Here is a 114527-nt window from a genome sequence, read left to right on the forward strand (position 1 = left end):
CCGTGAGGCGGAGCGGTCCCTGGCCCTCGCCCTGTCCGTCGTCCGCCCCGCCGGGCCGCGAGCGCCCAAGGAGGCGGCGGCCCGTGCCGCGTCCGTGGCCAGGGCCACCGCCTGGCTGGGGGGCGTCCGGCTGGAGGTGCACGGCAGCACCGCTCCGCGGGCGGCGTACGAGGCGGCGCTCCGGCCGTACGCGACGGTGGACGATCCGGGCGGGCGGGCCAGGTCGCAGTGGTTCCTGGCGTCCATCCTCTACGGCGTCGGGGACGTGGCCCCGGGCGAGGAGCTGACGGACCGCGCCCTGGCGGCCTTCCGCGCGCTCGGCGACACCTGGGGCACGGCCGCGGCGCTGGGCAGCCGCACGTTCCACGCGAAGCTGCGCGGGGACCTGGACGCGGTGCGGCGGGACGGCGAGCAGAGCCTCGCGCTCTTCCGGGAGCTGGGCGACCAGTGGGGGCAGCTCCAGGCGATGGTGCCGCTCCAGACGGCGGCGGAGGCCGCCGGGGACTACGCGTACGCCGGACGGCTCTACCGGGACGGGCTGCGGATGGCGGAGGAGCTGGGGCTCTGGCGGGACGTCTCCTTCCAGCTCTCCGGCCTCGGCCGGCTCGCCCTGCTGACCGGGGACCTGCCCCGGGCCCGGGAGCTCCATGAGCGGGCGCGGCGGCTCGCCGCCGAGCAGTCGGACGCGTTCGGGGAGCAGTACGCGGAGACGGGGCTCGGGCTGGCGGCCCGCAGAGCCGGCGATCTCGACGCGGCCGAGGCCCATATGCGCCGCGTCGTCGTGCTGCACCGGCGGATGGGGTACGAACCGGCGGAGCCCCCGCTGATCCTCGCGGAGCTCGGGTTCGTCGCCGAACTGCGGGGCGAGGCGGCGCAGGCCCTGCGCCTCCAGCGGGAGGGCCTGGCCGCCGCGCGGGCCACCGGCGACCCGCGGGCGGTGGCGCTGGCGCTGGAGGGGCTGGCCGGGGCCGAGCTGCTGGCCGGGCGGCCCGAGCGGGCCGCACACCTCCTGGGAGCCGCGTCGGCGGCCCGCCGGTCGGTGCGGGTCCCGCTGCCAGAGGGCGAGCGGAGCGACATCGACCGGATCGCGGCGCGGACCGTGGAGGCCCTCGGCGCCGCGGTCTACGAGGCCGCGTTCGCGCGGGGCGAGAACGACGCGCATCTGATGAATCCGAGGCCCGTCCAGTCCCAGAAGCCCCTCAACTGCTCATAGTTGCTCAGCAGTTCTGAGCGATGAAGCAATTTCGGTCACATATGGCTTCACAGCGACCTCCACAGGGGGTTGACTGTGCATCACGCATGGTGACGCGATGACCCTCCCCGGCTCGCCGGGCCAGCTCCGGCGCTCCGGCCCCGGCGGAGGAGAGAGGACAGCGATGACCGGCTCACCTCGGACGGTCACCCCTTGGCCAGAGGAAGGAAACGCCCGGCGGCGGCAGTTCGGCAGGCCCGCGCCCATGCGCGATCATCACGAATGCGCGGTGATCAGCGCCCATCCACACTCATTCGACGAGGGGCAGCAATGAGCCAGATCACGTTACCGGCGTTTCATATGCCGTTCTCCAGCACGGGATGTCATCCCGGCCTGGAGAAAACCAGGGAGGCCGCCTGGGAATGGGCGGAAACGGAAGGACTCATCCTCTCCGTACCGGCCCGCAGGAAGATGATCCGCACCCGGCCCGAACTGTGGATTTCCCTCATCTTCCCGAAGGCGTCCCAGCAGCATCTGGATCTTTTCTGCCAATGGCTCTTCTGGGCTTTCCTGGTGGACGACGAGTTCGACGACGGCCCGGCCGGACGCGACCCCCTGATGTGCGAGTCGGCGATCGCCCGGCTGGTGGACGTGTTCGACGGGGCCGCGCCGCGCGGGCCGATGGAGCACGCTCTCGCCGGGCTGCGCGAGCGGACCTGCGTCGGCCGGTCACCGCAGTGGAACCGGCAGTTCCGGCGGGACACCGCCGCCTGGCTCTGGACGTACTACGCCGAGGCGGTCGAGCGGGCGGCCGGACAGGTGCCGAGCCGGACGGACTTCGTCAAGCACCGGCGGGACTCGGTGGCCATGCAGCCGTTCCTGGACCTGCACGAGATCACCGCCGGAATCGACCTCCCGGATTCCGCCCGCAGCCTGCCCGCGTACATCGCCCTGCGGAACGCGGTGACCGATCATTCGGGGCTGTGCAACGACATCTGCTCGTTCGAGAAGGAAGCCGCGCTCGGATACGAGCACAATGCGGTACGGCTCATCCAGCGCGATCGCGGTTCCACGCTCCAGGAAGCCGTCGACGAGGCGGGAATTCAGCTGTCCCGGATCGCCGAGCGTGTCGTGCGGGCGGAAAAGGAACTGATCGAGGAAATCGACGCGGCCGGAATCGGCGACCCGACCCGGGCCGCCCTGGAACGCTGCGTACAGGACTACCGGGGACTCGTGCGGGGCGACTTCGACTATCACGCGCGCGCCGAGCGCTATACCCGGCCGGATCTGGTGGAGCTGGACGCCCGGGACTCGCTGTCCCAGTACTTCGCCGCCTGACACCGCCCCGCGCGACACCCGCACGGGACCAGAGGGACCAGGGGCCAGGGACCTGGAAGGCGCAAGCGTTCCGGGTCCCGGCCGTCGCCCACGACGCCGTGGCCGCCGGTCCCCGGCCGGACATCGCCCTCATCACATCGCACCCGATCGGAAAAGAAACCGGACCGGTCGGTAGCGATCGCATGGAAGACTGTCCCGCGCAAGCATGTCCCGGGTCGCCCCACCGGCCGGGCCGACGCCGCCGTCGTGCCCCCGGTCAGCGACTGACCGGTCGGAATGCCATGTCTTCCACCAGAGTCCCCCGGGGTAAGCACACGTGAGAACACAGCGAAGAGTATGGGCCACGGCTGCCGTCGCCACCGCGGCCGTGACGGGCGTCCTGGTGTTCCAGGGCGTGACCGGCGCCCCCGCCCCTTCAGGTGACGCGGACGCCAAGTCCGCTCCCGCCGAGGCGGAGGCCGATGTGCGCACCACCCCCCTCACGACGTCGAAGGACGGCGGATCGGCCTCCCTCGCGCGGCGCGGCACCGAGCGGTTCAGCCTGCTCGGCGTCACCTGGACCGACCCCGCCGCCAAGGTGACGGGCCGGGTCGAGGCCCGTACCCGCTCCGCCGCCACCGGCGAGTGGTCCGGCTGGCTGCCGCTGGACACCGAGATCGACGGGCGCACCGAAGCGGGCAGGTCCGGCGTCCGGGGCACCACCGAACCGCACTGGGTCGGCCCCTCGAACGGCGTCGAGGTCCGGGTCGACGCCGGGGACGGCGCAGGGGCCGGGCTCCCCGAGGGGCTGCGGCTGGACACCGTCGACCCCGGCGGGAGCGGCGCCCCGCTCGCCGCCGCACCGGCCGCGCACACCACCCGGACCACCGCGGGCGCCACGCGGCTCGCCGCCGCACCCGCCGCGTTCACCGCCGAGGACGACCCGACCGGGGAGCCCACCCCCGGCGAGGAGACCCCGTCGCCGACCGACGACCCGGGCGACGGGCAGACGGACGAACCGTCCCCCACGCCCACGCCCTCTCCCTCGACCGAGAACCCCACTCCTCCGGCGAGCCCCACGCCGACCCCGACCACCGCGACCCCGAAGCCGCCTGCCTCACCGACGCCCACCGTCACCTCGACCCCGCCGCTGCCGCCCGCCCCGCCGTCCACGGCTCCGCGTCCGCCGATCGTGTCGCGGGCCGACTGGAAGGCGGAGGAGACGCTGAACAACGAAGCGCCGGACTACCTGGACCAGGTCAAGGCCGTCTTCGTCCACCACACCACGCAGACCAACTCCTACTCCTGCGCCGACTCCCCGGCCATGGTGCGCGCGCTGCACACGTACCACGTGAAGTCGCGGGGCTGGAAGGACATCGGCTACAACTTCGTGGTCGACAAGTGCGGCACGATCTTCGAGGGCCGCAAGGGCGGTGCGGACCGGGCCGTGCTGGGCGCGCACACCTACGGCTTCAACCGGGACACCACCGGGATCGCCGTGATGGGCCTGCACACGGACACCAAGGCCGCGAGCGCCGCGACCGACGCGGTCGCCCGGGTCGCCGCGTGGAAGCTCGGCCAGTACAAGGGCAACCCCACGGGCACGGTCCAGCTGACCGCCGGGGCGGACGGCAACAACCTGGCCGGCAAGAAGTTCACCGCCCAACAGCAGTACCCCTTCCAGCAGATCTCCGGGCACCGCGACGGCTTCGCCACCGAGTGCCCCGGCACCGGCCTCTACGGACAGCTCCCCGCGATCCGCTCGCTGGCCGGAGCCCTGGCCACCGACAAGGTCGCCGGCCTCGCCATCGCATCGGTGACCGGAGCGAGCGCCTCCGGCACGACGTACTACACCAAGTCGAAGATCACCGTCAGCTGGAAGGCGACCACCCCCGCCTCCTTCGTCAAGAGTTACGAACTCCTCGTCGGCGGCAAGCCGGTGGCCGTCGTCAAGGGCAACGTCACCTCGGCCCCGGCCACCCTCGCGCTCGGCAGGCACTCCGTGCAGGTGCGGGCCACCCACCAGTCGGGCAAGGTCACCACATCGGCCGCCGCCACCGTCGTCGCCGAGCAGACGCCCCCCGCCTTCACCGCCAAGCCGGCCCTCACGCTGCGCACCGGCACGGTGAACGCGTCCGCCGTCCCGCTTACCTTGAAGTGGAAGGCCGCCGACACCGCCGCCCTGAAGGAGGTCCGGCTCACCGCCCCCGTAGCCAAGACGTACGGACCGGCGACGGGCAGCGCCTCGCACACCGCGAAGCCGGGCGCGGCGACCGCGTGGAAGATGACGGCGTACGACCACGCGGGCAACACGGCCGCCGCCTCGGTCTCCGGCGCCCCGGTGATCCTCCAGGAGACCGCCGCCAAGAAGACCGGCAAGTGGACGTCGAAGTCCTCCTCCAGCTATCTGGGCGGCAAGTCCCTGACCAGCAGCGCCAAGGACGCCGCCCTCACCTGGACGTTCACCGGACGGTCAGCCTCCTGGGTGGTGTCGCGGGCGGCCACTTCGGGGCAGGCATACGTCTATGTCGACGGCAGGAAGGCAGCCACGGTGGACCTGAAGTCGGCCGCCACCAAGTACCGGGACGCGATCTGGACGCAGTCCTGGTCGACCAGCGCCAAGCACACGGTCAAGATCGTGGTGGTCGGTACGAAGGGCCGCCCGACCCTCACCACGGACGGGCTGGTCTACCTGAAGTGAGCCGCTGAGCCACCGCACCGCGAGAGGGGTTGGCACACACCATGTCCGACATCGTGGGGGCAGACGCCCGGGCGGGGTCTCCCCCGTCGGCGAGGACCGTGCAGGGCTCCGTGCGCGGTGCGGTGGAGCGGGGCGTCGCGGTCTTCCGCGGCATCCCGTACGCGGCCGCGCCGGTGGGCGCGCGGAGGTTTCGCGCCCCGGAGCCGCCGGAGCCCTGGGAGGGCGTGCGCGAGGCGGTCGCGTACGGGCCCACGGCCCCCAAACGGCCCTACGCCCCGCCCCTGGACCGGCTGCTGCCGGACCCGGCGGTGCCGGGCGAGGAGTGGCTCAACCTCAACGTGTGGACGCCGTCCACCGAGGCCGCCGGGCTGCCCGTCCTCGTCTGGATCCACGGCGGTTCGCTGGTGCACGGCTCCTCGGCGGTGCCGGTGTACGACGGGGCCGCGTTCGCCCGGGACGGGGTGGTGCTGGTCTCCGTCAACTACCGCCTGGGCGTCGAGGGCTTCGGGGTCTTCCCGGACGCGCCCGCCAACCGGGGGCTGCTGGACCAGCTGGCGGCCCTCGCGTGGGTGCGGGACAACATCGCGGCGTTCGGCGGCGACCCGGGTCGGGTGACGGTGGCCGGGGAGTCGGCGGGGGCGGTCTCCATCGCGGCCCTGCTGGCGACGGAGCGCTCGGCGGGGCTGTTCAGCCGGGCGGTGCTCCAGAGCGGGGCCCCCTCGGCCCTGACCCCGGCCGCCGGACGCGGCACGACCGAGCTGATCGCGCAGCGGCTCGGCGTCCCCGCGACGGCCGCCGCGCTGGCGGCGGTGGACCCGGACGCGCTGCTGACCGCGCAGACCGAGGTGACGAGCGGCGGCAACCCGCTGACCGGCCGCAACTCCTTCCAGATCGTGGTGGACGGGGACCTTCTGACCCAGGATCCGGCGGAGGCGCTCCGGACGGGGGCGGCGGCCGGGATCGACCTGCTGATGGGGACGAACACCGAGGAGTACCGGCTCTGGTTCGTCCCCGGCGGCCTGACGGAGCGCATCGGCCGGCTGAAGCTCCGCCTGGCGCTGCTGAAGTTCGGGGTCCCGAACGCCACCGCCCGCACCTACCGCCGCAATCGGCCCGACGCCACGCCGGGCGAGATCCTGGGCGCGCTCGCCACGGACCTGCTGCTGCGGGTCCCGCTCAACCGGCTGGCCGACGCGCGGGCGGGTGCGCGGGCGTCGACGTACGTGTACGAGTTCGGCTGGCCCTCCCCCGTACAGCGTCTCGGGGCCTGTCACGCGCTGGAGCTGGGGTTCGTCTTCGACACCCTCGCCCACCCCGACACCATGGCCCTGACCGGCCCCGACGCCCCGCAGGAGCTGGCGGACGCGATGCACGGCGCGTGGGCGGCCTTCGCGGCGACGGGCGACCCGGGGTGGCCGTCCTGGGACGCGTCCCGGCCCGTGCGGTTCTTCGGTCCGGGGGCGCCGGCCGTCGTCCTGGCCCCGCGCGACGACGAGCTGCGGGGCTGGGACCCGTACCGCACGCGGCGCTAGCGCATGCTGATCCAGTGCGGGTCGGGGACCACGGTGAGGGTCGCCGAGACCACCACGACCAGCCCCAGCACCACCTGTTCGCGGCGGGCGAGGCGGTGGGCGACGGCCGGGTCGGCGTCCCGGAGCATCCGCCGCCGGGCCGCCACCGCCAGCGCGGTCACGACCGCCATCAGCGCCAGCTTGACCAGCAGGGTGCGCCCGTAGGCGGAGGTGAACACCACGTCCAGCGGCAGCCGGCGCAGGGTGGAGGCGGTGCCGGTGGCGGCGAGGGCGACGTACAGCCAGATCGCCAGGCGCGCGTACCGGCCGAGCAGCGCGCGGGCGGCGACGGGCGAGCCGCGCCAGAGCCGCATGGTGCGCAGGACGTGCAGCAGGCCCCCGGTCCACAGCGACGCGGCGGTCAGGTGGACGACGGTGAGGGCCGCGCCGATCTCGGGGCTGTACGCCTCCGGGTGGGCGCGCAGGGCCTCCGCGCCGATGACGACGGCGAGCGGGGCGAGCGCGAGGGCGGGGCGTCCGCTCGCGGCGCACAGGGCGGCGAGGACCAGGCCGTTGGCGATGAGGAGGAGCAGCCCGCCCTCACGGGTGCCGTACGTCTCGGTGATCCCGAGATCGCTGACGGCGGCGAGGCGGACGATCTGCCCGGCAGCGGCGGCGGCCCCGGCGAGCGAGGCGTACACGGCCCAGCTCCGCACGGCGGTACGGGGGCGGCCGCGGACCGGCCGGGCTAGCTGCGGGAGGAGGAGCTCGCCGAGGTGCAGGGCGAGGGCCGTGAACAGGACGGTGCGGAGCAGGGTGGTGATCCCCGCGCCGGGTATCCGCAGCTCCCCGGTGCCGCGCGCGGCGAGGCCGGGACCGAGCAGGGCGATGAGGAGCGCCAGGGCACCGGCCGCCACGGGCAGCGCCGCGACGGCGATCCGGGCCCGGCGGGGCGCGTCGCGGGGCGGCGACACGTCGGCGGGCACGGTCACGGTCACGGCGGCGGGTGCCGTGGCGCCGTCCGGTGCTGTGACGCCGTCCGGTGCCGTCGCGTCGCCCGGTGCCGCCACGCCGTCCGGTGCCGTCGCGTCGCCCGGTGCCGTCACAGCTGCGGGCACGGTCACGCCTGCAAGTGGCGTCACAGCTGCGGGTGCCGTCCCGGCTGCAGGTGGCGCGACGGCGGGTATGCCGGGGTGGCCGGTCGGCACGGCGGGTATGCCGGAGCCGGTCGGTGCCGCCGGGTCGGCGGGGGGTCCGGAGAACATCACGGCTCGATCCTCGCCGGGGGACGAAAACACAGCAAGCCACGCACGACGCCCGTGGTCCGCCGCCGGGTCAGCTCAGCAGCTCCGTGGCCGTCACCGCGCGCAGGCCGCGCCGGTCGATCTCGGTGAGGAGCAGGGGCAGCGCGGCGACGGTGACCGGGTGGCCGAAGCCCATCCCGACCACGGACCCGGGGCGCAGCTCGCCCGCCACCTTGCGGGTGACGGCCGGTACTCCGTTCGCCGCGTGGTCCAGCGACTCCACGTCGTACGAGAGGACGTGCGGGTATCCGGCCCGCTGGGCGAGGCGCTGGACGAGCAGGGTGGCGTCCGGGCCTGGCGAGGCGCGGAACCAGGCGCCGATGGACCCGGTGAGCCGGCGCAGCCGCCGGGCGCATTCGGTGATCTCCTCGTACGCCGTGCGCTCGTCGAGGGTGGCGAGGTCGCGGTGGTGCTGGGTGTGGTTGCCGAGCTCGTGGCCGCCGTCGAGGATGCGGCGGGCCATGCCGGGGTGGGCGTCGAGCCAGCTGCCCACGGCGAGGACGGTGACCCGCGCCCCGGCCCGTTCGATCCGGGCGAGCGCGGCACGGGCGAGGTCCGGGTCGCCCCGCCCGTCGAAGGTGAGGGCGACGCGGGGCCGGTCGCGGGGGCCGTGGGCGATCTGGACGGGCTGCCCGGGAAAGCGGCGCGGGGCGGTGGGGACGGGGGTGCGCGTGTACGGGGGTGGGGGCGCGGGCGCTCCGGCGGCCACGGGCGCTCCGGCGCTGCCGCCCGGCCCGCAGCCCGCCGCCGCGACGGCCGCGAGCAGCCCGGCCCCGACGCCCAGCGCGTCACGGCGGCGCACCGGCGTCCCGCGTCCGTCCATGCCCGACCACCTCGCGTCCCGCGGAGCCCTCTGGAATCTCCTGGATCCCCTGAATCTCCGGGACACAGTAGAGGCGGAACAGGCGAAATATGATGATTGACCGATTGGTCGGATGATCAAGGAATCATTCGAGAGATGTCATAGTCATGCATGAAATACCAGGCGAGTGATCGACCCCACCTGCGATTCAACCAAGAAATGTCCGACTGAACCAGGAATCACCCGAAAAGCATCTTTGGCGCCGAGGTCGCCCGTCTGCCATAGTCGGACCCGCGACCCCCATTGACCCGGGCCAGGTCGGCATGAGCGGCCGTGACCACACCCCCCAAGTCACGGCCCCCTCAGAAGCCCCCGCAGCGCCGCACGACGGCCGACCGGGGGCTTCTGCGCGTCGGCGAACAGCTTTCCTGTGCCAGCGGTCGGCTTCCGCGCGTCAGCGGTCGGAGATCCGCATCTCGAACCAGGTGGTCTTGCCGCGCGGCAGCAGATCCACCCCCCACCGGTCGGAGAGCTTGTCGACGAGGAAGAGCCCCCGACCGCTCACGTCCATCTCGCGCACCGGCATGAGGCACGGCAGCCCGCGCGACGGGTCGCGCACCTCGATCCGGATCCAGCCCCGGCGGCGCACCATCCGTAACCCGAAGACGCGCGCGCCGGTGTGGCGCACCGCGTTGCCGACGAGCTCCGAGACGAGCAGCACCGCGTACTCGGCGGTCTGCTGCGAGAGCGCCCACTGCTGGAGCACCACACAGGAGGTCAGCCGGCGGGCGGTCGCCGCGGACTCCGGGCGCGACGGCAGCCGGACCTCCCCCTCGGTCGGATCCCCGAACAACTCCAGCGCCTTGAACGCCTGTTCGTCATCCATGCTCGATGTCCAGCGTGCCGCGGTCGCGCTGCTGCGCGGTCGCGGCTGATCCACACCCTCCAGGCCCGCCATGCCCACCATCATGGACGCCCGCATCGCCCACCGGGGGCGTTCCCGGGGAATCCGCCCCCCGGAACACCCCATTCCGCAAAGGGCACTTGACATATGCCCCTGGCAGAACAGAGTCCCGCGCAGCCCCGTTGAGCTGCGGCGATGGACCGCCCGCGCGCGATCGCTCCGAGGCCGGCGGCACCGGGCCTTAAGGTTGCCTTAAGGCCCGGATAAACCGCTCGGAGGGATGAACCCGCGTCAGAAGTGCATCCGAGCGGCGCCCCCGGCGCACCCGGAACGGCTTCGGCGGCGTAAGCGCGAGTGCCGGCGCGCCGGCTTCGGCGGCCTACGGGTGAGTGACGGCGTCTCGGCTCAGAGGAACTTCGCCTTCCCCGGCCCCTCCTCCACGAAGCTGCGCATCCCGCGCTCGCGGTCCTCGGTGGCGAACAGGCCCGCGAACCAGTTCCGCTCGACGGTCAGCCCGGTGTCGATGTCCGTCTCCAGCCCGGCGTCCACCGACTCCTTGGCCGCGCGCAGCGCCAGGGCCGGCCCCTTGGCCAGCTTGGATGCCCAGGCGTGCGCCTGCTCGTAGACCTCGGCGGCGGGGGCCACCCGGTCCACCAGACCGAGCGTCAGGGCCTCCTGCGCCTTGACCATGCGGCCGGTGAAGATGAGGTCCTTGGCCTTGGAAGGGCCGATCAGCCGAGCGAGGCGCTGGGTGCCGCCCGCGCCCGGGATCAGGCCGAGCAGGATCTCCGGCTGGCCGAGCTTGGCGTCGTCGGCGGCGATCCGGAAGTCGGCGCAGAGGGCCAGTTCGCAGCCGCCGCCGAGCGCGTAACCGGTGACGGCGGCGACGACGGGCTTGGGGATGCGGGCGACGGCGGTGAAGGAGTCCTGGAGGGCCTTGGACCGGACGACCATCGCCGTGTGGTCCATCGCCTGCATCTCCTTGATGTCCGCCCCGGCCGCGAACACCTTCTCGCCGCCGTACAGGATCACCGCGCGCACGTCCTCGCGCCGGGCGGCCTCCTCGGCCAGTTCCCGCAGCCGGTCCTGGACCGCCACGTCCAGGGCGTTCATGGGCGGCCGGTCCAGCCGGATGGTGCCGACGTTGTCGCGTACTTCGAGGGTCATAGTCATGCCAAGAGGTTAACCACCGCTAACGCGGGCGGGCCCGGTGCCGTTGGTCACAGCACCGGGCCCGCCGGAGTCGTACGGGAGAAGCGGTCGCACGGAGGAAGCTTCGTACGGAAGAAGCGGTCCTACGCGAGAAGCGGTCCTACGCGAGAAGCGGCGGACGACGTCCTACTTCTTCCACTCCTCCCAGTCCATGTTCCAGCCGTTGAGGCCGTTGTCCGGCTGGATCTGCTTGTCCTGGGAGTTCTTCACGATGACCACGTCACCGATCAGCGACCTGTTGTAGAACCAGGCCGCCGGGGTCTGGTTGTCGTAGCCGCCGCGCACATCGCGCAGACCGACGCAGCCGTGGCTGGTGTTGGTCGTGCCGAAGATGGAGGAAGCGCCCCAGTAGTTGCCGTGCAGGAAGGTGCCCGAGGTGGACAGCCGCATGGCGTGCGGCACGTCCTTGATGTCGTACTCGCCGCCGAAGCCCACGGTGTCGCCGTTCATCCGGGTCACCTTGAGCTTCTCGCTGATGACCATCTGACCGTTGTACGTGGTGGTCGCCGGCGCGCCCGCCGAGATCGGGATGTCCTTGATCTGCTTGCCGTCGCGGACGACCTTCATCCGCTTCGTGCTCGCGTCGACGGTGGAGACCTGGCTGCGGCCGATGGTGAACTTCACCGACTTGGCCTGCTTGCCGTAGACCCCCGGCCGCCCCTCGACGCCGTCGAGGTTGAGCTCCACGGTCACCTTGGTGCCTGCCTTCCAGTACTTCTCCGGGCGGAAGTCGAGGCGGTCGTTGCCGAACCAGTGGCCCTCGATCTCGACGGCCGGCTCGGCCGTCACCTTGATCGCCCGCTCCACCGCGTCCGGCTCGGTGATGCCCCGGGTGAAGTGGATGGAGACCGGCATGCCGACGCCGACGGTGGAGCCGTCCTCCGGTGTGTACTGCCCGATGAAGGTGTTCTTCGGCACGAGCGTGGTGAAGGTGGTGTCCTTCGCGGACTCGCGCCCCTTCGCGTCCTTGGCCACCGCGTGCACCGTGTACTTGGTGGCGGCGGCGAGGTGCCGCTCCGGCGTCCAGCTCGCGCCGTCCGCCGCGATCTCGCCGGCGACCTCGTTGCCCTTGGGGTCGGCGACCTTCACCGTGCTCAGCTTGCCCTGCGCCGCGCTGATCTTCAGCGCGCCGCTGGTCGCCACGGACTCCGCGCCGTCCTCGGGCGCGATGCTCACGACCGCCTGCGATGCGGCGGTGTCCTCCGCCTTGGCCCCGTTGTCCTTGCGGCCCTTGCTCTCCGCTTCCGCGTTTCCGCCGCACGCCGTCACCAGCATCAGCAGTGCTCCCAGAACCAGAGCCAGGAGCCCCCGCCCCCCGCGCCGCTTCCTGCCCGCCCCGGCCGATGCCCCCGATATCGGCTGCCCGTTCACTGTGGTTCTCCCCTCGCTGGGCCCGGCATCGCCGTGGCCCGCACCCCCGCACGCTGCACATGCGCGCTCGCCGCAAGATAATCACACCGTTGGCTGAGCGGACTCCCCCCGGAATGTCACTGTTCCGTCCCAAGTCATCCGGAGAGTCGCGCAGGTGGCAGGCCGGTCTCAGTGCGGGGCCACGGACCGAGGAGGGGCCGGTCCCTAACGCAGGGCGGAACCCGCCTTCCACTTCTTCCAGCCCATGTTCCAGCCGCCGAGCCCGTTGTCCGGTGCGACCTTCTTGTCCTTGGAGTTGACCACCTCGACCACGTCCCCGATCAGGGTCCGGTCGAAGAACCAGCCGCCCGGGGTGGTGGCGCTGCCGCCCTTCGCGTCGCGCAGCCCGATGCAGCCGTGGCTGACGTTCTCCTCGCCGAAGACGGACTCGTCGGCCCAGTAGTTGCCGTGCAGGAAGGTGCCGGATGTGGTGAGCCGGATGGCGTGCGGGACGTCCTTGATGTCGTACTCGCCCTTGCCCTTCTCGTCCGTGAAGCCGACCGTCGCGCCGTTCATCCGGGTCACCTCGTGCAGCTCGGTGACGACCATCCTCCCGTTGTACGTGGTCGTCTTCGGGGCCCCCGCGGTGATCGGGACCGTGCTGACCAGCTCCCCGTCCCGGCGTACCTCCATGGTCTTGGCCTCCGCGTCCACCAGGGAGACCTGGGAGCGGCCGACCGTGAAGACGACGGTCTTGTCCTGGCTGCCGTAGACCTCGGGCGCGCCCTCCACGTCCCGCAGTCCGACGTCCACGGTGACATCGGTGCCGGGCTTCCAGTACGTCCGGGGGCGGAAGTCGAGCCGGTCCTTGCCGAACCAGTGGCCGACGATCTCCACCTCGGGGTCGGCGGTCACCCGGATAGCCTTCTGGACCGCCGCCCGGTCGGTGATCGGGCGGTTGAAGGAGAAGGAGACGATCATGCCCGTCCCCACGGTGGACCGGTTCTCCGGTTTGAAGTAGCCGATGAAGCGGTGCTCGGGAACGAGCGTGGTGAAGGTGGCGTGCCGGGCCGAGCGGTGTCCGGCCCGGTCCACGGCCACCGCGTCGACGCTGTACTTCGCCGCCAGGGCGAGCCGGGCCGCGCCGGGTTCGGGGTTCCAGGAGAGCCCGTCCTCGGCGATGCGCCCCGCCACCGTCTGCTGTTGCGCGTCCTCGATCCGCATCACCTTCACGCTCTCCAGCCGGCCGTCCGGGATCTTCACCCGGATCCGGGTCTGCGCGTCGACCTCCTTGGCCCCGTCCTCCGGGAAGACGCTGATCACGTCCTGGGGGGCGCGCGGCTTGCCGTTGAGCACGGCCTCGCGCGTATCGGTGCATCCGGTCAGCAGGGCCAGCACGGTGAGCAGTCCTGCCCATGTCAGCACGGCGGCCGAGCCCGCGCGTGCGCTCTTCGCTACGTGGTTCACGCTCCCCCAACGACCAGGGCCGGTCGGGGGAAACGTGAGTGCGGGCCTCTCGGTGGGCAGAACAGAGGGGAGGACTACCAGGAGAGGGCCGCGGCCGGGACGTCGCGCGCCCCTTTTCGGTTGCCCGTCCCAACGAGCCGCGGGAGGCGACACGGTGTCGAGCGCAGCCGAGCAGGAGGCAGTACAGGAACCGGCCGGGACGGCGGTGCGGCCCGGGGAGCCACCGGGTCCCGCCGCGCCCGGCACCGTACACACGGAGGACGCGAACGGCCTACGCGTGGAGGTGACGGAGGACGCGAACGGCTTGCGCGTGGAGGTGACGGAAGACGCGAACGGCCTACGGGTGGAAGTGACGGAGGCCGTGCGCGCCGAGCCCCGCGCCCCCGCCGTGTGGCCCGGGGCCCCGATGCCGCTCGGGGCCCGCTTCCGGGTCGGCCCGGACGGGATCGCGGGCGCCAACTTCGCGCTCTGGGCCGGCGGGGCCGAGGCGGTCGAGCTGTGCCTCTTCGACGAGCGCGGGGCCGAGACCCGCTGCCCGCTCACCGAGCTGACCCATGAGATCTGGCACGGCTTCGTACCGGGCATCGCGCCCGGCCAGCGCTACGGCTACCGGGTGCACGGCCGCTGGGACCCGTGGACCGGGGCCCGCTGGAACGCGGCGAAGCTGCTCCTGGACCCGTACGCCCGTGCGGTGGACGGCTCGTTCACCCTGCCGCCGGAGGTGTACGGCCATATGAGGGACTGGCCGGACCAGCATGTCGCCGACACCGTGCGCGACGACCGGGACTCGGCTCCGTATGTGCCCAAGGGCGTGGTCGTCCACGATGACGACGACTGGGTGGAGGACCGCCGCCCCAAGACCCCGTGGGCCGACTCGGTCATCTACGAACTCCACGTACGCGGGTTCACCAAGCTCCACCCGGACATCCCGCCCGAGCTGCGCGGCACGTACGCCGGTCTCGCGCACCCGGCCGCGATCGACCATCTGACGCGGCTCGGGGTGAGTGCCGTGGAGCTGCTGCCGGTCCACCAGTTCGCCCATGAGGACCATCTGCTGCGGCGCGGGCTGCACAACTACTGGGGTTACAACTCCATCGGCTACTTCGCCCCGCACGCCGGCTACTCCGCGTCCGGCACGACGGGCGGCCAGGTCGGGGAGTTCAAGCGGATGGTGCGCGCCCTGCACGACGCCGGGATCGAGGTCATCCTCGACGTCGTCTACAACCACACCGCCGAGGCGGGCGAGCTCGGCCCGATGCTCTCCCTGCGCGGCATCGACAACCGCGGCTACTACCGCCTCCAGCAGGACCCCCGCCGTTACGCCGACTACACCGGCTGCGGCAACACCCTGCACGTCGTGCAGCCCCAGGTGCTGCGGCTCATCACCGACTCCCTGCGCTACTGGGTCACCGAGATGGGCGTCGACGGCTTCCGCTTCGACCTGGCGGCGGCGCTCGCCCGCTCGATGCACGACGTCGACATGCTCTCCCCGTTCCTCGCGGTCATCGCCCAGGACCCGGTGCTGCGCCGGGTCAAGCTGATCGCGGAGCCGTGGGACGTCGGCAACGGCGGGTATCAAGTGGGGGCCTTCCCACCGCTGTGGACCGAGTGGAACGACCGCTACCGCGACGCCGTACGGGACTTCTGGCGCGGCGCGCTCCCCGACGTACGGGATCTCGGCTACCGGCTGACCGGCTCCAGCGACCTGTACGCCTGGGGCGGCCGCCGCCCGTACGCCTCGGTCAACTTCGTCACCGCCCACGACGGCTTCACCCTGCGCGACCTGGTGAGCTACGAGCACAAGCACAACGAGGCGAACGGGGAGGGCAACCGGGACGGGACGAGCGACAACCGGGCGTGGAACTGCGGCGCGGAGGGCGAGAGCGAGGACCCGCAGGTCAACGCGTTGCGCCGCCGCCAGCTCCGTAACCTGCTGACCACCCTGCTGCTCTCCACCGGAGTGCCGATGCTGGTGGCGGGCGACGAGATGGGGCGTACGCAGGGCGGCAACAACAACGCGTACTGCCAGGACAACGAGGTGAGCTGGCTGGACTGGTCGCTCCTGGAGCAGCCGGAGTGGCGGGAGCTGACCGAGCTGACGGCCCGGGTGCTGAAGCTGCGCCAGACCCATCCGGTGCTGCGGAGGCGGGCGTTCTTCTCCGGGCGGGCCCAGGCCCCGGACGGGCTGCGGGACCTGGCGTGGTTCACCCGGGACGGCCGGGAGATGACGGAGGGCGACTGGTACGCGCCCGCCGCCACGCTCGGGCTCTACCTCTCGGGCCGGGACATCCCGGGGCGGGACGCGCGGGGCGAGCCGGTCACCGACGACAGCTTCCTGGCCGTCCTGCACGCGGGCGCGGAACCGGTCGCGTTCGAGCTGCCGGGAGCGCCGTGGGCGGCCCGCTACGAACTGGTCCTGGACACCTCCCGGGAGGACCAGGCCGCACCGCCGGGCACGGTTCTCGAAGGCGGTACGGAGACGACGGTCCCGGCCCGCTCGGTGCTGCTGCTGCGGGTGACGGCGTAGACGGCTTAAGGGACGGCGTAGGAGGGGGAGGGAGTCAGCCGAGGATGCCCCGGTCGTAGCCCATGGCGACGGCCGCGGCGCGGTCCTTGGCGCCGAGCTTGGCGAAGACGTGCGTGAGGTGGGTTTTCACGGTCGCCTCGCTGATGAACAGTTCGGCGGCGATCTCCCGGTTGGTCGTGCCCCGCGCCACCAGCGCCAGCACCTCGCGCTCCCGGGCGGAGAGGGAGGCGTCGGCGGGGGCCGCGGGGGTACGGACCCGGGTCATCAGCCGGGAGGCGACGGCGGGCGACAGGACGCTGCGGCCCTCGGCGGCAGCCCGGACGGCGGCGAACAGCTCCTCGCGCGGGGCGTCCTTGAGCAGATAGCCGGTGGCCCCCGCCTCGATCGCGGGGAGCGTGTCGGAGTCGGTGTCGTACGTGGTCAGCACCAGGACCTGGGCGCGGGCGTCGCGCCGGGTGAGCTCCGCGATGGCCGCCACTCCCCCGCCGCCGGGCATCCGCAGGTCCATCAGGACGACGTCCGGGTCGAGGCGTTCGACGACGGCGACGGCGTCCACGCCGTTCGACGCCTCGCCGAGGACGTCGAAGCCGGGGGCGGCGGCGAACATGCCGCGCAGTCCGTCGCGGACGACGGGGTGGTCGTCGACGAGGACGAGAGTGATGGTGCGGGAGGGGTTCTCAGCCATGGCAGGAGTCACCGTACGGCGGGTCGCACCCGTCTGACCAGGGGAGCCGTACGGCAGTCTCACGCGCCCGGCCAGAGGGCCCGGTCGCCCGGCCGGGGTGCTCGGCCGCCCGGCCCGAGTGCCCGATCGCCCGACCCGAGTGCCCGATCGCCGGCCCGAGTGCCCGGCCGCCCGGCCGGGGTGACGTATGGCGCTCACGCCACCGGGTCAGGGGGCGTCCGCCGGTTCACTCCTGTCTGACCAGCGGAACCCTGGCCGAGACCGCCGTGCCGCCGCCCGGTTCCGACTCCACCTCCACCGTGCCCGCGATGCGCTCCGCGCGGGCCCGCATGCCGCCGAGGCCGAATCCGCCGGTGGTGCTCGCCGGGGCGGCGGCCGAGGGGTCGAAGCCGCGGCCGTCGTCCCGTACGTCCAGGGTCAGTTCGTCGTCCATGAAGGAGAGCGTCACGCCGACCCGCGAGGCCGCGGCGTGCCGCCCCGCGTTGGCCAGGGCCTCGCCCGCGATGCGCAGGAGGGTGGCGGCGACCTCGTCGTGGACCGGTTCGGCGGTGCCGGTGACGGTGAAGTCGGCCCGTACGCGGTGCTGGTCGGCCCAGGTGGCGACCGTCTTCTCCAGGGCCCCGGTCAGCTCGTCGTGCTCCAGGGCGACCGGGGCCAGGTTGTGGACGGAGCGGCGGGCCTCGCCGAGGCTGTGGCGGGCCAGGGCGGCGGCCCGCTCCAGGTGGACGCGGGCGGTGGCCGGGTCGGTGTCGGTGGTGGAGGTGACGACCTGGAGCTGGGCGATGATGCCGGTCAGACCCTGGGCGAGGGTGTCGTGGATCTCGGCGGCGAGCCGACGCCGCTCGTCGTCCACCCCGGCCTCGCGGGCCTGGACGAGGAGCTGGGCGTGCAGGGCCGCGTTCTCCGCCATCGCCTCCTCCAGCCGGATGTTGGTGCGCTCCAGCTCCGCGATGGTCTCGACCTGGACGCGGGCCTTCTCCTCCTCGCGCATCCCGACGTACCAGAAGAAGAGGGCGAGGGCGGCGTTGAGGAGGTACAGCGCGCCGAAGGCGACCCAGTTCATCAGGGAGGCGGGCGGCAGCCCTCCGCTCTGCGAACCGGCCAGGGTGGCGGCGGTGGCGAGCAGCCCGGCGCGGACGGCGCGCTTGGGCAGCAGGGGTTCGACGTCGAAGTAGCCGAGGGCCGCGTAGATCGCGAAGAACGGGTTGAGCCAGGCCAGGGCGAAGGCGAGGACGGTCCGTACGGCGTAGTAGGCGATCCCGGCCGAAGCGCCCGGTGCGGTACGGGAGCGGGCCCGGCCCCACCAGACCTGAAGCCCGTACGCGGCCGTGGCCAGGACCCCGCAGGCGTACATCTCGGTGCGGGTCATGATCAGGTCGGCGGCGACGGCCGCGACGAGAACGGACAGGGTGAGGACGGCGTAGGGGCCGTACCGGTAGAACTGCTCCCAGCGGTCCTCGACGGTGCGCGGCCCCGTCGCGCCGGAGGGGTGCGTCGTCCCGGGCGGGTGCGTCGTCCCGGACGGGCCCGGGGAGCAGGGGGGCGGCTGCGTCATGCGCGCAGTCTCCCCCGGACGCCCGCCGCCCGTCACGGCCCCCCGGTCCCCCACCGCACCGCCGCTCACCGCACTCACCTCATCCCACCGCCTCCGGTCACTGCCACCGGAAGACGCGACCGGCCGTGAAGCCCAGCGCCGCCGTCCACAGCGCGACGATCCCGAGGTGCGCCCAGCCCGGCCAGTGTCCGGACGCGGCCTGGTCCAGCGCCTGGGAGGCCGCGCCGAACGGGGTGATCTCCACGATCCGGCGCAGGGTGCCGGGCATCGCCTGGACGGGCACCCAGACCCCGGCGGTGAACATCATCGCGAGGTAGGCGACCGAGCCGACCGCGGTGGCCGCCTTCGTCGTACGGGACAGGGCGCAGATCGTCGCGCCCATGGCCAGGACGGTGGCGACGGCGAGCAGCAGCGCCAGGACGTAGCCGGGCAGTTGGCCGGGGAGCGGGACCCCGTAGGCGAGGCGGCCGACCCCGATGACCAGGAGCGCCGAGGCGAGGGCCGCCGCGCCGTGCAGCGTGATCTGGGCGGTGAGCAGCGCCGCGGGCCGCACCGGGGTGGTGGACATGCGGCGCAGGATGCCGCGTTCGCGGTAGGCGGTGAGGACCGGGGGCATCGCCTGGAGTCCGGCCATGATCATGGCGAGCAGGACCGAGATGGGGACGTACAGGTCGATGACCCGGCGTCCGCCGAGGTCGTCCTGCGGCTCCTTGAAGGCCGGGACGAAGCCGAGGATCACCAGGAGGACGGCGGGGAAGGCGAGGATCCAGAAGAGGCTGCCCGGTTCGCGGAGGAAGAGCCGGGTCTCGGCGAGGAGCACGGCGGCCATGGGGCCGCGCCGGGGGGCGCCGGTCTCTTCCGGGGTTCGGGTCGTGGTGGTGTCGGCGTTCATGTCAGGCGTCCTGTCCGGTGAGGTCGAGAAAGGCTTCGTCGAGGCTGGTCTCGGTGATCCGCAGCCGGTGGGCCGTGACGCCGAGTTCCGCGAGCAGGGAGATGAGCGGGGTGACGGTGTCGTCGGTGGCGTGCAGGACGAGGACGCCGGCGGCGTCGGGCGGGGTCACCGTGGCGACGCCCGGCAGCGCGGTGAGCCGGGTCAGCTCGGGGCCGGTGGGGGTGCGGGAGGGGACGAAGGAGATCACGGTGGAGCCGGTGGCCTGCCGGATCAGCCCGACCGGGGTGTCCAGGGCGACGACCTTGCCCCGGTCGATGACGGCGATCCGGTCGCAGAGGCGCTGGGCCTCCTCCATGAAGTGGGTGACGAGCAGGACGGTCACGCCGCTGTCGCGGATGTCCTCGATGAGCTTCCAGGTGTCGCGGCGGGCGCGGGGGTCGAGGCCGGTGGTCAGCTCGTCGAGGACGACGATCCTCGGGTCGCCGATCAGGGCGAGCGCGATGAACAGCCGCTGCTTCTGGCCGCCGGAGAGCTTGGCGAAGCGGGTGGTGAGCCGGTCCCGCAGGCCCAGCCGCTCCACGAGGGGCCGCCAGTCGGCGGGGGCCGGGTAGAGGGAGCTGTAGAGCTCCAGCGCCTCCCGTACGGTCAGTTTGGCCTGGAGCTCGCTCTCCTGGAGCTGGGCCCCGAGCAGCCGCGTCACCCGGTCGTGGTCGGCGACGGGGTCGAGTCCGGCGACCCTGATCGTGCCCGCGTCGGGGATGCGCAGGCCCTCCACGCATTCGACGGTGGTGGTCTTGCCCGCCCCGTTGGGGCCGAGGATGCCGAAGATCTCGCCCTCCTCGACGGAGAAGGAGACGCCGTCGACCACGTCACGGCCCGCGTAGGTCTTGCGCACCCCGTTGACTTCGATGATTGCCATGTCCATCAGGATTCCGGCGGGCGGGGAAGGGCGGTATCCGTCATCACGCTCGACGCTCCATCAACCGATCGGTTGACCCGGGGGTACGACCGCTCCCCTCGGCCCGGTCTTCTCGGCTCCGGCCAAAATTGGGAGGCCCGATGTCAGTGGTGAAACGTAGGGTCGGCCCTGATGCCCGAAAAGCCTGCAGAGCACACGGAACGGTCCGCCGTGCGCTCCCTCCTGCGTCTGTGGCCCTATGTCCGTCCCGTACGGCTCCGCCTGTTCACCGCCGCCTTCGTGGCGGTCCTGGCGTCCTGCCTGTCGCTGGTGATCCCCCTGATCCTGAAGTGGATGGTGGACGGCCCCGTCGCCGACCGGGACCCGGGCGGCGTCTGGCTGGGGGCGCTGTATCTGCTGCTGCTCGGCATCGCGGAGGCCGTGCTGTTCGGCTTCCGGCGATGGCTGGTGGCGCGACCGCTGGCCGGGGTCGAAGCGTCGATGCGGGCCGATCTCTACCGCCATCTGCAACGGCTGCCGGTCGCCTTCCACGACCGCTGGCCCTCGGGCCAGTTGCTGTCGCGCGGCACGACGGACCTGATGCTGCTGCGGATGTTCCTGGCGTTCCCGCTCACTTTCCTGGTCGTCAACTTCGCGACGATCTCGGTCGGTTTCGTCATCCTGTTCGCCCAGGACTGGTCGCTCGGCCTGGTGCTGCTGGCGCCCGTGGTGCCGCTGGTGATCCTGTGCTCGGTGTTCGAGACGAAGTACTCGCTGGTGGCGCGCAAGGCCCAGGACCAGGTGGGCGATCTGACCACGGTCGTGGAGGAGAGCGTCCTCGGCATCCGGATCGTCAAGGGCTTCGGCCGCCACCGCAGCCAGGCGAACGCGTTCCGCGCGCTGTCGCAGCGGCTGCGCTCCACGGAGCTGGGCAAGGCCCGGCTGCTCGCCGGGATCTGGGCGCTCATCACCGCCGTACCGGAGCTGGCGATCGGGGCGGCGCTGGTGCTCGGCACGATCCAGGTGGCGGACGGCTCGCTGTCGGCGGGCACGCTGGTCGCGTTCCTCTCGACGGCGCTCGCGCTGCGGTGGCCGGTGGAGTCGATCGGGTTCCTGCTGGCGATGAGCCAGGAGGCGGCGACCGCGACCGACCGGTACTTCGAGGTGATGGACGCGGCGGAGGAGCGGGACGCGGCGGCCGTCCGCGAGGACGCTCCCGACGCGCCGGATGCCCCGGACGCGTCCGCCGGGATGGTGTTCGAGGGCGTGGAGTTCCGCTATCCGGACGCGGAGCCGGGCTCGCCGCCGGTGCTCGCCCGGATCGACCTGCATGTGCGGCCCGGCGAGACGCTGGCCCTGGTGGGCGGAACGGGCTCCGGCAAGACGACGCTCACCGCGCTGGTCCCCCGGCTGCACGAGGTGACCGCCGGGCGGATCGTGCTGGACGGCGAGGACATCGCCACGATGGAGCGCGCTCGGCTGCGGGAGCTGGTGTCGGTGGCGTTCGAGGAGCCGACGCTGTTCTCGGCGACGGTCGCGGAGAACGTGCTGATGGGCGCCGAGGGCGCGGACGAGGAGCAGGTGCGGCAGGCGCTCGCGGTGGCGCAGGCCGACTTCGTGCACCGGCTGCCCCGGGGCCTGGACACGGAGGTCGGTGAGCAGGGCCTGAGCCTCTCCGGCGGCCAGCGCCAACGCCTGGCCCTGGCGCGTGCGGTGGTGGGCGCTCCGCGCTTCCTGGTGCTGGACGACCCGCTCTCGGCGCTCGACGTGCACACGGAGACGCTGGTGGAGGCGGCGCTGCGCCGGGTGCTGGAGGAGACCACGGCGGTGGTGGTGGCGCACCGCCCGTCGACGGTGATGCTGGCGGACCGGGTGGCGCTGCTGTCCGGGGGCCGGATCACGGCGGTGGGCACGCATCAGGAGCTGCTGCGGTCGAATGCGGAGTACGCGTGGCTGATGTCGGGGGCGGAGCCGGGTGCGGGCCACGCCTCGGCGGGCACGGAGCCCTCCCCGGCGGACGCGGAGCCCGACCGACCCGGCACGGAGCCCTCCCCGGCGGACGCGGAGCCCGACCGACCCGGCACGGAGCCCTCCCCGGCGGACGCCGAGCCCGTCCCACCCGGCACGGAGCCCGACCGCCCCCGCCCCGGTCACGCCCCGGCCGGAGTCGGGCCCGTCGCCACGGCCCCCGGCCCCGTAACCGCGCAGTCCCCCGCCCCCGCCCAGCAGGTCCCCGTCGAGGAGGGCAGTACCCGATGACCACCACCACCGACGACGCCGCGCGCACCGCCCCGGGCGACGACGAGCGGCCGCCCCTCCCGGACGGCGCGCCCGCGCCGCAGGGCGGCGGCGACCCGTTCGACCAGGACGATCTGCCCGCGCCGCCCGGGGCGACCCGGGCGCTGCTGTTCTCCCTCCTGACCCCGATGCGCGGCCGGGTCGCGGTGGCCGCGCTGCTGCTGGTGCTCCAGCAGGCGGCGACGCAGGCCGGGCCGCTGCTGGTGGCGTACGCGATCGACAGCGGGGTCCCGGCGTTCCGCGACCACGATTACGGGCCGCTGATCGCGGTCGCGGTGAGCTACGCGCTCTGCTCGGTGGGCGCGGGCGTGCTCCAGTACGCGTTCGTACGGGGCTCCGCGCGGATCAACCAGAACGCGCTGCTGGACCTGCGCGGCCGGATCTTCCGCCACGCCCAGGCGCTGAGCGTGGACTTTCACGAGCGCTACACCTCGGGCCGGCTGATCTCCCGGTCCACCACGGACGTCGAGTCGTTGCAGGAGCTGCTGAGCGAGGGGCTCCAGGAACTGATCACCGTGGTCCTCTCGTTCGTGTCGATCTCTCTGGTGCTGCTCTGGCTGGACCTCGGCATAGGGGCGATCGCCGCGCTCTCCTTCGTACCGCTGTATCTGCTGGTACGGCTCTACCGGCGGCGGGCGGCCGTGGTGTACGGGGCGCGGTCGACGGCGATCGCCTCGGTGATCGTGAAGTTCGCGGAGACCATGAACGGCATCCGGCCGGTGCGGGCGTTCCGCCGGGAGCGGTCCAACGACGCGGCGTTCGCCGCGCTCAACCGGGTGCACGAGCGGCGCAACGGCGACGCGCTCCTGGAGATGGCGCGCTATGTCGTCGGCTCCCGGCTGGTCGCGAACACGGCGGTGGCCGGGATGGTCCTGTGGGGCGCCTACCGGGTGGCCGAGGGGACGCTGGCGCTCGGTGTGCTGGCGGCGGCGGTGCTGTATCTGCGCCGGCTCTACGACCCGATCGACCGGCTGGGGATGTTCCTCAACTCCTACCAGTCGGCGGCGGCCTCGCTGGAGAAGATCGCGGGGCTGCTGGCCCAGACCCCGACCGTCCCGGCGGCGGCGGACCCGAGGGAACTGCCCGCCCGCCCGGGCGACCATCCGGGCCGGGAGGTCGTCTTCGACGGAGTGCGGTTCGCCTACCGTACGGGCGGCGAGGTGCTGCCCGCCTTCGACCTGCGCATCCCGGCGGGCGCCACGGTGGCGGTCGTCGGCTCGACGGGCGCGGGCAAGTCGACCCTGGCCAAGCTGCTGGCCCGGTTCTACGACCCGACCGAGGGCCGGGTCCTGCTGGACGGCGTGGACCTGCGGGACCTCGCCACGGCCGAGCTGCGCAGGGGCGTGGTGATGGTGACGCAGGAGGCGTTCCTGTTCTCGGGGACGGTCGCGGAGAACATCGCGATCGGCCGCCCGGACGCCACCCGCGAGGAGATCGAGCGGGCGGCGAAGGCGATCGGCGCGCACGACTTCATCGCCTCGCTGCCGGAGGGCTACGACACGGACGTACGCAAACGGGGCGGCCGGATCTCGGCGGGCCAGCGGCAGTTGGTGGCCTTCGCCCGGGCCCTGCTCGCGGACCCGGCGGTGCTGATCCTGGACGAGGCGACGAGCTCCCTGGACATCCCGGGCGAGCGGGCGGTGCAGCGCGCCATGGACACGGTGCTGCACGGCCGCACGGCGGTGGTCATCGCGCACCGCCTGTCCACCGTGGAGATCGCGGACCGGGTGCTGGTGATGGAGGGCGGCCGGATCGTGGAGGACGGCGCGCCCGCCGAACTCATCGGCGGTACGGGGCGGTTCGCGGGGCTGCACCGGACGTGGAAGGAGAGCCTGGTCTGAGGGCGCGCCCGTGCTCGATATCGGCTGGCGACCGGCGCACCGCTCTGTCAGGGTGGCGGCCGTGACTCGCGTCTTCCTTCCCGGTCTCGAACTGGCCCGGCTCTTCCACGCCGAGGCCGTAGCCCCCGTCCTGGACACGGCGTTGGACGGGGTGCCGTATGCGGCGGCGCTGATCGGCACGGGCTCCGAGGTGCAGGGTTTCGACACCGCGCGCTCGACCGACCACGCCTGGGGCCCGCGGGTGCAGGTGTTCCTCAGTGGTGAGGGCTTCCGCGCGCACGCGGAGGAGCTCCGTGCCCTGCTGGACCGCGCGTTGCCTCGGACGTTCCGCGGCTATCCGGTCCGCTTCCCGTTTCCCGACGACGCGCCGGCCCGGCACTGGGTCGATGTCCATGACCTTCAGGAGTACTTCACCGAGCGCCTCGGCGAGGACCCGGCCGGGGGCCTGTCGCTGTCCGGCTGGCTGACGACCCCGACGCAGGTGCTGCGCGAGCTGACCGGCGGCGCGGTCTTCCACGACGGGCTCGGCCTGCTCGATTCCCACCGGGACGGCCTGGCCTGGTATCCGGACGACGTCTGGCGCTATGTCCTGGCCTGCCAGTGGATGCGGCTGTCCCAGGAGGAGCCGTTCGTCGGGCGCTGCGGCGAGGTCGGGGACGACCTGGGTTCGGCGGTGGTGGCCGCCCGGCAGGTGCGCGACCTGATGAGGCTGTGCCTGCTGATGAGCCGCGTCTACCCGCCGTACAGCAAGTGGCTGGGCACCGCGTTCGCGCGGCTCCCGTGCGCGGCAACGCTCACGCCGCTCCTGTCGGAGGCGCTGGCGGCGCGGAGCTGGCAGGAGCGGGAGCGTCATCTCTCCCCGGCCTACGAGCTCGCCGCCGGCCTGCACAACGACCTGGGGCTGACCGAACCGCTGGAGACGAAGGCCCGCCACTTCCACACCCGGCCGTTTCTCGTCATGGACGGCCACCGCTTCACCGACGCCCTGCTCGCGACCGTCGACGACCCCCGGATCAGGTCGCTGCCACCGGTCGGGGCGATCGACCAGTTCGTCGACAGCACCGACGTGACCCAGTTCCCCGACCGCCGCCGGCGCTACGTCACCGGGCCCGGGGGCCGTCGAACCGCACCCGCCGGCGGGCCGGACGCGTAGGGCCTGTCGTGCGGACCAGGCCCCCGGCCGGCCCGGTCAGGCGGTGAGTGCCGCGAACTCCGCGTTGGCGCGCTCGGTGACCAGGGCGAGGACGCGGCCTGCGGCGGCCAGGTCATCGGCGGGTATCCCGCCCCAGATGCGGGCGGAGACGGGGGTGGTCTCGGCGGTGATCGCGGCGAGGAACTCGCGCCCCGCGTCGGTGGGGCGCAGATGCGGTCCGTCCGCGACGAGCAGCTCCCTGGCCCGCAGCTCGTCGAGCGCGGCGCGGATCTCGGCCGGATCCGCCTTGAGGGACGCCTGGACCTCGGCGAGGAGGCCGTCCGGCGTCTGCGGGACGGCGGAGACGACGGCGGCGCGCAGGGCGACCTGCTGCTGGAAGGTGGCGTCGTACCGGGCCAGCACGGTCTCCAGGACGCCGCGGGCGGCGTAGTGGGCCAGAGCGAGGTTACGGGCGTCGGCTACGGGTGCGGTGGTGGCGTCGGCGGTGGATCCGGTCGTGGTCATGGTGTCGTCCCCTGAGTGCTCTCGTCGTTCGGTGTGGTGGGAGAGATCGGTGCGGTGGGAGAGAGAGGTGCGTCGAGCAGGGCCGTCAGTTCGTCGGTGAACGCGCGCGTCCGCTCGGCGTCGAGGCCGCCGAGCGGCTCCAGCAACTGCTGAAGCAGCACCTGGACCACCTCGATGGCCTGCCGGGTGACGGCCTCGCCCTGCTCGGTGAGGGCGAGCTGCACGGCGCGCGGGTCGCGGGGATCGCGGGTGCGGTCGACCAGGCCGGCCGACTCCAGGGCGCGCGCCAGCTTCGAGACGTACAACGCCTCCAGGCCCGTGTGGTCGGCCAGTCGGCGCTGACTGGGGCGCTCGCCGGAGCGCTGCATGCCGTGGAGCGACGCGACCAGCGAGTACTGCGCGTGGGTGAGACCCAGCGGAGCCACCGCGCGATCGACCGCGACGCGCCACTTGTTGGCGAGCCGCCATACCAGGAATCCCGGTGTGGGACTCAGTGAACCCTTGCTCATGCGAATAGAGTACATGGCTACTATGTCTATGGCTACTAAATTCGGCGTCCGGCCCGGACGCCTCGCGCCTTCGCCCTACTCCCGTGGGACTGGACCGGCCAGTCCGTTCCCCCAGGCCCAGGCGGCGATACCCACCCGGTTACGGGCCCTCAGCTTTGCCTGGACGTTGGCGACGTGGGTCTTGGCGGTGCCCGCCGAGATGAAGAGCTTCTCGCCGATCTCGGCGTTGGTGAGGCCCTCGGCGACCAGCCGGGCGATCTCGTCCTCCCGGGCGGTGAGAGGCGACCGGGCCGTGGGCGCTGCCGGGGCGGAGGCAGGGGCGAGGGTCTGGAGCAGCCGGACCGTGATCTGGGGGCTGATGAGGATGTCCCCGGCCATCGCCGCCCTGACCCCCTCGATCAGCAGCCCGGGACCCGAGCGCTTGAGCAGGAATCCGCAGGCGCCGTCGTGCAGTGCCGTGCGTACGTAATCGTCGTGGTCGAAGGTGGTGACGACGAGGACACGCATCGGGTCGGGTACGCCGGGGCCCGCGAGGCGCCGGGTGAGTTCGAGGCCGTCCAGGCCCGGCATCCGGATGTCGGCGAGGACCAGGTCGGGGCGCAGAGTGCGGGCGAGATCGATGGCGGTGAGGCCGTCCGCCGCCTCGCCGACCACGGTCATGTCGGGCTGCGAGCCGAGAATCAGGCGGAAGCCGCTGCGTACGTCCTCCTGGTCGTCGGCGATCAGGATGCGGGTCGGACCGAGGGACGTCGTCACGGGGTCTCTTTCGGGAGTGCGACAGGCAGGACGGCGGTGAGCTGCCAGCCGCCCTCGCCGTGCGGCCCCGCCGAAAGGGTTCCGCCGAGGACCTGGGCGTGCTCGGTGAGAGCGGGGAGACCGAGGCCGCCCCGGGAGACGCGGCGGCGGGCCGGGGCGGGGCGGGCACCGCGGTCGTTGGTGACCCGGATCTCCACAGTGGTGGCCGTGGAGGTGAACGCGACGGTGGCGCGGGAGGCGTCGGGGGCGTGCCGGCGGATGTTGGTCAGCGCCTCGACGACGATGCGGTACGCGGCAGAGCCCGCCTCGCGGGAGAGCGCCTCCGTGACCGGGGGAGGCAGGTCGAGATGCGCCTCGGTGGCGCCCGCCGAGGTGAAGTTCTCCATCAGCAATGGCAGTTGGGACACATCGGGGAGCGGCTCGGTGGTGGGTGCCTCCGGACCGTGCAGCATCTGCACGGTCCGGTCCATCGAGGCCAGGGCGCTCAGGCCCGCCTTCTCGATGCGTTCCAGGGCGAGCACCGCCCTGGAGGGGTCGGTGGCGGCGACGAAGCGGGCCGCCTGGGCCTGGACAACGATTCCGCTGATGTCATGGGCGACGAAGTCGTGCAGGTCGCGGGAGAGCTGAAGACGCTGCGCGCTGCGAGCCTCGGCCACCGCGCTCCGGCGACGCTGTTCCTGGCGGCGGGGGTAGGCGCCGGCCACCACCGCGGCGGCTACGGGAAGCAGCCAGAAGGTGGCGATTCCGATGGATTCCAGGAAGGACTCACCGGTGACCAGCGGCAGCGGCCAGAGGGTCACCGCGAGGGCGGTCAGCGGGAGGGCCGACTTGAGTGCACGCAGGGGCGACCAGCGGGTGACCACGGCCACGAGGAGGAGCAGGACGGCGGCCTCCGCCAGCTTCCAGCCGGGGCCGAAACCAGCCTTCGGCAGGGCGAAGCTGGTGGTCAAGGAGAGGACCGCGCAGACCGCGGTCGGGCGGGCGAGGCGGCCGAGCCGCTGACGAACCGCGGCACGGGGGCCGGAGACGGCCCACGCCAGCGCGCCCGCGGCCGCGAGCGACGGCAGAGCGCCAATCACCGTGACGGCCGGGCCGGTTGATTCCCACATGGTGATCAGCGTACGGGTGTGCGATCTGGCGGGGCTCTCTGCCGAACGGCATAGAAGGGCCGGGCGGCGGCCCGATCTTTGTGCCGATCGGCGGATGGGATGGCGGGGGTGCCGGAGGTGAAGCTTGAGCCGTTCAACCGACCACAGCAACACAAACACCCTCCAGAACACGGGAGTTCATCATGCGCAACACCGCAATCGGCGCTACGGCAGCCGTCGCCGTCCTCGCCGGGCTGGTTGCCGCCGGGCCCGCTCCTGCGGCCCCGGCTGCGTCCGTCGAGAAGAAGCCGGCGAAGACCGCGAGCGTCCATGGGGAAGCGCGCATCTCCTACATAGAGTCGATCGACGACGACATCCGCTTCACCATCCATGCCGAACAGAGGCCGTTCACCCGGCCGGTGCCCCCCATAGCCCCCGAGGGACTGTCCACGGATGCCCGGGGCACGCTGAAGGTCACCCACACACCCCGGGGCGGAGCCGCGGGGTGGGCGGAGGCCCGGGTGGACTGCCTGGTCACCAGCGGGCGGACGGCGACCCTGACCGCGGTCGTGACGAAGTCGAACGTCGAGGAGGTCGGCGCCCGGCTGGGCATCAGCGTCCAGCAGGGCGGCAAGGGCGAGCCGGACCGGCTCGGCTTCTCCTGGGGGGTGGTGAACGTCGACCCGGGGAACGTCGATGAGAACGGTCAGCTCGTAAGGCCGCAGGCCGGTACGTGCATGGCCCCCGCACCGTTCACGACCGTGATCAAGGGCGGCTTCAAGGTGGTCCACGCCGAGATCACCAAGTCTCCCGCGCAGCCCGAGCCGGCGATCCGCCGTGCTGACACCCTGGTCGCCGGGACGCCCGTCACGGCCGCGCCCCAAGTCCCCCGTTCCGTCCGCCTGGCGGCGCACGCCGCCGCGCTGACCCTGGTGCCGTCCGGGCTTTGGCGCATCGCCATCGCCCTGGGCTGGGACTCCGGATTCACCGACGAGTTCCTCCGCCCGGGAAACTACCCCGGCACCGGGTCCTTCTACCTCATCGGCCTCAGCGTGCTGGCCGAGGCACTCGGACTACTCACCCTGGGCCTGGTCCACAGATGGGGCGAGGAATTCCCGCACTGGGTGCCGGCCCTGGGCGGCCGGAGAATCCCCGTCATGGCGGCGGTGATCCCCGCCTCGCTCGGCGCGGCTCTCGTCACCCTCATCACGGTCAACGGCGCGTTCGCCTGGAACGACGCGGACCACATGGGTGCCGCCGGATCCCCCGAAGGCGGCCACTACTGGCTGATGACCGCCTGCTATCTCCCCCTGCTGGCCTGGGGTCCGCTGCTCATGGTGGTCACGGTGGCCTACTACCGCCGCCGGCGTCGGGGTCGCTGAGTCCCGCCGTCCGCAAGGAAGCTGGAGAAGGCGCTCGCGCTGGCCCACCAGTTCAAGGAGGTCGCGCCAAAGACGTCCGTCGTCCTCACGGTGCACGAACTCAAGCGCCTGGCCAGGAACGCGGCCGACCGATGACGTTGTCCGCCGAGCTCCAGGCCGGCGGCATCCGGCTCGAACTTCTCACCGGGCCGCTCACCGGGATCTACGACCCCAACGGCATGGGCGCCATGTTCTTCGCCGTCCTGGCCGTGGCCGGGCAGATCGAGCGCAACTACATCCGGGAGAATACCCTGGAGGGCCAGGTCATCGCCGCGCCCAAGGGCAACCACGGCGAACGGCCGAAGGTCATCGACGACGACATGCTCACCTAGGGCGTGTCCGGCGGATCAGAGCCGGGTCCGCGGCGTCCGGCACGGCCCATCCGGCCCTGATCCGCCGGACGCACCCTAGTCGTCGAACAGGCGGGGCCCCAGCTCGTGCCAGCTCCGCAGGCCGGGGAGCACGTCGGCCGCCTCCGGGCCCCAGCTTCCCGGGGCGTACGGCAGGGGCGGTTCGGCCGGGTCGAGCACCGGGGCCACGATGCGCCAGCACTCCAGGACGGCGGGCAGGAAGGCGAAGCACTCGGGGTCGCCCGCGACGGCTCCGTACAGGATGTTCTCGTACGGGAGTTCCTGCCGGCCCAGCACCTGCGCGAAGTCCACCCCGATGGGGACGGTCATCGGGCCGGTGTTCCGCTCCGGCTTGCTCAGCATCAGGTCCGCCCTGATGCCGGTGTCGCCGTCGATGCGGAAGCGGATGAGGTTCGGGGGCGTCTCCGTGTCCTCGCCGGCGAAGAGTTCCAGGGGCGGTTTGCGCAGCTCGACCACGACCTCGGTGGCGGAGACGGCCAGGGCCTTCCCGCTGCGGAGGTAGAAGGGGACGCCCGCCCAGCGCCAGTTGTCGACGAACATGCGGGCCGCGAAGTACGTCTCGGTCGTGGAGCCCGGCGCGACGCCCTCGACGCCCCGGTAGCCGTCGTACTGGCCGCGCACGGTGTCGGCGGGGTCCATCGTGCGGGTCGCGTGCAGCACCCGCCACTTCTCCAGGCCCTGCGCCCGGGCGTTGGTGACGCTCGGCGGTTCCATCGCGAGGAAGGCCAGCACCTGCATCATGTGGTTCTGGACCACGTCGCGCAGGCAGCCCACCGCGTCGTAGAAGGAGCCCCGGTCCGCGACGTCGAAGTCCTCGGCCAGGGTGATCTGGACGTTGTCCACGTAGGAGCGGTGCCAGATCGGCGCCAGCAGCGTGTTGGCGAACCGGGAGACCATCAGGCTCTCGACCGCGCGGTTGCCCAGGAAGTGGTCGACGCGCAGCAGGTGGTCGTCGTCGAAGTGGGCGGACAGGTCGTCCTGGAGCTTCCGTGCGGAGTCGAGGTCGTGCCCGAACGGCTTCTCCACCACCAGCCGCGCGTTCCGGTTCAGGCCCGCCCGGGCCAGCGAGGCGGCGACCTCGGTGAACAGCGACGGCGGGATCGCCAGATAGTGCGTCACGAACGCGAACCCCGCCACGGCGTCGCGCAGCCGGGCGAAGGTGGCGTCGTCGGCGAAGTCCCCGGTGACGATGGACAGGCCCGCCGCGAACCGGGCGAAGACCGCCTCGTCGATGTCCGTGCCCGCGGCGGCGACCGCGTCCCGCGCGTGCCCGCGCAGCGCGTCGTCGTCCCATTCGGTGGCCGCCACCCCGATGACGGGCACGGTCAGCCTGCCGGACTCGACGAGCCGGTAGAGCGCGGGCAGCAGCATCTTCTTGGCGAGGTCGCCGGAGATGCCGAACAGCACCAGGGCGTCGGAGCGTTCGAGTTCGGGAGGGCTGAGGAGGCCGTCGCTCATCGGGTTCGTCCTTTCTCGGGAGTGCCCGGCCGGTGCCCGAAGCGGGACTGGAGCGCCGCCTCGATCTGCTCGGCGTCGCGGCCACGGGTCTCGGGCAGATAGCGGCCGACGAAGAAGAAGGCGAGCACACAGATCCCGGCGAAGATCCAGAAGGTCTCGCCCTGGCCGATGAGGGCCGCCAGAGGCAGGAAGGCCAGGCTGACGATGAAGTTGGACACCCAGTTGACCGCCGTGGCCACGCTGGAGCCCTCGGCCCGGACGGACGGCGGGAAGATCTCGCCCAGCAGCGTCCAGAACACCGGCCCGAGGCCACCGGCGTACGCGGCGATGTAGATGACCATGAACAGGAGCGTCAGCACCGAGTTCATGCCGACCACGAACGCGAGCCCGAGCATGAAGATCGAGACCGCCATGAGGGCCAGCGAGACGAGCACCATGACCCGGCGGCCCGCGCGGTCGACCAACCGGATCGCCGCCAGCGTCATGACCAGGTTGATCACGCCGATGAACACGGAGTAGAAGATGGAGTTCGAGGCGTTCAGACCGGTCTGCTGGATGATGGTCGGCGCGTAGTAGATGATCGTGTTGATGCCGCCGAACTGCTGTACGGCGGCGAGCGTGAGCCCGACGACGAGCGCCGGCCGCACATCGGGGGTGAGCAGCTTCCTGGCCCCCCGGTCGGCCTCCGCGGATTGCCGCGCCTTCTTCTCCCGCTCCTCGGCGATCCGGTGCTGGGCCCGGGCGACCAGCTCGTTGGCCGTGGCCTCGTCGGTGACCGAGGCGATGCCCCGGCGCGCCCGGTCGGCCTGGCCGTGGGAGATGAGCCACTGCGGCGACTCGGGGAGGAACCACAGGGAGGCGGCCACCATGAGGGCGGCGGGCACCGCGCCGACCGCGAACATGGCCCGCCACATCTCGCTGCTCGCGAAGGCGAGGTTGACCAGGTAGGCGATGAGGATGCCGAGCGTGATCATCAGCTGGTTCAGGGTGAGCAGCCGTCCGCGGATCTTCGTCGGGGAGATCTCGGACAGATAGACCGGCACCGACGCCGACGCCGCTCCGACCGCGAGGCCGAGGACGACACGGCCCGCGATGAGCACCGGGTACCCGTTCGCCGTGCTCGCCACCGCCGTACCGAAGATGAACACCACGCCGATGATGCCCAGCGCCTTGCGCCGGCCGAACCGCTCGGACAGCAGGCCGGCGGAGGTCGCGCCCATCACCGCGCCGATGAGCAGGACGCTGACCACGCTGCCCTGCTCGAAGGAGTTCAGGTCGAAGTCCTGCTTGATGTAGAGGAGCGCGCCGGACACGACCCCGGTGTCGAAGCCGAAGAGGAAGCCGCCCAGGGCGATGGCCATCGCCCACCGGGTGATCTTCCGCTGCCCCTCCGGCGGCACCTCGGCGAGCGGACCATGGGTGCCCGGTTCCCTGGAGAAGCCCTGAACCATGTCGCTTCCTCGCATCTCGACGGCCCGACGCGCCAACGTCATCACCCTTCGGGTGATACCGACAGAGATCCGAGCAATCGAGTGACGATCACATCACCGGAAGTGACTGAAGCGGTGCGGGGACCGCACGAACATGCGGGCCCGAACGAAAAGGGTGCGCCCTCCGCCCCGGTCGGGCGGAGGGCGCACCTCCTGTTCGCTGCGAACGCCGGGCGCCGTACGCCAGGCGCCGTACGCCAGGGATCAGACGCCGTACATCAAGCACCGGACATCAAGCACCGGGCGCCCAGCAGCGGACGTCGGTCGTCAGGCGTCGGCCGACGAGCCTCAGGCGGCCACGCCGCTGCTGCGGCGGCGACGGCCCAGGGCGAAGACCACACCGGCGCCGGCGACGATCGCCACCCCGCCGATGGTCGCGATGACCGGCAGGTTGGAGTCCGAACCGGTCTGGGCGAGGTTGCCCTCGGGCTTGACCTGGGAGTTGCCCACGGGCTTGACGGGCACCGGCTTCTTGCCGCCCTCCTGGGGCTCGGCCTCGTTCGGCTTGCCCGGCTCGGCGTCGGCCGCGAGGACGTCGAACTCGTAGAACCGCGCGCTGTCGGCGAAGACGCAGTTGCCCTCGTCGTCGGCGTAGAGGCCGACCGTGAGGGCGAAGCCGAAGCCCGCCGGCGCCTTCTTGTCGACGCTCAGCCGCAGGTCGATCGAGAAGGACTCCTTGGCCCGGACGTCGGTGTAGCCCAGGTAGCCGGCCTCCTCGTCGTCACCGAGCAGGATGTCCGTCCAGACGCCCGTCTCCGGGTTCTTGAACTGGAGCGTGAGGTGACCGGAGGTGTCCTCCCACGTGTCCGCGTCGATCTGCGCGGCGAAGACGCCGAGGTCGACGCGCTTGTAGGCGTTGTCGCCCTTGTTGACGACGTTCAGCTTGAAGCCGTGGAACCCGCTGCCCGCGACGATCTTGGACGGGAGCCCGGAGAGCGAGGTGCGCAGGTTCTCGTCCACCTTGAGCTCTTCCACGCCCTCGCAGATGTCGCCGGGCGCGGTGGCGGGCGGCGTCGGGGTGGGCGAGGTGGCGGGAGGAGACTGCGGCTTCTCGGCCGCGGAGGGCTCTTCGTCCTTCTTGCCCTCCTCGTCCTTCTTATCCTCTTCGCCTTCCTCGCTCTTCTCGTCGGCCGGCGGAGTCTTCGGCTCCTCGTCCGCGGGGGTCTTCGACTCCTCGTCCTCGGAAGGCACGTCGGTGTCCTCCGGCGCGGGGGAGGTCTCGGCGGTCTCGGTGGCCTCCGTGGCCGGGGCGCCGGGGTCCGCGACGGCGACCGAGGCCGACAGGAGGGTGATCGGGGCGAGTACGGCTGTCGCGGCGGCGACGGCCAGGGCGCGGCGAATCTTCATGAGCTGAGGACCTCTGGAAAGTCTGGGCGCCGCCGGAGCGGCACGAAGGCTGGGGAGGGCCCGTCCGGGTTTCAAAGGTGGAGGGAGACACGGGTGAGGCCAATAGGTGTGACAGTTGCGGGTGGTGCGGGGTTGTACTCGATGGCGGGCCATCCGTGTGACCCGGCACACGCGCCGCCTCCCGTCGACACCCCTCGCGGGATGCCGGCGGAGCGCACGAGGGCGCGCGGACTGCGCGGGTGAGGCCGCGGCAGAAGCCGTACGCGCTCGGGCACGGCCCCATTGAGCCCTGCGGCCACCGCAACCGCATAGGTGCGGATCACCCCATGATCGGCGGCGCATCCTGCCGGGATCCGGCAACGTACGCCGGGCGGCCACGCTCCCGTCGCCCGGCGGACACACCGACGCCGCACCCCCGCCGCCCGGCGGTCACGCCGACCCCGACCCCTGTCGCCCGGTGGGCACACCGGCCCCACGCCCCCGCCGCCCGGCGGTCACGCCGGCCCCACGCTCCCGCCGCCCGGCGGACACACCGACCCCGACCCCCGCCCCCGCGCCGCCCCTCCCTGACGGACCGCCGGGTTCCGCTGGCGGGATCTGGCCAGAACCCGCCCCCGTCTCACCAGGTGGGCCGCAACCGCTTCCGGAGCCGCCGTTCGCTTGTGCCCCCGGAGCACCGAACCTGTGCGCACCCTGTGAATACGGGTCTTCACACACTCCGGCAACATCCCGGTAATGATCGGCGAAACGTCCGCTTAACGAACATGACCTTTCCGGCAACGAACGAATTCCGGCCAAGTTGTTGACGCGCTCCTGACAGGCGTACGGATCTGCTGACACTCTTCCCCCGTTCTGCGCACCGCCTGCACCGTCCGGACGGCCCGTCCAGCGCCGCTCCGGTACCCCCCTCGCAGAAGGAGTCCGCGTGAGATCCACGCCCAGCCGTCGCGCCACCGCGACCGGCGCTCTGATAACCGCAGCAGCCCTCGTCGTCGTCGGACTGCAGTCCGGCGCCGCCACCGCCACCCCGGGCTCGGCCGCCCCCGCCGGCACGATCGCCGCCGGTACGAAGGCCGACCCGGGTGCGCTGCCCGCCAAGCTCTCCCCCGCCCAGCGCGCCGAGCTCCTCAGCGAGGCCAACGCCACCAAGGCGGCCACCGCCAAGGAGCTGGGGCTCGGGTCCACGGAGAAGCTCGTGGTCCGCGATGTCGTCCAGGACCGGGACGGCACCACGCACACCCGCTACGAGCGCACCCTCGACGGGCTGCCCGTCCTCGGCGGCGACCTGGTGGTCCAGGAGACGACGGCCGGCAAGACCCTCGGCGTCACCAAGGCGTCGAAGGCGACCACCGCGCAGCTGAAGGCCCTCGGCCTCACCGCCGACGTGGCCCCGGCCGCCGCCGAGCAGCAGGCGCTCGGTGCGGCGAAGGCCGAGGGCTCCAAGGCGAAGGCGCCGAGCCAGGCCCCGCGCAAGGTCGTGTGGCTGGGCGGCGGCTCCCCGCAGCTCGCGTACGAGACCGTGGTCGGCGGACTCCAGCACGACGGCACTCCGAACGAGCTCCACGTCATCACCGACGCCGCCTCCGGCAAGAAGCTGTACGAGTGGCAGGCCGTCCACAACGGGACCGGCAACACCCAGTACAGCGGCCAGGTGACGCTGGGCACCGCGCCCTCGTACACGCTGACCGACACCGCGCGCGGCAGCCACAAGACGTACAACCTCAACCGGGGCACCTCCGGCACCGGCACGCTCTTCACCAACTCCACGGACGTGTGGGGCAACGGCACCCCGCAGAACCTGGAGACGGCCGGCGCCGACGCCCACTACGGCGCGGCGCTCACCTGGGACTACTACAAGAACGTGCACGGCCGCAACGGCATCCGCGGTGACGGCGTCGGCGCGTACTCCCGCGTCCACTACGGCAACAACTACGTCAACGCCTTCTGGCAGGACAGCTGCTTCTGCATGACGTACGGGGACGGCGCGGGCAACGCCAAGCCGCTGACCTCCATCGACGTGGCCGCCCACGAGATGACCCACGGCCTGACCTCGGTCACGGCCAAGCTGGTCTACAGCGGTGAGTCCGGCGGCCTCAACGAGGCGACGTCCGACATCTTCGCCGCCGCCGTCGAGTTCCACGCCAACAACCCGCAGGACCAGGGCGACTACCTGGTCGGCGAGAAGGTCGACATCCGGGGCAACGGCACCCCGCTGCGCTACATGGACAAGCCGAGCAAGGACGGCAACTCCAAGGACGCCTGGTACTCCGGCATCGGCAGCGTCGACGTCCACTACTCCTCGGGCCCGGCCAACCACTGGTACTACCTGCTCTCCGAGGGCAGCGGCGCCAAGACGATCAACGGCGTCAGCTACGACTCCCCGACCTCCGACGGGCTGCCGGTCACCGGCATCGGCCGGGACAAGGCGTCGCTGATCTGGTTCAAGGCGCTCACCACCAAGTTCACCTCGACGACCAACTACGCGGCGGCCCGCACCGGCACCCTCGCGGTCGCCAGTGAGCTGTACGGCGCGACCAGCCCCGAGTACGCGGCCGTGGCGCACGCCTGGGCCGGCGTCAACGTGGGCGCGCGCCCCGGCGGCGGCGACCCCGACCCGGGCGGCAAGGTGTTCGAGAACAACACCGTCGTGAACATCCCGGACGCGGGCGCGGCCGTCACCAGCGCGGTCAACGTCACCGGCATCGCGGGCAACGCCCCGAGCGCCCTCAAGGTGGACGTGAACATCACCCACACCTGGCGCGGTGACCTGGTCATCGACCTGGTGGCCCCGGACGGTGGCACGTTCCGCCTGAAGAACTCCTCCTCCGGCGACTCGGCGGACAACGTGGTGGCGACCTACACGGTCAACGCCTCGGCCAAGGTGGCCAACGGCTCCTGGAAGCTGAGGGTCCAGGACGTCGCACGCCAGGACACCGGCCGGATCAACAGCTTCAAGCTCACCTTCTGACCCCACGGGATCACCGCACCACCGGCACACGGAACGGCCCGGGAGGGGTTCTGCTCCCCTCCCGGGCCGTTCGCCGTGCCGCGCCCGGAAGGGGGTCACCCCTCCCGGGCCGTTCGCCGTGCCGCGCCCGGAAGGGGGTCACCCCTCCCGGGCCGTTCGCCGTGCCCCGCGTGCTCAGCTCGGCTCAGCGCATCAGCACGCCCGCGCCCTCCCCCGTGGCCTCGGTCGGCGCGGCGACCAGGCCCAGTTCCGCGCCGGAGGCGAGCAGTTCGTGGGCGGGCAGGACGCGCACGGTGTAGCCGTACGGTCCCGTCCGGTCCAGGGCGAGCGGGCCCTCGTAGAGCCAGCGGTCCTCCAGGTCCTGGCCGCCCGCCGGCTTCAGCGGGAAGACCTGGGCGTCGGCGATGGCGTCGGCCGAGTCCACCCGGCCCGCGACCACCTGGACCTCCACGTCGTCCGGGTCCAGGCCGCCGAGGGCGATCCGCACCCGCAGCGACAGGGTCGCCCCCAGCTCGGCCGAACCGCCCGCCACGGTGTCCGCGGCCGACTCCACATGGTCGACGGAGACCCCCGGCCAGGCCGCCCGGACCTTCGCCTTCCACTGGGCGAGGTCCCGCGCCACCGCCGGGGCCAGCGCCCGCCGCGACCGCGCGGCGGGGGCGTACAGCCGCTCCACGTACTCGCGCACCATCCGTCCCGCGAGCACCTTCGGGCCCAGGTTGACCAGGGTGGAGCGGACCATCTCGATCCACCGGTCCGGCAGGTCCGCGGCCCCCCGGTCGTAGAAGCGCGGGGCGACCCGGTCCTCGATCAGGGCGTACAGCGCGTTCGACTCCAGCTCGTCGCGCCGGTCCTCGTCGACCGCCGAGCCGTCCGCGGTGGGGATCTCCCAGCCGAAGTCCGGCTCGAACCACTCGTCCCACCAGCCGTCGCGGACGGAGAGGTTGAGGCAGCCGTTCAGCGCCGCCTTCATCCCGCTCGTGCCGCACGCCTCCAGGGGGCGCAGCGGGTTGTTGAGCCAGACGTCGCACCCCGGGTAGAGCTTCTGCGCCATGCCCATGCCGTAGTCCGGCAGGAAGACGATGCGGTGGCGCACCCGGGGGTCGTCGGCGAACCGCACCAGCTCCTGGACCAGCCGCTTGCCGCCGTCGTCGGCGGGGTGGGCCTTGCCCGCGACCACGATCTGGATCGGGTGCGTGGGGTGCAGGAGGAGCTCCCGCAGCCGGTCGCGGTCGCGCAGCATCAGCGTCAGACGCTTGTACGAGGGGACGCGGCGGGCGAAGCCGATGGTGAGGACGTCCGGGTCGAGGACGTCGTCGATCCAGCCCAGCTCGGCGGTGCCCGCGCCGCGCCTGCGCCAGGAGGCGTAGAGGCGGCGGCGGACCTCGGTGACCAGCCGGCCGCGCAGCTCGCGGCGCAGGTCCCAGATCTCCTGGTCCCCGATGGAGCTCACCGCGTCCCACCGGCGCGGGGCGCCGGTCCGCGGGGCGGTGGCGTCGTCGGCCGTCTCGGCCGCGAACGGGGAGCCGTCCACCGGCCCGCCCGCCAACACCTGGTGGGCGCGGCCCGTGCCGACCTGTCCCGCGCCGAGGCGGAAGACCTCGGGGGCGACCCAGGTGGGGGCGTGGACCCCGTTGGTGACGGAGGTGATCGGCACCTCGGCGGGGTCGAAGCCCGGCCACAGCCCGGAGAACATCTCCCGGCTGACGGCCCCGTGCAGGGTGGAGACGCCGTTGGCGCGCTGGGCGAGGCGGAGCCCCATCACCGCCATGTTGAACAGCTCGGGCTCCCCGCCGGGGTAGGTCTCCCGGCCCAGGCGGAGGATCTTCTCCACGCCGACGCCGGGCAGCTCGCCGTCGTCGCCGAAGTGGCGGGCGATCAGCTGCCGGTCGAAACGGTCTATGCCGGCGGGCACCGGGGTGTGGGTGGTGAAGACGGTCCCGGCCCGGACGACTTCGAGGGCCGCCTCGAAGTCGAGGCCGTCCGCCGCCAGTTCCCGGATGCGCTCCAGGCCGAGGAAGCCGGCGTGGCCCTCGTTGGTGTGGAACACCTCCGGCTCCGGGGTCCCGGTGAGCCGGCACCAGGTGCGCACCGCGCGCACCCCGCCGATGCCGAGCAGCATCTCCTGGAGGAGGCGGTGGTCGCTGCCGCCGCCGTACAGCCGGTCGGTGACGTCGCGTTCGCCCGGCGCGTTCTCCTCGACGTCGGAGTCGAGCAGGAGGAGCGGGACGCGGCCGACCCGGGCCAGCCAGATGGAGGCGTGCAGCGAGCGGCCGCCGGGCAGCGCGAGCACCACCCGGGCGGGGCTGCCGTCCGCCTCGCGGACCAGGTCGAGCGGGAGTTCGTTGGGGTCCAGGACGGGATAGTGCTCCTGCTGCCAGCCCTCGCGGGAGAGGCTCTGGCGGAAGTAGCCGTGCCGGTAGAGCAGGCCGACGCCGATGAGCGGGACGCCCAGGTCGCTGGCGGCCTTGAGGTGGTCGCCGGCCAGGATGCCGAGGCCGCCGCTGTACTGCGGCAGTGCGGCGGTGACGCCGAACTCGGGTGAGAAGTAGGCGATGGCGGAGGGCAGTTCCGCGCCGGCCGCCTGCTGTTCCTGGTACCAGCGGGGGCCGTCCAGATACTCCTGGAGGCCGGCGGAGACCTCGGCCAGGCGGGCGAGGTACTCCTGGTCCCGGCCCAGTTCGGCCAGGCGTCCGGCGGACAGGGAGCCGAGCAGGCGTACGGGGTCGGCGTCGGCGGGCCGCCAGCCCTCGGGGTCGGCCGACCGGAAGAGCTCGCGGGTCTCGGTGTGCCACGACCAGCGCAGGTTGCGCGCGAGGTCGTTGAGAGGTCGGAGGGGTTCGGGGAGGACAGGACGCACGGTGAATCGACGAATGGCCTTCACGTACTCCACCTTTACAGGGGACTTGCGCATCCGAGGGGACGCACGACGGTGTGCGTCCCTTCCGTCACCCCTGACGGTAGCGGCCGTCCGTGGCCCGGTGCCACGGCGCGCGGACGGCGTACGAGGTCCGGGGCCGGCTGCCGCGCGCCTCCCCACAGGAACACCACGCGCCCCGCCCGCCCTCCCCCGCCCCACCTTTCACCTGGGGGTTTGGCCGATTCCACCCCGTACGCAGCCTTGTGGACCTCACCACCACAGGGAAGGCTGCCGTGTGGCGCCGCAGAGCGGGTATCCGGAACCTGTGGGGGCGCTTCGGGCTCCCGGTGTCCACCGGGGCGCGCGCCGGGCGCGGCCGGACCCGATCGACGGGCTACGACCGAGTAGTTAACACAGCGTTGGATTTCCCGTCGCCGCATGCGGGGAAGGCTCTTCCGGTACGCAGCCCGACCCGGCCCGCACGCCTTCTCGACGCATCCGAAACATGCGTGAAACCCCCGCGACCCATCCATTCGAGTGCCATTCGAGTGAACGCGGACAGGAGCGGCCATGCCCACAGCCCGTCAGCCGACAGCTGAGCAGCTACAAAGGACAGATCCCCATCATCGCGGCACGCGCGGTCGGTCCTCCGCACCCGTGCCGTCTCCCCCGCACACCGAGCTCCTCCAGCCCCCAGGTGATTCCATGATCGGTCGTATTCCCGTCCTGGACGTCCGTCCTCTCGTCGACTGCGGCAGACGGGCGGCGAAGGCCGTCGTCGGTGAGACCTTCCAGGTCACCGCCACCGTCTTCCGCGAAGGCCATGACGCGGTGGCGGCCAATGTCGTCCTGCGCGATCCGAGCGGACGGGTCGGACCGTGGAACCCGATGCGCGAGCTGGCCCCGGGCACGGACCGGTGGGGCGCGGAGATCACCCCGTCGTCGGAGGGCCGCTGGACGTACACGGTGGAGGCGTGGAGCGATCCGGTCACCACCTGGCGGCGCCACGCCGCGATCAAGATCCCGGCCGGCATCGACACGGACCTGGTGCTGGCGGAGGGCGCGGCGCTCCTGGAGCGGGCCGCGGCCGGCGTGCCGAAGAAGAACGGGCGCGAGGCGGTGCTCGCCGCGGTGGACGCGCTGCGCGACGCGGCCCACCCGCCGGCCGCCCGGCTGGCCGCCGCCCTGACCCCGGCCGCCGAAGCGGTCCTCGCCCGGCACCCGCTGCGCGAACTGGTCACCCGGTCCAAGCCGCTGGCGGTGCGGGTGGAGCGTGAGCGGGCGCTGTACGGGTCGTGGTACGAGCTGTTCCCGCGCTCGGAGGGGGCGCGGCGGGTGCCGGTGGACCCGGACGACACCTCGCCGGACGCACCGACCCGCCTGGTGAGCGGCACGTTCCGGACGGCGGCCGAGCGGCTGCCGGCGGTCGCCGCCATGGGCTTCGATGTCGTGTACCTGCCCCCGATCCATCCGATCGGGACGACCCACCGCAAGGGCCCGAACAACACCCTGACGCCCGGCGAGCACGATCCGGGGGTGCCGTGGGCGATCGGTTCGCCGGACGGCGGGCACGACGCCGTCCATCCGGAGCTGGGGACGCTGGAGGACTTCGACCACTTCGTGGAGACGGCCCGCAATCTGCGGATGGAGATCGCGCTGGACTTCGCGCTCCAGTGCTCGCCGGACCACCCGTGGGTCAAGGACCACCCGGACTGGTTCCACCACCGCGCGGACGGCTCGATCGCGTACGCCGAGAACCCGCCGAAGAAGTACCAGGACATCTATCCGATCGCCTTCGACAAGGACATGCGCGGTCTGGTGGCGGAGACGGTGCGGATCCTGCGGTTCTGGATGGGCCACGGGGTGCGGATCTTCCGGGTCGACAACCCGCACACCAAGCCGGTGGTGTTCTGGGAGAAGGTCATCGCCGAGGTCAACGGCACGGACCCCGACGTCGTGTTCCTGGCGGAGGCGTTCACCCGCCCGGCGATGATGCGCACCCTGGGCGCGATCGGGTTCCAGCAGTCGTACACGTACTTCACCTGGCGGAACACCAAGCAGGAGCTGACCGAGTACGTCACGGAGCTGTCCGGGGACGCCGCCGCCTCCATGCGGCCGAACTTCTTCGTGAACACCCCGGACATCCTGCCCGGCTACCTCCAGCACGGCGGCCGCCCGGCCTTCGAGGCCCGGGCCGTGCTCGCCGCCACCCTCTCCCCGTCGTGGGGCGTCTACGCGGGATTCGAGCTGTACGAGAACACTCCGGCCAAGCCGGGGAGTGAGGAGTACCTGCACTCGGAGAAGTACGAACTTCGCCCGAGGGACTGGGAGTCGGCGGAGCGCGAGGGCCGCACGCTGACGCCCCTGATCACCTCGCTGAACCGGATCCGACGACGTAACCCCGCGCTCCAGCAGCTGCGCGAGGTGCACTTCCACCACGTCGACAACGAGTCGCTGATCGCGTACAGCAAGCGTTCCGGTTCGAACATCGTTCTGGTGGTCGTGAACCTCGACCCTCACCACACCCAGGAGGCCACGGTCTCGTTGGACATGGAGCGGCTCGGCCTCCAGGGGCACGAGCGCGTACCGGTGCGCGACGAGCTCACCGGCGACACCTATCACTGGGGCAGGGCCTTCTATGTGCGCCTGGAGCCGGGCATCACGCCCGCGCACATCGCCGTCCTGCGACCGTCCCCGCCGACCGGAGGGTCACCCACACCATGATCGTCAATGAGCCTGTCCACGACACGTTCGAGGACACACCCGCCAAGGACCGTGATCCCGACTGGTTCAAGCGCGCCGTCTTCTACGAGGTGCTCGTCCGGTCCTTCCAGGACTCCAACGGCGACGGAATCGGCGACCTCAAGGGCATCACCGCCAAGCTGGACTACCTCCAGTGGCTCGGCGTCGACTGCCTCTGGCTGCCGCCGTTCTTCAAGTCCCCGCTGCGCGACGGCGGTTACGACGTCTCCGACTACACCGCGGTGCTGCCGGAGTTCGGCGATCTCGCCGACTTCGTGGAGTTCGTGGACGCCTCGCACCAGCGGGGCATGCGCGTCATCATCGACTTCGTCATGAACCACACGAGCGACCAGCACGAGTGGTTCCAGCAGTCCCGCACCGACCCGGACGGGCCGTACGGCGACTACTACGTCTGGGCGGACGACGACAAGCAGTTCCAGGACGCCCGGATCATCTTCGTCGACACCGAGACGTCCAACTGGACCTTCGACCCGGTGCGCAAGCAGTACTACTGGCACCGCTTCTTCTCGCACCAGCCGGACCTCAACTACGAGAACCCGGCGGTGCAGGAGGAGATCCTCGCGGCCCTGCGCTTCTGGCTGGACCTGGGCATCGACGGCTTCCGGGTCGACGCGGTGCCCTACCTCTACCAGCGCGAGGGCACCAACTGCGAGAACCTCCCCGAGACCCACCACTTCCTCAAGCGGGTCCGCAAGGAGATCGACGCCAACTACCCGGACACCGTGCTCCTCGCCGAGGCCAACCAGTGGCCGGAGGACGTCGTCGACTACTTCGGCGACTACGAGGCGGGCGGCGACGAGTGCCACATGGCGTTCCACTTCCCCGTGATGCCGCGCATCTTCATGGCGGTGCGCCGCGAGAGCCGCTACCCGGTCTCGGAAATCCTGGCGAAGACCCCGGCGATCCCGAAGAACTGCCAGTGGGGCATCTTCCTGCGCAACCACGACGAGCTGACCCTCGAAATGGTCACGGACGAAGAGCGCGACTACATGTACGCGGAGTACGCCAAGGACCCGCGGATGCGCGCCAACATCGGCATCCGCCGCCGCCTGGCCCCGCTGCTGGACAACGACCGCAACCAGATCGAGCTGTTCACCGCGCTGCTGCTGTCGCTGCCCGGCTCCCCGATCCTCTACTACGGGGACGAGATCGGGATGGGCGACAACATCTGGCTGGGCGACCGGGACGCGGTGCGCACCCCGATGCAGTGGACGCCCGACCGCAACGCCGGGTTCTCCTCCAGCGATCCGGGGCGGCTCTACCTCCCCACGATCATGGACCCGGTCTACGGCTATCAGGTCACCAATGTCGAGGCGTCGATGGCTTCGCCGTCCTCGCTGCTGCACTGGACGCGGCGGATGATCGAGATCCGCAAGCAGAATCCGGCCTTCGGGCTCGGCGAGTACACCGAGCTGCCCTCGTCCAACCCGGCGGTGCTGGCGTTCACCCGTGAGTACAAGGACGACCTCGTCCTGTGCGTGCACAACTTCTCGCGGTTCGCCCAGCCCACGGAACTGGACCTGCGATCGTTCAACGGACGTCATCCGGTGGAATTGATCGGCGGGGTACGCTTCCCGGCCATCGGCCAGTGGCCCTACCTGCTGACACTGGCGGGACACGGCTTCTACTGGTTCCGGCTGCGCAAGGACGCGCCGCCGGCCTGACATGGCGTCAACCCCTGCGGGGCGGTTTCCGCCGTGCCGCAGGGGGCACTCTGACACGGAGTCCGCCTCTCCACGGTTCCGCCGTTCGAGTCCGTAAGAACCTTCCTCTCCCGACACGTCCCGCACAGCCGGACAGCCATTGCCGCAATCCGGGACACTCTTCGCATCCTGTGGTGTGCCCGGGGAAAGGACGCGATGCCATGTCGGAGGCTGCATCCACTCACGTCGCCCTGGCGAAGAGCACGAGGAACAGCGCAACCCCCAGCAGTACGGTGGACGGAGCCCTGCTTCCGTCCCTCGCCCCCCTGCTCCACGACTGGCTGCCGCGTCAGCGGTGGTTCGCCGGCAAGGGCCGGCCGGTCACCGGCTTCTCCCTCGTGTCGGCCACCGAGATGCTGCCGCTGGACGGCGCGGCGGGGCCGGGACTGCTCCATCTGATGGTCCGCGTCCAGCAGCCGTCGCCATCGGCCCCTCCGGCCGGCGACTGCTACCAGCTCCTGCTCGGCGTCCGCACCTCGCTGCCGGCCACGCTGACCGGGGCGCTGGTCGGCCGGGTGGAGCGGGGACCGCTGGCCGGGCGGACCGTCTACGACGCCCTGCACGATCCACGCCTGGCGGACCTGCTGCTGGAACGGTTCCGCCGACCGGGGGCCCTCGGCTCCCTCCGCTTCGAACGGACCGCCACCATCCCGGCCGGGCTCGCCCCCCGGGTGCTGGACGCCGAACAGTCCAACTCCTCGCTCGTCTACGGCGACGCGTACATCCTCAAGGTCTTCCGCCGGGTCTTCCCCGGCGCCAACCCGGATCTGGAGCTGCCGCTCGCCCTGGCCCGCGAGGGGTGCGAACGGGTGCCGGCCCCCATCGCCTGGTTCGAGGCCCCCGGCCCCGAACCGCTCACCCTCGGCGTCCTCCAGCCCTTCCTGTACGGGGCCCGGGACGGCTGGCAGCTCGCGCTCACCGCGCTCACGGCTGGCCGCGACTTCCTGCCGGAGGCGCGGGCGCTGGGCCGGGCCACCGCCGAGGTCCACACCGCGCTCGCCGCCGCGCTGCCCACCCCGGCGCTGCACGGGACGCAGATCCGGCAGCTGGTCGCCCAGATGACCCAGCGCCTGGAGGCCGCCGCCGAGGCGGTGCCCGCGCTCGTCCCGTACGTCCCCGGGCTGCGCACCGCGTTCGACGCGGTGACGGCGCTCGGGCACCGGGGCGGCGGCTGGGCGCAGCAGCGGGTGCACGGCGATCTCCACCTGGGCCAGGCGCTCCGCTCCCCGGACGGGTTCTGGTCGCTGATCGACTTCGAGGGCGAACCGGCCCGCCCGCTGGACGAGCGCCGCCGCCCCTCGCCCCCGGTGCGCGATGTGGCGGGCATGCTGCGCTCGTTCGACTACGCGGCCCGCTCGCACCGCCCGTGGAACCCGGAGTGGGCGGCCCGCTGCCGTGCCGCCTACTGCGAGGGGTACGCGCAGGCGTCCGGCACCGACCCGCGCGGCGAACCGGAGATGCTGCGCGCCCACGAGACCGACAAGGCGGTGTACGAGGTGCTGTACGAGGCCCGGCACCGCCCCGACTGGCTGCCGGTCCCGATGGCCGCCATCCAGCGACTGGCCCAGTCCGCCGCGGCCTGAGCCCCTCAGTCCGCGGCGGGCCGAGCCCCTCCCGTACCCCCTCATCTCCCCCCGTCCTCCGAACCCCTCCGAGGAGGCAGTCCCTGTGACCGCCCGCAAGCCGTCCCGTAAGGCATCCCGCAAGTCCGCAGCCGCCGAAGCCAACGTCGACGCCGTGAGCGTGGAGAGCGCACCGGAGCCCGCACGCGCTCCCGCGCCCGCCCCTGTCTTCGTCGAAGCCACGGAGACCGCCGAGGCCATCGCGCCAGGGGCCGCCGCCACGACCACCAAGGCCGCACCCGCCAAGCGCGCCCGGCGCGGGGACGCGGTCCCGCCTCGACCCCGGCAGGGCGGCGACGGCGCGAGCGCCCGCCCGGCGCCGGCCCTGGACGTCGCGGACCGCGGCCGGCTGCTGGCCGGCGAGCACCACGCGCCGCACGACGTGCTCGGCGCGCGGCTGATCCCCGGCGGTGTGCTGGTACGGGCGCTGCGCCCGTTCGCCCGCTCCGTCGCGGTGCTGGCCGGCGGGGCGCGGACCGAACTGCACGACGACGGCGACGGGTTCTTCTCCGGTGTGCTGCCGGTGCCGGAGGCTCCCGCGTACCGTCTCCAGGTCGCGTACGACGACAACACCATCGAGGTGGAGGACCCCTACCGCTTCTGGCCCTCGCTCGGTGAGCTGGATCTGCATCTGATCGGGGAGGGCCGCCACGAGGAGCTGTGGCGGGCGCTCGGCTCGGAGCCGATGGAGCACCAGGGGGTGGCAGGGACGCGGTTCACCGTGTGGGCCCCGAACGCGCGCGGGGTGCGGGTGTCCGGCGACTTCAACTACTGGGACGGCACGGGCTGTCCGATGCGTTCGCTCGGCTCGACCGGGGTGTGGGAGCTGTTCCTGCCCGGGGTCGGCGAGGGCGCGCTGTACAAGTACGACATCGCCCGCCCGGACGGCTCGCACACCATGCGGGCCGACCCGATGGCCCGGCACACCGAGGTCCCGCCCGCGACCGCGTCCGTGGTCACCGCCTCGCACCACGAGTGGCAGGACGCGGACTGGATGGCGCACCGGGGCGACCGGCCGGTCCACGAGGCCCCCTTCTCCGTCTACGAGGTCCATCTCGCGTCCTGGCGGCCTGGCCTGACGTACCGTCAACTGGCCGCGCAGCTCCCCGCGTACGTCAAGGACCTGGGCTTCACGCACGTCGAGCTGATGCCGGTCGCGGAGCACCCCTTCGGCGGCTCCTGGGGCTACCAGGTGACCGGATTCTTCGCGCCGACCTCGCGGATGGGCTCCCCGGACGACTTCCGGTTCCTGGTGGACGCCCTGCACCGGGCGGGCATCGGCGTGATCATGGACTGGGTGCCCGCGCACTTCCCGCGCGACGACTGGGCGCTCGCGGAGTTCGACGGGCGTCCGCTGTACGAGCACTCCGACCCGCAGCGCGCGGCGCACCCGGACTGGGGAACGCTGGAGTTCGACTACGGCCGCACGGAGGTGCGCAACTTCCTGGTCGCCAACGCGACGTACTGGTGCGAGGAGTTCCACATCGACGGGCTGCGGGTCGACGCGGTCGCCTCGATGCTCTACCTCGACTACTCCCGCGAGGACGGCCAGTGGTCGCCCAACGAGCAGGGGGGACGGGAGAACTGGGACGCGGTCGGCTTCCTCCAGGAGATGAACGCGACGGTCTACCGGCGCAACCCCGGGGTCGTCACCATCGCCGAGGAGTCCACCGCCTGGGACGGCGTCACCCGTCCCACCGACAGCGGGGGCCTGGGCTTCGGGCTGAAGTGGAACATGGGCTGGATGCACGACTCGCTGCTGTACATGACCAAGGAGCCGGTGCACCGCAAGTACCACCACAACGAGATGACGTTCTCGATGGTGTACGCGTACAGCGAGAACTACGTGCTGCCGATCTCGCACGACGAGGTGGTGCACGGCAAGCGGGCGCTGGTGGCGAAGATGCCCGGCGACTGGTGGCAGCAGCGCGCCGACCACCGCGCCTATCTGGGCTTCATGTGGGCCCACCCCGGCAAGCAACTCCTCTTCATGGGCCAGGAGTTCGCCCAGGGCGCGGAATGGTCCGAGGGCCACGGCCCGGACTGGTGGCTGCTGGACCCGACGTACGAGGCGTCCGGCGACCACCGCGGGGTGCGCACCCTGGTGGGCGACCTGAACGCGGTGTACGGGGCGGTGCCCGCGCTGTGGCAGCGCGACACCGTGCCGGAGGGGTTCAGCTGGGTGGACGGCGGGGCGGCCGAGGACAACGTGTTCGCGTTCCTGCGCTACGACGCGGACGGCTCGCCGCTGCTCGCGGTCTCCCACTTCTGCCCGGTGGTCCGCCACGACTACCGGCTCGGGGTGCCGGAGACCGGGACGGAGGGCTGGGTGGAGGTCCTGAACACGGACGCGGCCCGGTACGGCGGCAGCGACGTACGCAATGAGGAGCCGCTCAAGGCGGAGGCGGTGCCGGCGCACGGCCGGCCGTCCAGCATCTCGCTGACGCTGCCGCCGCTGGCCACGGTGTGGTTCCGGCCCGCGTGAGCCTCTGACCCGCGAAGAAGGGGCCCGTAGCGCGTCGCCCCGGCGCCTACGGGCTCCTTCTCTGTGCAGCCCTCAGGCGGTCAGAACGTCCTCCAGTTCCTGGAGCAGCCTCCGCTTCGGCCGGGCGCCGACCATCGACTTCACCGGTTCGCCCGCCCGGAACACCATCAGGGTCGGGGTCGCCAGCACGCCGAAACGGACGGTGAGATCGGGGTGGTGGTCGACGTCGAGCCGGACGACCTTGATCCGGTCGGCCTCCTCGCGGGCGATCTCGCGCAGCACCGGAGCGAGTTGGCGGCACGGCGGGCACCAGTCGGCGGTGAACTGGACCAGCACCGGCAGCCCGGAGCCCAGCACCTCCGCGTCGAACGTCTCCTCGGTGACGTCGGCGACGCCTTCGGTATGGATCATGGTGTTCCTCCCAGTTCGCAGCGGGGCTCCGGGCCGCCCGGCAGGTCGGCCGACGCCTCCAGTTCGGCTCGGGCGAGCTGGGCGCCGACCTCGGCGCGCACCGACGTGAGCTGCCCGATCAGCGCGTCCAGCTCGTCGAGCTTGCGCCGGTAGACGTCGAGGGAGGCGGGACAGGAGTCCCCGGCCGGGTGGCCGGCCCGCAGACAGTCGACGAAGGGCCTGGTCTCCTCCAGGTCGAACCGGAAGTCCTGGAGGGTCCGGATCTGCTGGAGGAGACGCAGGTCCCCCTCGTCGTAACTGCGGTAGCCGTTCTCCGCGCGCCGCGCCGGCAGCAGCCCGCGCGACTCGTAGTAGCGCAGGGCCCGCGTCGTCATCCCGGCCCGTTCGGCCAGCTCCCCGATTCGCATGGGCCGACCGTAATCCTTGACGCCGACGTCAAAGCAAGGACACCCGTACCGGGGGATACGGGTGTCCTCGGGCAGGGGGTGTCGCAGTAGCTCGGAAGGGGCCGGTCAGACCTTGGCGGGGGCGGCTGCCGTCTCGCGCTGCTCGGGTACGTCGCCGGAGTCGGCCGGGTCCGCCGGGGAGCCGTGGTCGTCGACGAGCGTCCGCTCGTCGAAGGGGATGCGGCCGGCGAGGACCTGGTCGACGCGGTCCTTGTCGATCTCCTTGGTCCAGGTGCCGACGAGGACCGTGGCGACCGCGTTGCCCGCGAAGTTCGTCAGGGCGCGGGCCTCGCTCATGAAGCGGTCGATGCCGACGATCAGGCCGACCCCGTCGACGAGTTCGGGGCGGTGCGACTGGAGCCCGCCGGCGAGGGTCGCCAGGCCCGCGCCGGTCACGCCGGCCGCGCCCTTGGAGGCGATGATCATGAAGATCAGCAGGGAGATCTGCTCGCTCGCGCTCAGCGGGGAGCCCATCGCGTTGGCGATGAACAGCGAGGACATCGTGAGGTAGATCGCGGTGCCGTCGAGGTTGAAGGAGTAGCCGGTCGGCACGGTGATGCCGACGACGGGCTTGCTGACGCCCAGGTGCTCCATCTTCGCGATCAGCCTCGGGAGCGCCGACTCGGAGGAGGAGGTCGAGAGGATGAGCAGGAACTCGCGGCCCAGGTACTTCAGCAGGGCGATCAAGTTCACCCCGGAGACCAGCCGCAGGATCGTGCCGAGCACCACGAAGACGAAGAGCGCACAGGTCAGGTAGAAGCCGATCATGATGATGGCGAGGGACTTCAGGGCGTCGAGCCCGGTCTCGCCGACCACTGCCGCGATCGCGCCGAACGCGCCGACCGGGGCGGCCCACATGATCATCGCGAGGATGCGGAAGACGAGCCGCTGGATGTGGGTGATGCCGCGGATGATCGGCTCGCCCGCCGAGCCCATCGCCTGGAGCGCGAAGCCCGCGAGCAGGGCCACCAGCAGGGTCTGGAGGACCTCGCCGGCCGTGAAGGCGGAGACGATGGTGGTCGGGATGATGCCGAGCAGGAAGTCCACCGTGGACTCGCTCGCGCCCGCCGCCTGCTTCTCCCCCGCCGCGCGGGCCGCCTCCGTGATGTGGAGGGTGGAGCCGGGCTCCAGGAAGTTGCCGACCAGCAGGCCGATGGCGAGGGCGACGGTCGACATCACCAGGAAGTAGCCGAGCGCCAGGCCGCCGACCGCGCCGACCTTCGCCGCCTTGCGGACCGAGCCGACGCCCAGCACGATCGTGCAGAAGATGATCGGCGAGATCATCATCTTGATCAGGTTCACGAAGCCGGCGCCGATGGGCTTGAGCTCGACGGCCACCCCGGGGGCCGTGAAGCCCACCAGGATGCCGAGCGCCACGGCGGCGATCACGGCGATGTACAGATAGTGGGTACGGTCCCGCTGTTTGGCTGCCACGGCCATGGTGGGGGCTCCTCGGCTCGGTCAAGGGTGCGCCCCCGTCCCTGGGGGCTTCGGCGACTATCCACCGCCCTGTGACCCCGGTCACCCTTGCGTTCATATCGTTCACGGGCTCTTTCGAGCCACGGGGAGAGCGCGCTCCGGGCGAGGCAGACTGGTGGCCATGCGCCTCCCCCGTACCCGCCCCCGCAGCCTGGCCGGGCAGCTCTTCGCCATGCAGGTCGTGCTGATCGCCGCGGTGGTCGCCGGATGCGCGGTCTTCGCGTACGTCTCCGGCTCCGCGCAGGCGGAGCAGACGGCGACCCGGCAGGCGCGGGCGGCGGCCGTGGCGGTGGCCGATTCCCCCTCCGTACGGGAGGCCATCGGCACCCCGGACCCCTCCGCCGTGCTCCAGCCATACGCGGAGCAGGTGCGCGAGGACACCGGGATCGCCTTCGTCACGATCATGGACACCGAGCGGGTGCGCTGGACGCATCCCGACGCCTCGCTGATCGGCGAGACCTTCCTCGGGAACACCGCGAAGGCGCTGCGCGGCGAGACGTTCGCGGAGACCTACACCGGCACGCTGGGCCCCTCGATACGGGTGGTCACCCCGATCCGCGACGACGGCCGGATCATCGGCCTGGTCAGTGCGGGCATCACGGTGGAGCGGGTCTCCTCGCAGGTACGGGAGCAGCTCGGGGCCCTCGCGCTGGCGGCGGGCGGGGCGCTGGCGCTGGGCGGGCTCGGCACGTACGTGATCAACGCCCGGCTGCGGCGGCACACCCACGGGATGAACGCCGCCGAGCTGAGCCGGCTGCACGACTACCACCAGGCCACCCTGCACGCGGTGCGCGAAGGGCTGCTGATGCTGGACGGGCGGCGCAGGATCGCGCTCGTCAATGACGCGGGGCGCGAACTGCTGGGCCTGGAACCGGAGGCGGAGGCGCTCGGCCGGACCGTCGACGAGCTGGCGCTCCCCGCACCGCTGACCGGGGCGCTGCTGGCGTCGGAGCCACGGGTGGACGAGCTGCACCTCACGGCGGACCGGGTGATCGTGGTCAACACCCGTCCGGTGGTGGGCGGTGAGCGGCGCGGCACGGTGGTGACCCTGCGCGACCACACCGAGCTCCAGGCGCTGACCGGTGAGCTGGACTCCGAGCGCGGCTTCACGCAGGCGCTGCGCTCGCAGGCCCACGAGGCGGCGAACCGGCTGCACACGGTGGTGTCGCTGATCGAGCTGGGCCGGGTGGAGGAGGCGGTGGACTTCGCGACGGCGGAACTGGAGCTGGCCCAGGTGCTCACCGACCGGGTGGTGGGGGCGGTGGAGGAACCGGTGCTGGCCGCGCTGCTGCTGGGCAAGGCGGCCCAGGCGAACGAGCGCGGGGTCGAGCTGGAGCTCGCGGAGGACAGCCTGATCGACGACGGGGCGTTGCCGGACTCCCTGCCCCAGCGGGATCTGGTGACGATCCTCGGCAATCTCATCGACAACGCGGTGGAGGCGGCCTCGGAGGGCGACTCCATGGGGGCGGCGCCGGCGCAGCGTAACGCCTCGGCCGCCGGGCGGGCCCGGGTCACGGTGACCGCGCTGGCCGACGACCGGGAGCTGCTGCTGCGGGTCTGCGACACCGGGGCGGGCATCGGGCCGGACGCGATGGACGAGGTGTTCCGGCGCGGCTGGTCCACCCATGGCGCGGGGCGCGGGCTGGGCCTCGCGCTGGTGCGGCAGGCCGCGCACCGCAACGGCGGGAGCGTGGAGCTGGACCGGGCGGCGGAGGGCGGGGCGCGGTTCACCGTACGGCTGCCGCTCACCGCGCGTGAGGCCCAGGGGGTCACCGCGTGATCCGGGTCCTGGTGGTGGAGGACGACCCGGTGGCCGCCGACGCGCACCAGCTGTACGTGGAGCGGGTCGCCGGCTTCACGGTGGCCGCCGTGGCCCACACCCGGGCGGAGGCGGTGCGGGTGCTGGAGCGCACCCCGGTGGACCTGCTCCTGCTGGACCTCTACCTGCCGGACGGGCACGGGCTCGGGCTGCTGCGCTCGCTGCGGGCCGCCGGGCACGGGGCGGACGTGATCGCGGTGACCTCGGCGCGGGACCTCGCGGTGGTGCGGGAGGGGGTGTCGCTGGGGGTCGTGCAGTACGTGCTGAAGCCGTTCACGTACCCCACGCTGCGGGACCGGCTCGTGCGGTACGCGGAGTTCCGGGCGGCCGCCGGGGAGGCGAGCGGGCAGGAGGAGGTGGACCGGGCGCTGGGCGCGCTGCGGGTCGCCCACCCGGCCGCTCTGCCCAAGGGGCTCAGCGGTCCGACCCTGGAGGCGGTGACCCGGGTCCTGCGGGGGTCGGCGGAGGGGGTGACGGCGGCGGCCGCCGGGGAGCGGCTGGGGATCTCGCGGATCACCGCGCGCCGCTATCTGGAACACCTGGTGACCGTGGGCAGCGCCGCCCGGCGTCCACATTATGGGCAGGTCGGCAGACCCGAGCTCCACTACCGGTGGCTGCCCGAGGGCCACTGAGACCCGGACCCCGGGGCATGCGGCAAGCGCTTGCGGCAAGGGTGGCGGGCCCTCGGGAGGGGGTGCCGGGCCGGGGAAAGAAAGCGCTGGTGGGGGCGTTTTCCCGTACCGTCCGACCGGTTCGGCCTAGGATGTTCCTACGAAGCGTGTTCTGTGCGGGACGTACCGTAGCCAGAGCGGAATGAGGCTTCTACGGTGGGGCCGTGCACCCCACCCCGCCCTTCAACGCCCCCGCCGCGCGACGACTCCGTGAGGCTCTGGGGATGGCGCCCGGCCATGTCGCCTACGGCCTCGCCGCCCAGTACGGGCTCCGGATCAGCGCCGAGACCGTCGTCGCCTGGGAACGCGGCGTCGCGACACCCGGCGAACGCGAGCTGACCGCCCTGGCCGGAGTGCTGTGGTGTGCCCCCGGCGAGCTGCTGGCCGCCGCCTCCACCCTGCGGGAGCACCGGCTGTCCCGGGAGCTCTCCGTCGACGACCTGGCGCGGCAGCTCGGGATGACCGGGGCCTCGTATCTGCGGATGGAGGAGGCCGGACGCTGGAAGGGCAACGAGCGGCAGTCCGCCGCACTGTGCCGGGCGCTCGGTCTGTCGGCGGCGCAGTTCCTGACGGCGACGGGCCGCGACGAGGAGCTGGCGGAGCTGCTGACCAGCGCGGTCACCACGCGCTGGCAGGCGTATGTGCGGCCGGTGGCGAAGATCGTCCCGCTGGAGCGGGCGCAGATCCAGGACGTGCTGGAGCAGTTGCACGCCGACTACCAGGCGCTGATGGTCTCCACGCTCAGCTGGAGCAGCACGGGCCAGGAACGGTCCGGTTCGACGGGCGACGCGGGACGGGCGTTCCTGGCCCGGGTGGTGGACCAGTTCTGGCGGACGGCCGGGGGGTGAGGCCCGGGCGCGACCGGAGCGCCGGAGCCGGGTGAGGCCCGGATGCGACCGGAGCGCCGGAGCCGGGTGAGGCCCGGATGCGACCGGAGCGCCGGAGCCGGGTGAGGCCCGGGCGCGACCGGAGCACCGGAGCCGGGTGAGGCCCGGGCGCGACCGGAGCACCGGAGCCGGGTGAGGCCCGGATGCGACCGGAGCGCCGGAGCCGGGTGAGGCCCGGGCGGCTCGTGTCACGGGGTGTGAGGCCCGTTCGCACGAGTCCGGGTGTGCGGCTCGTGGTGCTCTAGAAGACCGACTCCGCCTCGTACATCCGGTCCACCGGGACCGTCTTCAGCCGGGTGACCGCGTCCGCGAGCGGCACCATGGCGATGTCGTTGCCGCGCAGGGCCGTCATCCGGCCGAAGTCGCCTCGGTGCACGGCCTCCACCGCGTTCCAGCCGAAGCGGGTGGCGAGGACGCGGTCGTACGCGGTGGGGGTGCCGCCGCGCTGGACGTGGCCGAGAATGACCGGCCGGGCCTCCTTGCCGAGCCGGGTCTCCAGCTCGACGGCGAGGCGGTTGCCGATGCCCTGGAAGCGCTCGTGGCCGAACTGGTCGATGGCGCCCTTGGCGTACGGCATGGAGCCCTCGGCCGGGTGCGCGCCCTCGGCGACGCAGATGACGGCGAACTTCTTGCCCCGGGCGAAGCGCTCCTCGACCATCTTGACCAGGTCGTCGACCTGGAAGGGGCGCTCGGGCAGGCAGATGCCGTGCGCGCCGCCCGCCATCCCGGACTCCAGCGCGATCCAGCCGGCGTGCCGGCCCATGACCTCGACGACCATCACCCGCTGGTGGGACTCGGCGGTGGTCTTGAGACGGTCTATGGCCTCGGTCGCGACGCCCACCGCCGTGTCGAAGCCGAAGGTCCGGTCGGTGGCGGAGATGTCGTTGTCGATGGTCTTGGGGACGCCGACGACCGGCATGCCCGCGTCGGACAGCATCCGGGCCGCGGTGAGCGTGCCCTCGCCGCCGATCGGGATGAGCGCGTCGAGGTCGTAACGGCGGGCCAGCTCCTCGCAGTTCTCGGCGGCCTCGCGCAGCCGGTCGCGCTCCAGGCGGGCCGAGCCGAGGATGGTGCCGCCCCGGGCGAGGATGCCGCTGACGGCGTTCAGGTCGAGGGGGCGGTAGTGGCCGTCGAGCAGCCCCTTGAAGCCGTCCTCGAAGCCGATGACCTCGTCGCCGTGACCCACGACGGCCCGGTGGACGACCGACCGGATCACTGCGTTCAGGCCGGGGCAGTCGCCGCCCGCGGTGAGAATTCCGATGCGCATCGAGGTGTGTCTCCTGCTCGTAGTCGCGCTTTCCGGGGGCCGGCTGAGGCGGCTCCCCGTGCCCTGAACCAGGTCGATTGTCCCACGCCGGGCACGGGCAACGCGCTTTTGGCCGGGCGGGCCGCGGAAGCGGGTAGGAGGGACCGGAGGGCGGGACCTCCGGCGGGCGGCATAGCGGCCCGCGCAGGTATCGTCAAGAGGCAATGCAGGCCAATGGCCGCACCCCTCGGAGCGCCGGGGACAGCGCGGGGAGACCCCCCACGTCCTGGACGGAGGACGGGGCGCGGCACCGTACAACGACGGGAGAGCACGCGTGGCGCGCAGCGTGTACGTGACCGGGATCGACCGGGGGGACGGCCGGCAGGTCGTCGAGCTGGGAGTCATGGAGCTACTGACGCGTCAGGTGGACCGGGTCGGGGTCTTCCGCCCGCTGGTCCACGACGGGCCCGACCGGCTCTACGAGCTGCTGCGGGCCCGCTACCGGCTCTCCCAGAGCCCTGCCTCGGTCTATGGCCTGGACTACCACGAGGCGTCCACCGTGCAGGCGGAGAAGGGGACCGACGAGCTGGTGTCGCTGCTCGTCGAGCGCTTCCACCGGGTGGCCCGGGAGTACGAGGTGGTCCTCGTCCTCGGCAGCGACTTCGCGGCCACCCAGCTCCCCGACGAGCTGGCGCTCAACGCCCGCCTCGCCAACGAGTTCGGCGCGTCGGTGATCGCGGTCGTCGGGGGCAAGGGGCAGACGGCGGAGTCCGTCCGCGCCGAGACCCGCAACGCCTACCGCGCCTATGCCGGACTCGGCTGCGACGTGCTGGCGATGGTGGTGAACCGGGTCGCGCCCCAGGACCGGGCGGTGATAGCGGAGCGGCTGGCGGCCCGGCTGCCGGTGCCCGTCTCCGTCCTGCCGGACGACCAGGCGCTGTCCGCTCCCACGGTCGCCCAGATCACCGCCGCGCTGGACGGCACGGTGCTGCTCGGCGACGACGCGGGGCTGGCCCGGGACGCGCTGGACTTCGTGTTCGGCGGGGCGATGCTGCCGAACCTGCTGAACGCGCTGACGCCCGGCTGCCTGGTCGTGACGCCCGGGGACCGGGCCGATCTGGTGGTGGGCTCGCTGGCCGCGCACAGCGCCGGCACCCCGCCCATCGCGGGCGTCCTGCTGACCCTGAACGAGCGCCCCGGCGAGGAGATACTCACGCTGGCCGCCCGGCTCGCACCGGGGACCCCGGTCATCTCGGTGGCCGGCGGCTCCTTCCCCACGGCGGCCGAACTCTTCACGCTGGAAGGGAAGTTGAACGCGGCGACGCCCCGTAAGGCGGAGACCGCGCTCGGCCTCTTCGAGCGCCATGTCGACACCGGGGCGCTCCTGGAGCGGATCTCGGTGGCCCGCAGCGGCCGGGTCACGCCGATGATGTTCGAGCACGAGCTGCTGGAGCAGGCCCGCTCGGACCGCAAGCGCGTGGTGCTGCCCGAGGGCGGCGAGGAGCGGGTGCTGCGCGCGACGGACGTGCTGCTGCGCCGGGCCGTCTGCGACCTCACCCTCCTCGGCGACGTGGACACGATCCGCAAGAAGGCGGCCGACCTCGGCATCGACCTCGCCGAGACCCAGATCATCGACCCGCAGACCTCCGAGCTGCGCCAGGTCTTCGCCGAGCGGTACGCGAAGCTGCGCGCGCACCGGGGGGTGACGGTGGAGCTGGCGTACGACGTGGTGGCGGACGTCAACTACTTCGGCACGCTGATGGTGCAGGAGGGGCTGGCCGATGGAATGGTGTCGGGCTCGGTGCACTCCACCGCCGCCACGATCCGCCCGGCCTTCGAGATCATCAAGACCAAGCCGGACGCCTCGATCGTCTCGTCCGTCTTCTTCATGTGCCTGGCCGACAAGGTGCTCGTGTACGGCGACTGCGCGGTCAACCCGGACCCGAACGCCGAGCAGCTCGCGGACATCGCGGTGCAGTCGGCGGTGACCGCCGCCCGCTTCGGCGTCGAGCCCCGGATCGCGATGCTGTCGTACTCCACGGGAACCTCCGGCTCCGGCGCGGACGTCGACAAGGTGCGCGAGGCGACCGAGCGGGTGCGGGCGGAGCGGCCGGAGCTGCGGGTGGAGGGGCCGATCCAGTACGACGCGGCCGTCGAGCCGTCCGTCGCGGCGACGAAGCTGCCGGAGTCGGAGGTGGCCGGGCAGGCGACCGTGCTGATCTTCCCGGACCTGAACACCGGCAACAACACCTACAAGGCCGTGCAGCGCTCGGCGGGCGCGGTCGCGGTCGGCCCGGTGCTCCAGGGCCTGCGCAAGCCCGTCAACGACCTGTCCCGGGGCGCGCTCGTCCAGGACATCGTCAACACCGTGGCGATCACGGCGATCCAGGCGCAGGGCGAGGAGCGCCCCGCATGACGACCACCTCTCCCTCCGGAAACGAAAGCACGGCAGCCCCTGTGGAACCGCATCGCGTCCTCGTCCTCAACTCCGGCTCCTCCTCGGTGAAGTACCAGCTGCTCGACATGCGCGACCGCTCCCGGCTCGCCTCCGGTCTGGTCGAGCGGATCGGCGAGGAGACCTCGCGCCTGGTGCACACCCCGTCGGCCGGCGGCGGCGCCGGGCCCCGGGAGCGTACGGGCCCGATCGCCGACCACGACGCGGCTCTCAAGGCCGCGGCCGAGGAGCTGACGGCGGACGGGCTCGGCCTCGACTCCCCCGAACTCGCCGCGATCGGGCACCGGGTGGTGCACGGCGGGCTGAGGTTCTCCGCGCCGACCGTGGTCACCGACGAGGTGCTGAAGGAGATCGAGCGCCTGGTCCCGGTGGCCCCGCTGCACAACCCGGCGAACATCACCGGCATCCGTACGGCGCGGGCGCTGCGCCCGGACCTGCCGCAGGTCGCGGTGTTCGACACGGCGTTCCACACGACGATGCCGGAGTCGGCGGCCCGGTACGCGATCGACGTGGAGACCGCCGACGCGCACCGCATCCGCCGCTACGGCTTCCACGGCACCTCGCACGCGTACGTCTCCCGGAAGACGGCCGAGCTGCTGGGCCGGGCTCCCGAGGACGTGAACGTCATCGTGCTGCACCTGGGCAACGGGGCGTCCGCCTCGGCGGTCGCGGGCGGGCGGTGCGTGGAGACCTCCATGGGGCTGACCCCCTTGGAGGGGCTCGTGATGGGTACGCGCTCCGGGGACATCGATCCGGCGGTCGTCTTCCACCTGAAGCGGGTGGCGGGCATGTCGACCGACGAGGTCGACACCCTGCTGAACAAGAAGAGCGGGCTGGTCGGGCTCTGCGGCGACAACGACATGCGGGAGATCCGCCGCCGGGTGGACGAGGGCGACGAGGCGGCCGCGCTCGCCTTCGACGTCTACATCCACCGGCTGAAGAAGTACATCGGCGCGTACGCGGCGGTGCTCGGCCGGGTGGACGCGGTGGCGTTCACGGCGGGGGTCGGGGAGAACTCGGCCCCGGTGCGGGAGGCTGCCGTCGCGGGCCTGGAGGAGTTCGGTCTCGCGGTGGACGCCGGGCTCAACGCCGTACGGTCCGGTGAGCCGCGGCTGATCTCGCCGGAGTACGCGCGGGTCGCGGTCGCCGTGGTGCCGACGGACGAGGAGCTGGAGATCGCGAACCAGACCTTCGCCCTCGTCGGGGAGCCGCAGCCCACGGGCGCCGGACAGGCCGGCGACGTCGGACAGGTCGACAACTGAGCGCCCCCGCGCCCCTTTGTATCTTCCACCAGACGGAATATTCCGCAGCGAAACAAACCGATAGGATCCGCCTCATGCGCCGTTCCAAAATCGTCTGCACCCTCGGTCCCGCCGTCGACTCCCATGAGCAGCTCGTCGCTCTGATCGAGGCCGGCATGAGCGTGGCCCGTTTCAACTTCAGTCACGGCACCCACGAGGAACACCAGGGCCGTTACGACCGTGTCCGCAAGGCGGCCGCCGAGACCGGCCGCGCGGTCGGCGTCCTCGCCGACCTCCAGGGCCCGAAGATCCGCCTGGCGAAGTTCGCCGAGGGCCCGGTCGAGCTGGTCCGCGGGGACGAGTTCACCATCACCTCCGAGGACGTCCCCGGCGACAAGTCGATCTGCGGCACGACCTACAAGGGTCTGCCCGGCGACGTCACCAAGGGCGACCCGATCCTGATCAACGACGGCAACGTCGAGCTGAAGGTCGTCGAGGTCGTCGGCCCCCGCGTCAAGACCATCGTCATCGAGGGCGGGGTCATCTCCGACCACAAGGGCATCAACCTGCCCGGCGCGGCGGTGAACGTGCCCGCCCTCTCCGAGAAGGACGTCGAGGACCTGCGCTTCGCCCTGCGGATGGGCTGCGACCTGGTCGCCCTCTCCTTCGTGCGGGACGCCGACGACGTCAAGGACGTCCACAAGGTGATGGACGAGGAGGGCCGCCGGGTCCCCGTCATCGCCAAGGTGGAGAAGCCGCAGGCGGTCGAGCACATGGAGGGCGTCGTCATGGCGTTCGACGGTGTGATGGTGGCCCGTGGCGACCTGGCGGTGGAGTACCCGCTGGAGAAGGTCCCGATGGTGCAGAAGCGCCTCATCGAGCTGTGCCGCCGCAACGCCAAGCCGGTGATCGTGGCGACCCAGATGATGGAGTCGATGATCACCAACTCGCGGCCGACCCGCGCCGAGGCGTCCGACGTCGCCAACGCGATCCTGGACGGCGCGGACGCGGTCATGCTGTCCGCCGAGTCGTCGGTGGGCGCGTATCCGATCGAGACGGTCAAGACGATGTCGAAGATCGTCGTCGCCGCCGAGGAGGAGCTGCTCTCCAAGGGCCTCCAGCCGCTGGTGCCGGGCAAGAAGCCCCGTACGCAGGGCGGTTCGGTGGCCCGCGCCGCCTGCGAGATCGCGGACTTCCTGGACGGCAAGGCCCTGGTCGCCTTCACCCAGTCCGGCGACACCGCCCGCCGCCTCTCCCGCTACCGCGTGGCCCAGCCGATCCTGGCCTTCACCACGGACGAGGCCACCCGCAACCAGCTGGCCCTGAGCTGGGGCGTCGAGTCGCACGTGGTCCCGCACGCGGACAACACCGACGCGATGGTCGACCTGGTCGACGCGGAGCTGCTGAAGCTGAACCGCTACAACCACGGCGACACCATGATCATCACGGCCGGTTCGCCCCCCGGCATCCCCGGCACCACGAACATGGTCCGGGTCCACCACCTGGGCGGCGAGCAGGAGTGACACCGCGCGTTCCGGCTCGCGCCGGGCGCGTGGAAGCGGCGGCCCCGGACGGTGACACACCGTCCGGGGCCGCCGCTTTCGCACGGGGCGGGGCTGCTGGTCTCAGGCGACCTGCGGCGTCTCGGCGTCCTCCTCGTCGGCGGGCTCCTCGCGGAGCCTGCGCGGTACGGCGAAGAGCAGGAAGAACACCACGACGGTGATGCCGATGAACACGAACAGCAGGGTCTGGAAGCTGGCGGCGAAGGACGTGCCCGTCACCTTCCCCTGGTAGCCGTCGAGCACCGCGGAGACCTCGGGGTCGGTGAGCGGCTCGGCGGTGCAGCTCGCCGGGTCGATCGCGAGGTCCTTCTCGCCGGCGCGGTCCACGGCGCAGGTGCGGTAGGCGGTGGTGACGCTCTCCGCCTCGCCCGGGCTGATCCCGGCGGTGGCGACGAGTTCCTTGCGCAGGTCGGGCAGCTGGTCGTCGACGCTGGCGCCGGTGTTGCCCACCAGGCCGCCGAAGAAGACCACGCTGACCAGGGCGCCGCCGATCGCGAAGCCCAGCTGGGTGTTGGTGTTGACGAGACCGGAGGCGGAGCCCGCGTCCTTGTGGTCGACCTCGGACGTCACGATCAGCGGCAGCGGGGTCGCCACCGTGCCGAAGCCCAGACCGATCAGGAAGAGCGGGATCGCGATGTTCCAGGAGGTGACGTCGCTGCCGTACTCCCCGGCGACCCAGATGTACGAGCCGAGACCGGCGATCAGGACCAGCGCGCCGGCCTGCATGGCCTTGCGGCCGAACTTCGGGACCAGGATCATCACGGACGACGTGGCGGTCAGGAACGCGCCGATGCAGAACGGGAGGCTGGTGAGGCCGGCGCGCATCGGGGACCAGCCCTGGCCGATCTGCATGTAGAGCGTCCACCCGATGGTGAACATGCCCATGCCGGTGTAGAAGATCAGGTTGACCGCCAGGCCCGAGGAGAAGCTCCGGGTGCGGAACAGGCCCAGCTCCACGAGCGGCGAGCCGTCCTTGCGGGTCTTGTGCTTCTGCCACAGGACGAAGCCGATGAGCACCGGCACCGACAGCACCATGGAGACGTAACCCCAGGTCGGCCAGCCGAGCTCACGGCCCTGGAGCAGCGGGTAGACCAGCATGACCAGACCCAGGGTGGCCAGGATGACGCCGAGGTTGTCGAGCTTGAGCGCCTGGGGCGCCTTGGACTCGGTGATCACCTTGGAGCCGTAGAACAGGCCGACCAGGCCGATGGGCACGTTGATCAGGAAGATGAGGCGCCAGTCGAGGCCGAAGAGGTTCCACTCGACCATCAGACCGCCCACGGCGAGCCCGAGGGTGGCCGCGAGACCGCCGACCAGGCCGTGCAGGGCGAAGGCGGTGCCGCGCTCCTTCTTGGAGAAGGTGACGTGGATGATCGACAGCACCTGCGGGATCATCACACCGGCGAACGCGCCCTGAAGGATGCGGGACGCCACGAGCTGCCAGGGCTCCTGGGCCAGGCCCGCCGTCAGCGACGTCAGGGTGAACCCGGCGACACCGATCATGAACATCTTCTTGCGGCCGAAGATGTCGCCGAGGCGGCCGCCGAGGATGAGCGTCAGGGCGAAGGCCATCTGGTAGCCGACCAGGACCCACTGGATCGCCGCGTAGCCGGCGCCCAGCTCACGCTGCATGGAAGGGGCCGCCACGTTGGCGACGGTGCCGTCGAGCAGGTCCATGAAGGCGGAGACGAGCAGCACCAGCAGCGCCGCCCAGCGCTTCGGATCCAGCTTCACCGAGCCGGCATCCGTCTCCTTCACTTCCACCTCCGTCTCCGCGGACGGAGCCTGCTCCGAGGAAATAGCCATGGTGTACCTCTCTGAAATCTGGGGGCGCGGGGGGTTGGGACGTCCCGGAGGGATCCCCAAAGGGCCGGGCGCGGTCAGGTCACGGCCTGCGGCCGTGGGGGTCCACTCCGCAGGATTCCGGTTGTCGGTGGAGTACCGCTGGAGTGCGGCTGAAGCGTGGTGCGGGAGCGGCGGGAGCGCTGTTCCTGGACCGCTGGTGGGGGTGGAGCGCGGCTTCGTCGACGCGCAGCACGGGGGTGACGCAAGCCTCCGTTTCCTCGAAGCGCCGGGCCCAGGCGTCCCGGTCGTGGCGCAGGAAGCGATCGGCGAACACCCGTCGCAGAGCGGGCCAGTTGTCCGGGTCCGAACGGTCCGGCAGGAGTACGGGATCGAGCTCCAGGCCGTCCAGGAGAGCGGCGTAGAAGCGGTCCTCCAGGGCCCCGACGGCGACGTGGCCGCCGTCGGCGCAGGCGTAACAGGTGTAGAAGGGCGCACCGCCGTCGAGGAGGTTGACGCCCCGCTCGTGCCGCCACTGCCGGGCGTCCGCCATCCCGACGACCATGCCCAGCAGGCTGTTCACCCCGTCCAGGATCGAGGCGTCGACGACCTGGCCGAGCCCGGAGGCGGCGCGTTCGTGGAGCGCCGCGAGGACGCCCGCGACCAGGTACATCGCGCCGCCGCCGAAGTCGCCCAGCAGGTTCACGGGCGGCACCGGGGGCCCGCCCGACTGGCCCGTCGCGTACAACGCGCCGGTCAGGGCCAGGTAGTTGATGTCGTGGCCGGGGGTGAGGGCGAGCGGTCCTTCCTGCCCCCAGCCGGTCATCCGGGCGTAGACGAGAGCGGGGTTGCGCCGGAGGCACGGCTCGGGTCCGATGCCCAGCCGTTCCGCGACCCGCGGCCGGAACCCCTCGACGAGCACGTCGGCCCCGGCCACGAGCCGTAGCAGCTCCTCGACGCCGGCCGGGTCCTTCAGATCGAGGGCGACCGTCCGCCGGCCCCGGTCCAGCTCCCGGTGCCAGGCGGCGAACGACCTGCGGCCGTCCGCCCGTTCGACCCGCAGCACATCGGCCCCGAGGTCCGCGAACATCATGCACGCGAAGGGGACGGGCCCGATCGCCGAGAGCTCGACGACCTTCAGTCCGTGCAGCGGTCCGGTCGCGGTGGATGTGCTGTCGCTCATCGCTGCTCCTCCTGGTCGCCTCTCGCGGGTCGGACAGGCCCCCGCAGGGTGGGGACGCGGCCTCGCGTACGGCACGAGGCGGGGCGGAGCGCGGGGGTCGCGCTGACGCTTTCGGGCCGGCCGACGGGTTCCAGCCCGGCTCAAGGGGCCGTCCGTAGCGTCCCGCCGCACAGCGTCAGCTGGACCGGCCTTTCACAGCCCTGGAGGAAACCCCGCATGAGTACGGCACTCACGCCCTTCCGCGTCGCGTTTCCCGAGGCGGACCTCGACGATCTGAGGGACCGGCTGGCGCGCACCCGGTGGCCCGAGGCCGAGACGGTGGACGACTGGTCGCAGGGCGTCCCGCTGGACTACCTGCGCGACCTCGCCGAGCGCTGGCGCACCTCCTACGACTGGCGGGCCACCGAGGCCCGGCTCAACGCCCTTCCGCAGTACCGCACCGAGATCGACGGGCTCGGCGTGCACTTCCTGCATGTGCGCTCCCCCCACCCCCAGGCGGTACCCCTGCTGCTCAGCCACGGCTGGCCCGGCTCGGTCGTCGAGTTCCTGGAGCTGATCGGGCCGCTGACCGACCCCGAGGACCCGGCCGACGCCTTCCACGTGGTCGCCCCCTCGCTGCCGGGCTACGCGTTCAGCGACAAGCCCGCCTCGACCGGCTGGACCGTGGAGCGCACCGCCGCCGCCTGGGCGGAGCTCATGGCGCGCCTCGGCTACGAGCGGTACGCGGCGCACGGCGTGGACTGGGGCTCGTTCCTCACCGGGGCGCTGGGGACGGCCGACGCGGCGCATCTGATCGGCATCCACCTGGTGATGCCGTTCGCCCGGCCGCCGCAGGAGCAGGTGGAGCTGGACGCCCGCGACCTGGCGGGGCTCGCGGCGCTCAAGGAGTTCCAGCAGCACGAGGGCGGCTACTCGGCCGTCCAGTCCACCCGCCCGCAGACCCTCGGCTACGGCCTCACCGACTCGCCCGTGGCCCAACTGGCCTGGATGGTGGAGAAGTACCGGGCGTGGAGCGACCACGACGGGGACCTGGAGAAGGTGATCCCCGCCGAACGCCTGCTGGACGCGGTCACCCTGGCCTGGCTGGCGGGGACCGGCGCCTCCTCCTCGCGGATCTACTGGGAGAGCCACAACAAGATGGCCCTGGACCGGGTCGACGTCCCCACGGCCTGCTCGGTCTTCCCCCGGGACGCGCGGATGCCGCGCGCCTGGTGCGAGCACCGGTTCACCGATCTGCGCCGGTGGACGGACCACGAGCGCGGCGGCCACTTCCCCGCGCTGGAGCAGCCGGACGTGCTCGTGGACGAACTGCGCTCCTTCTTCCGGCCGCTTCGCTGACCGCAGGGCCGAGGAGGCACAACCATGGATTCCTGCCCCGTCGGCGCTCACGGTGAGCTGCCCGACTTCCCCTTCCCCGGGTCCGGTTACGACGGGCCCGCCCCGCTCCTGGCAGAGCTCGCCGCCGAGCGGCCCGTCCTGCGGGTCGACTGGGCCGGCGGCGGCCACGCCTGGCTGGTGACCCGCCACGAGGACGTACGGGCCGTGCTGGAGGACCCGCGCTTCAGCCGGGCCGCTGCCTACGCACCGGACGCGCCCCGGTTCAGCGGGCTGTTCCAGGCCCCGCCCGGGATGATCGTCTCGCTGGACCCGCCGGACCACACCCGGCTGCGGGGTCTGGCCGCGCAGGCGTTCTCGCCGGAGCGTATCGAGGCGATGCGCCCCCGGGTCCGGGAGCTGGCGGGCGGGCTGCTGGACGTGCTGGACAAGGAGGCGGACGGGGGCCCCGTCGACCTGGTCGCCGGGTTCGCCGCCCCGCTGGCGATGACGGTCATCTGCGAACTGCTCGGCGTGCCGGAGGCGGACCGGGACCGGTTCCATTCCTGGGTACGCCGCTTCGCGGACGTCTCGGCCCCCGAGGAGGAGTCCGCCGAGGGCGGCAGGCTGCTCGGCGGCTATATCGCGGAGCTGGTCTCGGCCCGGCTCCGCGAGCCCGGCGACGACGTGCTGTCGGCGCTGGCCGGGGCCCGCTCGGGGGAGGACCGGCTGTCCTTCGACGAGCTCGTCGGCCTCGGCTTCACCCTGCTGGGCGCGGGCTTCGACTCCTCGGCGGGCCAGATCGGGAACTTCACCGCCATGCTGCTGGCCCGGCACCCCGGGATGTGGCGCAGGCTGGGCGAGGAGCCCGGGGAGATCCCGGCCGCCGTGGAGGAACTGCTGCGCATCGTCAACCTGAACGGCAACGACACCTCCGGCCTGCCCCGCATCGCCCTGGAGGACGTGACCATCGGCGACACCACGGTGCCGGCCGGCGACGCGGTGTTCCTGGCCTTCGTCACGGCCAACCGCGACCCGGACGTCTTCCCCGAGGGCGCGCGGGCCGACTTCGCCCGCGCCCACAACCCGCATCTGGCGTTCGGGCACGGCATCCACCGCTGCCTGGGCGCACCTCTGGCCCGGCTGGAACTGGCCGTGGCGCTGGAGGAGTTGACCTGCCGTTTCCCCGACGCCCATCTCGCCGTGCCGGAGTCCGCACTCCCCTGGCGGGTGGGCGACGTCAACCACAACCTGTCCCGTCTCCCCCTCCACCTGCGAAGGAGCACCGCATGAGTGCCGATCAGCTGCCGACGACCAGCCGTGAGGTCAGGCTGGCCTCCTACCCCGAGGGCGAAGTGACCCTCGACCACTTCGAACTCGCCGAGTCCGAGCTCGCCGAGCCGGGCGAGGGCCAGGTCGTCGTCCGTAACGACTGGATGGCCCTGGGGTCCGTCGCCCTGGACCAGATGAACCCGGACACCACACTGCCGATCCCGGTGTTCCAGCCGGGGGTCGCCCTGTGGGGCCGGACCGTCGGGACGGTCGTCCGGTCCAACAGCCCGGCCCTGGCCGTCGGCGATCTGGTGGAGCACTTCTCGGGCTGGCGCGACTACGCCGTGGGCGCCGCCCACGAGTTCTACAAGCGGGACCGCTCGCTGCTGCCGTCGCCCGAGTACTTCCTCTCCCAGGGCCCGACCGCCTGGCACGGCATGGTGGAGACCGCGCAGGTCAAGGAGGGCGACATCGTCTTCGTCTCCGGCGCGACCAACGGCGTGGGGGCCCTGGCCGGACAGATCGCCCGGCTGCACGGCGCGGCGAAGGTCATCGGCAGCACCGGGTCCAAGGAGAAGATCGACTTCCTGGTGAAGGAGGTCGGCTTCGACGCGGCCTTCGACTACCACGACGGGCCGGTGGCCGAGCAGTTGGCCGCACTGGCCCCCAACGGCGTGGACGTGGTGTTCGACAACGTCGGCGGCGAGCAGTTCGAGGCGGCCGTGCAGATCGCCTCGCGCGGCGCGCGCTTCGCCCTGTGCGGGGCGCTCGCCGGCCAGCACGGCAACGGCGGGAGCCCCCGGCTCCCCCTGATGTCGGCGATCACCAAGGACCTCACGCTGCGCGGCTTCGCCACGATGCACACCCCGGAACAGCTCGACGGCTGGAACGCCCGCTTCGGGACGTGGCTGGCGGACGGGACGATCGTCTTCCCGCACACGGTCGTGGAGGGCGGGGTGCCCGCGCTCCCCCAGGCGTTCCTGGACCTGCTGGACCGCCGCTACAGCGGGACCGTCCTGGTCAGGCTGGGCGGCTGACGCCCTCACCTGCTGACGCCCTCCCCCTCCTGGTCGGGTCCGGCGGCCGACACCGCCGGACCGCCGTCCGCGCCCCGGGTCCACGCGACCCGGGGCGCGGACGGCGTTGCCGTGCGCCCCGGCCGAATCCGTCGCCCGACACCACCCCCGTACGACCTCCCGCGACCCCACCCCCGTACGACCTCATGAAGGACAGGACGCCCATGGCCGCACCGGACCCGGACCCCGACGTACTGGACGACGCGCGGCTCAACCGGGCCCTGCTGGCGCGTCAGTTGCTGCTGGCGCGCTCGGATCTCACCGCCGTGGAGGCGGTGGAGCACCTGGTCGGCATGCAGGCCCAGGCGCCCAACCCGCCGTACGTCGGCCTGTGGACTCGACTCGCGGGGTTCCGGACCCCGGACCTGGCGGACGGGGTGCGGAGCCGGGAGGTGGTGCGGCTGGTGCTGATGCGCGGGACCATCCACCTGGTGTCCGCCCGGGACTGCCTGCGGCTGCGGCCGGTGCTCGCCGAGTCGCTGGAGCGTTCGCTGAGCGGCACGTTCGGGCGGAAGCTGGCGGGGCTCGACCTCGCCGAGGTGGTGGCGCTGGGGGTGGAGATCCTGGAGAAGGAGTCGCTGACCCTGGGCGCGCTCGGCAGCCGCCTCGCGGAGCGGTGGCCGGACCGCGACGCGTTCGCGCTGGCCAACGCCGTACGCAATCTGACGCCCCTGGTCCAGGTGCCGCCGCGCGGGCTGTGGGGCGAGAGCGGGCAGGCCGCCCACACCACGGCGGCGGCCTGGCTCGGCCGCGCACCGGACGCCGACCCCGATGCGGCGGCGGTGGTGGAGCGCTACCTCGCCGCCTTCGGCCCGGCGTCGGTGAAGGACATGCAGGTGTGGTCGGGCATGAGCCGCCTGGCGTCCGTCGTGGCGCGGCTGGGGCCGCGCCTCCGGGTCTTCCGGGGCGTCGACGGACGTACGCTCTACGACCTCCCCGACGCGCCGAGGCCGGCCGCCGACACCCCCGCGCCGGTCCGGTTCCTGCCGGACTTCGACAACATCCTGCTGTCGCACGCCGACCGGTCGCGCATCCTCACCGAGGAGCAGCGCGGGCACGTCTTCACCCGCAACGGCCTGATCAGGCCCACCTTCCTGGTCGACGGACGGGTCGCGGGCATGTGGAGCGTCGACCGCGAACGGGGGGCCGCCCGGCTGGTGCTGCGGCCCTTCGCACCGCTCGCCCGGACGGTACGGGAGGAGCTGGCCGAGGAGGGTGGGCGGCTGCTCTCCTTCGCGGCGGCGGACAGCACCTCGGCCGAGGTCGTCTTCGACGGGCGCCCCTGAGGGCGGGGGCCTGGCCCCTGCTCCGGCGGCGGGGCTCCGCGTCCGCTCGACCGCCGCCCCAGCCCCGTTCGGTGTACTGGCGGCCCGGCCCCGCCACCACGCCGCCACACCGGCCGAGAGAGGGAACTGCCATGTCGGACCAGCCTTTTGCCGATCGGACCGTCGTCGTCACCGGAGGAGGCACCGGTATCGGCCGGGCCTCCTCCCTGGCCTTCGCCGGCCTCGGCGCCCGTACCGTCATCATCACCGGCCGCCGCGAGGACCGGCTCGCCGAAGTCGCCGCCCTGCACCCGGCGATCGTCCCCGTCGTCGCGGACGTGACCACGCAGGCCGGTGCGGACGCCGTCGCCGCGGCGGTGAAGGACCGCGGCGGCGCCCTGGACGTCCTGGTGCACAACGCGGGCGTCTTCCGCTTCACGCCGCTGGCCGCGCTGGACCCCGACACCGCACGCGAGGTGCTGGAGACCAACGTCCTCGGGCCGGTGCTGCTGACCCGCCAACTCCTCCCGCTGCTGCGCACGCCCGGCGGCAGCATCGTGCTGGTGTCCAGCCGGGGCGGGCACAACCCCGGCCCGGAGAGCTCCCTGTACTCCGCGAGCAAGGCGGCTGTGCACAGCTTCACCCGGAGCTGGGCGGCCGAACTCGCCCCGCAGGGCGTCCGGGTCAACGCCGTCGCCCCCGGTTTCGTCCGCACGGAGGCGTACCAGGCCAACGGCCTCTCCCCGGAACAGGTGGAGGGGCTCTTCGCCGGCGTCGCACAGTCCGTGCCGCTCGGCCGGATCGCGGAGGCCGAGGAGATCGCCGCCTGGGTGACCCGGCTCGCCGAGCCCTCCGACTCCCTCGTCACCGGTCAGATCCTGACCCTGGACGGCGGCATGGACGTGGCCGCACGCTGAGCGGCGTACGTCTCCACCCGTCCCACCCGCGCACCGCAGGACAGCCGGACAGCCGCGCCGCCGGAACAGCAGCACCGCAGGAACAGCCGCACCGCCGGACGGCGGCAGCACCGCAGGACAGCCGCACAGCCGTGCGTCGCACCACCCGCGTGTCATCACTTTCACGGACCGGAGAGGATCGATCCCCTGTGACCATCAGTGACCTGGAGTCAGCTGCCCCCGCCGAGGCGGAGGCGGAGACGTTCCCGTACAAGCGCCAGTGCCCGTTCACTCCCCCGCGGGCCTACACCGAGATGGTCGAGAAGGACGTCTCGCAGGTCACGCTGGACGGATCCGGCCTGCGCATATGGACGGTGACGGGCTATCAGACGATACGGGAGCTGCTGACCGACCCGCGTCTGAGCGCGTCCCGCAAGCACGACAACTTCCCCTTCTACTTCGTCGCGCCGCCGGAGTACCGTACGGAGACCTCCTTCATCGGCTACGACGGCCAGGCCCACAGCAGCACCCGCCGCAAGGCCGCGCTCACCTTCACGCACCGGCAGGTCCAGCGGCTGCGCCCGCGCATCGAGGAGATCGTCGACGACCACCTCGACCAGCTGCTGGCGCTGGAGGCCCCGGCCGACTTCCACCGGGTCTTCTCCCTCGCCGTGCCGATGACCGTGATCTGCGAGCTGCTGGGCATTCCGCAGGACCAGCACGAGTTCTTCATCAAGCACGGCACCGCGCTGCTCGGCGGGCACAGCTCGACCGAGGAGCGGCAGGCCGCCATCGTCGAGGTGAACGCCTACATCAGCGAGCTGATCCAGCAGAAGAAGAAGGAGCCGGGCGAGGACCTGCTCAGCCGGGCGATGGCCGACTACGAGGCGTCCGGCGAGGAGTACACCGACCGCGACCTGTTCAACATGGTCCGGCTGCTCATGAACGGCGGGCACGAGACCACCGCCAGCCAGATCTCCCTCGGCACGGCCTGCCTGCTGGAGAACCCCGACCAGCTGGAGCTGCTGATCAACGACCCGTCCCTGGTGAAGCCGGCGGTGGAGGAGCTGGTGCGGTTCGCGACCATCGGCGACACCGCCGTGCCCCGGGTCGCCCTGGAGGACATCGAGGTGGCGGGCCAGATCATCCGCAAGGGCGACGGCATCCTGTGCCTGGGCCTGGCGGCCAACCGGGACCCGGACGTCTTCCCCGAGCCGGAGAAGCTCGACATCCGGCGCGGCAGCCGCAAGCACCTCGGGTTCGGGCACGGCGTGCACCACTGCATCGGCGCGGACCTCGCCCGGCTGGAGCTGGAGATCGTCTGGAGCAAGCTGTTCCAGCGCATCCCGACGCTCAAGCTGGCCAAGCCCTTCCTGGACATCCCCCGCAAGGAGGGCGCGGTCATCTACGGCCTGTGGGAGCTGCCGGTCACCTGGTGACCGGAGGTCGCTGAGCCGGAGAGCGGGGTGCCCGGTGTCGGCGGTGGGAATCGGGCGGTGTCGTCGGGGTGGACGGCGCCGCCCTTCCGCATGTTCCGTCACGTGTCCGGTTACGCGCCCGGGCACGGCAGAACGCCCGGCCGGGGGGTCCGGCCGGGCGTTCTCCGTCGTCCGTGTGCCTACCGCGTCCGCCTATGCCGGTGCGTGCGCGTCCGTCTGCGCCTCCGTGTCCGCCGGCACGTCCGGGCGCGGGGTCCGGCCCGGGCAGGTCGAGCGCTCGGGGGGCAGCACCCCGTCGACCAGATAGCGGTGGACCACGGCGTCCACGTGCGGGTTGCCCCCGAGCACGTACACCTCGTGCTCGCCGGAGTCCTCGACGGTGAGCAGGTGGTGGCCGAGCAGTTCGGCCATGGCCACGCCGCCGTCGTAGTGGTCCATCGGGTCGCCGTCCGCCTGCACGATCAGGCCGGTCGGGTAGCCGTCGCGGACCGGTGCGACCGGCGGCTCGGGGGCCTCGAAGGCGCGGAAGGCCCCCACCCACGGCGAGGCCCGCAGGACCCCGAAGCCGTACGGGAAGCGCTTGCGGAACTCGCGCATGTCCTGGTAATAGACCTCCAGGTCGTCCGGCCAGGCGTGCTCCAGCGTGATGGCCTCCAGGACGCCGATGCGCAGGTCGCCCTCATTGTCCGCCGGCCGCCAGGTGCCCTGTTCGGCCAGCAGCTCGCCGCAGGCGTCCGCGTCGCCCGCCCGGGCGGCCCGGTGGACGCCCGCGACCAGGGCCGCGAGCCCGTCCCAACGGCCCCGGTCGGCGGCCCTGTTGCCCACGGCCCCGTCGAACAGGGTGCGCAGGCGCACGGCCCCGTCGGGCAGCGCCTCCAGGGCGGCGACGGCCTCCTCGACGGTGGTGAGCACCCGCTCGGCCGATGTGCCGATGCCGAAGCTGCCGTGCCGCTCGCCGGCCCAGCCCGCCCACAGGTCGACGTTGCGCTGCACGGCGTCCCCCTGCTGGAGGAACTGCTCGCGCCAGGTCCAGTGCGGGCCGACGCAGGAGTCGAGCACCAGCCGGTCGAGGCCGCCGGGGAAGAGGCTCCCGTACACGACGCCCACGTACGCGCCGTACGCGTATCCGACGAAGCTGATGCGGTCCTCGCCCAGCGCCCCCCGGATCACGTCGATGTCCCGGGCGGTGTTGGGGGTGCTGATGTAGGGGCGCAGCTCGCCGCCGCCCCGGGCGCACGCCTCCTCACGCCGTCGCATGTCCTGCGCCAGCCCGGCGAAGGCGCCGTCCGGCGGGCGGGAGTCGAACGGCTGGGCGGGGACGGCGACTTCGGCGTACAGGCGGGTCGACTCGCCGATGCCCCGGGGGTCGAAGCCGATGAGGTCGTAGACCTCCTCCAGGGGCGTGCCGGCGTACCGGTCGGGCAGGTCGCGGCCGCCGCCCCAGTCGCCGCCGGGGCCTCCGTTGACGGCCAGCAGAATGCCGCGCCGCCGCGCGGGGTCGGTGGCGCGGCGGCGGCTGAGGGCGAGCGTGATCCGCTCGCCCCCGGGATCGGCGTAGTCGCGGGGGACCTCGATCGTCGCGTGCTCGACCTGGTCGTTGTCGGGTGCGGGCGACCATTGCAGCCGCTGTGTGTGGAACTGGCTCACCACCGCAAACCTCCGTATCAGTCAGGCCGCCACTTTCTCCGGGTCGCCTTGAGAGGGGCTGGACTGCTTCCGGACCGGTACGAACAGGGCCGCCACCAAGCCCGCCAGGGCGAAGAGGCCCGCTCCGGCGAGGGCCAGGCCGTAGCCGGAGGCGAGCGCGTCGGTGTGGGCCGCGCCCTCGGCCGCGCGGGCGTCGATGCGGGCGGCGGACAGGGCGGCGAGGGTCACCAGGCCGACAGCGCTGCCGAGTTGGCGGGTGGTGTTGAGCAACCCGGAGGCCAGTCCGGCCTGATGGGCGGGGAGCCCGGCCGTGGCCGCGTTGGTCGTGGCGTTGAGCACCGCGCCCATGCCGAAGCCGAGCAGGGTGGCGGGGCCGAGGACGGACCCGGTGTAGGCAGCTCCGGCGTCCACCGCGGAGAGCCAGAACAGGGCGACGGCGGAGAGGCCGAGCCCGCCGAGCAGGATCGGGCGGGGGCCGGTCCTGGGCACCAGGCGGGCGACGCCCCAGCCGCCCAGCGCGATGCCGAGCGAGAGCGGGAGATAGCTGAGTCCGGTGCGCAACGGGCTGTAGTGGAGCACCTGTTGGAGGACCAGCGTGAAGAAGTAGAAGGTGCTGAAGAGGGCCGCGATGCCGAAGAAGGCCACCAGGTTCGCGGCGGCGACCGAGCGGTTGCGGAAGACGCCCAGCGGTACGAGGGGGTGGGCGGCGAAGCGCGCCTGGATCACCACGAACGCGGCGAGCAGCACCGCACCGGCCAGCAGCGGGCCGAGCACCCGCACGGAGCCCCAGCCGTGGACGTGGGCCTCGGCGACCCCGTACACGGCGGCCATCAGACCGAGGGTGACCGTGACCGCGCCGGGCAGGTCCAGCCCGCGTCCGGAGCCGGTCCGGCGGGGGCGGGTCTCGGGGACGACCCAGCGGACGGTGGCGAACAGGACGAGCCCGATCGGCAGGTTGACGAGGAAGATCCAGCGCCAGGAGAACCAGTGGATGATGACCCCGCCGGCCAGCACCCCGACCGCTCCGGCGACTCCGGACACGGCGCTCCACCAGCCGAACGCCTTCGCCCTCGCGCCCGGCCCGGTGAACGTGGTGCCCAGGACGGTGAGCGTGGCGGGGGCCATCACGGCCGCGCCGAGGCCCTGGAAGGCACGGGCGAGCACCAGGGTCAGCGGTGCGTCCGCCGCCCCTCCGACCACGCTGGCGAGGGTGAACAGCCCGACGCCGAACAGGAAGATGCGCCGCTGGCCGAAGATGTCGGCGAGTCTGCCGCCGAGCAGCAGGAAGCCGCAGACCGCGACCGTGTAGGCGTTGTTGACCAGTTGGAGGTTGTGCGCGTCGAAGCCCAGGTCCCGGGCGATGACGGGCAGGGCCACGTTCACCACCGAGGCGTCCAGCACGTTCATGAACTGGCCCAGGCAGCAGGCGGCGAGGATGAGGGGCAGCCGGAGGCCGGCGCCGCCCCTGCCGGGTGGGGAAGCCGTGTCCCGTGTCCGATCGGTCACTGTCATGCGGGCAAGCTGCGCCGGTCCGATCGACCGGGGATCGACCAGCGGTAGCGCGTCGGTCGAGGCCGCCGCGCGATCCGCGGCGGCGGTCGGGGCCGCGGGCCCACGGCCTGCGGCGACCGCCCGGGCCGAGGCCGCACGGGCCCGAGCCACGCCCGGGCCGAGGCCGCCCGCACGATCTGCGGCCGCCGCCCGGGCCGAGACCGCACGACCCGCCGCAGCGACCGGCCCGAGCCCCTCGCCCGGCCCGCGCGCACCCGGGCCGGGCCGCCGCCGGGGTCGAGAAGCGCTCCACCGCGCCTGCAGGGAGCTGTCCCACAGTCCGGTGCCGTACCTCCGCACGGCCGGCCGACCGATATGCCACTAGGAGAGCTCGCCCATGGCCAAGATCACCTACAAACATCCGAACGGAACCGTCACCGTCGTCGACGTCGAGGCCCCGAACACGGTCATGCGCGGTGCGAAACTCAACAACGTCGACGGCATCGAGGCCCAGTGCGGCGGCTCCGCGCAGTGCGGCACCTGCCATGTGTACATCGACCCGTCGAACACGCTGCCGCTGCCCGAGATGGACTCCGTCGAGGACGACGTGCTGTACGGCACCGCCTGCGAGCGCTCCGACTTCAGCCGGCTGAGCTGCCAGCTGCCGGTCTCGGACGCGCTCGACGGGCTGCTGGTCCACCTGCCCGAGGCCCAGAGCTGATGGCCGCCGGATCCGTCGTCGTGGCGGGCGCGGGCCAGGCCGGGTTCGAGACGGCGGCGGCCCTGCGCGGCCGGGGGTTCGAGGGGCGCGTCACCTTGATCGGGGACGAGCCGCACCTCCCGGGCCGGCGGCCTCCGCTGTCCAAGGGCTATCTCGCGGGCACGGTCCCGGCCGAGGAGATCGCCCTGCGGCCGGCGTCCTTCTACGCGGACCAGGACATCGAACTGATGACCGGTCAGCGGGTCGCCTCGATCGACCGCGAACGGCGCGCCGTACGACTGGAGTCGGGGCTGCGCCTGCCCTACGGGGCCCTGGTCCTCGCGACGGGCTGCCGGCCCCGCACGCTCGCGGTGCCCGGCGCGTCCCTGGCCGGGGTGCTGACGCTGCGCGACCTGGCGGACGCGGAGGCCCTGCGGCTGCGGCTCGACGGGCCGCCGCGCCGGATCGTCGTGGTCGGCGCGGGGTTCATCGGCCTGGAGGTCGCGGCCACCGCCCGCCGGCTCGGCCACGAGGTGACGGTCGTCGAGGCGCAGCAGCGCGCCCTGGCCCGTGCCCTCACGCCCGCGATGTCGGAGCGCGTCGTCGCCGAGCACCGTGCGGCGGGCGTCCGGGTCCTGCTGGGCCGCGAGGTGTCCGCGCTGTACGGCGACGGGGCGGGCCGGGTCCAGGTGATGGAGCTGCACGGCGGCGAGCGGATCGCGGCCGAACTGGTCGTCGTGGGCGTCGGCGTCGTGCCCCGTACGGAACTGGCGCTGGACGCGGGCCTGACGGTCGGGGACGGCGTCGTGGTCGACGACCGGCTGCGCACCGACGACCCCGACGTCTACGCGCTCGGGGACTGCGCCCGCTTCCCCAGCCCGCACGCGGGCCGCCACATCCGCCTGGAGTCGGTGCAGAACGCCACCGACCAGGCCCGGTGCGTGGCCGCCGCGATCTGCGGCGAGCCGGTTCCGTACCGCGCGGTGCCCTGGTTCTGGTCCGAGCAGTACGCGCTGCGGCTCCAGATGGCGGGGCTCACCGCGGACCACGACGAGACCGTGACCGTGGGCGATGTGGCGGGCGGCCGCTTCTCCGTCTTCTGCTTCCGGGCGGGGCGGCTGGTCGGCGTCGAGTCGCTGAACCGCCCCGCCGACCACGGGATCAGCCGCCGGCTGCTGGCGGCGGGCACGGACCTGTCGCCCGGGACGGTCCGGCGGCCCGGGTTCGACCTCAAGACCTTCACCCGTCCCCCCACACCCGTTCGGAGCAGCGCACCCACCCAGGAAAGGCACACCGCCCATGTCTGAAACCACGTCGCCGCCCCCGCGGCCGACAGCCGGAGCCGATGGCGGCCGGCGGCGCGCCCGGCGCCCGGCCGTACTCCGCCTGATCGGGGTCTGGCTCGCCGTGCTCGCCGTCCTGACCGGGGTGGGCACCGCGACGGCCACCGCAGGTGAGACGTCCGCCCGCCACGGCAAGCCCGCCCAGCACGTCAAGCACGTCACCCTGGCCGGCGCCTGGGACCTGAGCGTGACGGTCCACTCGCCGGACGGGACCACCGTCACCGATTCGCGCTTCGTCTTCCTCCCGAACCACCAGCTGACGGTCGTGGGGCCGGTCGGCGACGACGGGCAGCCCCAGTTCGCCGGAAGCGGCTTCTGGAGCGAGCGGAGGGACGGCACCTTCACCTTCTACGTCACCCACCCGCCGGGCCCGCCGGACGCCCAGTACCCCGGCGACGTCGAGGCGATCCACCTGGGGCGGATCTCCGGGAAGCGCTTCACCTCCACCGCCCACGCCTTCGTCACGGTCGAGGAGAACGGCAGTCCGCAGGGCCCGATCGCCGTCGAGGCCGTCGCCACCCGGGCGCGCCCGGCCCGCTGACCCCGTACGCCCCCACCGAAGGCCCCCCACCGGCCGACGCCCGCGCCCCGGCTCCCGCGAGCCGGACGCGGGCGCGGCTCGTCCAGGACTCCAGCGGCCCCGATTAGCGTCGAAGCCACCGTGACCACCCGCTCACCCTGTGCAGATGAGAGAGGCGAAACATGACCTCGTTCGACGCTGGAGCCCCCTGCTGGGCCGATGTGACCGTGCCCGACCTGGAGGCCGGCAAGCGCTTCTACGGCGAACTGTTCGGCTGGACCTTCCAGCCCGGCGCGGAGGAGTTCGGCCACTACACGCCCGCGCTCAAGGACGGCAAGGACGTGGCCGCGCTCGTCCCCGCCCGGGACGGCGCCCCGGCGGCCTGGAACCTCTACCTGTCCACGCCCGACGTCGAGGAGCTGGCGGTACGGATCGGCGAGGCCGGCGGGAAGGTGACCGCGGGCCCCCTGCCGATCGCGGACGCCGGCACGGTGCTGGTCTCCACCGACCCGGGCGGCACCTCCTTCGGCGCCTGGCAGGCCGGCAGCCGGGAGGGCTTCGCGCTGAAGGGCGCCCCCGGCTCGTTCTTCTGGCCGGAGATCTACACCCGTGACAAGGCCGCGGTGGACCCCTTCTACGAGGCCGTCTTCGGCTACGAGGGCCAGCAGGTCTCCGAGGGCGAGTTCGACTTCAAGCTCTGGTCGCTGCCGGGCGCGCCGTACCCGGTCGCCGCCCGCCTCCAGATGGGCTCGTACATCCCCGCCGAGGTCCCGCCGCACGCGCTGGTGTACTTCTCCGTCGAGGACACGGACGCCGCCGTGGCGAAGGTCCGGGAGCTGGGCGGTGACGTCAGCCGGGAGCCGTCCGACAGCCCCTTCGGCCGCTCCGCGCTGGTCTCCGACGACCAGGGGGCGCGGTTCGCGCTGATGGGCCCGGTCAAGGACGCCGGCTGACCCGCTGCCACCGACCGTACGGAACGGTCCCGGTCGCCCGAAGGGGCGGGCCGGGGCCGTTTCGCATGCCCGGGGAGCGTGGCTCTCGGGAGGAGCGTGGTCCCGGGGGCAGCGTGGTCCTGAGGGGCAGCGTGGTTCTTCTCGGGTACACGCGCGAAGGCCGGTCCCCGCCGCGGCGGGGACCGGCCTTCGGCCGCGCGTCGGGGGTCAGTCGCCCCGGACCACCGGGAGGCTGGTCAGCGTGTGGTTGATCTCCCCGGTGTGCCAGGGCAGTTCGCTCTCCGGCACCGCCAGCTTCAGGTCCGGGAAGCGCCGCACCAGGCCCTCGATGGCGATCTCCATCTCCATGCGCCCCAGGTGCTTGCCCAGGCAGTAGTGCATCCCGTGGCCGAAGGAGATGTGCGGGTTGCGCTCCCGGCCGAGGTCGAGCCGGTCGGGCTGGTCGAAGACCTCCGGGTCCCGGTTGGCCGACGCGAGGGAGAGCAGGACCGCGTCGCCCTTGGGGATCGTCACGTCGCCGACCTCGATGTCCTCGGCCGCGATGCGCGGGAAGCCCGAGGTGTCGGTGGCGAACAGGTTGACGTGCCGGAGGAGTTCCTCGACGGCCTTGGGGATACGGGAGTGGTCCTCGACCAGGTAGCGCCACTGCTCCTGGTGGTCGACCAGCAGGGCCAGCACCGAGTTGGCCAGCTGGTTGGCGGTCGTGTCGAAGCCCGCGCCGATCAGGGTGAAGCCGAAGGTGACCAGCTCCGGCTCGCTGAGGCGGTCGCCCTCGTCGCGGGCCGCGATGAGCTCGGACAGCATGTCGTCGGCGGGGTTGGCCCGCTTTTCCGCGATCAGCCCCACGATGTACTCGCTGAGCTTGCCGAGGGCGTGCAGCGACGCCTCACCGCCGGCCCGGTCGTCGACGGTGGCGAAGGCGCGCGCCCACTGCTCGAACTCCCGCAGATCCTCCGCCGGTACGCCCAGGAGCTCACCGATGACGGTCAGGGGCAGCGGCACCGCGAGCTGCTGGACCAGGTCCACGGTCCCGCCCTTGGCCTCCATGTCGTCCAGGAGCTCGTCCGTGACCCGCTGGACGTTCTCCCGCATCCGCTCGACCCGGCGCATGGTGAACGCGCCCGCCACCAGCTTGCGCAGCCGGGAGTGCTCGGGCGCGTCCAGGGAGATGATCATCTCCGGGGTGGTGTGCATGGTGCCGCCCACGCGCGGGGCGGCCTCCCCGCATGCCTGGGCGCGGCTGAGCCGGGGGTCGGCGGACAGCCGGCGGACGTCCTCGTAACGGGTGATCACCCAGGCGTCCACACCGCCCGCCGTGGGCACCTTCGCCACCGGCTGTTCGTCGCGCAGCCGGCTGTAGAGGGGGGCCGGGCCCCGGTAGCTGGACCCGCTGAAGGGGAAGGTGTGCGCCACCGGGCAGCCGGTGCCCTGGGGCGCCGTCTCCTGGGTGGCCGTCTCCTGGGTGACTGTCACGATGAAACCTCCGCTAGGCGTTACCGGTCGGGGCCAACGTACGTACTGCCGATGGAGGCCAAGTCGCCCGCAACTGGAGCGTGTTGGCCGCGCAGGGTGGTGCGGGCCGGGAACGGGAAGGGGCGTCCGGGATCCCCCGGACGCCCCCGGCCGCCGGCGCGGCGCGGCTTCCTCTACTCCGCCGGGCCGAGCAGCACCGCCGAGTAGTTCTTGCGGGCCGCCGTGTCGTACTGGAGCGCCACATGGCTGGTCGCGGACGTGATGTCGCGCCAGAACCGCTGGAGCGCGTGCCCCTCGCCGAGGCCGCCGGTGCCGGCCGCGCTCACCAGCAGGGCGACCGCCTCGCGCAGGCTCTCGGCGGCGTACGTGGCGTTGCGCTCGTTGCGCGCCATGTGCTCGGGCGTGAACAGCCGGTGGTCCAGGACGTGGGCGTTCTGCTCCACCAGGCCGCGGGCCGCGTCGATCCGGCCGGAGGCGCGGACGAAGGTGAGCTCGGCGGTCTGGTTGCGCCGCCGGCCGGTGACCGATCCGGCCGCGGCCTCCAGGGCTCCGATCGCGGCTCCGACGACCGGGGCGATGAAGGTGAGCCCGCCGACCGCCTGGAAGGGGATGTTGTGCGCGGGGACGCCGGAGGCGGCGTTGCGCCCGGTGAGCATGTCGGTCCGGTCGAAGGACAGATGCGCCGGTACGAACACGTCGTCGACGACCACCGTGTGGCTGCCGGTGGCGCGCATCCCGACGCTGTCCCAGGTCTCCCGCACGCTGTAGGAGCCCCGGGGCAGCGTGAAGAAGCGCAGTTGCGGCGGCCCTTCCGCGCCCGCGACCGCCGCGCAGAGCATGACCCAGTCGGCGAAGTCGACCCCGCTGACGTACGCCCACTGACCGGTGACGCTCCAGCCGCCGTCCACCGGCCTGGCCCGCCCGGCGGGCATCAGCCCGGTCGCCACGACGGTGTCGGGACTCGTCCCCCACAGCGCCTGGTGGCCCTCCTCGGGCAGATGGGCGGCGAAGCGCGCGGAGTACGCGGCCAGCGAGGCGCACCACGCGGAGGCGGCACAGCCCTGGCCGACGGAGACGACCGCGCGGGTCAGCTCGTCGAAGGAGCCCTCCGCGCCGCCGAACCGCGCCGCGACGAAGTGCCGGGCGAACCCGGCCTCCCGGATCGCGTCGGTGACCTCGCGGGACAGGGCCCGTCCGGTGTCCGCGTCGCCCGCGTGCAGGGCCGCCAGCAGGCGCAGCCGGTCGGCCGCTCCGACGAGCCCGGTCGCGGTGGCGGCGGGGGCCGCTGTGGTGTCGACGCTCATGCTCCGGCCCCGTTCGCCACGGCGCGGGCGAAGCGCTCCAGCGTCTCGCCCGGGCTCGGGCCGTCGAGCGCCTTGAAGATCCGCTCGGCGCCCGGTCCGTGCCGGTCCAGCTTGACGTGGGCGAGCGACACCTTGGTGTGCCCGGCGTCGACGGCCTCGAAGTCGACCTCGATCTCACTGGCCCCGTCGTCCGTGGGGATGGACTGCCAGTTGGGGTCGATCCGCCAGGTCATCGCGACCCGCCGGCCCGGCTGCCACTCCAGCACCCGGCCCCACGCGATCTCGGCGCCCTCCACGTCCCACTCGTAGTAACGCCCGCCCACACCCGGCTCGAAGGCCAGTCCGGCCCGCTCCTTGCGCACCAGGATGTGGCTCGGCGGCCACCAGTCCCCGGGGCGCTCGGTGAAGACCTTGAAGCACTGGTCGGGCGTCGCCGCCACGGTCACCGACTTCTTGACATCGGGCAGGGTCTGCGTCTGCTCGGGCACGGGGCCTCCTCGCTCCAGCCGGGTGTCCGCCCGGTCGCCGCATCGAATGGAGCCCAAGCTGACGGCCCCCGCTAGGCCGCGTGTCGAGTTCAGCTCGAACAGGGCCGTCCACCGGGCCTCCACCGCCGCCCGAGAACCCCGCAAGGAGACGGGCCCACCGTCGAGCCGACGTGGACCGGATCGGGACGAGCGAACCGGATCGGGACGATCGAAGGGGAGAGCACGATGACAGACACGGAGACGGTTGCGGGGACGGGCGCGGCGGCGGGTTCGGGGCGACGGGTCGCCTTCGTCACCGGTGCGACCAGCGGGATCGGCCTCGCGGTGACGGAGCTGCTGGCCCGGCAGGGCATCGCGGTGTTCGGGGTGGCCCGCAGCGCCGAGAGCGTACGCACCGTGGTCAAGGAGCTGCGCGAGGAGGGCCTCGAAGTGGCCGGAACCGTGTGTGACGTGACCTCCCTCGAACAGATCAAGGAGGCCGTGCGGGCGGCGGTGGCGGAGTACGGGCGGATCGACATCCTGGTCAACAACGCCGGCCGGGGCGGCGGCGGGGTGACGGCCGAGATCGAGGACTCCCTCTGGGACGACGTGATCGAGACGAACCTCAACGGCACCTTCCGGGTGACCCGCGAGGTCCTGAGCACCGGCCTCCTGCGGGACGGCGACTGGGGGCGGATCGTCAACATCGCCTCCACCGGCGGCAAGCAGGGCGTCGAGCTGGCCGCGCCGTACTCGGCGTCCAAGCACGGGGTCATCGGCTTCACCAAGGCCGTGGGCAAGGAGCTCGCCGCGACCGGCATCACCGTGAACGCCGTCTGCCCCGGCTATGTGGAGACCCCGATGGCGCAGCGGGTGCGCCAGGGCTACGCGGGCCACTACGGGGTGAGCGAGCAGGAGATCCAGGACAAGTTCAACGCCAAGATCCCGCTGGGCCGTTACTCCACCCCCGAGGAGGTCGCGGGGCTGGTCGGCTACCTGGTCTCCGACACCGCCGCGTCGATCACCGCCCAGGCCCTGAACGTCTGCGGCGGCCTCGGCAACTACTGACGCCCACGATCCCCGACGACGAACGGTTCTGCGACCGACGAGCGACCGTCGAGCGGCTCAGCCGTCGACGAGCAGTTCGGCAACCCCTGACCACGACGCCCTGTCAGCACGGGCGGAATCGGAGTAACTGACATGACCGCTGTGACCGCCGGCGCACTGCTGGCCGAGCCCGACGTGGCCTCTTTCCGTGCCGCGATGGGCCGCTTCCCCACGGGCGTCACCCTGCTCACCCAGGGCAGTGGCGAGGCCACCATCGTGATGACGCTCAACAGCCTGACCTCTGTGTCGCTGGACCCCATGCTGATCCTGGTCTCCGTGAAGGCGGACGGCCGCATGCGGCCCCGGATCTCGCGCGCCGGGAGCTTCGCGGTGAACGTGCTGACCGAGTCGCAGCGCGATCTGGCGCAGGAGTTCTGCCGCCCCGACCGCTCGGAGGGCCGGGCGGCGATGCTGCGGCTGGCCGCCGAGGAGGGCGTCACGGGCAACGCGGTGCTCCCCGACGCGGAGACGTACGTGGAGTGCGTGCTGGAGGCGGAGTACGCCGCCGGGGACCACACGCTCCTCGTCGGCAGGGTGGTCGCCCTGTCCGGCGGCGGGTCCGCCGCCGACCCGCTCCTCTTCCACCAGGGCCGCTTCGGCCGGCTGCCCGCCGCCCCGGAGGCCGCCGCATGAGCACGGCCACGGCTCCCGTCACGGCCGCCCCCGCGTCTGCCGGGGTCGCCCCGCCGGGCACGCTGGAGCGGGTCGCGGACGGGGTGTACGCCTTTGTGCAGCCCGAGGGCGGCTGGTGTCTGAACAACGCCGGCCTGGTCGTCGGCCGGGACTCCGCCGTCCTCGTGGACACGGCGGCCACGGAGTCGCGCACCCGGCGGCTGCGCGAGGAGGTGGCCCGGATCGTGCCGGACGGGCCGGACCACGTCGTCAACACGCACTTCCACGGCGACCACACCTTCGGCAACGGGCAGTTCGCCCCGCGCGCGGTGATCGTGGCCCACGAGGGCACCCGGGCGGACACGGCGGAGGCCGGTCTCGGGCTGCGCCACCTGTGGCCGGACGTGGAGTGGGGCGACACCCCGCTGACCCTGCCCACGCTCACCTTCCGCGACGAACTCACCCTGCGCCAGGGGGATCTGCGTACCGAACTCCTCCACGTGGGCCCCGCCCACACGGCGAACGACGTCGTGGCCTGGGTGCCCGAGCGCTCCGTCCTGTTCACCGGGGACGTGGTCTGGTCGGGGGTGACGCCGTACGTCCTGATGGGATCGGTGACCGGTTCGCTGAAGGCCCTGGACCGGCTGCGGGCCCTCGGTCCCGCCGTGGTGGTCCCCGGACACGGCCCGGTCGGCGGCCCCGAACTCATCGACGCCACCCGGGCGTACCTCGTCCGCATCCAGGAGCTCGCCGCTGACGGCCTGCGGCGCGGCGTGGACGCGCTGCGGGCCGCCCGGGAGGCGGACCTCGGCGCGTTCGGCGAGCTGCTGGACCCCGAGCGGCTGGTCGGCAACCTGCACCGCGCGTACGCCGAACTCGAAGGACTCGCCCCGGGCGCCCGCATCGACGTGGCGGCCTCGTTCAAGGAGATGGTCGCCTTCAACGGCGGGCTGCCCGCCTGCCACGCCTGATCGCACGCACCGCACATCGCGAAGGAGGACTCGTCAATGGAGACGATGCTGCTGGGCCCCGAGACGGTGGAGCCACCGCCCGTGCCCCTGACCCTGCCCACCCTCCCCCTCCCCGTCGTACCCCTGTGGGTGCCGTTGCTCCTGGCCGGGGACGCGGACGACGACGGGAGCGAGCCGCACATCTGCCGGGGCATCGACTGAACGGCCGCCGGACGGAGTCCGGCACGGGGACGAGTACGCCGTCCCGTTCGCGTACGGAGAGGTCGAAGTCCCCGGCGACGGACGACCGTGGGCCGTACCCCTCATGCGGAGTACGGCCCACGGCTCCCTGCGGCTCCCGGACGGGATCAGGTGGCGGCGGGTCAGCTCGTGCCGCCGTCCAGGTAGTTCTTCAGGCCGGGGACCTTGAGCGTGCCGCCGAACTGGCCGGCCTGGGTCACCTTCACCTTGGTGAAGAAGGCGAAGGGCACGTTCAGCGGCGGCGGGGTCTGCGGGCTGAAGGTGATCGGGATGAGGCCGAAGAGGTTGCCCTTGAGCTCCTCCGTGTACATCGTCACCGTGCCGCTGCGGATCGTCGACGTGGAGCCCGGCCGCGACTTCACATGGCCCGTGGTGCCCGCCGGGCCGACGGTGAGCTGGTGGAGGTCCTTGATGTCGATGGAGCTCGCGGTGAACTTCAGCACCTTCTTGATGCTGCCGTCCGCCTTCTTCACCTCGACGATCCCCTTGTAGTCCAGCCCGTTGAGCGTGAGCAGCGAGGACTCCAGGATCCACGGGTCGGCCGGGAGCAGCGGGATGCCGGGCTCCAGGGCGGCCGCGGCGAGCGCCTCCGGGTCGGGTTCGGGGCAGGGGAAGCGGGGCTTGGCGCCGTCCGGGATGTCCTCGTCCTTCTTGGGGTCGAGTCCCTTGACGTCCTCGTCGAGCTCCTCGACGTCCTTGCCCGCCTTCCCGGCCGCCTCGCGGATGGCGTCGGCGGTCTTGTCGGACGCTTCCTTCGCCTTGCCGGAAGCGTCCTTGCCCGAGGAGTCCTTCGCCGCGTCCTTCTCCGGAGCCTTCGCCTTGTCGGCCGGCTTCGGGGACGCGGTCGTCGGGCTCGGGGACGGGCTCGCCGTCTCCTCGGGCTTTGCCGCGCCCTTGCCCTTGTCCGGGCCGTCGAAGAGGTCCTTGAGGGCGTCGCCCAGACCGAGCGGGTCGAGCGGGTGCCTGGACTTCGTGGGCTCCGGGGCGGCGCTGGGCCGCGCGGCGGGCTTCTGTGCAGCCGGCTTCTGTGCGACAGGCTTCTGTGCACGGTCCGCCGACGCGTCGGGCTTCTCGTCCGCCGCCGGGTCCCCGGCGGCCGGACCGGTGGCCGAGGGCGTCGGCGTCGGGGCCGGCTCGCCGTCGCCGTCGCCCGGCCGGTCGTCCTTGCCCGCCGGGTCCGAGGGGGTCGGGGTCGCCTTCGGGGTCTCGGACGGGGACGCGCTCGGCTCGTCGGACCGGGTGACGCACGGTCCCGGCGCGAAGGGGATGTCCGCGTTGCCGTCCGCCATGGCGAGCTTGGGCGTGAGGCCCATGCCCATGAAGACCGCGGTCGGCATCGCGGCGAGCGCGAGCGCCTTCTTGCCGCTCGGCATGTGCAGCTTGGTCAGCAGCGACTTCTTGGGGGCCGCGTGGCGGGGGCCCTTGCGCTCACGGAGGTCTTCACCGGAGTACGCGTTCGTCGGCTGCCCGTCGTCACCCCGCACGGTGGGTCCCCCCGTCGTACCCGGGAGCCGTGCCGTGGTCGGCCGCCTGCTGCGGCACGGTCGCGCCGTGCAGGGCGTCCTCGGCGTACCCGCTCTCCGGCCGCCCCTTGTCCAGTGACAGCGCCTCGGGGTGCTGCGCCTCGTCCCGACGCGGGGCGTCGAGCGGGGTGTCGGCCGACGCCCCGTCCGTCTTCGGCCCGTCCGCCTGCGGCTCGCCCGGCGCCCAGGAGACGGACAGGGCTCCGCCGAGGAGCGCGAAGACGAAGCCGATCACGAAGCCGCCGATGTTGGCGATCGGTATGGAGATCAGCGCGAGGAGGATGGCCGCGACACCGGCGAACACCCGGACGATGTGGTGGAACCACATCGTCAGGCCCAGCGTGATCAGGAGGACCCCGATGATGAGCGATCCGGCGCCGGCGGTGGTGGACATCGCCAGGGTCATGTTGCCGACGTTGAGGTTGGCATAGGGGAAGTAGGCGATGGGCACACCGCCCATCATGGTGAACAGACCCGCCCAGAACGGCCGGTTGCCCCGCCAGGTACGGAATCCCCGCCGGTAGACGGTGAGGTTGTGCTTGTTCTGCCCTGTGGACTCGGGGCTCATGGAAAACAGCTCCCTGGAACCGGTACTGCGCTGAGAAGAGGAGAGGGGGTGGCCGGACGTCCCGGCAGGGACCGGTCCGGCCACCCGGGCGAGTGCTTAGAAGCACTCCTTCTTTTTGCCCGTGTGCAGCCTCAGCTTCAGGTCGCTGAGCTTGAAGGTACCGGCCGTGGTCGCCCACGCCTTCTGCTCCACACCGGTCAGGACGGCCGTCTCCGCGCGCTGCGAGAAGCCTCCCGCCTTCGCCTTCGTGCCGGGCTGGATGCCGATGCTCCCCGGCCTGTCCGCCTTCTGCAGCGAGCCGGCGGCGACACCGATGTCGATGTTCTTGAACTCGGCGTCCGCGTCGAGCTGCGAGACGTCCAGGTAGAGGTTGGTCGCCACGACCGGCCTGTCGGGCTTCGTACCGGCCTCCAGCTTGAGGCTGACGTTACCGAAGAGGGGCACGTCCGGCGTGACCACCGACTGGCACATGTTGGTGATCTCGGCGTAGCTGAAGCCGGACACCGCGACCGCGTGCGCCGCGTCCTTCTTGCCCTCGATGTCCGTGCCGACCGCGACGCTGCCGTACTGGACGAAGTCCTTGCCCTCCAGCCGGTCGGTGCGGACCTTGAACTCCTGGCCGGACACGCTGAACGACGCGGCCAGCGCACCCTGCGCGAGACCGACGCCCACCGCCGCCGTGGCGACGACGCTGGGCACCATGACCAGAGCGAAACGCTTCCATCTCGTCCCACCGCGAACCTGGGAACTCATAACTTGCTCCTTCTTCTCGGACGTACATCTCCGGCCGGGCATGAGACCCGTCCTGGGATGGGAGAAGTGCTACGTCCTCGGGAAGGAGAGCGCCGGGAAACGGAGTCATGTCCCGCATCCGATCCACTGGCGTTCACCCCCGAGCGACAACCACTGGCTGCACGGTCTGCGCAGCCGGTCGGACAGGCCCCGCTGCACGGCGGGAACCCCCCTGTCCACGGCCGGCGCCCACTGCCGCCGGCCCACTCGGTGGGGACCCAACAGGCCCTCCCGCACCGGTTGGAGACCGGGCTGGAGGTGTGGGACCGAGCGTGGCCGATCGTGGTGCATTCACGGCCCACGCACAAGGGGGTTCGTTACTTGCCAGTAACGGCCCGATAACCACGGTGCGACAGGACGACATCACGCGGCCACACAGGGTGGCACGAAAGGGACAGCGAAATGACGGGAAACTCAACGGAAACCGGACAGAACCACTCACCCGCCTTACTGCGAGTAACAGCTCGCCCCTTTGTCAAGATTTGGTAAAGCTGGGGCCTCTCTTAGCGTCCGGACGGCAAAACGGCCGCGATACCCGAGGGGTATCGCGGCCGTCTTGTCACATCGGAACAATCAGCTCGCCGGGGTCCGTGGCCGGCGGCGGAACACCACCGGGATCAGAACAGGACGCGGGCCAGAGCCGTGCGGGCCGCGGTGACCCTGGGGTCCTCCGGACCGATCACCTCGAAGAGCTCCAGCAGGCGCAGCCGGGCGGTGTCGCGGTCGTCGCCCACGTTGCGGCGGACCGCCTCGACGAGCCGGCCGAAGGCGTCCTCGACATGGCCGCCGACCAGGTCCAGATCGGCGGCGGCGACCTGGGCGCCCACATCGCCCGGGTCGTCCGCGGCCTGCTTGCGGACCGCCTGCGGGTCCATCGCCTGGACCCGGCCGAGCAGCTCCGCCTGGGCCAGGCCGAGCTTGGCCTCCGGGTTGCCCGGGTCGTCCACGAGCACGTTCTTGTACGCCTGCACCGCGCCGCCGAAGTCATTGGCGTCGAGCGCGGTGGCGGCGGCCTCCAGCAGGGCGTCGTACGGGCCGGCCGGAACCTCGGCCGGGGCGGCGTCCGCCGGGGCGTCCGGGTCGACGGCGATCCCGGTGAGGCCGAACCGCTCCTCGCCGACCTGGATCAGCTGGTCCAGGGTCTCGCGGATCTGGGCCTCGGGGGCCGCGCCCTGGAAGAGCGGGAGGGCCTGCCCGGCGACGACGGCGAAGACCGCCGGGATGCCCTGGATGCCGAACTGCTGCATCAGCATCTGGTTGGCGTCGACATCGACCTTGGCCAGCAGGAAGCGGCCGTTGTACTCGGCGGCCAGGCGCTCCAGCAGGGGGCTCAGCTGCTTGCACGGCTCGCACCACTCGGCCCAGAAGTCGATGACGACGGGCACCTCGGCCGAGCGCTGGAGGACATCGCGCTCGAAGCCTGCTTCATCGACGTCGATCACCAGGGCGGCGGGCGACACGGCGCCGGCGCCCCCTGTGCGGGCGGCCTGCGCACGGGCCTGCTCCGCCTTGACCTTGGCCTCGCCGGCCGCCTTGACAGCGGCGAGGTCGACGACGCCGCTCATGGACATGTTCCTAGGCTGCATGCGTACATCCTCCCCCCTGAGCACGCCGTTCCGGAAAGCGATACGGGAACCGCGGCGGTCCGCAGCCCACGCCGGTGTGCGGGACGGGCGGACGAAGACGGCTCCCGGGGGCCCCGAAGGACCCCGGCGGGGCTCCGAAAAGACCCCGGTGAAGCGGACCGGGCCCCTGAAAGACCCGGGTGGACCTGCCGGATCCCCATCCGGTCCGGTCCGTGCGGCTCCGGGTCCCCACCCGGCGCCAAGGGCCCGGTGAGGGCCCTGGTGGTTGTCGCTCGTTCGTGGCGTACGGGAGCGGGCCTGCCGCCTTCCTTACGCTACGACCCGTAGCGTAACTGCCCACCGACCTCCCGGAACAGGGCGCCCCGGTGATCTGTCTCACGGTCACCGGGGTGGAACGACCATCCCTACCGGCCGGTATGGTCGCCGCATCATGAGCCACAGCGATCCCAGAACCACCCGAACGGGACGCCCGCGCTCCACCGCGGCCGACGCCGCGATCCTGGAGGCGACCCGGGCGTCCCTGGTCGATCTCGGCTGGTCGAAGCTGACCATGGGCGATGTGGCGGCCCGGGCCAAGGTGGCCAAGACGACCCTGTACCGGCGCTGGGCGGGCAAGAACGAGCTGGTCGTGGACGCGGTCGCCGAGCTCTTCGACGAACTGGAGCTCCCCGACCGGGGCAGCCTGGCCGCCGATGTGCAGGGCGTGGTGCTCCAATTCGCCCGGCTGCTGGAGCGCCCCGAGGCCCGGACCGCGCTGATGGCGGTGGTCGCCGAGTCCACCCGGGACGATTCGCTGCGCCACCGGATCCGCTCGGCCATCGTGGACCGGCAGAAGCGGCTGGTGATCCTCGGCCGGGAACGCGCCCAGGCCCGCGGCGAGCTGCGGTACGAGGACGACGCATCGGCGGCCGCCCGCAACGCGGACCTGATCTTCGACGTGATCGCCGGAGCCGTGGTGCACCGCACGCTGGTGAGCGCGGAGCCGGTGGACGCCGACTGGGCGAGCGGCTTCACCACGCTGCTGCTGCTGGGACTGGCCGGCGCGCAGGCGGGCTAGGGGCCTGTCCGGCGGTGCTTGGGACCCGGTGACGGTCGGAGTGCGGGGCGGCAGTCGGCCCCGGCGGCGCGCGGAGTGCGGAGCGGCAGTGGGACCCGGTGCAACGCGGATTACGGCGCGGTGCTCAGACCTGGTAGCGCCCCGGCGCGAAGAGGTGCAGGTGCTCCGCCACCCACGCCGACGTCCGCTCCAGGCCCTCCTCCAGGGTGACTTCGGGCTCCCAGCCCGCCCACTCGCGGGCCCGGGTGTTGTCGGAGAGCAGCCGCTGCACCTCGCTGCCGGCGGGCCGCAGCCGTGCCGGGTCCACGACGATCTCCGCGTCCCGGCCGGAGGCGGTGATGAGGGCCTTCGCCAGGTCCCCGACCGAAATCTCCCGCCCGGTACCGAGGTTGACGCTCTCCCCCAGCGCCCGGTCGCAGTCGGCCAGGGCCAGGAATCCGGCCGCGGTGTCGGTGACGTAGGTGAAGTCGCGGGTCGGGGTCAGCGAGCCGAGCCGGATCTCCCGTGCCCCGGAGTGCAGTTGGGCCAGGATCGTGGGGATGACGGCCCGGGCCGACTGACGGGGCCCGTAGGTGTTGAACGGCCGCACCACCGTCACCGGCAGTTCGAAGGCGTGCCAGTGGGAGAGCGCCATCATGTCCGCGCCGATCTTCGAGGCGGAGTACGGCGACTGCGGCTGGAGCGGGTGGTCCTCGCTGATCGGGGCGGTCAGGGCGCTCCCGTAGACCTCGCTGGTGGAGGTGTGCAGGAGGCGGCGGACAGAGTGGCGGCGGCAGGCTTCGGCGATGTTCTCGGTGCCGACGACGTTCGTACGGACGTACGCGCCCGGCGCGTCGTAGCTGTACGGGATGCCGATGAGCGCGGCGAGGTGGAAGACCGTGTCGCAGCCCGCCACCGCGTCCATCACCCGGCCCGCGTCGCCGACGTCCCCGGCGATCATCTCGACCGGGCTGTGCGGGTCTTGGAGGTAGCGGGCGAGGTGGCCCTTGTCGGCGTACGGCTTGTAGTGGACGAACGCCCTTACCCGCGCTCCGCGTTGGACGAGCAGGTCGACGAGGGTGGAGCCGATGAAGCCTTCGGCCCCGGTGACCAGGACGGTGCGGCCGGTCCAGTCGGTGACGTCGTTCATGGGGTGAACTCCCTTGCGGTAGAAGGTCGTACGGAGGTGGCGGCGAGGCGGATGACCGTCTCGGCCAGCAGGTCGGCGGCGCGGGCGTGGTTGCCCGGGTCGGCCGCGCGCCCCATCACGGCGAGCCGCGCCGGGTCCGCGAGCAGCGGGTCGATCAGTGCGGCCAGCCGGTCGGCGGTGGCCTCGGCGTCGGGGACCAGATGGGCGGCGCCGGCCTCGGAGAGGACCCGGGCGTTGTGGGTCTGGTGGTCGCCGGGGGCATGCGGGTACGGCACGAGGACGGCGGGCGCCCCGGTCGTCGCGAGCTCCGCGATCGTGGCGGACCCCGCCCGGCAGACCACCAGATCGGCCACCGCGTAGGCGAGGTCCATCCGGTCCAGGTAGGGCACCGCCCGGGCGACGGGCCCGACGCCCGCGCCGGCCGGCTCCGGGCGGCCCTCCCCCGGCGCCCCCGCCCCGGCCCCCGCCTCGGCCAGCTTCCGACGGGTCTCCGCCAGCGCGGCCGGGCCCGTCTTGACGAGCAGGTGCACGTCCGTCCGGTCCCGCCAGCGGGCGGCGAGCCCCACGGCGGCGGCGGTGAGGCGGGCCGCGCCGAGGCTCCCGCCGTTGAAGAGGACCACCCGCGCCCCCTCGGGTATCCCGAACGCGCGCCGGGCCTCCTCCCGCAGCGCGGCCCGGTCCAGGGCGGCCAGCGACGCGGCGATCGGCATGCCCACGGTGAGGGCCCGCTCGCCGCCCGACAGATGGGCGCGGCTGCCGTCGAAGGCGACGGTGAGGTGTTCGGTGAGCCGGGCGGCGAACTGGTTGGCCCGGCCCGGAACGGCGTTGGACTCGTGGATCACGCTGGGCAGCCCGGCCAGCTTCGCGCCGACGATCGCCGGGGCGCTCGGGTAGCCGCCCATGCCCACGACGACCTGCGCCTTCTGGGTGCGCAGGACGGACCGGGCCTGGGCCCCGGAGCGCAGGAGCGCGGCCGGGAGCAGGAAGCGCCTCGCGCCGAGCGCGGGGTCGAAGGGGATCATGTCGACGGTGTGCAGCCGGTAGCCGGCGGCCGGGATCAGGGTCGTCTCCAGACCGCGTTCGGTGCCGATGAAGGAGACGACCGCGTCCGGGTCGGCGCGGCGCAGGGCCTCGGCGAGGGCGAGACCGGGGTAGATGTGACCGCCGGTGCCGCCCGCACCGATCACGACGGAGAGTGGTGTGCGCATGGCCGCCACTCTCGGCGGGCGGCTTAAGAGGGTTCTAAGAGTCCGGTTTGGCACCCTTCGGGGTATGAACAGGATTCTGGTGGCCGAGGACGAGCCGGAAGTGCGGGCCGCCGTCGAGGACGGGTTGCGGATCGAGGGGTACGAGGTCCGGGGCGTCGGCGACGGTCTGGCCGCGCTGTCGGCGGTGGCCGCCTGGCAGCCGGACGCGCTGGTCCTTGACGTGATGATGCCGGTGCTCGACGGGCTCGCGGTGTGCCGGAGGCTGCGGGCGGTGGAGGACCGGACGCCGGTGCTCGTGCTGACCGCGCTGTCGTCGGTGGCGGAGCGGGTGGACGGGCTGGAGGCGGGGGCCGACGACTATCTGGTGAAGCCGTTCGCGCTGGACGAACTGGTGGCGCGCGTAAGGGCGTTGCTGCGGCGGGCCGCGCCGCCCGCACCGGACGGCGAGCTGGCCTTCGCGGATCTGACCCTGGACCCGGTGACGCGGACCGGGCGGCGCGGCGGGCGTCCGATGGAGTTCTCCCGCACCGAAGCGGCCCTGCTGGAGCTGTTGTTGCGGCACCCGGGGCAGGTGCTCCCGCGTGCGGTGATCCTGGAGCGGGTCTGGGGCCAGGACTTCGGGCCCGACTCCAACTCCCTCGCGGTGTACGTCGGTTACCTGCGGCGCAAGCTGGAGGCGGGCGGTGAGCCGAGGCTCGTCCACACCGTGCACGGGCTCGGCTACCGGCTGGACGCGGCGTGAGCGGGGTGCGGAGGCTGGGGGCCCGCTGGCGGCGCAGGCGACCCTTGCGCACGCGCCTGGCGCTGGCGGCCTCGGCGGCGGTGGCCCTGGTCGCGGTGGGGGTGTGCGCGGCGGCGTTCTTCGTCATCCGCTACGAGCTGCTGCACCAACTGGACCTGTCGCTCACCCAGTCCGCGACCCGGGTGATCCAGGAGAACCGGGGCGAGGGCCCGCAGACCGTGGCGGCCGAGTGCCGCTTCCTCTCCGCGCCCGCCTGCGCCCAGGTCGTCCCGGCCGACCCGGCGGCGGACCCGGAGGCCGCCTATCCGCTGCCCGTCGCCACCCCCGTACGGGAGGTGGCGGCGGGGGCGAGGGCCCCGTACTTCAGCAACGTCACCCGCTTCGGGCAGCCGCTGCGGATGTTGACAACCCCGTTCGGGGACGGGCGGGCGCTCCAGGTGGCGCTGCGCGCGGACCCGGTGGTCAAGGGCGTGCGGCAGGCGGCCGTGCTGCTGGCGGCGGTCGGCGGGGCGGGCGTCCTGCTGGCGGGGCTGCTCGGGTACGCGGTCTCGCGCACCGGCCTCGCCCCGGTGGCCCGGCTGACCTCGACCGCCGAGCGGATCGCGGCGACCCGGGACCCGCGCCACCGCATCGAACTGCCGCCGGGGCCGCCGGGGAGGCAGGACGAGGTGACCCGGCTCGCCGCCAGCTTCAACACGATGCTCGGGGAGCTGGAGCAGTCGGTGAGCGCCCAGCGCCGGCTGGTCGCGGACGCCTCCCACGAGCTGCGGACCCCGCTGACGGCTCTGCGCACCAACGCCGAGCTGCTGGCCCGGGCGGACCGGCTGACGCCCGCGCAGCGCGAGCGGGCCTCGGGGGCGCTGGGGCGGCAGATCCGGGAGGTGACCGGGCTGGTGAACGACCTGATCGAGCTGGCCCGGGACGAGGAGCCGCTCCCCCTGGTGGAGGAGGTGCGGATCGCGGAGCTGGCGCGGCACGCGGTGGCCGTGGCCCGTACGCACTGGCCGCGCGTCCCGTTCGAGCTGGAGACCGGCCCCGGCGCGGCGGATGCGGCCCGGCCCGGGGTGCTGGCCCGGCTGACCCGGCTGCTGACCAACCTGCTGGACAACGCGGCCAAGTTCAGCCCGCCGGACGCGCCGGTGGAGGTGGCGCTGACGGCGTACGGAGGCAGGGGCGGGTACGGCAGCGGGGGCGGGCTCGAGCTGACGGTCCGGGACCACGGGCCGGGGATCTCGCCCGAGGACCTCCCGTACGTCTTCGACCGCTTCTACCGCGCCGAGGCGGCGCGGGCCCTCCCCGGCTCGGGGCTGGGCCTCGCGATGGCCCGGCAGATCGCCCGCGCGCACGGGGCGGAGCTGACGGCGGGCGCGGCCCCGGGCGGCGGGGCGCTGTTCACGCTGACGTTCGACGGGGACCCACCGGGCCCACGCTGACGTCCGGCGGGGAGGGCACCCGGGCAGGAGGCCACTGGGCCCACCCCGGCGTCCGACGAATAGGGCGGCCCCGCAGGAAGCCACCGGGCCCACCCCGGCGTCCGCCGGAAAGGGCCCACCGAGCAGCGGGCCCTCCCCGTCCACGGCCTCAGAAGCCCGGCGGCTCCGTGTACGTGCCCCACTCCTCGCGCAGCGCCTCGCAGATCTCGCCGAGCGTGGCCTCGGCCCGGACCGCGTCCAGCATCGGCGCGATCATGTTCGAGCCGTCGCGGGCGGCGGCCAGCATCGCGCCCAGGGCGGCGCTCACCTTCGCGTCGTCGCGGGCGGCTTTGCGCGCGCCGAGCTGGCTGACCTGGTCGCGCTCGACCTCGTGGCTGACCCGGAGGATCTCCAGGTCGCCGGTGACCGAGCCGTGGTGGACGTTGACGCCGACGACCCGCTTGTCGCCCTTCTCCAGGGACCGCTGGTACTGGAAGGCGGACTCCGCGATCTCGCCGGTGAACCAGCCGTCCTCGATGCCGCGCAGGATCCCGGAGGTCATCGGCCCGATGGGGTGCTGCCCGTCCGGGTGGGCCCGGGCGCCGCGCTCCTTGATCTGGTCGAAGATCTTCTCGGCCTCGGCCTCGATCCGGTCGGTGAGCTGCTCCACGTACCAGGAACCGCCCAGCGGGTCGGCCACGTTGGCGACGCCGGTCTCCTCCATCAGCACCTGCTGGGTGCGCAGGGCGATCTCGGCGGCCTGCTCGGAGGGGAGGGCGAGGGTCTCGTCGAGGGCGTTGGTGTGGAGCGAGTTGGTGCCGCCGAGGACGGCGGAGAGCGCTTCGACCGCCGTGCGCACGACGTTGTTGTACGGCTGCTGCGCGGTGAGGGAGACCCCGGCGGTCTGGGTGTGGAAGCGGAGCCACTGCGCCTTGTCGGTCTTCGCCCCGTACGTCTCCTTCATCCAGCGGGCCCAGATGCGGCGGGCGGCGCGGAACTTGGCGATCTCCTCGAAGAAGTCCAGGTGCGCGTCGAAGAAGAAGGAGAGCCCGGAGGCGAAGGCGTCGACGTCCAGGCCCCGGGAGAGGCCCAGCTCGACGTAGCCGAAGCCGTCCGCGAGCGTGTACGCCAGCTCCTGCGCGGCCGTCGCCCCGGCCTCGCGGATGTGGTAGCCGGAGACGGAGAGCGGCTTGTAGGCGGGGATGGAGCGGGCGCAGTGCTCCATCAGGTCGCCGATGAGGCGGAGGTGCGGCTCGGGCTGGAACAGCCACTCCTTCTGGGCGATGTACTCCTTGAAGATGTCGGTCTGGAGCGTGCCGTTGAGCACCCCCGGGTCGACGCCCTGGCGCTCGGCGGCGACCAGGTACATGCAGAAGACGGGGACGGCCGGGCCGCTGATCGTCATCGAGGTGGTGACGTCGCCGAGGGGGATGTCCCGGAACAGGATCTCCATGTCGGCCGCGGAGTCGATGGCGACCCCGCAGTGGCCGACCTCACCGAGCGAACGCGGCTCGTCGGAGTCGCGGCCCATCAGGGTCGGCATGTCGAAGGCGACGCTGAGCCCGCCGCCGCCCGCCGCGAGGATCATCTTGTAGCGCTCGTTGGTCTGCTCGGCGTTGCCGAAGCCGGCGAACTGGCGGATGGTCCAGGTGCGGCCCCGGTAGCCGGTGGGGTGCAGCCCCCGGGTGAAGGGGTACTCCCCCGGCCAGCCGATCCGCTCGAATCCCTCGTACGTGTCACCGGGGCGCGGCCCGTAGACCGGCTCCACCGGGTCCCCGGAGAGCGTGGTGAAGTCCGCGTCGCGCTTGCGGGCCTTGTCGTAACGGGCCTGCCAGCGGAGGCGGCCTTCCTCGATCGCGTCAGCGTCCATGCTTCGAATTTACTAGGACGTCCTACTAAATGTCGATGGCAAACCGCCCGGCGCTTCGGCGCGGGGCGGTTCGGGTGGGCCGCGAACGGCCCGGGTCAGGCTTTCGCGGGCTCCGCGGCGGGCTTGGCGACCAGCGCCTGGGCCTCGCGGCTGACCTTCGGCTCGACGAAGAAGGAGGCGAAGGGGATGCAGCCGGCCGCCAGCACCCACAGGAGCTTGCCGAACGGCCACTTCGCCTTGGAGCCGAGGTCGAAGGCGAAGATGACGTAGACGATGAACAGGACGCCGTGGATCTGGGAGATCACCATGGTGTCGCCGGTCTCGAACCCGTACTTCGCGATGATCGCCGCCGTGAACACGAGCAGCCAGACGGCGGTGACGTAGGCCATCACCCGGTAGCGGGTGAGCACGTTCTGTTTCATGGCCACGAGCGTAACGGGACGCTCGGGGCGATCTTCGCGCGGGTTCGGCGTTACGGAGAGGCGCGCCGCCGCCCGGCGCGCGCGCTCACTTCTCCTCGAAGTCCTGCGCCGCGACCCGCAGCGGCCGGAGCATGGCGAAGATCTCCGCGCACTCCTCGGAGTCGTACGCACCGAGGCCGAAGTCCATCGCCATCAGGTCCCGGGTGGCCGACTCGACGACCTCGCGCCCCTTGCCGGTGATGGAGGCGAGGGTGCCGCGCCCGTCGTTCGGGTTGGGGCGCTTGCTCACCAGACCGGACCTGACCAGCCGGTCCACGGTGTTGGTGACCGAGGTGGGGTGCACCATCAGCCGCTCCCCGATCTTGGACATCGGCAGCTCACCGGCCTTGGAGAAGGTGAGCAGCACCAGCGCCTCGTACCGGGCGAAGGTCAGTCCGTACGGCTTGACGACGGCGTCGACCTCGGCGAGGAGGATCTGCTGGGCCCGCATGATCGAGGTGATCGCCCCCATGGAGGGCACGGGCCCCCAGCGCTGGTGCCAGAGTTCCTCGGCACGGGCGATGGGATCGAAGGGAAGGCTGAGCGGCTTCGGCACGGCACCGACCTTACCCACTGGTCACATGCCGGTCAGCCCCGTCTTGCCCTTCGGTATCGGACATCTGTCCGGGGGCCGTACGGCGGACCTCGGCGACGACCACGAGCGAGACGACGGTACCGATGATTCCGGATGCGGCGACCACGTGGTGCACCGGGAAGAACTCGGCCGCGAGCCCCGCCAGCGCCATGCCGAGCCCCTGGATCGTCATCAGCCCGGCGCTGAGCAGCGTCATGGCCCGGCCGCGCAGCTCCGGCGACACCGCGTCCACGAACCACTGGTCGAGCCCGATGACATAGGCCGCGCCCATCCCGGCCAGCGCGAGGGCGGCCAGGGCGAGCGGCAGCCCGGGGCGGACCGCGTACACCACCAGCGGCAGCAGGCCCACGGCGGCGACCGGCAGCACGATCCGGGAGCGGGTACGGGGCCGGAGCGCGGATCCCACGAAGAGCTCGGCCCCCACGTGCCCCACGGCCATCGCGCTGAGCAGCAGCCCGGTGGCGGCGGGTCCCGCACCGATCCCGTCGGCGTACGGGGCGGCCAGCGCCTCCGGGGCGACCACGAACATCGCGGGCAGCCAGGACAGCAGCATCAGCGCCCGGATACGGCGGTCGCCCAGCACCAGGCGGGCCCCGGCCAGCGACTCCGTCAGCAGCGCGCCACCGCCCGAACCGGCCCGGGCAGGACGGTCGCGGGTGCCGAAGCGGAGCAGGAGGGCCGAGCAGAGGAACGTCACCACGGTGACGGTGATCGCCCCGCGCGGGGAGAGCGCGGCGAGCAGCACCCCGCCGACGCCGAACCCGACGAGCATCGCGCTCTGCGAGACGATCCGCAGGAGGGAGCGGCCCAGGACATAGAGGTCGCCCTCGCCGAGGATGTCGGTGAGGGCAGCCATCCGGGTCCCGGTGAAGACCGGTGCGATGGCGGCCACCAGGCAGCGCAGGGCCAGGAGTCCGGCGACCGGGGTGGCGGGCGCCAGCATCACGGCGACGCAGACCGCGCAGACGAGGTCGCAGACGACCAGGACGCGGCGGGCCGGGTAGCGGTCGGCGACCCCGGCGAACAGCGTCCCGCCGATCGCGTACGGGAGCAGCCCCAGCGCGAAGGTCAGCGCGCTGAGCAGCGGGGAGCCGGTGAGGTCGTACACGAGGACGGTGAGGGCGAGTTCGCTGACGACGACGCCGAGGAGCGAGAGCAGGTGCGCGGCGAAGACGGCGCGGAACTCGGAGACGGCGAAGACGGCGCGGTAACCGGCCGAGGGGCCGGCGGAAGATCCCTGGGGCATGGACAGAAGCCTGGGCGGGGACGGCCCCGCACCCTAGACTTTCGGCTGGACACGAATCTCCTCCTCGTCGGCGGGCCGCTGTATGCCGTTCCAGATGCACTTCGGTGAGAACGATCTGCTGCGCTGCCGCTTCGCGCTCTCGCCCCTCTGGGAGACGCAGGAGGCCGTACGCACCCTCGCCCGCCCGCACCGGCACGGCTACCACCTGCCCTGGCTCCGGCGGGTCCGCGAGGCGGCGCGGACGCTGGACCTGGAGCCGCTCTGGCTGCTCATGCCGGACGGCGGCTACAACCCGGACTTCTTCTGCCCGCCGCCGCTCAATCCGCTGGTGACGTTCGAGGAGGAGATCGCGGGCGTCCGGGCGGTGGATCCGGAGGTGGCACGGGCCGACATGGCGCTGGCGCTCGCGGAGCGGCCCGGTCACCTGGAGTCGGCGACGGGGCGACGCCTGCTGGCCGACCCCGCCGGGGCCGTGGAGCTGCTGACCGGCCTGCTGGAGCGGGCCTGGCAGGTGCTCGTCGCCCCGTACTGGCCCCGGCTGCGGGCGCTGCTGGAGGCCGACATCGCCCACCACTCCCGGCGGCTCGCGGAGAGCGGCCTGGAGCGGCTGCTGAGCGAGGTGAGCCCGCGGCTCGGGTGGAACGGCTCCACGCTGACGCTGACGGGGACGCACGGTGACCATGAACGGACGCTGGGCGGGGCGGGCCTGGTGCTGATGCCGAGCGTGTTCGTCTGGCCGGACGTGATGAGCGGCTCCGACGAACCATGGCAGCCCGCGGTGATCTACCCGGCGCGCGGAATCGGCGGGCTGTGGGCCGAGGCCGACGAGCGGACGCCGGAGTCCCTCGCCCGGCTGCTGGGCCGGGCCAGGGCGGACGTGCTGTGCGCGCTGGACGAACCGGCCGGGACGAGCGCCCTGGCCCACCGGCTGGGCCTCGCCGCCTCCTCCGTGTCGGCGCATCTGTCGGTGCTGCGGGAGGCGGGGCTGCTGACGTCGCGGCGGTACGGACACCAGGTGCTGTACGAGCGGACGCCGCTGGGGATGGCGCTGGCGGCGTCGGGCTGAGCGGGCCCCGGTCACGGAAGGTGTCGCACCGCCACTCCCAGTGACCGCTATGTCACGATTGCTCCCGTTCCTGTCCGCACAGCCCCACCGCTGTGCCGTCCCGTATGCCGTCAGCGCATATGCTCCCGTATCCGTGAGCCACCGTCGTCCGAGGGGGCTGGATGTCCGGCCGCAGAACCACCACCAGAGTCTCCAGGGTCTTCAGGGCCACCAGGGTTTTCAGGGGCCTTCCCGCCCTGGCCGCCGTCGCCCTGGCGACCGCCCTCACAGCGGGCTGCTCCTCGCCGGGCGGCGTGACTCCCGCGGCCGCCGAGGCCGACCCCGTACGGGGCGAACCCGCGCCGAGCGCGGCGTCCCCCTACTGGGTGGACCCGGACAGCGACGCCACCCACCAGGCGCGCGCCTGGGACCGGCAGGGGCGTACGGAGGACGCGAAGGCCCTGCGGCGGATCGCCGTCCACCCGTCCGCGCTCTGGCCCGCCTGGGACGACCCGGCCCCGGAGATCCGGGCCGCCGCGAAGGCCGCCGCCCGGACGGAGAAGAGCATCCTGCTGGTCGCCTACAACATCCCGCACCGCGACTGCGGGGCCTACTCGGCGGGCGGCGCGAAGGACGCGACCGCCTACCGGTCCTGGATCGGGGAGTTCGCCGACGCCATCGGGGACGCCCCGGCGACCGTGATCCTGGAGCCCGACGCCCTCGCCCTCATCGCTGACGGCTGCACCCCGGCCCAGCACCACGCCGAGCGCTACGAACTGCTCTCCGAGGCCGTGGACACGCTCAAGGCCAAGCCGCGGACCAAGGTCTACGTGGACGCGGGCAACCCCGACTGGATCGAAGAACCGTCCAAGATCGCGGCACAGCTGCGACAGGGCGGCATCGACCGGGCGGACGGCTTCTCGCTGAACGTCTCCAACTTCCAGTCGAACGCGAGCGTGAAGGAGTACGGAGCCCTCCTCTCCGACGCGGTCGGCGGCGCGCACTACGTGATCGACACCAGCCGCAACGGCGGCGGCCCCCTCACCGGCGACCGCGCCGAAGCCTGGTGCAACCCCCCGGGCCGCGCACTCGGCACCCCGCCGACCACCGACACCCGCGACGACCGGCTCGACGCCTATCTGTGGATCAAGCGTCCCGGCGAGTCGGACGGCACCTGCCGGGGCGGCCCCGAGGCGGGCACCTGGTGGCCGGAGTACGCCCTGGGGCTGGCGCAGCGCGCGAAGACCTGAGATCCGCCCGTACGAGGTTGAGGCCCCGCTCCACGACAAGGCGCCACCCGGTCCAGCAGGATCAGGTGGCGCTTCGGTGTCGGCGGTGCGAGGGGGCTACAGGCCGTCAGCTCGCCAGGCATGCTCGCGCGTCTCGTGCAGTACCGCCCCGGCGTCCCACTCGATCGCCTCCTCCACCGACTCACCGACGATCCGGTGTTCCGTGATCTGCGCCAAGGACGGCACGATCACGTGGCGCACACCGTTGCGGAGGAGCCGACGCACCAACCGGCCCGGCCGGATGCCGGGGCCGTCTTCGTAGTGGATGCAGTCCAGCTCCAAGCCGTGCGCCTCGGCGTACTTGCCCAGTTCGTTCTCAACAAGGCGAAGTTCCTCTTCGTCAACGTCGGGGCGCACACGCACGTAGCCGTACGCGATGGGGTTGTCAGTCACCTTGCACCTGCTCTTCCTTCTCTTCACCACGCGGATCAGTTGGTTCGGCGGAGGCCGTCAAGGAGGCGCTGCATCAGGGCGGTGGAGGCCATCTCCTCGACCGGACCGCTCGGTGGTTCGATTGCGCCCGGCACGCGTACGGGCAGGGGAGGAAGCGGCGGCGGTTTCGGCGGCCCGGTGAGCGACACCTCGGCCCACGTGACCTTTCCGCCCGCGTCCGGTCGGTAGACGTCCCAGCGTTCGGTCAGGGCCTCGACGAGCAACAGGCCGCGCCCGCCCTCGGTGTCCTCGTCGGGGTTCTTCCTCACCGGGGCGTCGGTCGTGTCGGCACAGGCGAGATCATGAAAGCGCAGCTCGAAGCCCTGGTGGAGGACAGCAGGCAATCGAACGTGCAGCTTCAGGTGCTGCCGCAGAACGACCCGATGAACGCATGCCTCTTCGGACCGTTCGTCATCATGAGCTTCCCGGCGTCGAGCGAGACGGACATCATTTACACCGAATCGCCGACCAGTACCCTGTACTACGAAGAAACAGCCGACGTCGACACCTACACCACACTGTTTCGGCGCTTGAACATGGCCGCAGCTAACGTCAGTAATTCACGGGCGCTCATTCTGGACGCCATAAAGGAAATGGAATAAGACAGTGAAGCCTTACATTGAGCGCGCTTCGGCTGCCGGACCGGAGTGGGTGAAGTCCTCGTACTCCGGTAACAACGGCAACTGCGTAGAGGTTGCGGCTCTGGCGGACGGTGGTCGCGCGCTGCGCGACAGCAAGGACCCGAGCGGGCCGGTGCTGAGGTTCACGGCTGGGAAGTTCGCCGCGTTCGTTGCCGGTACGCGTGGTGGCGAGTTCGACTGAGCACTGGCCAAGAAGCAGGTCGGCAGACTGGCAGGGGTTCGGTGGTGGCAACCGTGCTGAAGGACGCCCTGCGGCGTCTGCGTTCGGTGAAGTCGCGGGAGCCGTCCGACGCGGACTGCGTCGAGTTCGCCGACTGGCGGGACGAAGTCGCCGACGCCTTGGACGCGTTGGCCTGTGTGCTGGTCTTCGAGGAGGACCGGGTCAGGGCCCGAGCGGAAGCGGCCGTTGCTCGGGAGCAGGCCGTTGAGATTCGGCATCGGTGCGGGGCCGGGGCCGGCGAGCACTGAGGTCGCGTGGCCGCCGGCCGGCAAGCTGTCGCCCCTGCCTGCCTGCTGGGTGCCGGCCCCGCCCCCGCACGCCGGCAACGCCCCCCGCCTCACCCTGCCTTGACCCACTTCGCCTCTGACGGGATGCCGTCCGTGTCCGTCACGAAGAGCATGTACCAGCCGGGCGGCACCAGCGTCGCGTCGTCCGGGACGGTCACGCTCAGCTCGCCGTTGCCCTTCTTCAGGCCCAGTTCGATCGAGCGCTGCTCGACGTCCGTGGTGTGCGTGACCGCGCTCGGCCGCATCAGCCGGGCCGTGGCGATCCGGTCGGCGTCGGCGGTCTCGAAGGTGACCGTCGCTCCGCGCTCGACCGCCTCGGGGCCGTCCCCGATCACCGGGCGGCTGTCCTTGCCCCGGTGCAGGGCGGGCGGGGTGTAGACCTCCATGCGCTGCTCGAACTTGCCGAGCTTGGTGTTGTCCTTGTCGCCGTAGAGGGAGTCCGAGCCGAAGGTCGCCACCCGTCCGTCCGGCAGCAGCAGCGCCTCGGAGTGGTAGTTGCGGCCCACGGTCGGCTCGGCCGCCTCCTTGAAGGCGTCGGCCTTCGGGTCATAGGTCTGCGCCTTGAGGATGTTGCTGTTCCCCCGGCCCCGGTAGTCCACCGAACCGCCGCTGGTGAACACGGTGTCGTCCGGCATGATCACGCTGTTCAGGTAGCGCGTGCCCTGCGGCAGGTCGGGGCCGGGCTTGAAGGCCGGACTGGCCTCCTTGAGGTCGATGACGGCGGTGCGGGCCGTGGACTTCTTGGACTCGCCGACCCCGCCGCCGCCCAGCACCATCACCTTCTGGTCCTGCACGGGCGGCAGCAGCAGCGAGGCCGCCGTCTCCAGCTCGTCGGTGTCGGTGAGGCCGGGGACCTTGGTGAAGGTGTTCTTCTTGATGTCCCAGATCCCGGGGTCGCGGCCCTTGTCCGCCGGGCCGTAACCGGCGTTGGCCCCGGGGTAGAAGAGCTTGCCGCCCTTGGTGAGGAAGAGCGCCGGGTAGGTCGGGAAGTAGTGGAAGGGGCCCTTGGCCCACTTCTTGGTCTTCGGGTCGTAGACCTCGTTGTCGCCCGGGAGGATCGCGCCGACGTCGTCGAGGCCGGAGACCGCGAGGACCCTGCCGTCCTCCAGGCCGACGAGCGTCGGGTACCAGCGGGCCTCCTTCATGGGGTCGACCTTGATGTACTTCTCGGCCGTCGGGTCGAACTCGTAGGCGGCCCTGATCCCCTGGAAGTCCTGCTTGTCCATGGTGATCTTCTCGGCGAGCCCGTAGGAGTTGGCGGCCTCCTTGCCCTTCAGTCCGACGATCTTGTACTGGGCGGCGTCCGTGGCCACCGCGTCGGGGCCGTCGTTCAGCGCCTCCACGAAGACCCGCTGCTCCGCCGCCGTCACCTTGGTCTTCCACGGCTTCATCTGGCCGCTCTTGAAGTACGTGACCTCGAACTCGCGCTTCGCCTTGGGCACGGTGACGTCGAACTTGGCCGCGTACTCGACGCCGGAGGGCGAGCGGAAGACCGTGCCCTTCTTCAGCTTCAGCGGCTTGTCCGGGTTCTCGTTCTTCACCCGCATGCCGCCGCCGGCCCGCCGCACCTTGTCGTCCAGCACCTCGTAGCGGGCGGTGCCGCCGGCGATCAGCAGCCGCCCGTCCGGGAGTTGGGCGTGGCCGCCGCAGAAGAAGTCCTCCGGGGTGGGGATCTTCTGGAAGGTGTTCTCCGCCGGGTCCCACAGCACGGTGTCGAAGGTGCCCGCGTCGAAGTTCTTCTCGTCGTTCCCGGAGCCCGCGACGATCAGCACCTTCCCGGTGTGCAGGAGCGCCGCGTGGATCGCGTTGGTGCGGTACTCCTTCGGGATGTCGACGCGCTCCCAGGAGCCGTACTCCGCCTTGTACCCGGGCTGGGCGATCTTGTACGCGTGGTACTGGCCCTCGGCGAAGGAGAGCGCCGCCGGGGCGTTGAGCCCCGCGAGCACCACCACCGCGCCGCCGCCCAGCAGCGTCTTCCTCATCTTCTTCGAGGGCCGGTAGGCCATGGGTCAGTTCCCTCCTGCGGTGGTGGCGGCGGTGGTACCGGCCTTCGCGGTGCTGGTCGCCGGGGCGCTGGTCGTGGTGGTGGTCGTCGCGGTGACGAACGTCGGCTCGGGCAGCGACTGCTGTACGGGAGCGGGAGCGGCAGCCGAGACGGAAGCGGGGGCGGGGGTGGGGGCGGCCGCCGAAGCGGGAGCAGGGGCGGGCGCAGGGGCCGCGTCGCGGTCCCGCTCGCGGCGGTCCTGCCATTGGGTCCACGCCCATACCGCGACCGGCGAGAGGGATATCGCCAAGCCCAGCGTCGCCCAGGTCCGCATCGCCACATGGGTGTGGTCCAGGTAGACGGACGCGGCGAGCGAGGAGAACAGGACGGCCGCCCAGGCGAGGTGGATGCGGAAGGTGAGCAGCCGGTCCGGTGAGGTCTGGCCGCCCTTGGGCGTGACGACGAACCGGCCGTTGGTGCGCAGGACCGCCGAGCCGAGCGACTTGAGGTAGATCGGCGCGGAGAGCGCGGACATGGCCATCCCGGCGAGGCCGCCGGAGCCCTCGGGTTCGTGCGGGGACACGTTGTGCCGCCGGTTCCAGAGGTACAGCCCGATCTGGAGGGCCGCCGCGTCGCTGTAGAGCATCAGCCAGATGGAGGCGGCGACCTGGGTGCCGGACGCCCCGAACCAGAGGAAGAGCACGCAGCTGAGCACGCCCAGCAGCCAGTTGACGGCGGTCATCGGGTAGTAGACGAGCATGAGGGTGTAGCTGAGGAGCCGGCCGGGCGGGACCCGGAACAGCGCCTTGCCGTACTGCTTGAACAGCGTCTCGTACGTGCCCCTCGACCAGCGCAGCTGCTGGGTGAAGAAGTCCGTCCAGGAGGCGGGCCCCTCACCGACCGCCAGCACGTCGGGGGTGTAGACGGAACGCCAGAAGCGTCCGGTGAGGGGGTTGCGGCGGCGGTGGATCTCGAAGCCGGTCGCCATGTCCTCGGTGATCGAGTCGTAGAGCCCGCCGACCTGGCGTACGGCGGCGATGCGGACGACGTTGTTGGTGCCGACGAACATGGGCGCGCCGTAGCGGTTGCCCGCGCGCTGGATCAGGGCGTGGAAGAGGAACTGCTGCGACTCGGCGGCCTTGGTGACGGCCGAGTCGTAGTTCCCGTACACCTGCGGGCCGACGACGAAGGCGATGTCGGGGTCCCGGAAGTAGCCGAGCATCCGCTCCAGGAAGTTGGGCATCGGCACGTGGTCGGTGTCGACGGAGGCGAAGAAGTCGTAGTCGCCGCCGTGCAGGGCGATCCAGGCGTTGTAGTTGCCGTGCTTCGTGCGCGCCTTGTGGACGCCCTTCTCACGGTTCCACTCGGGCACCCCGCGCCGGGTGAAGTGGTGCACGCCCAGCTCCGCGCAGAGCATCCGGGCGGCCGGGTCGTCGCCCTCGTCGAGGAGCCAGATGTCCAGCGGTCCGGGGTGCGTCATCCGCACCGCGCCCTTGAGGGTGGCGCGCACCATGGCGAGCGGTTCCTTGCCGGGGACGTACGTGGTGAGGAAGGCGACGCGGGTGCCCCGCTCGGGCGTCACGGGCACCGGGTCCCGGGCGACCATCGTCGCGTGCGCGATGGAGACCACGTTGACCAGCATGAAGAACCCGATCAGGCCGATCGAGACCAGCATCACGGTGTCGGCGACGACGAGCCAGCGCGCCCCGTTCTCCCGGTCGGTCCAGTGCGTGGGCCAGACCAGGTAGAGCATCAGGGCGCCGGTGAGGACCGGGGCCAGCGTCATCAGCAGGACGGCCCTTATTCGGCGCTTCTCCGTCGAGAGCAGGCTCCTGTACCGCACTCGGTATCCCGTCGGGTCCGGCTCGGTGAGCGGACCCGCGAGCCGGCTGTAGGTGTCGTAGTCGTAGCCCTCCGACCGCACCGTGCCTCCCACTGTCGAACGGGTTGATATCCCCACAGAAGGGGACAGGCAACGGCGTGTCGACTTGGCAGGTCCGAGTGAGCGGTTTTTGGTCCGGAGCCGGAAAAGCCCCCGGCCGTGTGGTGGCGGGGGGCTCATCGGGTGAACCGGGGGCTCGACGGGTGAACGCGCGGCGGTGGACGCCGGACGGTTCGCGCGGCGGCACCGGACGGTTCGTCAGGGGGCGAGGTGGCGCTCCACCGTCTCGACCTTCGAGGTCAGACCGTCCGTGACGCCGGGCCGGATGTCGGCCTTCAGCACCAGGGAGACGCGGCCGGCGCGGGCCTCGACGGCGGCCACGGCGCGCTTGACCACGTCCATGACCTCGTCCCACTCCCCCTCGACGGAGGTGAACATGGCGTCGGTGCGGTTGGGCAGCCCGGACTCGCGGACGACGCGGACGGCGTCGGCGACGTAACTGCCGACGTCCTCGCCGACGCCGACCGGGGAGACCGAGAAGGCGACGATCATGCGCTGACCGTGCCCTCGCGGCGGGCGCGGGCGGCGATGACGCCATCGGCCTCGTACTTCTTGAGGAGCTTGTCGCCGTAGAGCCCGCCGAAGGGGATCAGCGACAGGAGGAAGAAGAGGGCGACGCGCTTGAGCGGCCACTTGGCCTTCATCCAGACGTCGAGCAGGAACACGGCGTAGATCACGAAGAGGACGCCGTGGATCATGCCGAGCGGCATCATCAGGAAGTCGATGTCCGAGATCCGGCTGAGGATGGAGCCGAAGAGGATCAGGGCCGGGAAGGACAGCGCCTCGGGAATCGAGATGAGGCGCAGCCGGTGCAGGGCGGAAGCGGTCTTGATGTCCACAGGGGCACCTTCGGTGGGAGGGGGTCGTGTGGGCTCGTGCCCGCGGGCCCGCCGACGCGGGCCCACCTTCGTGGGCTCACCGTCGCGGGCTTGTGAACGCGAGCACAAGCCGCCCCCATTGTGGCATCGCGGCGGTACGTCCCCGGAGCCGGGGCCCCTCCGGTCCGCGGGCGCGCGTATCACCGCATATCAGGGCCGGTCCGGGTGCGCATCAGGGGCGTAACGGTTCCGTGGGGGGTGTCCCGGGGTGCGGCGCGGGGGGCTACCTTCGTCGCGTGGCGATGTTCCGACTCCAAGGCAGCAAGACGCTCGCCGTCGATCTGACGGGCGATGCCGTCAAGGCGAAGAACGGCTCGATGGTCGCGTACGACGGCCGGATGGCCTTCAAGAAGATGACCGGCGGCGGTGAGGGGATCCGCGGCATGGTGACCCGCCGGCTGACCGGCGAACAGATGGCCGTGATGGAGGTGTCCGGGCAGGGCACCTGCTATTTCGCCGACCGGGCGAGCGACGTCAACCTGGTCGCGCTGCACGGCGACAAGCTGTACGTGGAGGCGAGCAACCTGCTGGCCACCGACGCCGGGCTGCGCACGGGCACGACGTTCACCGGACTGCGCGGCGGGGCGAGCGGCAACGGCCTGTTCACCACCACGGTGGAGGGCACCGGGCAGGCGGCGATCATGTCGGACGGGGAGGCGGTGCTGCTGCGGGTGACGCCGCAGTATCCGCTGATGGTCGACCCCGGCGCGTACATCGCCCATCAGGGCCACCTCCAGCAGCACTTCCAGGCCGGGGTGAACTTCCGGACGCTGATGGGCGAGGGCTCCGGCGAGGCGTTCCAGATCCGCTTCGAGGGCGACGGCCTGGTCTACGTACAGCCGAGCGAGCGCAACACCGTGGGGGGTGACGTCTGATGCCGTTCCGGGAGATCAACTCCAAGATGGTCGAGGCCACGGTGGTGCCGGGCCAGAAGCTCTACAGCCAGCGCGGCGCGATGCTCGCCTACCGGGGCGAGGTCTCCTTCACCCCGAACATCCAGGGCGGCCAGGGCGGTTTCGCCTCGATGATCGGCCGCCGGGTGACGGGCGAGGCGACGCCGCTGATGACGGTCGAGGGCTCGGGCACGGTGATGTTCGGCCACGGCGGCCACCACATCCAGGTGATCAACCTGGCCGGCGACACCCTGTACGTGGAGGCCGACCGCCTCCTCGCCTTCGACGGGTCCCTCCAGCAGGGCACCATGTTCATGGGCTCGCAGGGCGGGGTCATGGGCATGGTGCGCGGCCAGGTCACCGGGCAGGGGCTGTTCACCACGACGCTGGCGGGGCACGGCGCGGTCGCGGTGATGGCGCACGGCGGGGTGATCGAGCTGCCGATCAGCCCGGGCCGGGACATCCGGGTGGACCCGCAGGCGTATGTGGCCCACCACGGGGACGTGCGGAACAAGCTGTCCACCGCGCTCGGCTGGCGGGACATGGTGGGGCGCGGCTCCGGCGAGGCGTTCCAGCTGGAGCTGAGCGGGAACGGCGCGGTGTACGTCCAGGCATCGGAGGAGAAGCTGTGAGCACGCCAGTGACCGCGACCGTGAGCGCGATCGGGGGGACACCGTGAGCGCGCCCGTGGTCTTCGATCCGATGACGCTGCCGTCCGACGACAACGTCAACGCCTACACCTTCTGCGTGGAGCTCAAGGGGAGCCGCTGGTTCCTCCAGAAGGGCAAGATGATCGCCTACTACGGGCAGATCGGCTTCGACGGCATCGGGCACGGCCGGTTCGAGCGACTGGTGCGCTCCAGCTTCCATTCGCCGCTGCACGCGAGCGACTGGGTGGTGGCCGAGGGCAGCGGCAAGATGCTGCTGGCGGACCGGTCCTTCGACGTGAACTCCTTCGACCTGGACGACGGGAACCTGACGATCCGCTCGGGGAACCTGCTGGCGTACGAGCCGACGCTCGCGCTGAAGCAGTCGATCGTGCCCGGGTTCGTGACGCTGATCGGCACGGGGAAGTTCGTGGCCGCGTCCAACGGGCCGGTGGTCTTCATGGAGCCGCCGCTTCGGGTCGACCCGCAGGCACTGGTGGGCTGGGCCGACTGCCCCTCGCCGTGCCACCACTACGACCACGGCTATATGACGGGTTTCCTGGGCGGAATCCGGTCGCTGACCGGGATCGGCGGGACGTCGGGCGAGGAGCACCAGTTCGAGTTCGTGGGGGCCGGCACGGTGCTGCTCCAGTCCAGCGAGGCGCTGATGGCCGAGCAGGCGACGGGCGCGGTGCCGAACGCGCCGGGCGTTCCGGGCGGCGGGTCCGGACCGCGCACACCCGGCCAGCTGGGGGACCTCCAGCGTCGCTTCGGTTGGTGAGCGGTAGTCTGCGGAGTGTGACGTCGAACGTCTGCGCCCAGCCGTCGGTCCTTGCCAGCGGGCCCGCCGGGACCCCGGCGGCCCGGGGCGCCCGTCGTCACACCCCTTGCGCAGTCCCCATTTCGTCCGGCTTTCAACTTCTTAGGTAGAATCCATATATGGAGACCGAGACGGCCACCCGCTGGCTGAGCGACACGGAGCAGTGCGCCTGGCGCACCCACCTGGACGTCAGCAGGCTGCTGATGCACCAGCTGGAGAAGGACCTCCAGCCGTTCGGCCTGACCATGAACGATTACGAGATCCTGGTCAACCTCTCCGAGTCGGACGACCAGCGGATGCGGATGAGCGACCTCGCCGCCGCCACCCTCCAGTCCAAGAGCCGGCTCTCGCACCAGATCACCCGCATGGAGACGGCGGGTCTCGTCCGCCGCACCCACTGCGAGTCGGACCGGCGCGGACTGTACGCGGTCCTCACCGAGCTGGGCGCGGAGACCATGCGGAAGGTCGCCCCGCACCACGTCGACTCGGTGCGCAAGCACTTCATGGACCTGCTCTCCCCCGAGGCGCTCGCGGAGCTGCACGCGGCGCTGACGCCGATCGCGGAGCACTTGCGGGGGCGGCGCGGGAAGCCGTAGGGGTCCCGTAGCAGCGGTTACGTCCCTGAAGGGCGCCGGGTCCTCCCGGCGCCCTTCAGGCCGTTCGGGGCAGCCACAGCCGGAACGCCGCGCCGCCCTCCGGGGCCCGGTGCACGGTGAGCGTTCCGCCGTGGCGCGCGGCCACGTCCCGGGCGATGGCGAGGCCGAGACCCGCACCGCCGTCGTCGCGGCTGCGGGCGTCGTCCAGCCGGACGAACCGCTCGAAGATCCGCTCCCGCTCGCCCTCCGGAACGCCCGCCCCGTCGTCGCGGACCTCCACCCGCACCCCGCCGGCCTGTGCCGCCACCGAGACGGCGACGAAGCCCTCCGCGTGCCGCTGCGCGTTGTCCAGCAGGTTGCCGACCACCCGGGCCAACTGCCCGCGCGAGCCGCTCACCTCGTACGCGGAGCCTTCCGCCGCCTCCACCGTCACCGGGACGCGGTCCCCGGCCCGCTGGGAGACCTCCTCGCGCACCAGCGCCCCCACCTCCAGGCGGGCCGCCCCCGGCTTCTCCCCCGCGTCCAGCCGCGCCAGCAGCAGCAGGTCCGCCGCAAGCACCTGGAGGCGTACGGTGTCGGCGACCGCGCCCGGGAGGTCCAGCAGCTCCGGGTGGGCCTCGGCCACCTCCAGCTGGGTGCGGAGCGAGGCGATCGGGGAGCGCAACTCGTGCGAGGCGTCCGCGACGAACCGCCGCTGCCGCTCCACCGACGCCTCCAGGACGGTCAGCGTCTCGTTGGTCGTCCGGGCGAGGCGGGCGATCTCGTCGCGCGAGTCGGGCTCCGGGACGCGGCGGGCCAGGTCCTCGGAGGCGGTGATCGCGGCCATCTCGCGGCGGATGCCCTCGACCGGCCGCAGCGCCCGCCGGGTCACCAGCCAGGTCACCCCGGCGACGACGGCCAGCAGGAGCGGCAGCCCGGTCAGCATGGCCCCGCGCACGGTGCCCACCGCCTCCTGCTCGGCGGCGAGCGGGGCCCCCGCGTGGACGGTCAGGGTGAGGCCGGCGGGCGTGGTGGCCTCGACGGCGGCGAACCGGTAGTCGGCCCTCTTCCCGTCCACGGTGGCGGCCCCGTCCGAGAAGTCCGGGTCGTCGGAGGAGACCTCGCCCCGGCCGGGCCGCCCGCCGTCGTCGCCCCCGTCGTCGTCATCGTCATCGTCGTCGCCGGGGGACGGGGTGGCGCCGACCGAGGCCGAGGGTACGGGGCTGACGCCCGCCGAACCGGTCCCGGAGACGGCCTGGAGCCCCTTGGAGACGAAGACCACCCGCCCCTCCTCGTCGGTCACCTGGACCGGGTGGTCCTCCTCGTCGTCCAGGTCCAGATCCCCGTACGGGGTGTCCAGGGCGAGCTGCCCGGCCACCTCCCGGGCGGCCACCTCCGCCTGGAGGTCCGCCTGGTCGATCAGGTTGGCGCGGAGCACCAGGAGCACGGCGAGCCCGGCCGCGACCAGGGCGACGGCGACGACCAGGGTGGCCCCGAGCGCGGCCCTGGCCCGTACGGACCTCACGACGCCTCCAGGCGGTAGCCCGCGCCGCGTACCGTACGGATGGCGGCGGCCCCCAACTTGCGGCGCAGGGTGGAGATGTAGACCTCGACGATGTTCGGGTCGCCGTCGTAGGCGAAGTCCCAGACGTGTTCCAGGATCTCGGCCTTGCTGACCACCTGCCCGGCGCGCAGGGCGAGTTGCTCCAGCACCGCGAACTCCTTGGCGGTGAGGGCGTATTCGTCCTCGCCCCGGTGGACGCGGCGGGCGGCGGTGTCGATACGGAGGGCGCCGACGGTCAGCACGGGCGCGGCGGTTCCCGCGCCCCGGCGGCGCAGGAGGGCGCGGACCCGGGCGACGAGGACGACGTAGCTGAAGGGCTTGGTGAGGTAGTCGTCCGCGCCGGTGTCGAGGCCCTCGGCCTCGTCGTACTCGCCGTCCTTGGCGGTCAGCATGAGGATCGGCACCTCGTGTCCGGCGGCGCGCAGGGCGGCGCAGACCCGGTAGCCGTTCATGCCGGGCAGCATGATGTCGAGGATCACGAGGTCATAGCCGCCCTCGCTCGCCCGGTACAGCCCTTCGAGCCCGTCGTGCACGACGTCCACGGCGAAGCCCTCGGCGGTCAGTCCCCGGGCGAGGGACACCGCGAGACGCTTCTCGTCCTCCACGATCAACAGGCGCATGCGCACAGCCTCGCAAACTCCGCCTGAAGAAACCTTCAGGCGGCTTCAGGCTGCGTTCAGCATCGGGTCGGCAGGGTGGGACACGTCGAACAGCAGCACCTCTCGGGAGGAAACCTCATGAAGCGCAACGTCACCATCGCGGCGATCACCGCGGCCGTGCTCATCGGCGGCACGGCCGCCGGCGCCGTCGCCTTCGCGGACGACGACCGGGACGACGCCCCCACCAGCAGCGCGAGCGCCGGGACCGACCGCACGGCGGACGACGACGGGCGCACGGGGACGACCGGCGGCGAGGACGCCCGCATCGCCCTCGACCAGGCCGTCGCCGCCGCGCTCAAGAGCGTCCCCGGCACGGTCACCGAGGCCGAGCTCGACGATGACGACGACGGCCGTACGGTCTGGGAGCTCGACGTCCACGGCTCCGACAAGACCTGGCACGACGTGACGGTGGACGCCGTCGACGGCAAGGTCCTGAAGACCCGTGACGACGATGACGACGACCGCGACCGCAACGCGCCCCGCTCGTCCGCCGTCACCCTGAACGCGGCGGCGGACGCGGCTCTGAAGAGCGCGCCGGGCCGCGTCACGTCGATCGACCTGGACGACGACGATGACGACGACGGCAACAGCCGCCGGGGCGGCGTCCTGCGCTGGGACGTCGACATCACCGGCAAGGACGGCAAGCGGCACGAGCTGCACGTCGACGCGAAGAGCGGCAAGGTCACCGTGGACCGCGACGACGACGGGGACGACGACCGGGACGACCGTGACGACCGCGCGGACGACCGGGACGACGACGCGGACGACCGCGACGACAGCTGACGTACCTCCCCCGTACGGAAGAGGGCCCCGGGAGCGGCAGGTGCCGCTCCCGGGGCCCTCAGCGCGTGCTCAGGAGCTTGCCGTGAGCCCCGCCACCAGTTCGTCCGCCGCCGCGTACGGGTCGAGGCCGCCGGCCACGATGCGTTCCGCCAGGGCGTTCAGGCGGCGGTCGCCGCGCAGGTCCGCGATCTTCTCGCGCAGCGCAGTGACCGCGATGGTCTCGACCTCGTGGGCGGCGCGGGCGGTGCGGCGTTCGGCCAGGACGCCGTGCTCCTCCATCCAGGCGCGGTGCTTCTCCAGGGCCTCGACGACCTCGTCGGTGCCCTCGCCCCGGGCGGCGACCGTCTTCACGATCGGGGGGCGCCAGTCGCCGGGGCCGCGCGACTGGCCGAGGCTCAGCATGTGGTTCAGCTCGCGGGCGGTGGCGTCGGCCCCGTCCCGGTCGGCCTTGTTGACCACGTAGACGTCGCCGATCTCCAGGATTCCGGCCTTGGCCGCCTGGATGCCGTCGCCCATGCCCGGGGCGAGCAGGACGACGGAGGTGTCGGCCTGCGAGGCGATCTCCACCTCGGACTGGCCGACGCCGACCGTCTCGACGAGGACCACGTCGCAGCCCGCCGCGTCCAGCACCCGGATCGCCTGCGGGGCGGACCAGGCGAGGCCGCCGAGGTGGCCCCGGGTGGCCATGGAGCGGATGTAGACGCCGGGGTCGGAGGCGTGGTCCGACATCCGGACCCGGTCGCCGAGCAGCGCGCCGCCGGAGAACGGCGAGGACGGGTCGACGGCGAGGACGCCGACCCGCTTGCCCGCCCGCCGGTAGGCGGAGACGAGCGCCGAGGTGGAGGTGGACTTGCCGACGCCCGGCGAGCCGGTCAGCCCGACGACGTAGGCGTGGCCGGCCAGCGGGGCCAGCGCGGCCATCACCTCGCGCAACTGCGGGGACGCCCCCTCCACCAGCGAGATCAGCCGGGCCACCGCACGCGGCCTGCCTGCTCGCGCCTGCTCGACCAGCGTGGGGACGTCCACGTCCACGTTCACCGCTCCGTTCGCCTTGCCCTGGAAACCGTACGGGTCTGGAATCCGTACGGGTGCTACTTGCCCGGCACGCGGATGATCAACGCGTCGCCCTGCCCGCCGCCGCCGCACAGCGCCGCGGCCCCCGTGCCGCCGCCGCGCCGCTTGAGCTCCAGGGCCAGGTGCAGGACGACCCGGGCGCCGGACATGCCGATCGGGTGGCCGAGCGCGATCGCGCCGCCGTTGACGTTGACCTTGTCCGAGGTGACGCCGAGGTCCTTCATGGACTGTACGGCGACGGCGGCGAAGGCTTCGTTGATCTCGATCAGGTCGAGGTCCTCGACGCTCAGGCCGTCCTTCTTCAGGGCGTGCCGGATGGCGTTGGAGGGCTGGGACTGGAGGGAGTTGTCGGGGCCGGCCACGTTTCCGTGGGCGCCGA

General features: G+C 72.3%; 96 protein-coding genes and 1 pseudogene (2 of these 97 running past the window's edge). 48 read left to right on the forward strand and 49 right to left on the reverse strand.

Going from position 1 to position 114527, the window contains the following annotated elements; all coding sequences use genetic code 11:
• The 4 genes from ACLJPL_RS12225 to ACLJPL_RS12240 form a co-directional block, all read left to right on the forward strand.
• Positions 1-1213 carry the final stretch of a BTAD domain-containing putative transcriptional regulator gene (locus ACLJPL_RS12225; RefSeq protein ID WP_411080788.1) on the forward strand. The gene continues 2126 nt to the left of window position 1, outside the view, so only the last 1213 of its 3339 coding nucleotides appear in the window; its start codon lies beyond the left edge, outside the window; its stop codon occupies positions 1211-1213.
• 309 nt (positions 1214-1522) lie between these two features.
• Entirely contained in the window at positions 1523-2530 is a 1008-nt protein-coding gene (locus ACLJPL_RS12230) for a terpene synthase family protein (RefSeq protein ID WP_411080789.1), read from the forward strand.
• 316 nt (positions 2531-2846) lie between these two features.
• On the forward strand, positions 2847-5210 hold the full coding sequence (locus tag ACLJPL_RS12235) for an N-acetylmuramoyl-L-alanine amidase (protein WP_411080790.1): 2364 nt from the start codon (positions 2847-2849) through the stop codon (positions 5208-5210).
• A gap of 41 nt (positions 5211-5251) precedes the next feature.
• Complete coding sequence (locus ACLJPL_RS12240) at positions 5252-6742, forward strand: carboxylesterase/lipase family protein (protein WP_411080791.1); 1491 nt, start codon at positions 5252-5254, stop codon at positions 6740-6742.
• On the opposite strand, the gene ACLJPL_RS12245 is transcribed toward ACLJPL_RS12240, so the two are convergent.
• The 6 genes from ACLJPL_RS12245 to ACLJPL_RS12270 all read right to left on the reverse strand — a co-directional run bounded on the left by ACLJPL_RS12245 (position 6739) and on the right by ACLJPL_RS12270 (position 13760).
• Positions 6739-7986, reverse strand: coding sequence for a CopD family protein (locus tag ACLJPL_RS12245; RefSeq protein WP_411080792.1), 1248 nt, complete (start codon positions 7984-7986; stop codon positions 6739-6741). The genes ACLJPL_RS12240 and ACLJPL_RS12245 overlap by 4 nt on opposite strands.
• 70 nt (positions 7987-8056) lie before the next feature.
• Positions 8057-8848: a polysaccharide deacetylase family protein gene (locus ACLJPL_RS12250; protein ID WP_411080793.1), complete on the reverse strand. Its 792-nt coding sequence runs from the start codon at positions 8846-8848 to the stop codon at positions 8057-8059.
• 433 nt (positions 8849-9281) lie between these two features.
• Complete coding sequence (locus ACLJPL_RS12255) at positions 9282-9797, reverse strand: ATP-binding protein (RefSeq protein ID WP_411080985.1); 516 nt, start codon at positions 9795-9797, stop codon at positions 9282-9284.
• A 339-nt stretch (positions 9798-10136) separates the two neighbouring features.
• Complete coding sequence (locus ACLJPL_RS12260; protein WP_411080794.1) at positions 10137-10904, reverse strand: enoyl-CoA hydratase/isomerase family protein; 768 nt, start codon at positions 10902-10904, stop codon at positions 10137-10139.
• A 165-nt stretch (positions 10905-11069) separates the two neighbouring features.
• The gene (locus tag ACLJPL_RS12265; protein WP_411080795.1) at positions 11070-12314 is read right to left on the reverse strand and encodes a L,D-transpeptidase; all 1245 of its coding nucleotides are present in this window, start codon (positions 12312-12314) and stop codon (positions 11070-11072) included.
• A gap of 204 nt (positions 12315-12518) precedes the next feature.
• Positions 12519-13760, reverse strand: a complete 1242-nt coding sequence (locus ACLJPL_RS12270; RefSeq protein ID WP_411080796.1) for an Ig-like domain-containing protein — start codon at positions 13758-13760, stop codon at positions 12519-12521.
• A gap of 154 nt (positions 13761-13914) precedes the next feature.
• Between ACLJPL_RS12270 and glgX the strand changes: the two genes are divergently transcribed.
• A complete protein-coding gene (gene glgX / locus ACLJPL_RS12275; RefSeq protein ID WP_411080797.1) occupies positions 13915-16287 on the forward strand; it encodes a glycogen debranching protein GlgX in 2373 nt (790 codons plus the stop codon).
• A gap of 34 nt (positions 16288-16321) precedes the next feature.
• Here the strand turns inward: glgX and ACLJPL_RS12280 are convergent, their stop codons facing one another.
• The 4 genes from ACLJPL_RS12280 to ACLJPL_RS12295 form a co-directional block, all read right to left on the reverse strand.
• Positions 16322-16972: a response regulator gene (locus tag ACLJPL_RS12280; protein WP_411080798.1), complete on the reverse strand. Its 651-nt coding sequence runs from the start codon at positions 16970-16972 to the stop codon at positions 16322-16324.
• A 226-nt stretch (positions 16973-17198) separates the two neighbouring features.
• Entirely contained in the window at positions 17199-18527 is a 1329-nt protein-coding gene (locus ACLJPL_RS12285; RefSeq protein ID WP_411080799.1) for a sensor histidine kinase, read from the reverse strand.
• 97 nt (positions 18528-18624) lie between these two features.
• Positions 18625-19419 (reverse strand): ABC transporter permease, encoded by a 795-nt coding sequence (locus tag ACLJPL_RS12290; protein ID WP_411080800.1) that lies wholly within the window; start codon positions 19417-19419, stop codon positions 18625-18627.
• 1 nt (position 19420) lies between these two features.
• On the reverse strand, positions 19421-20338 hold the full coding sequence (locus ACLJPL_RS12295; RefSeq protein WP_411080801.1) for an ABC transporter ATP-binding protein: 918 nt from the start codon (positions 20336-20338) through the stop codon (positions 19421-19423).
• Positions 20339-20509: 171 nt separating this feature from the next.
• Here ACLJPL_RS12295 and ACLJPL_RS12300 point away from each other — a divergent pair, with 171 nt between their 5' ends.
• The 3 genes from ACLJPL_RS12300 (at position 20510) to ACLJPL_RS12310 (ending at position 25609) form a co-directional block, all read left to right on the forward strand.
• Positions 20510-22576 (forward strand): ABC transporter transmembrane domain-containing protein, encoded by a 2067-nt coding sequence (locus ACLJPL_RS12300; protein WP_411080802.1) that lies wholly within the window; start codon positions 20510-20512, stop codon positions 22574-22576.
• Positions 22573-24456 (forward strand): ABC transporter ATP-binding protein, encoded by a 1884-nt coding sequence (locus ACLJPL_RS12305; protein WP_411080803.1) that lies wholly within the window; start codon positions 22573-22575, stop codon positions 24454-24456. Before ACLJPL_RS12300 ends, ACLJPL_RS12305 begins: the two co-directional genes overlap by 4 nt.
• A 61-nt stretch (positions 24457-24517) precedes the next feature.
• Positions 24518-25609 carry a DUF4037 domain-containing protein gene (locus ACLJPL_RS12310; protein WP_411080804.1) on the forward strand — a complete coding sequence of 364 codons (1092 nt, stop codon included), beginning with the start codon at positions 24518-24520 and terminating at the stop codon, positions 25607-25609.
• A 36-nt stretch (positions 25610-25645) separates the two neighbouring features.
• On the opposite strand, the gene ACLJPL_RS12315 is transcribed toward ACLJPL_RS12310, so the two are convergent.
• The 4 genes from ACLJPL_RS12315 to ACLJPL_RS12330 form a co-directional block, all read right to left on the reverse strand.
• Positions 25646-26113, reverse strand: a complete 468-nt coding sequence (locus ACLJPL_RS12315; protein WP_411080805.1) for a MarR family transcriptional regulator — start codon at positions 26111-26113, stop codon at positions 25646-25648.
• Complete coding sequence (locus ACLJPL_RS12320; RefSeq protein WP_411080806.1) at positions 26110-26622, reverse strand: MarR family winged helix-turn-helix transcriptional regulator; 513 nt, start codon at positions 26620-26622, stop codon at positions 26110-26112. The genes ACLJPL_RS12315 and ACLJPL_RS12320 overlap by 4 nt, the downstream gene beginning before the upstream one ends.
• A 75-nt stretch (positions 26623-26697) precedes the next feature.
• Entirely contained in the window at positions 26698-27378 is a 681-nt protein-coding gene (locus ACLJPL_RS12325; RefSeq protein ID WP_411080807.1) for a response regulator, read from the reverse strand.
• Positions 27375-28487 carry a sensor histidine kinase gene (locus ACLJPL_RS12330; RefSeq protein ID WP_411080808.1) on the reverse strand — a complete coding sequence of 371 codons (1113 nt, stop codon included), beginning with the start codon at positions 28485-28487 and terminating at the stop codon, positions 27375-27377. The genes ACLJPL_RS12325 and ACLJPL_RS12330 overlap by 4 nt, the downstream gene beginning before the upstream one ends.
• A gap of 182 nt (positions 28488-28669) precedes the next feature.
• Between ACLJPL_RS12330 and ACLJPL_RS12335 the strand changes: the two are divergent.
• Positions 28670-29296: pseudogene (locus tag ACLJPL_RS12335) on the forward strand (hypothetical protein); the annotation flags it as partial.
• 683 nt (positions 29297-29979) lie between these two features.
• A complete protein-coding gene (locus ACLJPL_RS12340; RefSeq protein WP_411080809.1) occupies positions 29980-30219 on the forward strand; it encodes a hypothetical protein in 240 nt (79 codons plus the stop codon).
• Between the two features lie 75 nt (positions 30220-30294).
• Here ACLJPL_RS12340 and zwf read toward each other — a convergent pair whose 3' ends face one another.
• The 3 genes from zwf to ACLJPL_RS12355 form a co-directional block, all read right to left on the reverse strand.
• A complete protein-coding gene (zwf, locus tag ACLJPL_RS12345; protein ID WP_411080810.1) occupies positions 30295-31716 on the reverse strand; it encodes a glucose-6-phosphate dehydrogenase in 1422 nt (473 codons plus the stop codon).
• Entirely contained in the window at positions 31713-33167 is a 1455-nt protein-coding gene (locus ACLJPL_RS12350; protein ID WP_411080811.1) for a sugar porter family MFS transporter, read from the reverse strand. The genes zwf and ACLJPL_RS12350 overlap by 4 nt, the downstream gene beginning before the upstream one ends.
• Before the next feature lie 327 nt (positions 33168-33494).
• Positions 33495-34553 carry an LPXTG cell wall anchor domain-containing protein gene (locus ACLJPL_RS12355; protein WP_411080812.1) on the reverse strand — a complete coding sequence of 353 codons (1059 nt, stop codon included), beginning with the start codon at positions 34551-34553 and terminating at the stop codon, positions 33495-33497.
• Between the two features lie 925 nt (positions 34554-35478).
• Here ACLJPL_RS12355 and ACLJPL_RS12360 point away from each other — a divergent pair.
• The gene (locus ACLJPL_RS12360) at positions 35479-37521 is read left to right on the forward strand and encodes a M4 family metallopeptidase (protein ID WP_411080813.1); all 2043 of its coding nucleotides are present in this window, start codon (positions 35479-35481) and stop codon (positions 37519-37521) included.
• 184 nt (positions 37522-37705) lie between these two features.
• Here the strand turns inward: ACLJPL_RS12360 and glgP are convergent, their stop codons facing one another.
• On the reverse strand, positions 37706-40405 hold the full coding sequence (gene glgP / locus ACLJPL_RS12365; protein ID WP_411080814.1) for an alpha-glucan family phosphorylase: 2700 nt from the start codon (positions 40403-40405) through the stop codon (positions 37706-37708).
• A gap of 681 nt (positions 40406-41086) precedes the next feature.
• Here glgP and ACLJPL_RS12370 point away from each other — a divergent pair.
• From ACLJPL_RS12370 to glgB, 4 genes are all read left to right on the forward strand, one after another.
• On the forward strand, positions 41087-43105 hold the full coding sequence (locus ACLJPL_RS12370; protein ID WP_411080815.1) for an alpha-1,4-glucan--maltose-1-phosphate maltosyltransferase: 2019 nt from the start codon (positions 41087-41089) through the stop codon (positions 43103-43105).
• On the forward strand, positions 43102-44808 hold the full coding sequence (treS, locus tag ACLJPL_RS12375) for a maltose alpha-D-glucosyltransferase (protein WP_128851048.1): 1707 nt from the start codon (positions 43102-43104) through the stop codon (positions 44806-44808). Before ACLJPL_RS12370 ends, treS begins: the two co-directional genes overlap by 4 nt.
• Before the next feature lie 200 nt (positions 44809-45008).
• Positions 45009-46430, forward strand: coding sequence for a maltokinase N-terminal cap-like domain-containing protein (locus ACLJPL_RS12380; protein WP_411080816.1), 1422 nt, complete (start codon positions 45009-45011; stop codon positions 46428-46430).
• 85 nt (positions 46431-46515) lie between these two features.
• The gene (gene glgB / locus ACLJPL_RS12385) at positions 46516-48954 is read left to right on the forward strand and encodes a 1,4-alpha-glucan branching enzyme (protein ID WP_411080817.1); all 2439 of its coding nucleotides are present in this window, start codon (positions 46516-46518) and stop codon (positions 48952-48954) included.
• 72 nt (positions 48955-49026) lie between these two features.
• Here the strand turns inward: glgB and ACLJPL_RS12390 are convergent, their stop codons facing one another.
• The 3 genes from ACLJPL_RS12390 to ACLJPL_RS12400 form a co-directional block, all read right to left on the reverse strand.
• Positions 49027-49365 (reverse strand): thioredoxin family protein, encoded by a 339-nt coding sequence (locus tag ACLJPL_RS12390; RefSeq protein ID WP_411080818.1) that lies wholly within the window; start codon positions 49363-49365, stop codon positions 49027-49029.
• Entirely contained in the window at positions 49362-49772 is a 411-nt protein-coding gene (locus tag ACLJPL_RS12395) for a MerR family transcriptional regulator (protein ID WP_411080819.1), read from the reverse strand. Before ACLJPL_RS12395 ends, ACLJPL_RS12390 begins: the two co-directional genes overlap by 4 nt.
• A gap of 105 nt (positions 49773-49877) precedes the next feature.
• Positions 49878-51251, reverse strand: a complete 1374-nt coding sequence (locus tag ACLJPL_RS12400; RefSeq protein ID WP_411080820.1) for a cation:dicarboxylate symporter family transporter — start codon at positions 51249-51251, stop codon at positions 49878-49880.
• Between the two features lie 160 nt (positions 51252-51411).
• Between ACLJPL_RS12400 and ACLJPL_RS12405 the strand changes: the two genes are divergently transcribed.
• The 3 genes from ACLJPL_RS12405 (at position 51412) to ACLJPL_RS12415 (ending at position 54628) form a co-directional block, all read left to right on the forward strand.
• Positions 51412-53070, forward strand: a complete 1659-nt coding sequence (locus ACLJPL_RS12405) for an ATP-binding protein (RefSeq protein ID WP_411080821.1) — start codon at positions 51412-51414, stop codon at positions 53068-53070.
• Positions 53067-53741, forward strand: a complete 675-nt coding sequence (locus ACLJPL_RS12410) for a response regulator (RefSeq protein WP_411080822.1) — start codon at positions 53067-53069, stop codon at positions 53739-53741. The genes ACLJPL_RS12405 and ACLJPL_RS12410 overlap by 4 nt, the downstream gene beginning before the upstream one ends.
• A gap of 263 nt (positions 53742-54004) precedes the next feature.
• Positions 54005-54628, forward strand: coding sequence for a helix-turn-helix domain-containing protein (locus tag ACLJPL_RS12415; RefSeq protein ID WP_411080986.1), 624 nt, complete (start codon positions 54005-54007; stop codon positions 54626-54628).
• A gap of 280 nt (positions 54629-54908) precedes the next feature.
• Here ACLJPL_RS12415 and ACLJPL_RS12420 read toward each other — a convergent pair whose 3' ends face one another.
• On the reverse strand, positions 54909-55934 hold the full coding sequence (locus tag ACLJPL_RS12420; protein WP_411080823.1) for an ATP-dependent 6-phosphofructokinase: 1026 nt from the start codon (positions 55932-55934) through the stop codon (positions 54909-54911).
• Between the two features lie 313 nt (positions 55935-56247).
• Between ACLJPL_RS12420 and pta the strand changes: the two genes are divergently transcribed.
• From pta to pyk, 3 genes are all read left to right on the forward strand, one after another.
• Complete coding sequence (gene pta, locus ACLJPL_RS12425) at positions 56248-58329, forward strand: phosphate acetyltransferase (protein ID WP_411080824.1); 2082 nt, start codon at positions 56248-56250, stop codon at positions 58327-58329.
• Positions 58330-58370: 41 nt separating this feature from the next.
• The gene (locus ACLJPL_RS12430; RefSeq protein WP_411080987.1) at positions 58371-59630 is read left to right on the forward strand and encodes an acetate kinase; all 1260 of its coding nucleotides are present in this window, start codon (positions 58371-58373) and stop codon (positions 59628-59630) included.
• A 74-nt stretch (positions 59631-59704) separates the two neighbouring features.
• The gene (gene pyk / locus ACLJPL_RS12435; RefSeq protein WP_411080825.1) at positions 59705-61132 is read left to right on the forward strand and encodes a pyruvate kinase; all 1428 of its coding nucleotides are present in this window, start codon (positions 59705-59707) and stop codon (positions 61130-61132) included.
• Between the two features lie 102 nt (positions 61133-61234).
• On the opposite strand, the gene ACLJPL_RS12440 is transcribed toward pyk, so the two are convergent.
• Together ACLJPL_RS12440 and ACLJPL_RS12445 are read right to left on the reverse strand one after the other, a co-directional pair.
• Positions 61235-62977 (reverse strand): MFS transporter, encoded by a 1743-nt coding sequence (locus tag ACLJPL_RS12440; RefSeq protein ID WP_411080826.1) that lies wholly within the window; start codon positions 62975-62977, stop codon positions 61235-61237.
• A gap of 79 nt (positions 62978-63056) precedes the next feature.
• Entirely contained in the window at positions 63057-64136 is a 1080-nt protein-coding gene (locus tag ACLJPL_RS12445; protein ID WP_411080827.1) for a CaiB/BaiF CoA transferase family protein, read from the reverse strand.
• A 216-nt stretch (positions 64137-64352) separates the two neighbouring features.
• Here ACLJPL_RS12445 and ACLJPL_RS12450 point away from each other — a divergent pair, with 216 nt between their 5' ends.
• From ACLJPL_RS12450 to ACLJPL_RS12475, 6 genes are all read left to right on the forward strand, one after another.
• The gene (locus tag ACLJPL_RS12450) at positions 64353-65474 is read left to right on the forward strand and encodes an epoxide hydrolase family protein (RefSeq protein WP_411080828.1); all 1122 of its coding nucleotides are present in this window, start codon (positions 64353-64355) and stop codon (positions 65472-65474) included.
• A 24-nt stretch (positions 65475-65498) separates the two neighbouring features.
• Positions 65499-66743, forward strand: coding sequence for a cytochrome P450 (locus ACLJPL_RS12455; protein ID WP_411080829.1), 1245 nt, complete (start codon positions 65499-65501; stop codon positions 66741-66743).
• A complete protein-coding gene (locus tag ACLJPL_RS12460; protein WP_411080830.1) occupies positions 66740-67759 on the forward strand; it encodes a zinc-binding dehydrogenase in 1020 nt (339 codons plus the stop codon). Before ACLJPL_RS12455 ends, ACLJPL_RS12460 begins: the two co-directional genes overlap by 4 nt.
• 203 nt (positions 67760-67962) lie before the next feature.
• Positions 67963-69084, forward strand: a complete 1122-nt coding sequence (locus ACLJPL_RS12465) for a winged helix DNA-binding domain-containing protein (RefSeq protein WP_411080831.1) — start codon at positions 67963-67965, stop codon at positions 69082-69084.
• Between the two features lie 131 nt (positions 69085-69215).
• A complete protein-coding gene (locus ACLJPL_RS12470) occupies positions 69216-69980 on the forward strand; it encodes an SDR family NAD(P)-dependent oxidoreductase (RefSeq protein ID WP_411080832.1) in 765 nt (254 codons plus the stop codon).
• A gap of 188 nt (positions 69981-70168) precedes the next feature.
• Complete coding sequence (locus ACLJPL_RS12475) at positions 70169-71398, forward strand: cytochrome P450 (RefSeq protein WP_411080833.1); 1230 nt, start codon at positions 70169-70171, stop codon at positions 71396-71398.
• Positions 71399-71590: 192 nt separating this feature from the next.
• On the opposite strand, the gene ACLJPL_RS12480 is transcribed toward ACLJPL_RS12475, so the two are convergent.
• Together ACLJPL_RS12480 and ACLJPL_RS12485 are read right to left on the reverse strand one after the other, a co-directional pair.
• Entirely contained in the window at positions 71591-73045 is a 1455-nt protein-coding gene (locus tag ACLJPL_RS12480; protein ID WP_411080834.1) for an alpha/beta fold hydrolase, read from the reverse strand.
• A 21-nt stretch (positions 73046-73066) separates the two neighbouring features.
• Complete coding sequence (locus ACLJPL_RS12485) at positions 73067-74557, reverse strand: MFS transporter (protein WP_411080835.1); 1491 nt, start codon at positions 74555-74557, stop codon at positions 73067-73069.
• A gap of 376 nt (positions 74558-74933) precedes the next feature.
• On the opposite strand from ACLJPL_RS12485, the gene ACLJPL_RS12490 reads away from it, so the two are divergent.
• The 4 genes from ACLJPL_RS12490 (at position 74934) to ACLJPL_RS12505 (ending at position 78052) form a co-directional block, all read left to right on the forward strand.
• Positions 74934-75257 carry a 2Fe-2S iron-sulfur cluster-binding protein gene (locus ACLJPL_RS12490; RefSeq protein WP_411080836.1) on the forward strand — a complete coding sequence of 108 codons (324 nt, stop codon included), beginning with the start codon at positions 74934-74936 and terminating at the stop codon, positions 75255-75257.
• Positions 75257-76543 (forward strand): NAD(P)/FAD-dependent oxidoreductase, encoded by a 1287-nt coding sequence (locus tag ACLJPL_RS12495; RefSeq protein ID WP_411080837.1) that lies wholly within the window; start codon positions 75257-75259, stop codon positions 76541-76543. The genes ACLJPL_RS12490 and ACLJPL_RS12495 overlap by 1 nt, the downstream gene beginning before the upstream one ends.
• On the forward strand, positions 76536-77120 hold the full coding sequence (locus ACLJPL_RS12500; protein WP_411080838.1) for a hypothetical protein: 585 nt from the start codon (positions 76536-76538) through the stop codon (positions 77118-77120). The genes ACLJPL_RS12495 and ACLJPL_RS12500 overlap by 8 nt, the downstream gene beginning before the upstream one ends.
• Positions 77121-77281: 161 nt before the next feature.
• Positions 77282-78052 (forward strand): VOC family protein, encoded by a 771-nt coding sequence (locus ACLJPL_RS12505; RefSeq protein ID WP_411080839.1) that lies wholly within the window; start codon positions 77282-77284, stop codon positions 78050-78052.
• Between the two features lie 207 nt (positions 78053-78259).
• Here ACLJPL_RS12505 and ACLJPL_RS12510 read toward each other — a convergent pair whose 3' ends face one another.
• The 3 genes from ACLJPL_RS12510 to ACLJPL_RS12520 all read right to left on the reverse strand — a co-directional run bounded on the left by ACLJPL_RS12510 (position 78260) and on the right by ACLJPL_RS12520 (position 81317).
• Positions 78260-79525, reverse strand: a complete 1266-nt coding sequence (locus tag ACLJPL_RS12510) for a cytochrome P450 (protein ID WP_411080840.1) — start codon at positions 79523-79525, stop codon at positions 78260-78262.
• A 173-nt stretch (positions 79526-79698) separates the two neighbouring features.
• On the reverse strand, positions 79699-80829 hold the full coding sequence (locus tag ACLJPL_RS12515) for a hydrolase (RefSeq protein ID WP_411080841.1): 1131 nt from the start codon (positions 80827-80829) through the stop codon (positions 79699-79701).
• Positions 80826-81317, reverse strand: coding sequence for an SRPBCC family protein (locus tag ACLJPL_RS12520; RefSeq protein WP_411080842.1), 492 nt, complete (start codon positions 81315-81317; stop codon positions 80826-80828). Before ACLJPL_RS12520 ends, ACLJPL_RS12515 begins: the two co-directional genes overlap by 4 nt.
• A gap of 225 nt (positions 81318-81542) precedes the next feature.
• Between ACLJPL_RS12520 and ACLJPL_RS12525 the strand changes: the two genes are divergently transcribed.
• The 4 genes from ACLJPL_RS12525 (at position 81543) to ACLJPL_RS12540 (ending at position 84187) form a co-directional block, all read left to right on the forward strand.
• Complete coding sequence (locus ACLJPL_RS12525) at positions 81543-82364, forward strand: SDR family NAD(P)-dependent oxidoreductase (protein ID WP_411080843.1); 822 nt, start codon at positions 81543-81545, stop codon at positions 82362-82364.
• A gap of 132 nt (positions 82365-82496) precedes the next feature.
• Entirely contained in the window at positions 82497-83036 is a 540-nt protein-coding gene (locus ACLJPL_RS12530; protein WP_411080844.1) for a flavin reductase family protein, read from the forward strand.
• Positions 83033-83986, forward strand: coding sequence for an MBL fold metallo-hydrolase (locus ACLJPL_RS12535; RefSeq protein WP_411080845.1), 954 nt, complete (start codon positions 83033-83035; stop codon positions 83984-83986). Before ACLJPL_RS12530 ends, ACLJPL_RS12535 begins: the two co-directional genes overlap by 4 nt.
• A gap of 36 nt (positions 83987-84022) precedes the next feature.
• Positions 84023-84187 carry a hypothetical protein gene (locus ACLJPL_RS12540; RefSeq protein ID WP_411080846.1) on the forward strand — a complete coding sequence of 55 codons (165 nt, stop codon included), beginning with the start codon at positions 84023-84025 and terminating at the stop codon, positions 84185-84187.
• Between the two features lie 161 nt (positions 84188-84348).
• Here ACLJPL_RS12540 and ACLJPL_RS12545 read toward each other — a convergent pair whose 3' ends face one another.
• The 4 genes from ACLJPL_RS12545 to ACLJPL_RS12560 all read right to left on the reverse strand — a co-directional run bounded on the left by ACLJPL_RS12545 (position 84349) and on the right by ACLJPL_RS12560 (position 88695).
• The gene (locus ACLJPL_RS12545) at positions 84349-85710 is read right to left on the reverse strand and encodes a hypothetical protein (protein ID WP_411080847.1); all 1362 of its coding nucleotides are present in this window, start codon (positions 85708-85710) and stop codon (positions 84349-84351) included.
• Positions 85700-86317, reverse strand: coding sequence for a DUF6114 domain-containing protein (locus tag ACLJPL_RS12550; RefSeq protein ID WP_411080848.1), 618 nt, complete (start codon positions 86315-86317; stop codon positions 85700-85702). The genes ACLJPL_RS12545 and ACLJPL_RS12550 overlap by 11 nt, the downstream gene beginning before the upstream one ends.
• Before the next feature lie 96 nt (positions 86318-86413).
• Positions 86414-87070 (reverse strand): DUF6230 family protein, encoded by a 657-nt coding sequence (locus tag ACLJPL_RS12555; RefSeq protein WP_411080849.1) that lies wholly within the window; start codon positions 87068-87070, stop codon positions 86414-86416.
• A gap of 656 nt (positions 87071-87726) precedes the next feature.
• Positions 87727-88695 (reverse strand): tetratricopeptide repeat protein, encoded by a 969-nt coding sequence (locus ACLJPL_RS12560; RefSeq protein ID WP_411080850.1) that lies wholly within the window; start codon positions 88693-88695, stop codon positions 87727-87729.
• A 430-nt stretch (positions 88696-89125) separates the two neighbouring features.
• Here ACLJPL_RS12560 and ACLJPL_RS12565 point away from each other — a divergent pair, with 430 nt between their 5' ends.
• Positions 89126-89752 carry a TetR/AcrR family transcriptional regulator gene (locus ACLJPL_RS12565; RefSeq protein WP_411080851.1) on the forward strand — a complete coding sequence of 209 codons (627 nt, stop codon included), beginning with the start codon at positions 89126-89128 and terminating at the stop codon, positions 89750-89752.
• A gap of 124 nt (positions 89753-89876) precedes the next feature.
• Here ACLJPL_RS12565 and ACLJPL_RS12570 read toward each other — a convergent pair whose 3' ends face one another.
• Positions 89877-90881 carry a GDP-mannose 4,6-dehydratase gene (locus tag ACLJPL_RS12570; RefSeq protein WP_411080852.1) on the reverse strand — a complete coding sequence of 335 codons (1005 nt, stop codon included), beginning with the start codon at positions 90879-90881 and terminating at the stop codon, positions 89877-89879.
• Complete coding sequence (locus ACLJPL_RS12575) at positions 90878-92089, reverse strand: UDP-N-acetylglucosamine--N-acetylmuramyl-(pentapeptide) pyrophosphoryl-undecaprenol N-acetylglucosamine transferase (RefSeq protein ID WP_411080853.1); 1212 nt, start codon at positions 92087-92089, stop codon at positions 90878-90880. The genes ACLJPL_RS12570 and ACLJPL_RS12575 overlap by 4 nt, the downstream gene beginning before the upstream one ends.
• 64 nt (positions 92090-92153) lie before the next feature.
• On the opposite strand from ACLJPL_RS12575, the gene ACLJPL_RS12580 reads away from it, so the two are divergent.
• Complete coding sequence (locus ACLJPL_RS12580; protein ID WP_411080854.1) at positions 92154-92831, forward strand: response regulator transcription factor; 678 nt, start codon at positions 92154-92156, stop codon at positions 92829-92831.
• Positions 92828-94264, forward strand: coding sequence for a sensor histidine kinase (locus ACLJPL_RS12585; RefSeq protein ID WP_411080855.1), 1437 nt, complete (start codon positions 92828-92830; stop codon positions 94262-94264). Before ACLJPL_RS12580 ends, ACLJPL_RS12585 begins: the two co-directional genes overlap by 4 nt.
• 148 nt (positions 94265-94412) lie before the next feature.
• On the opposite strand, the gene ACLJPL_RS12590 is transcribed toward ACLJPL_RS12585, so the two are convergent.
• The 4 genes from ACLJPL_RS12590 to ACLJPL_RS12605 form a co-directional block, all read right to left on the reverse strand.
• Complete coding sequence (locus tag ACLJPL_RS12590) at positions 94413-96113, reverse strand: methylmalonyl-CoA mutase (protein ID WP_411080856.1); 1701 nt, start codon at positions 96111-96113, stop codon at positions 94413-94415.
• Between the two features lie 95 nt (positions 96114-96208).
• Positions 96209-96535: a DUF3817 domain-containing protein gene (locus ACLJPL_RS12595; RefSeq protein ID WP_411080857.1), complete on the reverse strand. Its 327-nt coding sequence runs from the start codon at positions 96533-96535 to the stop codon at positions 96209-96211.
• Positions 96536-96620: 85 nt separating this feature from the next.
• Positions 96621-97130 carry a MarR family winged helix-turn-helix transcriptional regulator gene (locus tag ACLJPL_RS12600; RefSeq protein WP_411080858.1) on the reverse strand — a complete coding sequence of 170 codons (510 nt, stop codon included), beginning with the start codon at positions 97128-97130 and terminating at the stop codon, positions 96621-96623.
• Between the two features lie 10 nt (positions 97131-97140).
• Positions 97141-98415, reverse strand: coding sequence for an MFS transporter (locus tag ACLJPL_RS12605; RefSeq protein ID WP_411080859.1), 1275 nt, complete (start codon positions 98413-98415; stop codon positions 97141-97143).
• An 82-nt stretch (positions 98416-98497) separates the two neighbouring features.
• Here ACLJPL_RS12605 and ACLJPL_RS12610 point away from each other — a divergent pair, with 82 nt between their 5' ends.
• Together ACLJPL_RS12610 and ACLJPL_RS12615 are read left to right on the forward strand one after the other, a co-directional pair.
• Complete coding sequence (locus ACLJPL_RS12610; protein ID WP_411080860.1) at positions 98498-99481, forward strand: DUF5937 family protein; 984 nt, start codon at positions 98498-98500, stop codon at positions 99479-99481.
• A gap of 161 nt (positions 99482-99642) precedes the next feature.
• Positions 99643-100710: a glycoside hydrolase family 6 protein gene (locus ACLJPL_RS12615; protein WP_411080861.1), complete on the forward strand. Its 1068-nt coding sequence runs from the start codon at positions 99643-99645 to the stop codon at positions 100708-100710.
• Positions 100711-100806: 96 nt separating this feature from the next.
• Here the strand turns inward: ACLJPL_RS12615 and ACLJPL_RS12620 are convergent, their stop codons facing one another.
• Together ACLJPL_RS12620 and ACLJPL_RS12625 are read right to left on the reverse strand one after the other, a co-directional pair.
• Entirely contained in the window at positions 100807-101142 is a 336-nt protein-coding gene (locus tag ACLJPL_RS12620) for a hypothetical protein (RefSeq protein ID WP_411080862.1), read from the reverse strand.
• Between the two features lie 35 nt (positions 101143-101177).
• On the reverse strand, positions 101178-101450 hold the full coding sequence (locus tag ACLJPL_RS12625; RefSeq protein WP_411080863.1) for an ATP-binding protein: 273 nt from the start codon (positions 101448-101450) through the stop codon (positions 101178-101180).
• A 33-nt stretch (positions 101451-101483) separates the two neighbouring features.
• Between ACLJPL_RS12625 and ACLJPL_RS12630 the strand changes: the two genes are divergently transcribed.
• The 3 genes from ACLJPL_RS12630 to ACLJPL_RS12640 are packed head-to-tail and all read left to right on the forward strand — an operon-like array spanning position 101484 to position 102290.
• Positions 101484-101783, forward strand: a complete 300-nt coding sequence (locus tag ACLJPL_RS12630) for a Scr1 family TA system antitoxin-like transcriptional regulator (RefSeq protein ID WP_411080864.1) — start codon at positions 101484-101486, stop codon at positions 101781-101783.
• A gap of 4 nt (positions 101784-101787) precedes the next feature.
• A complete protein-coding gene (locus ACLJPL_RS12635; RefSeq protein ID WP_411080865.1) occupies positions 101788-102003 on the forward strand; it encodes a DUF397 domain-containing protein in 216 nt (71 codons plus the stop codon).
• Positions 102004-102047: 44 nt separating this feature from the next.
• Positions 102048-102290, forward strand: a complete 243-nt coding sequence (locus ACLJPL_RS12640) for a hypothetical protein (RefSeq protein WP_411080866.1) — start codon at positions 102048-102050, stop codon at positions 102288-102290.
• An 89-nt stretch (positions 102291-102379) separates the two neighbouring features.
• Here the strand turns inward: ACLJPL_RS12640 and ACLJPL_RS12645 are convergent, their stop codons facing one another.
• The 4 genes from ACLJPL_RS12645 to ACLJPL_RS12660 all read right to left on the reverse strand — a co-directional run bounded on the left by ACLJPL_RS12645 (position 102380) and on the right by ACLJPL_RS12660 (position 107094).
• Complete coding sequence (locus ACLJPL_RS12645; protein ID WP_411080867.1) at positions 102380-104335, reverse strand: galactose oxidase-like domain-containing protein; 1956 nt, start codon at positions 104333-104335, stop codon at positions 102380-102382.
• Between the two features lie 3 nt (positions 104336-104338).
• A complete protein-coding gene (locus ACLJPL_RS12650) occupies positions 104339-106237 on the reverse strand; it encodes a glycosyltransferase family 2 protein (RefSeq protein ID WP_411080868.1) in 1899 nt (632 codons plus the stop codon).
• Between the two features lie 216 nt (positions 106238-106453).
• Complete coding sequence (locus tag ACLJPL_RS12655) at positions 106454-106747, reverse strand: MTH1187 family thiamine-binding protein (RefSeq protein WP_411080869.1); 294 nt, start codon at positions 106745-106747, stop codon at positions 106454-106456.
• Positions 106744-107094, reverse strand: a complete 351-nt coding sequence (locus ACLJPL_RS12660) for a DUF3817 domain-containing protein (RefSeq protein WP_411080870.1) — start codon at positions 107092-107094, stop codon at positions 106744-106746. Before ACLJPL_RS12660 ends, ACLJPL_RS12655 begins: the two co-directional genes overlap by 4 nt.
• A gap of 281 nt (positions 107095-107375) precedes the next feature.
• Between ACLJPL_RS12660 and ACLJPL_RS12665 the strand changes: the two genes are divergently transcribed.
• The 4 genes from ACLJPL_RS12665 (at position 107376) to ACLJPL_RS12680 (ending at position 110089) form a co-directional block, all read left to right on the forward strand.
• Positions 107376-108008: an AIM24 family protein gene (locus tag ACLJPL_RS12665; RefSeq protein ID WP_411080988.1), complete on the forward strand. Its 633-nt coding sequence runs from the start codon at positions 107376-107378 to the stop codon at positions 108006-108008.
• Complete coding sequence (locus ACLJPL_RS12670) at positions 108008-108658, forward strand: AIM24 family protein (RefSeq protein ID WP_411080871.1); 651 nt, start codon at positions 108008-108010, stop codon at positions 108656-108658. Before ACLJPL_RS12665 ends, ACLJPL_RS12670 begins: the two co-directional genes overlap by 1 nt.
• A 43-nt stretch (positions 108659-108701) precedes the next feature.
• Positions 108702-109454 carry an AIM24 family protein gene (locus tag ACLJPL_RS12675; RefSeq protein ID WP_411080872.1) on the forward strand — a complete coding sequence of 251 codons (753 nt, stop codon included), beginning with the start codon at positions 108702-108704 and terminating at the stop codon, positions 109452-109454.
• Between the two features lie 158 nt (positions 109455-109612).
• Positions 109613-110089: a MarR family winged helix-turn-helix transcriptional regulator gene (locus ACLJPL_RS12680; protein ID WP_411080873.1), complete on the forward strand. Its 477-nt coding sequence runs from the start codon at positions 109613-109615 to the stop codon at positions 110087-110089.
• Between the two features lie 55 nt (positions 110090-110144).
• Here ACLJPL_RS12680 and ACLJPL_RS12685 read toward each other — a convergent pair whose 3' ends face one another.
• Together ACLJPL_RS12685 and ACLJPL_RS12690 are read right to left on the reverse strand one after the other, a co-directional pair.
• Positions 110145-111593 (reverse strand): sensor histidine kinase, encoded by a 1449-nt coding sequence (locus ACLJPL_RS12685; protein WP_411080874.1) that lies wholly within the window; start codon positions 111591-111593, stop codon positions 110145-110147.
• Complete coding sequence (locus ACLJPL_RS12690; RefSeq protein ID WP_411080875.1) at positions 111590-112252, reverse strand: response regulator transcription factor; 663 nt, start codon at positions 112250-112252, stop codon at positions 111590-111592. The genes ACLJPL_RS12685 and ACLJPL_RS12690 overlap by 4 nt, the downstream gene beginning before the upstream one ends.
• Positions 112253-112369: 117 nt before the next feature.
• Between ACLJPL_RS12690 and ACLJPL_RS12695 the strand changes: the two genes are divergently transcribed.
• Complete coding sequence (locus ACLJPL_RS12695; protein WP_411080876.1) at positions 112370-113074, forward strand: PepSY domain-containing protein; 705 nt, start codon at positions 112370-112372, stop codon at positions 113072-113074.
• A gap of 69 nt (positions 113075-113143) precedes the next feature.
• On the opposite strand, the gene meaB is transcribed toward ACLJPL_RS12695, so the two are convergent.
• Positions 113144-114112, reverse strand: a complete 969-nt coding sequence (gene meaB / locus ACLJPL_RS12700) for a methylmalonyl Co-A mutase-associated GTPase MeaB (RefSeq protein ID WP_411080877.1) — start codon at positions 114110-114112, stop codon at positions 113144-113146.
• Positions 114113-114165: 53 nt separating this feature from the next.
• Positions 114166-114527, reverse strand: partial view of an acetyl-CoA C-acetyltransferase gene (locus ACLJPL_RS12705; protein WP_411080878.1) — the end only. The gene runs 844 nt beyond the window's last position; only the last 362 of its 1206 coding nucleotides appear in the window; the start codon falls outside the window, past its right edge; its stop codon occupies positions 114166-114168.

This window comes from Streptomyces sp. cmx-18-6, from assembly GCF_046548915.1.
In the GTDB taxonomy this organism is placed as follows: domain Bacteria; phylum Actinomycetota; class Actinomycetes; order Streptomycetales; family Streptomycetaceae; genus Streptomyces.

Excerpts from the sequence above, each read along its gene's own strand:
- ACLJPL_RS12230 (WP_411080789.1), top strand. The coding sequence starts at position 1,523 with ATGAGCCAGATCACGTTACCGGCGTTTCATATGCCGTTCTCCAGCACG.
- ACLJPL_RS12240 (WP_411080791.1), top strand. The coding sequence starts at position 5,252 with ATGTCCGACATCGTGGGGGCAGACGCCCGGGCGGGGTCTCCCCCGTCG.
- ACLJPL_RS12245 (WP_411080792.1), bottom strand. The coding sequence starts at position 7,986 with ATGTTCTCCGGACCCCCCGCCGACCCGGCGGCACCGACCGGCTCCGGC.
- ACLJPL_RS12250 (WP_411080793.1), bottom strand. The coding sequence starts at position 8,848 with ATGGACGGACGCGGGACGCCGGTGCGCCGCCGTGACGCGCTGGGCGTC.
- ACLJPL_RS12255 (WP_411080985.1), bottom strand. The coding sequence starts at position 9,797 with ATGATGGTGGGCATGGCGGGCCTGGAGGGTGTGGATCAGCCGCGACCG.
- ACLJPL_RS12260 (WP_411080794.1), bottom strand. The coding sequence starts at position 10,904 with ATGACTATGACCCTCGAAGTACGCGACAACGTCGGCACCATCCGGCTG.
- ACLJPL_RS12280 (WP_411080798.1), bottom strand. The coding sequence starts at position 16,972 with ATGGCTGAGAACCCCTCCCGCACCATCACTCTCGTCCTCGTCGACGAC.
- ACLJPL_RS12285 (WP_411080799.1), bottom strand. The coding sequence starts at position 18,527 with ATGACGCAGCCGCCCCCCTGCTCCCCGGGCCCGTCCGGGACGACGCAC.
- ACLJPL_RS12290 (WP_411080800.1), bottom strand. The coding sequence starts at position 19,419 with ATGAACGCCGACACCACCACGACCCGAACCCCGGAAGAGACCGGCGCC.
- ACLJPL_RS12295 (WP_411080801.1), bottom strand. The coding sequence starts at position 20,338 with ATGGCAATCATCGAAGTCAACGGGGTGCGCAAGACCTACGCGGGCCGT.
- ACLJPL_RS12300 (WP_411080802.1), top strand. The coding sequence starts at position 20,510 with ATGCCCGAAAAGCCTGCAGAGCACACGGAACGGTCCGCCGTGCGCTCC.
- ACLJPL_RS12305 (WP_411080803.1), top strand. The coding sequence starts at position 22,573 with ATGACCACCACCACCGACGACGCCGCGCGCACCGCCCCGGGCGACGAC.
- ACLJPL_RS12315 (WP_411080805.1), bottom strand. The coding sequence starts at position 26,113 with ATGACCACGACCGGATCCACCGCCGACGCCACCACCGCACCCGTAGCC.
- ACLJPL_RS12320 (WP_411080806.1), bottom strand. The coding sequence starts at position 26,622 with ATGAGCAAGGGTTCACTGAGTCCCACACCGGGATTCCTGGTATGGCGG.
- ACLJPL_RS12330 (WP_411080808.1), bottom strand. The coding sequence starts at position 28,487 with ATGTGGGAATCAACCGGCCCGGCCGTCACGGTGATTGGCGCTCTGCCG.
- ACLJPL_RS12340 (WP_411080809.1), top strand. The coding sequence starts at position 29,980 with ATGACGTTGTCCGCCGAGCTCCAGGCCGGCGGCATCCGGCTCGAACTT.
- zwf (WP_411080810.1), bottom strand. The coding sequence starts at position 31,716 with ATGAGCGACGGCCTCCTCAGCCCTCCCGAACTCGAACGCTCCGACGCC.
- ACLJPL_RS12350 (WP_411080811.1), bottom strand. The coding sequence starts at position 33,167 with ATGGTTCAGGGCTTCTCCAGGGAACCGGGCACCCATGGTCCGCTCGCC.
- ACLJPL_RS12355 (WP_411080812.1), bottom strand. The coding sequence starts at position 34,553 with ATGAAGATTCGCCGCGCCCTGGCCGTCGCCGCCGCGACAGCCGTACTC.
- ACLJPL_RS12370 (WP_411080815.1), top strand. The coding sequence starts at position 41,087 with ATGATCGGTCGTATTCCCGTCCTGGACGTCCGTCCTCTCGTCGACTGC.
- treS (WP_128851048.1), top strand. The coding sequence starts at position 43,102 with ATGATCGTCAATGAGCCTGTCCACGACACGTTCGAGGACACACCCGCC.
- ACLJPL_RS12380 (WP_411080816.1), top strand. The coding sequence starts at position 45,009 with ATGTCGGAGGCTGCATCCACTCACGTCGCCCTGGCGAAGAGCACGAGG.
- ACLJPL_RS12390 (WP_411080818.1), bottom strand. The coding sequence starts at position 49,365 with ATGATCCATACCGAAGGCGTCGCCGACGTCACCGAGGAGACGTTCGAC.
- ACLJPL_RS12395 (WP_411080819.1), bottom strand. The coding sequence starts at position 49,772 with ATGCGAATCGGGGAGCTGGCCGAACGGGCCGGGATGACGACGCGGGCC.
- ACLJPL_RS12400 (WP_411080820.1), bottom strand. The coding sequence starts at position 51,251 with ATGGCCGTGGCAGCCAAACAGCGGGACCGTACCCACTATCTGTACATC.
- ACLJPL_RS12405 (WP_411080821.1), top strand. The coding sequence starts at position 51,412 with ATGCGCCTCCCCCGTACCCGCCCCCGCAGCCTGGCCGGGCAGCTCTTC.
- ACLJPL_RS12415 (WP_411080986.1), top strand. The coding sequence starts at position 54,005 with ATGGCGCCCGGCCATGTCGCCTACGGCCTCGCCGCCCAGTACGGGCTC.
- ACLJPL_RS12420 (WP_411080823.1), bottom strand. The coding sequence starts at position 55,934 with ATGCGCATCGGAATTCTCACCGCGGGCGGCGACTGCCCCGGCCTGAAC.
- pyk (WP_411080825.1), top strand. The coding sequence starts at position 59,705 with ATGCGCCGTTCCAAAATCGTCTGCACCCTCGGTCCCGCCGTCGACTCC.
- ACLJPL_RS12440 (WP_411080826.1), bottom strand. The coding sequence starts at position 62,977 with ATGGCTATTTCCTCGGAGCAGGCTCCGTCCGCGGAGACGGAGGTGGAA.
- ACLJPL_RS12445 (WP_411080827.1), bottom strand. The coding sequence starts at position 64,136 with ATGAGCGACAGCACATCCACCGCGACCGGACCGCTGCACGGACTGAAG.
- ACLJPL_RS12450 (WP_411080828.1), top strand. The coding sequence starts at position 64,353 with ATGAGTACGGCACTCACGCCCTTCCGCGTCGCGTTTCCCGAGGCGGAC.
- ACLJPL_RS12455 (WP_411080829.1), top strand. The coding sequence starts at position 65,499 with ATGGATTCCTGCCCCGTCGGCGCTCACGGTGAGCTGCCCGACTTCCCC.
- ACLJPL_RS12460 (WP_411080830.1), top strand. The coding sequence starts at position 66,740 with ATGAGTGCCGATCAGCTGCCGACGACCAGCCGTGAGGTCAGGCTGGCC.
- ACLJPL_RS12465 (WP_411080831.1), top strand. The coding sequence starts at position 67,963 with ATGGCCGCACCGGACCCGGACCCCGACGTACTGGACGACGCGCGGCTC.
- ACLJPL_RS12470 (WP_411080832.1), top strand. The coding sequence starts at position 69,216 with ATGTCGGACCAGCCTTTTGCCGATCGGACCGTCGTCGTCACCGGAGGA.
- ACLJPL_RS12485 (WP_411080835.1), bottom strand. The coding sequence starts at position 74,557 with ATGACAGTGACCGATCGGACACGGGACACGGCTTCCCCACCCGGCAGG.
- ACLJPL_RS12490 (WP_411080836.1), top strand. The coding sequence starts at position 74,934 with ATGGCCAAGATCACCTACAAACATCCGAACGGAACCGTCACCGTCGTC.
- ACLJPL_RS12495 (WP_411080837.1), top strand. The coding sequence starts at position 75,257 with ATGGCCGCCGGATCCGTCGTCGTGGCGGGCGCGGGCCAGGCCGGGTTC.
- ACLJPL_RS12500 (WP_411080838.1), top strand. The coding sequence starts at position 76,536 with ATGTCTGAAACCACGTCGCCGCCCCCGCGGCCGACAGCCGGAGCCGAT.
- ACLJPL_RS12505 (WP_411080839.1), top strand. The coding sequence starts at position 77,282 with ATGACCTCGTTCGACGCTGGAGCCCCCTGCTGGGCCGATGTGACCGTG.
- ACLJPL_RS12515 (WP_411080841.1), bottom strand. The coding sequence starts at position 80,829 with ATGAGCGTCGACACCACAGCGGCCCCCGCCGCCACCGCGACCGGGCTC.
- ACLJPL_RS12525 (WP_411080843.1), top strand. The coding sequence starts at position 81,543 with ATGACAGACACGGAGACGGTTGCGGGGACGGGCGCGGCGGCGGGTTCG.
- ACLJPL_RS12530 (WP_411080844.1), top strand. The coding sequence starts at position 82,497 with ATGACCGCTGTGACCGCCGGCGCACTGCTGGCCGAGCCCGACGTGGCC.
- ACLJPL_RS12535 (WP_411080845.1), top strand. The coding sequence starts at position 83,033 with ATGAGCACGGCCACGGCTCCCGTCACGGCCGCCCCCGCGTCTGCCGGG.
- ACLJPL_RS12540 (WP_411080846.1), top strand. The coding sequence starts at position 84,023 with ATGGAGACGATGCTGCTGGGCCCCGAGACGGTGGAGCCACCGCCCGTG.
- ACLJPL_RS12550 (WP_411080848.1), bottom strand. The coding sequence starts at position 86,317 with ATGAGCCCCGAGTCCACAGGGCAGAACAAGCACAACCTCACCGTCTAC.
- ACLJPL_RS12555 (WP_411080849.1), bottom strand. The coding sequence starts at position 87,070 with ATGAGTTCCCAGGTTCGCGGTGGGACGAGATGGAAGCGTTTCGCTCTG.
- ACLJPL_RS12560 (WP_411080850.1), bottom strand. The coding sequence starts at position 88,695 with ATGCAGCCTAGGAACATGTCCATGAGCGGCGTCGTCGACCTCGCCGCT.
- ACLJPL_RS12565 (WP_411080851.1), top strand. The coding sequence starts at position 89,126 with ATGAGCCACAGCGATCCCAGAACCACCCGAACGGGACGCCCGCGCTCC.
- ACLJPL_RS12570 (WP_411080852.1), bottom strand. The coding sequence starts at position 90,881 with ATGAACGACGTCACCGACTGGACCGGCCGCACCGTCCTGGTCACCGGG.
- ACLJPL_RS12575 (WP_411080853.1), bottom strand. The coding sequence starts at position 92,089 with ATGCGCACACCACTCTCCGTCGTGATCGGTGCGGGCGGCACCGGCGGT.
- ACLJPL_RS12580 (WP_411080854.1), top strand. The coding sequence starts at position 92,154 with ATGAACAGGATTCTGGTGGCCGAGGACGAGCCGGAAGTGCGGGCCGCC.
- ACLJPL_RS12590 (WP_411080856.1), bottom strand. The coding sequence starts at position 96,113 with ATGGACGCTGACGCGATCGAGGAAGGCCGCCTCCGCTGGCAGGCCCGT.
- ACLJPL_RS12595 (WP_411080857.1), bottom strand. The coding sequence starts at position 96,535 with ATGAAACAGAACGTGCTCACCCGCTACCGGGTGATGGCCTACGTCACC.
- ACLJPL_RS12605 (WP_411080859.1), bottom strand. The coding sequence starts at position 98,415 with ATGCCCCAGGGATCTTCCGCCGGCCCCTCGGCCGGTTACCGCGCCGTC.
- ACLJPL_RS12610 (WP_411080860.1), top strand. The coding sequence starts at position 98,498 with ATGCCGTTCCAGATGCACTTCGGTGAGAACGATCTGCTGCGCTGCCGC.
- ACLJPL_RS12615 (WP_411080861.1), top strand. The coding sequence starts at position 99,643 with ATGTCCGGCCGCAGAACCACCACCAGAGTCTCCAGGGTCTTCAGGGCC.
- ACLJPL_RS12630 (WP_411080864.1), top strand. The coding sequence starts at position 101,484 with ATGAAAGCGCAGCTCGAAGCCCTGGTGGAGGACAGCAGGCAATCGAAC.
- ACLJPL_RS12645 (WP_411080867.1), bottom strand. The coding sequence starts at position 104,335 with ATGGCCTACCGGCCCTCGAAGAAGATGAGGAAGACGCTGCTGGGCGGC.
- ACLJPL_RS12655 (WP_411080869.1), bottom strand. The coding sequence starts at position 106,747 with ATGATCGTCGCCTTCTCGGTCTCCCCGGTCGGCGTCGGCGAGGACGTC.
- ACLJPL_RS12665 (WP_411080988.1), top strand. The coding sequence starts at position 107,376 with ATGTTCCGACTCCAAGGCAGCAAGACGCTCGCCGTCGATCTGACGGGC.
- ACLJPL_RS12670 (WP_411080871.1), top strand. The coding sequence starts at position 108,008 with ATGCCGTTCCGGGAGATCAACTCCAAGATGGTCGAGGCCACGGTGGTG.
- ACLJPL_RS12680 (WP_411080873.1), top strand. The coding sequence starts at position 109,613 with ATGGAGACCGAGACGGCCACCCGCTGGCTGAGCGACACGGAGCAGTGC.
- ACLJPL_RS12690 (WP_411080875.1), bottom strand. The coding sequence starts at position 112,252 with ATGCGCCTGTTGATCGTGGAGGACGAGAAGCGTCTCGCGGTGTCCCTC.
- ACLJPL_RS12695 (WP_411080876.1), top strand. The coding sequence starts at position 112,370 with ATGAAGCGCAACGTCACCATCGCGGCGATCACCGCGGCCGTGCTCATC.